At 72.2% G+C, this 82,548-nt stretch carries 76 protein-coding genes and 1 tRNA gene (1 of these 77 running past the window's edge); 45 read left to right on the forward strand and 32 right to left on the reverse strand.

Annotated elements, in window-relative coordinates; translation table 11 throughout:
- The 4 genes from B9O00_RS19045 to B9O00_RS19060 form a co-directional block, all read left to right on the forward strand.
- Positions 1–509 carry the 3' portion of a DUF899 domain-containing protein gene (locus B9O00_RS19045; protein WP_085124293.1) on the forward strand. 226 nt of this gene lie to the left of the window's left edge, so 509 of the gene's 735 nt are visible here — the last part of the coding sequence; its start codon lies beyond the left edge, outside the window; its stop codon occupies positions 507–509.
- A 16-nt stretch (positions 510–525) separates the two neighbouring features.
- On the forward strand, positions 526–933 hold the full coding sequence (locus B9O00_RS19050; protein WP_085124294.1) for a VOC family protein: 408 nt from the start codon (positions 526–528) through the stop codon (positions 931–933).
- A 260-nt stretch (positions 934–1,193) separates the two neighbouring features.
- Positions 1,194–2,648, forward strand: a complete 1,455-nt coding sequence (gene gatB / locus B9O00_RS19055) for an Asp-tRNA(Asn)/Glu-tRNA(Gln) amidotransferase subunit GatB (protein WP_085124295.1) — start codon at positions 1,194–1,196, stop codon at positions 2,646–2,648.
- A gap of 246 nt (positions 2,649–2,894) precedes the next feature.
- On the forward strand, positions 2,895–3,845 hold the full coding sequence (locus B9O00_RS19060; RefSeq protein ID WP_085124296.1) for an alpha/beta hydrolase: 951 nt from the start codon (positions 2,895–2,897) through the stop codon (positions 3,843–3,845).
- On the opposite strand, the gene B9O00_RS19065 is transcribed toward B9O00_RS19060, so the two are convergent.
- Together B9O00_RS19065 and B9O00_RS19070 are read right to left on the reverse strand one after the other, a co-directional pair.
- The gene (locus tag B9O00_RS19065; protein ID WP_085124297.1) at positions 3,842–4,765 is read right to left on the reverse strand and encodes a transglutaminase family protein; all 924 of its coding nucleotides are present in this window, start codon (positions 4,763–4,765) and stop codon (positions 3,842–3,844) included. The two genes, B9O00_RS19060 and B9O00_RS19065, sit on opposite strands and share 4 nt — an antisense overlap.
- 152 nt (positions 4,766–4,917) lie before the next feature.
- Complete coding sequence (locus B9O00_RS19070) at positions 4,918–6,270, reverse strand: FAD-dependent oxidoreductase (protein WP_159460264.1); 1,353 nt, start codon at positions 6,268–6,270, stop codon at positions 4,918–4,920.
- 139 nt (positions 6,271–6,409) lie between these two features.
- Here B9O00_RS19070 and B9O00_RS19075 point away from each other — a divergent pair, with 139 nt between their 5' ends.
- The 3 genes from B9O00_RS19075 to B9O00_RS19085 all read left to right on the forward strand — a co-directional run bounded on the left by B9O00_RS19075 (position 6,410) and on the right by B9O00_RS19085 (position 9,105).
- Complete coding sequence (locus B9O00_RS19075) at positions 6,410–7,447, forward strand: ABC transporter substrate-binding protein (RefSeq protein WP_085124299.1); 1,038 nt, start codon at positions 6,410–6,412, stop codon at positions 7,445–7,447.
- A gap of 64 nt (positions 7,448–7,511) precedes the next feature.
- A complete protein-coding gene (locus B9O00_RS19080) occupies positions 7,512–8,279 on the forward strand; it encodes an ABC transporter ATP-binding protein (protein ID WP_085124300.1) in 768 nt (255 codons plus the stop codon).
- Positions 8,272–9,105, forward strand: coding sequence for an ABC transporter permease (locus B9O00_RS19085; protein WP_085124301.1), 834 nt, complete (start codon positions 8,272–8,274; stop codon positions 9,103–9,105). Before B9O00_RS19080 ends, B9O00_RS19085 begins: the two co-directional genes overlap by 8 nt.
- Positions 9,106–9,237: 132 nt before the next feature.
- Here the strand turns inward: B9O00_RS19085 and B9O00_RS19090 are convergent, their stop codons facing one another.
- Positions 9,238–10,434 (reverse strand): mandelate racemase/muconate lactonizing enzyme family protein, encoded by a 1,197-nt coding sequence (locus B9O00_RS19090; RefSeq protein ID WP_085124302.1) that lies wholly within the window; start codon positions 10,432–10,434, stop codon positions 9,238–9,240.
- A 416-nt stretch (positions 10,435–10,850) separates the two neighbouring features.
- The gene (locus B9O00_RS19095) at positions 10,851–11,660 is read right to left on the reverse strand and encodes a phytanoyl-CoA dioxygenase family protein (RefSeq protein ID WP_159460265.1); all 810 of its coding nucleotides are present in this window, start codon (positions 11,658–11,660) and stop codon (positions 10,851–10,853) included.
- A 260-nt stretch (positions 11,661–11,920) separates the two neighbouring features.
- Between B9O00_RS19095 and B9O00_RS19100 the strand changes: the two genes are divergently transcribed.
- The 3 genes from B9O00_RS19100 to B9O00_RS19110 all read left to right on the forward strand — a co-directional run bounded on the left by B9O00_RS19100 (position 11,921) and on the right by B9O00_RS19110 (position 14,027).
- Positions 11,921–12,835: a DMT family transporter gene (locus tag B9O00_RS19100; RefSeq protein ID WP_085124304.1), complete on the forward strand. Its 915-nt coding sequence runs from the start codon at positions 11,921–11,923 to the stop codon at positions 12,833–12,835.
- A 140-nt stretch (positions 12,836–12,975) separates the two neighbouring features.
- The gene (locus B9O00_RS19105) at positions 12,976–13,266 is read left to right on the forward strand and encodes a hypothetical protein (protein WP_200808574.1); all 291 of its coding nucleotides are present in this window, start codon (positions 12,976–12,978) and stop codon (positions 13,264–13,266) included.
- 56 nt (positions 13,267–13,322) lie between these two features.
- Positions 13,323–14,027: a class I SAM-dependent methyltransferase gene (locus B9O00_RS19110; protein WP_085124305.1), complete on the forward strand. Its 705-nt coding sequence runs from the start codon at positions 13,323–13,325 to the stop codon at positions 14,025–14,027.
- On the opposite strand, the gene B9O00_RS19115 is transcribed toward B9O00_RS19110, so the two are convergent.
- Positions 14,006–14,710 (reverse strand): helix-turn-helix domain-containing protein, encoded by a 705-nt coding sequence (locus tag B9O00_RS19115; protein WP_085124306.1) that lies wholly within the window; start codon positions 14,708–14,710, stop codon positions 14,006–14,008. The genes B9O00_RS19110 and B9O00_RS19115 overlap by 22 nt on opposite strands.
- Before the next feature lie 212 nt (positions 14,711–14,922).
- Between B9O00_RS19115 and B9O00_RS19120 the strand changes: the two genes are divergently transcribed.
- From B9O00_RS19120 to B9O00_RS19130, 3 genes are all read left to right on the forward strand, one after another.
- A complete protein-coding gene (locus B9O00_RS19120; protein WP_085124307.1) occupies positions 14,923–15,165 on the forward strand; it encodes a hypothetical protein in 243 nt (80 codons plus the stop codon).
- A 178-nt stretch (positions 15,166–15,343) separates the two neighbouring features.
- A complete protein-coding gene (locus tag B9O00_RS19125; RefSeq protein ID WP_085124308.1) occupies positions 15,344–16,042 on the forward strand; it encodes a glutathione S-transferase N-terminal domain-containing protein in 699 nt (232 codons plus the stop codon).
- Positions 16,043–16,168: 126 nt separating this feature from the next.
- On the forward strand, positions 16,169–16,789 hold the full coding sequence (locus B9O00_RS19130; RefSeq protein ID WP_085124309.1) for a glutathione S-transferase N-terminal domain-containing protein: 621 nt from the start codon (positions 16,169–16,171) through the stop codon (positions 16,787–16,789).
- A gap of 57 nt (positions 16,790–16,846) precedes the next feature.
- Here B9O00_RS19130 and B9O00_RS19135 read toward each other — a convergent pair whose 3' ends face one another.
- Positions 16,847–17,080: a hypothetical protein gene (locus B9O00_RS19135; RefSeq protein ID WP_085124310.1), complete on the reverse strand. Its 234-nt coding sequence runs from the start codon at positions 17,078–17,080 to the stop codon at positions 16,847–16,849.
- Positions 17,081–17,432: 352 nt separating this feature from the next.
- Between B9O00_RS19135 and B9O00_RS19140 the strand changes: the two genes are divergently transcribed.
- Positions 17,433–17,524: transfer RNA gene (locus tag B9O00_RS19140), tRNA-Ser, on the forward strand.
- A 45-nt stretch (positions 17,525–17,569) separates the two neighbouring features.
- On the opposite strand, the gene B9O00_RS34165 is transcribed toward B9O00_RS19140, so the two are convergent.
- The 3 genes from B9O00_RS34165 to B9O00_RS34055 form a co-directional block, all read right to left on the reverse strand.
- The gene (locus tag B9O00_RS34165; protein WP_200808575.1) at positions 17,570–17,785 is read right to left on the reverse strand and encodes a hypothetical protein; all 216 of its coding nucleotides are present in this window, start codon (positions 17,783–17,785) and stop codon (positions 17,570–17,572) included.
- A 40-nt stretch (positions 17,786–17,825) separates the two neighbouring features.
- Positions 17,826–18,731 (reverse strand): IS481 family transposase, encoded by a 906-nt coding sequence (locus tag B9O00_RS19145; RefSeq protein WP_200808576.1) that lies wholly within the window; start codon positions 18,729–18,731, stop codon positions 17,826–17,828.
- Between the two features lie 84 nt (positions 18,732–18,815).
- Entirely contained in the window at positions 18,816–18,944 is a 129-nt protein-coding gene (locus tag B9O00_RS34055; RefSeq protein WP_268810780.1) for a hypothetical protein, read from the reverse strand.
- Positions 18,945–19,666: 722 nt separating this feature from the next.
- Between B9O00_RS34055 and B9O00_RS19150 the strand changes: the two genes are divergently transcribed.
- Both B9O00_RS19150 and B9O00_RS19155 read left to right on the forward strand, forming a co-directional pair.
- Positions 19,667–21,817, forward strand: a complete 2,151-nt coding sequence (locus B9O00_RS19150; RefSeq protein ID WP_085124311.1) for a glycogen debranching protein — start codon at positions 19,667–19,669, stop codon at positions 21,815–21,817.
- Complete coding sequence (locus B9O00_RS19155; RefSeq protein WP_085124312.1) at positions 21,814–22,035, forward strand: hypothetical protein; 222 nt, start codon at positions 21,814–21,816, stop codon at positions 22,033–22,035. The genes B9O00_RS19150 and B9O00_RS19155 overlap by 4 nt, the downstream gene beginning before the upstream one ends.
- A 25-nt stretch (positions 22,036–22,060) precedes the next feature.
- Here the strand turns inward: B9O00_RS19155 and B9O00_RS19160 are convergent, their stop codons facing one another.
- Positions 22,061–22,264 carry a hypothetical protein gene (locus B9O00_RS19160; protein WP_085124313.1) on the reverse strand — a complete coding sequence of 68 codons (204 nt, stop codon included), beginning with the start codon at positions 22,262–22,264 and terminating at the stop codon, positions 22,061–22,063.
- Positions 22,265–22,492: 228 nt separating this feature from the next.
- Between B9O00_RS19160 and B9O00_RS19165 the strand changes: the two genes are divergently transcribed.
- The 5 genes from B9O00_RS19165 to B9O00_RS19185 all read left to right on the forward strand — a co-directional run bounded on the left by B9O00_RS19165 (position 22,493) and on the right by B9O00_RS19185 (position 27,251).
- Positions 22,493–22,897 carry a DUF3775 domain-containing protein gene (locus tag B9O00_RS19165; protein ID WP_085124314.1) on the forward strand — a complete coding sequence of 135 codons (405 nt, stop codon included), beginning with the start codon at positions 22,493–22,495 and terminating at the stop codon, positions 22,895–22,897.
- Positions 22,898–22,973: 76 nt separating this feature from the next.
- Positions 22,974–24,062, forward strand: a complete 1,089-nt coding sequence (gene pdhA / locus B9O00_RS33825) for a pyruvate dehydrogenase (acetyl-transferring) E1 component subunit alpha (protein WP_085124315.1) — start codon at positions 22,974–22,976, stop codon at positions 24,060–24,062.
- Entirely contained in the window at positions 24,049–25,035 is a 987-nt protein-coding gene (locus B9O00_RS19175) for an alpha-ketoacid dehydrogenase subunit beta (protein ID WP_085124316.1), read from the forward strand. The genes pdhA and B9O00_RS19175 overlap by 14 nt, the downstream gene beginning before the upstream one ends.
- A complete protein-coding gene (locus B9O00_RS19180; RefSeq protein WP_085124317.1) occupies positions 25,032–26,111 on the forward strand; it encodes a dihydrolipoamide acetyltransferase family protein in 1,080 nt (359 codons plus the stop codon). The genes B9O00_RS19175 and B9O00_RS19180 overlap by 4 nt, the downstream gene beginning before the upstream one ends.
- A gap of 21 nt (positions 26,112–26,132) precedes the next feature.
- Positions 26,133–27,251 (forward strand): Glu/Leu/Phe/Val family dehydrogenase, encoded by a 1,119-nt coding sequence (locus B9O00_RS19185; RefSeq protein WP_085124318.1) that lies wholly within the window; start codon positions 26,133–26,135, stop codon positions 27,249–27,251.
- Here the strand turns inward: B9O00_RS19185 and B9O00_RS19190 are convergent.
- Both B9O00_RS19190 and B9O00_RS19195 read right to left on the reverse strand, forming a co-directional pair.
- Entirely contained in the window at positions 27,248–28,021 is a 774-nt protein-coding gene (locus B9O00_RS19190; protein WP_085124319.1) for a hypothetical protein, read from the reverse strand. The genes B9O00_RS19185 and B9O00_RS19190 overlap by 4 nt on opposite strands.
- The gene (locus tag B9O00_RS19195; protein WP_085124320.1) at positions 28,018–30,450 is read right to left on the reverse strand and encodes a Lon protease family protein; all 2,433 of its coding nucleotides are present in this window, start codon (positions 30,448–30,450) and stop codon (positions 28,018–28,020) included. Before B9O00_RS19195 ends, B9O00_RS19190 begins: the two co-directional genes overlap by 4 nt.
- Before the next feature lie 192 nt (positions 30,451–30,642).
- On the opposite strand from B9O00_RS19195, the gene B9O00_RS19200 reads away from it, so the two are divergent.
- Positions 30,643–31,098 (forward strand): universal stress protein, encoded by a 456-nt coding sequence (locus tag B9O00_RS19200; protein WP_085124321.1) that lies wholly within the window; start codon positions 30,643–30,645, stop codon positions 31,096–31,098.
- Between the two features lie 33 nt (positions 31,099–31,131).
- On the opposite strand, the gene B9O00_RS19205 is transcribed toward B9O00_RS19200, so the two are convergent.
- From B9O00_RS19205 to B9O00_RS19215, 3 genes are read right to left on the reverse strand one after another with little or no spacing between them, the layout of a single operon-like run.
- Entirely contained in the window at positions 31,132–32,331 is a 1,200-nt protein-coding gene (locus B9O00_RS19205) for an efflux RND transporter periplasmic adaptor subunit (RefSeq protein ID WP_085124322.1), read from the reverse strand.
- Between the two features lie 6 nt (positions 32,332–32,337).
- Positions 32,338–34,701 (reverse strand): ABC transporter permease, encoded by a 2,364-nt coding sequence (locus B9O00_RS19210; RefSeq protein WP_085124323.1) that lies wholly within the window; start codon positions 34,699–34,701, stop codon positions 32,338–32,340.
- A 5-nt stretch (positions 34,702–34,706) separates the two neighbouring features.
- On the reverse strand, positions 34,707–35,456 hold the full coding sequence (locus B9O00_RS19215) for an ABC transporter ATP-binding protein (RefSeq protein ID WP_437123429.1): 750 nt from the start codon (positions 35,454–35,456) through the stop codon (positions 34,707–34,709).
- Positions 35,457–35,627: 171 nt separating this feature from the next.
- Here B9O00_RS19215 and B9O00_RS19220 point away from each other — a divergent pair, with 171 nt between their 5' ends.
- Complete coding sequence (locus tag B9O00_RS19220; protein WP_085124324.1) at positions 35,628–36,857, forward strand: aminotransferase class V-fold PLP-dependent enzyme; 1,230 nt, start codon at positions 35,628–35,630, stop codon at positions 36,855–36,857.
- 10 nt (positions 36,858–36,867) lie between these two features.
- Here the strand turns inward: B9O00_RS19220 and B9O00_RS19225 are convergent, their stop codons facing one another.
- The 3 genes from B9O00_RS19225 to B9O00_RS19235 all read right to left on the reverse strand — a co-directional run bounded on the left by B9O00_RS19225 (position 36,868) and on the right by B9O00_RS19235 (position 39,703).
- On the reverse strand, positions 36,868–37,437 hold the full coding sequence (locus tag B9O00_RS19225; protein WP_085124325.1) for an HPF/RaiA family ribosome-associated protein: 570 nt from the start codon (positions 37,435–37,437) through the stop codon (positions 36,868–36,870).
- Between the two features lie 149 nt (positions 37,438–37,586).
- Positions 37,587–38,822 (reverse strand): L,D-transpeptidase family protein, encoded by a 1,236-nt coding sequence (locus B9O00_RS19230; protein WP_085124326.1) that lies wholly within the window; start codon positions 38,820–38,822, stop codon positions 37,587–37,589.
- A 95-nt stretch (positions 38,823–38,917) separates the two neighbouring features.
- The gene (locus tag B9O00_RS19235) at positions 38,918–39,703 is read right to left on the reverse strand and encodes an HAD family hydrolase (RefSeq protein ID WP_085124327.1); all 786 of its coding nucleotides are present in this window, start codon (positions 39,701–39,703) and stop codon (positions 38,918–38,920) included.
- Positions 39,704–39,830: 127 nt separating this feature from the next.
- Here B9O00_RS19235 and pdxR point away from each other — a divergent pair, with 127 nt between their 5' ends.
- From pdxR to B9O00_RS19295, 12 genes are all read left to right on the forward strand, one after another.
- The gene (pdxR, locus tag B9O00_RS19240; RefSeq protein WP_085124328.1) at positions 39,831–41,303 is read left to right on the forward strand and encodes a MocR-like pyridoxine biosynthesis transcription factor PdxR; all 1,473 of its coding nucleotides are present in this window, start codon (positions 39,831–39,833) and stop codon (positions 41,301–41,303) included.
- A 319-nt stretch (positions 41,304–41,622) separates the two neighbouring features.
- Positions 41,623–44,223, forward strand: coding sequence for a methyl-accepting chemotaxis protein (locus B9O00_RS19245; protein ID WP_143596276.1), 2,601 nt, complete (start codon positions 41,623–41,625; stop codon positions 44,221–44,223).
- Between the two features lie 124 nt (positions 44,224–44,347).
- On the forward strand, positions 44,348–45,070 hold the full coding sequence (locus B9O00_RS19250) for an orotidine 5'-phosphate decarboxylase / HUMPS family protein (protein WP_085124330.1): 723 nt from the start codon (positions 44,348–44,350) through the stop codon (positions 45,068–45,070).
- A 5-nt stretch (positions 45,071–45,075) separates the two neighbouring features.
- Positions 45,076–46,548 (forward strand): aldehyde dehydrogenase family protein, encoded by a 1,473-nt coding sequence (locus tag B9O00_RS19255; protein ID WP_085124331.1) that lies wholly within the window; start codon positions 45,076–45,078, stop codon positions 46,546–46,548.
- A gap of 482 nt (positions 46,549–47,030) precedes the next feature.
- Complete coding sequence (locus tag B9O00_RS19260; protein ID WP_085124332.1) at positions 47,031–47,597, forward strand: TRAP transporter small permease subunit; 567 nt, start codon at positions 47,031–47,033, stop codon at positions 47,595–47,597.
- Positions 47,590–48,978, forward strand: coding sequence for a TRAP transporter large permease (locus B9O00_RS19265; RefSeq protein ID WP_200808578.1), 1,389 nt, complete (start codon positions 47,590–47,592; stop codon positions 48,976–48,978). The genes B9O00_RS19260 and B9O00_RS19265 overlap by 8 nt, the downstream gene beginning before the upstream one ends.
- 65 nt (positions 48,979–49,043) lie before the next feature.
- A complete protein-coding gene (locus B9O00_RS19270; RefSeq protein WP_085124333.1) occupies positions 49,044–50,144 on the forward strand; it encodes a TRAP transporter substrate-binding protein in 1,101 nt (366 codons plus the stop codon).
- Positions 50,145–50,219: 75 nt separating this feature from the next.
- Complete coding sequence (locus tag B9O00_RS19275; RefSeq protein ID WP_085124334.1) at positions 50,220–51,227, forward strand: CobW family GTP-binding protein; 1,008 nt, start codon at positions 50,220–50,222, stop codon at positions 51,225–51,227.
- Between the two features lie 106 nt (positions 51,228–51,333).
- Complete coding sequence (locus B9O00_RS19280; protein WP_085124335.1) at positions 51,334–52,590, forward strand: metal-dependent hydrolase family protein; 1,257 nt, start codon at positions 51,334–51,336, stop codon at positions 52,588–52,590.
- A gap of 29 nt (positions 52,591–52,619) precedes the next feature.
- Positions 52,620–53,507: a carboxylating nicotinate-nucleotide diphosphorylase gene (gene nadC / locus B9O00_RS19285; protein ID WP_085124336.1), complete on the forward strand. Its 888-nt coding sequence runs from the start codon at positions 52,620–52,622 to the stop codon at positions 53,505–53,507.
- Positions 53,504–54,040: a CinA family protein gene (locus tag B9O00_RS19290; RefSeq protein WP_143596277.1), complete on the forward strand. Its 537-nt coding sequence runs from the start codon at positions 53,504–53,506 to the stop codon at positions 54,038–54,040. The genes nadC and B9O00_RS19290 overlap by 4 nt, the downstream gene beginning before the upstream one ends.
- A 61-nt stretch (positions 54,041–54,101) precedes the next feature.
- A complete protein-coding gene (locus B9O00_RS19295) occupies positions 54,102–55,313 on the forward strand; it encodes an MFS transporter (RefSeq protein WP_085124337.1) in 1,212 nt (403 codons plus the stop codon).
- Between the two features lie 10 nt (positions 55,314–55,323).
- On the opposite strand, the gene maiA is transcribed toward B9O00_RS19295, so the two are convergent.
- Positions 55,324–55,962, reverse strand: a complete 639-nt coding sequence (gene maiA, locus B9O00_RS19300; RefSeq protein ID WP_085124338.1) for a maleylacetoacetate isomerase — start codon at positions 55,960–55,962, stop codon at positions 55,324–55,326.
- A gap of 16 nt (positions 55,963–55,978) precedes the next feature.
- Positions 55,979–56,341, reverse strand: coding sequence for a putative quinol monooxygenase (locus B9O00_RS19305; protein WP_085124339.1), 363 nt, complete (start codon positions 56,339–56,341; stop codon positions 55,979–55,981).
- Between the two features lie 282 nt (positions 56,342–56,623).
- Between B9O00_RS19305 and B9O00_RS19310 the strand changes: the two genes are divergently transcribed.
- Together B9O00_RS19310 and B9O00_RS19315 are read left to right on the forward strand one after the other, a co-directional pair.
- A complete protein-coding gene (locus B9O00_RS19310) occupies positions 56,624–59,548 on the forward strand; it encodes an FAD-dependent oxidoreductase (protein ID WP_085124340.1) in 2,925 nt (974 codons plus the stop codon).
- An 18-nt stretch (positions 59,549–59,566) separates the two neighbouring features.
- Positions 59,567–60,115, forward strand: a complete 549-nt coding sequence (locus tag B9O00_RS19315; protein WP_085124341.1) for an aromatic-ring-hydroxylating dioxygenase subunit beta — start codon at positions 59,567–59,569, stop codon at positions 60,113–60,115.
- A 127-nt stretch (positions 60,116–60,242) separates the two neighbouring features.
- Here B9O00_RS19315 and B9O00_RS19320 read toward each other — a convergent pair whose 3' ends face one another.
- Positions 60,243–60,767 carry a MarR family winged helix-turn-helix transcriptional regulator gene (locus B9O00_RS19320; RefSeq protein WP_085124342.1) on the reverse strand — a complete coding sequence of 175 codons (525 nt, stop codon included), beginning with the start codon at positions 60,765–60,767 and terminating at the stop codon, positions 60,243–60,245.
- A 331-nt stretch (positions 60,768–61,098) separates the two neighbouring features.
- Here B9O00_RS19320 and B9O00_RS19325 point away from each other — a divergent pair, with 331 nt between their 5' ends.
- Genes B9O00_RS19325 through B9O00_RS19340 form a run of 4 tightly spaced genes read left to right on the forward strand, consistent with a single transcriptional unit; the run spans position 61,099 to position 66,986 of the window.
- Positions 61,099–62,547, forward strand: coding sequence for an amidase (locus B9O00_RS19325; protein WP_159460266.1), 1,449 nt, complete (start codon positions 61,099–61,101; stop codon positions 62,545–62,547).
- Between the two features lie 26 nt (positions 62,548–62,573).
- A complete protein-coding gene (locus tag B9O00_RS19330) occupies positions 62,574–64,952 on the forward strand; it encodes a xanthine dehydrogenase family protein molybdopterin-binding subunit (RefSeq protein ID WP_085124344.1) in 2,379 nt (792 codons plus the stop codon).
- Positions 64,949–65,776, forward strand: a complete 828-nt coding sequence (locus tag B9O00_RS19335) for an FAD binding domain-containing protein (protein WP_085124345.1) — start codon at positions 64,949–64,951, stop codon at positions 65,774–65,776. Before B9O00_RS19330 ends, B9O00_RS19335 begins: the two co-directional genes overlap by 4 nt.
- Positions 65,777–65,819: 43 nt before the next feature.
- Complete coding sequence (locus B9O00_RS19340; protein ID WP_085124346.1) at positions 65,820–66,986, forward strand: xanthine dehydrogenase family Fe-S subunit; 1,167 nt, start codon at positions 65,820–65,822, stop codon at positions 66,984–66,986.
- Between the two features lie 28 nt (positions 66,987–67,014).
- Here B9O00_RS19340 and fabD read toward each other — a convergent pair whose 3' ends face one another.
- Complete coding sequence (gene fabD, locus B9O00_RS19345) at positions 67,015–68,118, reverse strand: ACP S-malonyltransferase (protein ID WP_085124347.1); 1,104 nt, start codon at positions 68,116–68,118, stop codon at positions 67,015–67,017.
- A 969-nt stretch (positions 68,119–69,087) separates the two neighbouring features.
- Between fabD and B9O00_RS19350 the strand changes: the two genes are divergently transcribed.
- Together B9O00_RS19350 and B9O00_RS19355 are read left to right on the forward strand one after the other, a co-directional pair.
- Positions 69,088–69,399, forward strand: a complete 312-nt coding sequence (locus B9O00_RS19350) for an H-NS histone family protein (RefSeq protein WP_200808579.1) — start codon at positions 69,088–69,090, stop codon at positions 69,397–69,399.
- 79 nt (positions 69,400–69,478) lie between these two features.
- Complete coding sequence (locus B9O00_RS19355) at positions 69,479–70,897, forward strand: amidase (protein WP_085124349.1); 1,419 nt, start codon at positions 69,479–69,481, stop codon at positions 70,895–70,897.
- A 7-nt stretch (positions 70,898–70,904) separates the two neighbouring features.
- Here the strand turns inward: B9O00_RS19355 and B9O00_RS19360 are convergent, their stop codons facing one another.
- The 9 genes from B9O00_RS19360 to B9O00_RS19400 form a co-directional block, all read right to left on the reverse strand.
- Entirely contained in the window at positions 70,905–71,597 is a 693-nt protein-coding gene (locus B9O00_RS19360) for a cysteine hydrolase family protein (protein ID WP_085124350.1), read from the reverse strand.
- Between the two features lie 9 nt (positions 71,598–71,606).
- Positions 71,607–72,590, reverse strand: a complete 984-nt coding sequence (locus B9O00_RS19365) for a LysR family transcriptional regulator (protein ID WP_085124351.1) — start codon at positions 72,588–72,590, stop codon at positions 71,607–71,609.
- Positions 72,591–72,612: 22 nt separating this feature from the next.
- Positions 72,613–72,999, reverse strand: coding sequence for a nitrile hydratase accessory protein (locus B9O00_RS19370; protein WP_085124352.1), 387 nt, complete (start codon positions 72,997–72,999; stop codon positions 72,613–72,615).
- Complete coding sequence (gene nthA / locus B9O00_RS19375) at positions 72,996–73,661, reverse strand: nitrile hydratase subunit alpha (RefSeq protein WP_085124353.1); 666 nt, start codon at positions 73,659–73,661, stop codon at positions 72,996–72,998. The genes B9O00_RS19370 and nthA overlap by 4 nt, the downstream gene beginning before the upstream one ends.
- Positions 73,658–74,350, reverse strand: coding sequence for a nitrile hydratase subunit beta (nthB, locus tag B9O00_RS19380; RefSeq protein WP_085124354.1), 693 nt, complete (start codon positions 74,348–74,350; stop codon positions 73,658–73,660). Before nthB ends, nthA begins: the two co-directional genes overlap by 4 nt.
- Before the next feature lie 19 nt (positions 74,351–74,369).
- Positions 74,370–75,167: an ABC transporter ATP-binding protein gene (locus tag B9O00_RS19385; RefSeq protein ID WP_085124355.1), complete on the reverse strand. Its 798-nt coding sequence runs from the start codon at positions 75,165–75,167 to the stop codon at positions 74,370–74,372.
- The gene (locus B9O00_RS19390; RefSeq protein ID WP_085124356.1) at positions 75,167–75,952 is read right to left on the reverse strand and encodes an ABC transporter permease; all 786 of its coding nucleotides are present in this window, start codon (positions 75,950–75,952) and stop codon (positions 75,167–75,169) included. Before B9O00_RS19390 ends, B9O00_RS19385 begins: the two co-directional genes overlap by 1 nt.
- On the reverse strand, positions 75,949–76,986 hold the full coding sequence (locus B9O00_RS19395) for an ABC transporter substrate-binding protein (RefSeq protein WP_085124357.1): 1,038 nt from the start codon (positions 76,984–76,986) through the stop codon (positions 75,949–75,951). The genes B9O00_RS19390 and B9O00_RS19395 overlap by 4 nt, the downstream gene beginning before the upstream one ends.
- A 178-nt stretch (positions 76,987–77,164) precedes the next feature.
- Positions 77,165–79,468: a xanthine dehydrogenase family protein molybdopterin-binding subunit gene (locus B9O00_RS19400; protein WP_085124358.1), complete on the reverse strand. Its 2,304-nt coding sequence runs from the start codon at positions 79,466–79,468 to the stop codon at positions 77,165–77,167.
- 147 nt (positions 79,469–79,615) lie between these two features.
- Between B9O00_RS19400 and B9O00_RS19405 the strand changes: the two genes are divergently transcribed.
- Positions 79,616–80,146 carry a hypothetical protein gene (locus tag B9O00_RS19405; RefSeq protein WP_085124359.1) on the forward strand — a complete coding sequence of 177 codons (531 nt, stop codon included), beginning with the start codon at positions 79,616–79,618 and terminating at the stop codon, positions 80,144–80,146.
- Positions 80,143–81,720 carry a GMC family oxidoreductase gene (locus B9O00_RS19410; protein WP_085124360.1) on the forward strand — a complete coding sequence of 526 codons (1,578 nt, stop codon included), beginning with the start codon at positions 80,143–80,145 and terminating at the stop codon, positions 81,718–81,720. Before B9O00_RS19405 ends, B9O00_RS19410 begins: the two co-directional genes overlap by 4 nt.
- 281 nt (positions 81,721–82,001) lie before the next feature.
- Here the strand turns inward: B9O00_RS19410 and B9O00_RS19415 are convergent.
- Positions 82,002–82,548 (reverse strand): transposase (locus B9O00_RS19415; protein WP_143596278.1); only part of this gene is annotated, 547 nt, incomplete at its 5' end.

Below are 82,548 nucleotides of genomic sequence, written 5' to 3' on the forward strand. Positions count from 1 at the left end.
ACCACTTCATGCTGACGCCGGGCAGCGACCACATCTGCCCCGGCTGCTCGTTCCTGTCCGACCATGTCGACGCGGCGCGCCAGCACTTCGAGCAGGCCGACCTCTCCTTCGCCGCCGTGTCGCGCGCGCCGCTCGCCCAGATCGAGCCGGTCAGGAAACGCATGGGCTGGACCTTCCGCTGGGTCTCCTCCTTCGGCAGCGACTTCAACGTCGACTTCGGCGTCTCCTTCAGCGAGGCCGAGGTCGCGGCCGGGGCGAAGCGCTACAACTACGGCTCTGGCACGGCCTGGCACGACCTGCCGGGCGCCAGCGTCTTCGCGCGCGGCGACGACGGCCGGATCTACCACAGCTACTCGACCTATGCCCGCGGCGGCGACCTGCTGATCGGCGCCTTCAACTGGCTCGACCTTGTGCCCAAGGGCCGCAACGAGGCGACGACCATGAGCTGGGTCCGGCTGCACGACGAGTACGAGACCAGCCGCGACACCGGCTGCTGCGGCAGCCACTGAGGAAAGGAACGCACCGATGTCGAGAAAGATCTTCGTCAACCTGCCGGTCAGGGACCTGCCGCGCGCCATGGCCTTCTTCGAGGCCCTGGGTTTCCACGTCAACCGCCAGTTCACCGACGAGACGGCGGCCTGCCTGGTGATCAGCGAGGAGATCTACGCCATGCTGCTGACCGAGGCGAAGTTCGCCGGCTTCACGCCCAAGGCGATCGCCGACGCCGGCAAGGTCACCGAGGTGCTGACCTGCCTCAGCTGCGACAGCCGGGAGGAGGTCGACGACCTGACCGGCAGGGCGCTCGCCGCCGGCGGCCGGGAGCCGCGGCCGCCCCAGGACCACGGCTTCATGTACGGCCGCTCCTTCGAGGACCCGGACGGCCACATCTGGGAGCTGGTCTGGATGGATCCGTCGGCGATCCGGGCGGAGTAGGGGAAGCGCCGCCGCCGCTCACACGTTCCCTCTCCGCCCCGGGGGGCGGAGAGGGTCAGGGAGAGGTGGGGCGAGGCGACGGTGACATTGGCGCCGGTGGAGCGGTCGAGCATCCCCACCTCTCCCCGGCCCTCTCCGCCCCAGAGGGGCAGAGAGGGAGTCTGTCGCGGCTGCGTTGTCGGCGCGACCGTTCACCTCGGCGGCGTTTGGGTGTAGATGACGGCCCAGGACGACGACTGCAGCCAAGGGACGAGAGCGCGATGAGTCTGATCGAGGGCGAGACCGGCAGCTGGGAGATGGTCATCGGGCTGGAGGTCCATGCCCAGGTCATCTCCGAGTCCAAGCTCTTCTCCGGCGCCTCGACGCGCTTCGGCGCGGCGCCGAACAGCCAGGTCTCGCTGGTCGACGCGGCGATGCCCGGCATGCTGCCGGTGCTGAACCGCGCGTGCGTCGCCCAGGCGATCCGCACGGGCCTCGGCCTCAAGGCGCAGATCAACCTGACCTCGGTGTTCGAGCGGAAGAACTACTTCTACCCGGACCTGCCGCAGGGCTACCAGATCAGCCAGTACGAGAAGCCGATCGTCGGCAACGGCACGCTGACCATCGACCTGCCCGACGGCTCGACCAAGGATGTCGGCATCGAGCGGCTGCACCTGGAGCAGGACGCCGGCAAGTCGCTGCACGACCAGGATCCGCTGCATACCTACGTCGATCTCAACCGCTCGGGCGTCGCGCTGATGGAGATCGTCTCGAAGCCGGAGATGGGCTCGGCCGAGGAGGCCGGCGCCTACGTGCGCAAGCTGCGCTCGCTGCTGCGCTACCTCGGCACCTGCGACGGCAACATGGAGGAGGGCAGCCTGCGCTGCGACGTCAACCTGTCGCTGCGCCGGCCCGGCGGGCCGCTCGGCACGCGCACCGAGACCAAGAACGTCAACTCGATCCGCTTCGTCCAGCAGGCCATCGAGGCCGAGGCGCGCCGCCAGCTCGAGATCCTCGAGTCCGGCGGAACGGTCGTCCAGGAGACGCGGCTGTTCGACCCCAAGCGCGGCGAGACCCGCCCGATGCGCTCCAAGGAGGAGGCGCACGACTACCGCTACTTCCCCGATCCCGACCTGCTGCCGCTCGAGCTGGAGCCGGCCTGGGTCGAGGAGCTGGGCGCCGGCCTGCCGGAGCTGCCGGACGACAAGAAGGCGCGCTTCCTGGCCGACTACGGCCTGTCGACCTACGACGCCTCGGTGCTGGTCGCCGAGCAGGAGAACGCCGCCTTCTACGAGGCCCTGGTGAAGGGCGGGAAGAAGCGCGACCCGAAGCTCGCCGCCAACTGGACGATCACCAACTACTTCGGCGCGCTCAACGCCTCGGGCGAGACCCTGGAGACGGCGCCGGTCGACGCCGACAAGCTGGGCGGCCTGCTCGACCTGCTGGCCGACGACACGATCTCCGGCCGCCAGGCCAAGGAGGTCTTCGAGGCGATGTGGGAGAGCGGCAAGGACGCCCTGACCATCGTCGAGGAGAAGGGCCTGAAGCAGGTCTCCGACGCCGGCGAGCTGGGCGCCGCGGTCGACAAGGTGATCGCCGACAACCCGGCCCAGGTCGAGAAGTACCGCGAGAACCCCAACGTCATCGGCTGGTTCGTCGGCCAGGTCATGAAGGCGACCCAGGGCAAGGCCAACCCGGGCATGGTCAACAAGCTGCTCAAGGACAAGCTGGGGTAGGGTCGGGGTCTCGCCCGGCGTCCCCCTCACCCTCCCGCTTCGCGGGCCCCTCCCTCTCCCCGAAGGGGCGAGGGAAATGACGGGGCGCCCATGAATTCCCTCGCTCCGCGGGGGAGAGGGTGCCGAGCGGAGCGAGGCGGGTGAGGGGCGGCACGGGCCTCGCCCCGCTTCGGCCTTCGCCGTAACGCCCGCGCCACGACAGCGCCTTTGATCGCCCGGTCCCGAACCGACGGAGCGATCCCGCCGATGATGCCCCAGCCCAAGCTCGACCCGCGCGAGAGCCACCATCTCGTGCCCAGCCACCATCCCGGCCTCCGGCTGTTCCTGCGGCACCTCGGGCCGGAGCGGCCGGCACCCTCGCCGCGGGTCGTGCTCTACCTCCACGGCGCGACCTTCCCCTCGGCGCTGTCGATCGCGCACCGCTTCGACGGCCGGTCCTGGCGCGACTCCCTGGTCGCCGCCGGCTTCGAGGTCTGGGGCCTCGACCTCCACGGCTTCGGCGGCTCGGACCCGCAGCCGGAGCTGGCCCTGCCGGCCGAGGTAGGCGAGGCGGTCGGGCGCGCCGACGATGCGGTACGCCAGGTCGAGCGGGCGGTCGCGTTCATCGCCGCCCGGCACGGCGTCGGGCGGGTCTCGCTGGTCGCCCATTCCTGGGGCACGATGGCCGCCGGCCGCTTCGCCGGCTGCCGGCCGGAGCGGGTCGAGCGCCTGCTGCTGTTCGGGCCGATCGCGCGACGGAGCGGGGCCGCCGAGGCGCCGCGCCTGCCGGCCTGGCGGCTGGTGACCGTCGAGCAGCAGTGGCAGCGCTTCGTCCAGGACACGCCGGCCGGCCAGGCGCCGGTGCTGCTGCGCCGCCACTTCGAGCCCTGGGCCGAGCGCTGGCTCGACAGCGACCCTCAGAGCCGGGCCCGCACCCCGCCGGCGGTCAGGGTGCCGGCCGGGCCGGCGCAGGACATCGCGGAGGCCTGGGCGGGACGCCTCGCCTGGGATCCCGGCCTGGTCCGGGCTCCGACGGCGATCCTGCGCGGCCGCTGGGATTCGCTCTCGACCGCTGCCGACGCCCGCTCGCTGCTCGAGGCGCTCTCGGCCGTACCCCAGAAGCGGGACCTGGCGATCCCGGACGGCGGCCACCTGCTGCACCTGGAGGAGGGACGGCACGCGCTGCACGCCGCGGCCGAGGCCTTCCTGCTCGGCTAGTCGGCCTCGCCCATCTCGCGGGTCACCTCGACGGTCACCGCCATCGTCGCCTGCGTCGCCTCGGGGCCGCGGAAGCTGCCGCTGATCGGCCGCGCCTGCTCGGGGGTGCGGGTCGTCGCGACCCGGACCAGGTCGCGGCCCGCGACGATCAGGTTGGTCGGGTCGAACTCCAGCCAGCCGGCGCCGGGCACGAAGACCTCGGCCCAGGCGTGGGTGGCGCCGCCGCCGACATGGCCCCCGGCCTGCCCCCCGGCCTGCCCCCCGGCCAGCCCGTCGTCGCCGCTTTCGAGCGTCGCGTCGTGCAGGTAGCCGGTGACGAAGCGCGCGGCGAAGCCGAGGTCGCGCGCCGCCTCCATGAACAGGAAGGCGAAGTCCCGGCAGGTGCCCTCGCCGCGCTCCAGGGTCTGGCGCGGGCTCTGGGTACCCAGCGCCTCGCGCCGGCTGTAGGCGAAGCCGTCGTGGATCGCCTGGCCGAGGGCGTGCAGCAGGTCGAGGCTGGAGCCGGGCAGCTGCGGCAGGGTCCGGGCGCGCCAGCCCGCGACCAGCTCCCGCTCCTCGGGATGCTGCAGGGCGATCAGCGGCGCCAGGTCGACCCGCTCGTCGTCGCGGTAGGCGAAGGGGTAGGGCTCGGCCGCCTCGGCGAAGGTGACCAGCGGGTCGTCGAAGACGTAGCGGCGCACCAGCAGGTCGTTCTCGATGACCAGCTCCTCGGTCTCGCCCTCGAAGAAGGCCCGGGCGATCGAGTTGCCGAAGGTGTCGAAGGACCAGCGCACCAGCGCCGGCGGGGTGATGCGCAGGCCGGCCTCGAGCAGCCGCAGGTCGTGGCCGTCGCGCGGCCGGATCATCAGGCGGTGCTCGCCCAGCGTGACCGGGCGGTCGTAGCGGTAGCGGGTCTCGTGGCGCACGCGGATGACGGTCATCGTCGGGGTCCGGTCGGGGCTGGGCTGCAGGCCTGCGGGACATGGGGACGCGGCACCCGGAAGTCAGCCTTCCGGGGCCGGGCGGCAGGCAGGTCCCGGGCGCAGGGCGCCAGGTGCAGGGCCCCGGGTGCTGGGCGCCGGATCCCGCTGGCTCAGCCGGCGCTGTGGGCCTCGGGGCCGCTCTCGCTGGCCAGCCGGTCGAGCCAGGGATCGCGGGTCTTCTCGACCAGGTTGGCGGCCAGCCGGCCCTGCAGGGCGGCGATGTCGAGCTGGTGCACCGAGCCGCCCCGGACCTGGTGCAGCGCCTCGGCGGCGGCGCGGCCCATGGCGAAGCAGGGCCCCATGACCCGGACCGAGGCCAGGGCCGCCGGCTCGGCGTCGATGCAGCGCCCGGCGACGACCACGTTGTCGAGGCCCTTCGGCGTCATCGCGCCGAACGGCAGGTAGTGCAGGTGCTCGTTGCCGAAGACCTCCCAGTGGGTCGTCTCGACGGTCGTGTGCAGCTCGATCGGCCAGGTGCAGCGCAGCACCCGGTCGGCCGGCGCGGCGCCCTCGCGCACCGCCCGGACGGTCAGGCGGCTGGCGCCGACGATCGTCCGGGTCTGGCGGATGCCGGCCTGGCCGTAGTGCGCGACCCGCGCCCTGCCGTAGGCCTCGGGGAACTCGTCGCGGAACAGCGCCAGCAGGGCGTCGACCTGGCGCTTGCCCTCGATGCCGGCGAGCGCGAGGCCGACCGCGTCGAGCGGCGTCTCGACGTGGGTCAGGTTGAGGTTCACCCGGCCCTCGCCGACCGGGAAGATGAAGCCGTCGAAGCGGACCAGGCCGAACTCGGCGCCGCGCCGCTTCATGGCGTCGTGGTAGGTCGCGCGCGGCCAGTCGGCGCAGAGCCCGGTGTCGACACCCTCGAAGAGCGCCATGACGGTGCCGAGGATCGGCTCGTCGGCGGTGCCCATCTCCAGGTCCGAGAGCCAGGGCACGACGGCGTCGCCCGAGGCGTCGACGACGCCGCGGGCGCGGACCTCGACGTCGCCGAAGCGCGTCGCGAAGGCGAGGGCGGTGACCCGGCCGCCGTCGCGCGCGACGCCGCGCAGCACGGCGCCGAGCAGCGGCGTCACGCCGGCCGCGGCGACCTGCCGCTCGGCCCAGCGCTGCCAGGCGTTGATCGAGTAGTCCAGGATGACGGTGTTGCGCGCCCGCCGCGGCGCCGCCTCGCCGGCCGCCGTCAGCTCCGTCAGCAGGCCATCCATCACGCCGTGGACGACGCGCACCGGCGCCGGCCCGTTGGTGTAGAGCCCGCACAGCGTGCCCAGCGCGGCGCTGATCGCCTGGCCGCCGAGCTGCGGGGCGGCGTCGGCCAGCACCACCGTCTCGCCCAGCCGGCGCGCCTCCAGGGCCGCCGACAGGCCGGCCGCGCCCGAGCCGACGACGCAGAGGTCGCACTCCAGGACGCGGGCGCCGGCGTCGCCGCCGCGCCGGATCGGCTTGATATCGGGAAACCTGACCAACGGGACGCCTCCTCCGCGACATTTTCTTTCCGTGACTGGTTGCACTTTGAGCATAGTGCTGGCCATCTCTCAACGCCGCCGGCCGGCGGCGTCGAGCCAAGAAACCGCCGAATCGGGAATCACTGGGGAGGAGTTCATCATGGAACAGACGGCAGGTCGCCGATGGTCCCGGCGCGCGGCGCTGGCGGCCCTTACCGGAGCGGTCGCGCTCGCCGGCCTCGCCGCGCCGGCGCATGCCGAGGACAAGATCGTCCTGGGCGCGCTGCGCTTCACCTCGCACGCGCCGAGCTTCATCGCCTACGAACGCGGCTACTTCAAGGACGAGGGGCTCGACGTCGAGCTGAAGTTCTTCCAGGCCGCCCAGCCGATCGCCGTGGCCATCGCCTCGGGCGACGTCGACTTCGGCGTCACGGCCCTGACCGGCGGCTTCTACAGCCTGGCCGACAAGGGCGCGGTCAAGGTCGTCGGCGGCCTCTACGCCGAGAAGCCGGGCGTGCCCGGCATGGCGATCATGGCCTCCAACCAGGCCTGGGAGGCCGGCCTCAAGTCGCCGGCCGACCTCAAGGGCCACAGCTGGGCGATGACCCAGCAGGGCTCGTCCTTCCACTACGTCGCCGGGCAGATCGCCGCGAAGTACGGCTTCGATCTCTCGGACATCGCGCTCAAGCCGCTGCAGAAGGTGCCGGCGATGATCGCCGCGGTGAAGTCCGGCCAGGTCGACGCCATGGCCATGGTGCCGCACGTCGCCGTGCCGCTGGAGAAGGCGGGCGCCGCCAGGATCATCGGCTGGGTGCGCGACCTCGGGCCCTGGCAGGTCACCACGATCTTCACCTCGACCGGCAACGTCGAGAAGCACCGCGACCTCGTCGAGCGCTTCCTCAAGGCCTACGAGAAGGGCATCGCCGACTACCGCGCGGCCTTCCTCGACCCCAAGGCCGACCCGGCCAAGAAGCAGGCGATCGTCGAGATCATCCACAAGTACGTCTATGCCGACAAACCGCTGGAGGCGGCGGCGCCCTCGATCGAGGCCGGCGCCGTCTACATGACCGAGGGGGCGGCGCTCGACATCGCCGACATCGCCAAGCAGCTCGCCTGGTTCCAGAAGCACGGCCTGGCGCCCGAGAGCCTGACCCTGGACAAGATGGTCGACACCAGCTTCGTCGCGACGACGAAGTGACCGGGCGGCGGAGGGGCCGGTCGCGGTCCTTCCGCCTCTCCGGCGGCGCGAAGGGGCCGGCGCGATGGACCTGAGGCTGCGCGGCATCACCCACTTCTACGGCGATCTCGAGGTGCTGCGCGACGTCGACTTCGGCGTCGAGGCCGGGCAGATCGTCTGCCTGATCGGCCCCTCGGGCTGCGGCAAGTCGACCCTGCTGCGCCTGCTCGGCGGGCTGGAGCGGCCGGCCCACGGCGAGATCCTGCAGCTCGGCGCGCCGCCGGCCGGCAGCCTCAACCCGCTGACCTACGTGTTCCAGGACTTCGCGCTGCTGCCCTGGCGCACCGCCGCCGGCAACGTCTCCCTGGTCCTCGAGGACCATCCCCTCTCGCGCCGCGAGCGCAGCGAGATCGTCGCCGACGTGCTGGCCCGCACCAAGCTCAGCGAGTTCGCCCAGGTGCTGCCGCGCCAGCTCTCCGGCGGCATGAAGCAGCGCGTCGCGATCGCCCGCGCCCTGGCTGTGCGGCCGGCCTGCCTGCTGATGGACGAGCCGCTCTCGGCGCTCGACAGCCAGACCCGCGAGCTGCTGCTCGACGACCTCGTCGAGCTCTGGCTGCGCGAGCGCTTCACCGCCTGCTACGTGACCCACAACCTCGCCGAGGCGGTGCGCCTCGGCCACAAGGTCGTGGTGCTGTCGCGCCGGCCCGGCCGGATCCGCGAGATCGTCGAGATCGACATGCCGCTGGAGCAGCGCAAGCACGCCCTGGCCGAGCTGCAGGAGCAGCAGAGCCGGCTCTGGGAGCTGATGCGCGAGGAGGCGATGGCCGCCGACCGGGAGCTCGCCGATGTCTGACGAGGCGCTCGCCGAGCGCGGCGCCGCCGGGGCCGCGGCTCCGGTCGCGCGCCCGGTGCCGTTCCGCGGCGGCGGCTTCGCGCCGCGGCCGATGCGCCTGGTCGGCCTGGTGCTGTTCCTGGTGCTGCTCGGGCTCTGGGAGCTCGGCTCGCGCACCGGCTGGATCGGCCCGCTGGTGCTGCCGGCGCCGACCGCGGTCTTCGAGGCCTTCCGGCAGCTCGTGGTCAGCGGCCAGATCTGGCTGCACCTCGGCGCCTCGCTGCAGCGCCTGCTGCTCGGCTGGTTCGGCGGCACGCTGCTCGGCCTGCTGGTCGGCCTTGCCGCCGGCCTGTTCTCGATGGCCCGCGCCGGCGTCGTGCCGCTGGTCGCCGCGCTCTTCCCGATCCCCAAGATCGCCCTGCTGCCGCTGTTCATCATCTGGTTCGGCATCGGCGAGGAGTCGAAGGTCGCGACGATCCTGTTCGGCACCTTCTTCCCGACGGTCATCGCGGTCTACGGCGGCGTCGACAACGTCGACCGGAATCTCATCCGCATGGGCCAGTCCTTCGGCCTGTCGTGGCTCTCGATCGTGCGCAAGATCGTGCTGCCCGGCGCCCTGCCGGCGATCCTCTCCGGCTTCCGGATCTCGGCGGCGATCGCCATCATCCTCTTGGTCGCCGCCGAGATGATCGGCGCCGAGTACGGCATCGGCGCCTACATCCTGCTCGCCGGCAACCTGATGGCGACCGACCAGCTGATCGCCGGCGTCGCCATCCTCTCGATGCTGGGCCTGGCGGTCAGCTGGCTGCTCGGGCGGGCGGAGCGGTATTTTTTGAGGTGGCGGTGAGGGGGGCTCCCGAACCACGGCGGTCCTTCCCGCATGGCGCGGCCCAGGGCCCCAAGCAGCCTATTCTTCTCCTTAGGGGTGGCGCGTCGAGTGCGTCTTGCCGGCGGGCGGCGGTTGGAATCGGCCAGGCCGTCACAGGTCCGACAACGCTTCGGGCATCCAGTGCCTGGTCTTGCGACTGGCCTTGAAAAAGCAGCGCCCGTATCTCTCGAGGTTTTCGAGATTGATCTCGAACCCCAATCCGGGGCTCTGCGGCATCGCGAACCAGCCGTTTTCATGCAGGAACGGCCGCGTAAAGATGAGATCGCGGGCTTCCGGTATCCATCCGGGAGGGGAGACCGGGTATTCAAACAACGCCTCACCCGCAAATCCGCTGGCGGCAAAGACATGCGCGTTGACGATGAACCCGAAACCGTTCGACCAGCAGTGGGGCGTGAATTTCAGCCCCTCCTGCCGGCACAGAGCCGCGACCTTGAGGCACTGTGCGATCCCACCTGCCCACATGGCGTCAGGCTGATAGATGTTGTAGCAGCCCATCTTCATCATCCGCGCGAGCTCTCTATGGCCCATGACTTGAAGCTCGCCACCGGCAACGGGAACCCGGGAGTAGGTCGTCAGCCTGGCGATTTCCTCGTGCCATTCGCCGAACAGCGGCTCCTCCACCCAGGCGAGCCCGACATCCGCGGCCGCATCCACGAAGCGTTTGGCGCGCTCCAGTGACCAGAGCGGCGCATCGCCGTTCTGCGTCAGGCGGAAGGCCTGATTGCAGTCGACCGAGATCTTCATCCGCCCCTCCATGTGGCTTGCGACATCGGAAATACGTTCGATATCGACAGCCTCATCGAAGTCGTGGACGCGAATCTTCATCGTGTCGAAGCCTTCGGCAAGCCGGGCTTCGGCTTCCTCGCGCCGTGCCTGGGGATCCCGAAGCTCGCCGGACGACGCATAGAGCCTTATGCGATCGTCGGTCCCGCCAAGCATCCTGTAGAGCGGCAGGCCGGCGGTCTTCGCCTTGATGTCCCAGAATGCGGGTTCGAGCCACCAATTGAAGTTGCCACCCGCAGCCATGATCTGGATCCGCTCGGCCAGCTTTTCGATATCGCCGGCGTCCTGACCGAGAAAGAGATCGGCAAGCAGGTCGCCGAGCCCGGCGCGTTCACGCCCGGCCGCAGGAAAGCCGCTCCACCCCTCGACACCGTCATCGGTGATGAACCGGACAATGCACATCGAAACATGGGTCCGGATCGTCCCGGGTATCCACGATGGCGCATGCGGTGCCGGCAACGGTGTCTTCACAAGATGGAGTTCGACGTGGTCAAGCGCTTGCATGTGCGGTCCTCTGACGGGAGATCTATTGCCTGACGAGCGCTCGGATTCTCTCGGGGACGAATGGCCGGCGGCTGGACGCTAGGAAAAATCCGGGCGGGTCGACATAGCCACTCTGGCTAATTTCGGAGACCATTTCGGTGGGAGACAGGCCTGCGCCGCCGATCACGCACAGCGAGCCGAAGGACGAGGCGGCACTTCGCCCGTCCGCTGCCCCTCGCTTCAGTGCAGCCGGCTCGCGATCCTCAGCGTCGGCCCGCCGTCGACCGTCAGGGCCTAACCGGTGATCGAGCGGGCCGCGTGTCCGCTCGGGAAGGCGAAAGCCTCGGCGTCGTCTGCGGGCGCGGCCTAGCACCTGGCTCTTGCGTGTCAGGAGGTCGTGCAGCAGGGCCGTCTCGACATAGCCGGACGCTGCCCGGTCACGCCCGGTCATAGACCTCGCGCTTGCGCCGCTCGACGATGGCCTGGTAGGCGAGGTCGGCCTCGTCGAAGTCGCTGAGGGGCACCGGCTCGCGCGCGAAGTGGCCGAAGCGGTCCTGGCCGCGCACCAGCGTCGCGCTGTCCCAGGCGCCGACGACCTGGCGCAGCTGCGGGGCGGCGTACTGCACGGTCAGGCCGATGCGCCGGCCGGCCGTGCGGTTGGGATTGGAGGCGTGCAGCGTCCAGCCGTGGTGCAGGCTGGCCTCGCCGGCCGCGAGCGGCAGGTCGCGGACGGCAGCCTCCTCCCCGGCGCCCAGCGCGATGGTCTGGCCGCGGTGCAGGATGTTGTCGGCGGCGCGGCCGTCGTGGTGGGCGCGCCGGCCGGCGCGATGGCTGCCCGGCAGCATGCGCATGCAGCCGTTCTCCGGCGTCGCGTCGGTCAGCGCGACCCAGGCCGTGACCAGCCGGTCCCCGTCGAGGCCCCAGTAGGTCAGGTCCTGGTGCCAGGAGACGAAGCGCCGCTTGTCGGGCTCCTTGATCACGTAGCTCGAGTCCCAGACCAGGATGTCGGGGCCGAGCAGCGCCTCGACGGCATCGAGCAGCGCCGGGTGGCGCGCGATCTCGGCCGCCGAGGTGAAGACCAGGTGCGGCTTGACCCGGTAGTGCATCGGGCCGCGCTCCCGCTCCGCCGCCTCCAGGCGCGCGCGGTGCGCCGCCGCCTCGGCGCGTGCCATCACCGGAACCGGCCCGTAGAAGCCGTCGCGCTCGTAGGCGCTGCGCAGCGCCGCCGCGTCGATCGCTCCGCCCATCGCTGCCGTTCCTCGCCACGCCGTGCCGGTTGCGCAGCCAGGATCGCGCGAGGCCCGCCGTGCGTCTCGCCATTCCGCGGCGCGCCCTTGCCGCCGAATGGCGAGGTCGCCGCCGGCCCCGGCCCCGGCCCCCAGGGCCCGCGGTGGCGCCGGGAGCCGGTTCGCGAGACCGGCGCGGCCCTGTCGCCCGGCCGCCGTCATGACGGCCATGAGCGGCCTCCGGCTGGGAGTCGGCGGCCGGCCGTGCTAGCAGGCGGGGCATGGCCGCCGCCTCGTCCCTGAAGTCGCTGCTCGCCGCGCTCGCGCCGGCGGTCTTCGTCGTGCTCTGGGCGACCGGCTTCATCGGCGCCAAGCTCGGTCTGCCCTATGCCGAGCCGGGCACCTTCCTGACGCTGCGCTTCCTGGTCGTCGTGCTGCTGATGGCGCCGCTGCTGCTGGTGCTGCCCGACCAGCGGCTCGCCGGCTGGCGTTCGGCCGGGCACGTCGCGGTGGTCGGGGCGCTGATGCACGGCGTCTATCTCGGCGGGGTCTTCGCCGCGATCGGCCGCGGCATGCCGGCCGGCCTCGCCTCGCTGATCGTCGCGCTGCAGCCGCTGCTGACCGCCGCCGTGGTCGGGCCGCTGCTCGGCGAGCGGGTGCGGCCGCGTCAGGTTCTCGGCCTGCTGCTCGGGCTGCTCGGCGTCGGCCTGGTGCTGTCCGGCAAGCTGGCGCCGGGCGGCGAGGGGCATCTGTTCCGCGGCTTCGGCCTCGACGCCCTGGCCTTCATCGTCGCCGCGCTGCTCGGCATCACGACGGCGACGGTCTACCAGAAGCGCTTCGCCCAGCACGCGCCGCTGATCGGCGGGGCCGTCGTGCAGTACCTGGCCGCGGCGCTCGTCGTCGGCCTGCCGGCGCTGCTCTTCGAGAGCAACCGGGTAGTCTGGAGCGGCGAGTTCGTCTTCGCCATCGGCTGGCTGGTGCTGGTGCTGTCGATCGGCGCAGTCAGCCTGCTGATGCTGCTGATCCGCTGGGGCGAGGCGGCCAAGACCGCCAGCCTGTTCTACCTGGTGCCGCCGGTCACCGCGGTGATCGCCTTCCTGCTGTTCGACGAGCGGCTCGGGCCGCTCGCCCTGGCCGGAATGGCAGTGACCGTGCTCGGCGTCGCCCTGGTCGTGATCCGGCCGCACCGGCTCTGACTCCTCGCAGGGGGCTCTCCCGCCAGCCTTCCGTCCCGCCACCCTTCTGTGCAGAGCGGTCCTGCTTCCTACCCGTCGATGTTCCTGATATGTTCTTATCACGGCTCAGGTGTGGAGCCGGGATCCGGAGGACGGGCAGGGTGGCCGGTTTCAAGCGACGGGCGCTGGACGACGAGGATCGCGGCCGCAAGGCCGTCGGGCTCGGCGAGCTGGCGGCCGAAGGGCTCGGCGTGTTCTGCTGGTGCAACCGTTGCGGCCACAACGCGACGCTCTCGAGCGAGCGGCTGGTCAGGGAGCTCGGCCCGGCCTTCCCGGTGCCCGAGCTCGGCGTGCGCCTGCGCTGCTCGGGCTGCGGCTCCAAGGACGTCGCGACGCGGCCCGGCTGGCCGGCCGTCGGCCCGGTCGCGCGCCACGGCCCGGACCGCGGCTGAGCGGCCATGAGCAGCGGGCATTGGACCGGCGCGGCCTCGGCCCTCACCCTGGCGGCATGGCCGAGCAGCCGAAACCCGACTGGTGGTATGACGATCTGCGTCAGGTCGGGCTCGACTTCGACGATCCCGGCGCGGTCGCGGTCTATGACCGCAACCAGGGCGACCGCACCGCCGAGAATGAGGCGCTGGCGGCGCGGCTCGGCCTCGGTCCCGGCCGGCTCGTCGTCGAGTTCGGCTGCGGCACCGGTTCCTTCGCCCGGGCCGCCGCGCGGGCCGGCGCCGGGGTCCGTGCCGTCGACGTTTCCGCGGCCATGCTGGCCTTCGCCGAAGAGCGGACGCGGCGGGAGGGGCTGGCCGTCGCCTTCCACCGCGCCGGCTTCCTGAGCTACCGCCACGACGGCGGTCCCGCGGACGCCGTGGTCAGCCAGTTCGCCCTGCACCACCTGCCGGACTTCTGGAAGGGCCAGGCGCTGGCACGCATCGCGGCGCTGCTGCGGCCCGGCGGCCTGTTCTACCTGCGCGACGTCGTCTTCGGCTTCGCGCCGGCCGCGGCGAGGGAGGGAGTCGAGGCCTGGATCGGAGCCGTCGCCGAACCCGAGGGCGCGGGCTTCACCCGTGCCGACTTCGCCGGCCACGTCCGCGACGAGCACAGCACCTACGACTTCCTGCTCGAGGCCCTGCTGCAGCGCTGCGGCTTCGAGATCGAGGAGCGCTGGCAGTCGCTCGGCGCCTACGCCGCCTACCTCTGTCGGCGCCGCTGAGTCGGCGGCGCCTTGCGCGCCCGCGGCTCGGGTGCGGCGGACTCGGGCGAGGCGGACTCGGGCGCTGCCGGCTTGGCGGCGCCGGGCCGAGGCTTCGCGGTTCCGGGCTTCGAGGTTCCGGGCCTCGCGGTTCCGGGCTTCGCGCCTTCCGTCTTCGCCCCCCCGGCCTTTGCGGGCGCAGCCTTCCCGGCCGGCTTCCGGGTCCCCGGCTTTCGTGTCGCCGGCTTCCGGGCCGCGGCCTTGCGTGCCGTCCGCTGCCGCGCCGCCGCCCGGCCGGCGGCGGCCTCGCGGGGCGTCGAAACCGGGTCGGCCAGCGGTTCGGGATCCAGCGCCTCGACCGCCGCGACCTCCGCCTCGGCGGCTTCGGCGGCTTCGGCGTCGGCCTCGGGGGCCGCGCTCAGCGCCTTCGAGCCCTTCATCTCCTTCGCCGAGGCCTTGGCCGCCTTGCGCGCCGGCTTGGCGGCCTTGCCCGCCTCCTCGGCAGGCCCTTCGTAGTCGGTGACGCCCCGGGTCAGCGCGAAGCAGGCGAGGCGGATGTAGAGCGGGATCTCCAGCCTGCCGCCGTCGCGCTCGCCCTTCTCGTAGTACTGGATGACCCGGCGCTTCAGGCCGAGCGCGTGGGCCGCCTCCTTCTGCGAGAGCTTGAGGCTCTTGCGCCAGCGCTTGAAGTCCTTGGGCGTCATGGGGTCCTCGTCCGGCAGGTCATCGACGATTCTTGACGGTCATCCACTACACCATCGGGGCAGGGCGCACAAGGTGCGCATCTTTCGCTGCCCCGATCTCGGCACGCGGCGCACCTGGTGCGCATTCCGGTCTTGTCACGAGCGCACAGTGTGCGCATCTTATGGGGCGAGTGCAACCCATGCCGCCGGCAGGACGCCGGCAGGAGGAGCCGATGTTCGTCCGATCGGTCTGGGTCTACGGGGCCAAGGCCTTCACCAGCCGGCAGAGCTTTCCCGAGGGCGTCGTGCCGCTGCGCGAGCCCGAGGAGGTGCCGGTCTTCGATCTCGAGCCGAAGCTGGTCTTCCAGGTCGACTACCCGGGCTGCCGCAAGCTGACCGTCGAGCCCGTCGAGGTGCAGCTGATCACCCGCCGCCATCCGGAGGCGCAGGTCCGGCTGATCCCGGTCGTCCACTGATCGCCCGCTGCCGCCCGCCGTCGCCCGGGCGGCACAGGCGCTTTGCCGGCTGCGGGCTTGCCGCATCCGGCCCGGGACCTCACCTTGTTGCAGAACCGGCGCCGCCGCAGACGGCGCCCCGTTGTTGCGGGCAATGCCGGAGCAGGCGGCCCGCGGGACCACTGCCAAGGGGAGCGCCATGGCGATCGAACTCTATTCCTGGGCCACGCCGAACGGCCACAAGGTCCATATTCTGCTCGAGGAGCTGGGCCTGGAGTACAGGGTCCATCCGATCGACATCGGCAACGGCGACCAGTTCGATCCCGACTTCCTGAAGATCAGCCCGAACAACCGGATCCCGGCGATCGTCGACCCGGACGGCCCGGGCGGCGAACCCCTGGCGCTCATGGAGTCGGGCGCGATCCTGTTCTATCTCGCCGAGAAGCACGGCCGCTTCCTGCCGGCCGACGGCGCCGGCCGCTACACGACCATGCAGTGGCTGATGTGGCAGATGGGCGGCCTGGGGCCGATGCTCGGCCAGGCGCACCACTTCCTGCAGTACGCGCCCGAGAAGATCGACTACGCCATGAAGCGCTATTCGAACGAGGCCAACCGCCTCTACGGCGTGCTCGACAAGCGCCTCGGCGAGAGCCGCTACCTGGCCGGCGACGACTACTCGATCGCCGACATGGCGGCCTGGCCCTGGACCCGCTATCCGGAGCGCCAGAACGTCGAGCGCGCGAACTATCCGAACTTCCAGCGCTGGTTCGACGAGATCGCCGAGCGCCCGGCGGTCAAGCGCGGCGTCGAGGTGCTGACCAGCCTGCGCCGCGAGGGCGGCTTCGACGACAAGGCGCGCGAGGTCCTGTTCGGCGCGACCCAGTTCCAGCGCCGCTGAGCCTCGATCCTTCGATCAATCCTGTCCGGCGGCGCGGGTGGCCAACGGCCGCCCGCCGCGGCAGGATCGCGCCCGACAAGACGAGACCCGACACGACAAGAGCAGAAGCCAAGAGGGAGGTTAGGAATGACGATCCAGCTCTATACCTGGGGCACGCCCAACGGCCGCAAGGTCTCGATCGCCCTGGAGGAGCTCGGCCTTCCCTACGAGGTCCATCCGGTCGACATCACCAAGGACCAGCAATTCGACCCGGCCTTCCTGAAGATCAGCCCGAACAACAAGATCCCGGCGATCATCGATCCCGAGGGGCCGGGCGGGCAGCCGATCGCGCTGTTCGAATCGGGGGCGATCCTGGTCTGGCTGGCCGACAAGACCGGCCGGCTGCTGGCGAAGGAGGGCGTGGCGCGCTACCAGGCGCTGCAGTGGCTGATGTGGCAGATGGGCGGCTTCGGCCCGATGCTCGGCCAGGCCCACCACTTCCTGCGCTTCGCCAAGGAGGAGGTGCCCTACGCCCGCGACCGCTATTCCAACGAGACCCGGCGGCTCTACGGCGTGCTGGACCGGCGCCTGGCCGAGGCCGACTTCCTGGGCGGCGCCGACTACTCGATCGCCGACATCGCGACCTATCCCTGGGCGGCGCGCCACGAGTGGCAGCGCGTCGAGCTGGCCGAGTTCCCCAACGTCAAGCGCTGGTACGACGGCCTGACGGCCCGCCCGGCCGTCGCCAAGGGCATGCAGGTGCCCTGAGCCCGAAGCGCCCCGCCGCTTCACTCGGCCGGGTCGACGGGCTGGCGGCAGAGCCCCCTAGAAGGAGGCCGCGTGGTGCATCGGCGCCGGGTTGCTGCGCGGCCGGCCGCGGCGGCGCGGCATGGCGACGACCTCGCCGCCGCCGGGTTCGCCGAGCGAGCGCAGCTCGGTGCGGGCGGCCTCGAGGCTCTGCAGCTCGCGACGATCGTCGCGATCCCAGACCTCCATGCAGCTGAGCTTGATCTCGACCAGGTCGAGCAGGGTTTCCAGGCTACGCTTCGACAGGGACATGATGCCTTCTCCGTCCTCTCTCGCCGGTGGAGCGCCAGGCTGGCGACTCTCACCTCAGGGCCTTTTGTCTCGAATACCCTGCGTCGGTAATATTAACGAACTGTAACTGAGCCTCGCGTTTTTGTGGATAAGTCGGCGGGTTGGGCACCGCATCCGTGCATTGGTTGCACAATCGAAACAAACACCTCGCGCATCGCGCGTCAGGCAGTGCCGAAGAGCCCGCCGGGATCGCCCGGAGCGCGGGTCTTCCGGCGCCGCGGCGGCCGCGATCAGCACCGTCGTTGACAGGCTGCTGGGCGCCCGTCTAGAACGGCGAGCCGCAAACGTCGTGGTACTAGGCCACTCGTATTGCGGAGGGGTGGCCGAGTGGCTGAAGGCGACGGTTTGCTAAACCGTTATAGGTGTTAAAGCCTATCGAGGGTTCGAATCCCTTCCCCTCCGCCACCTGCCTGCTGTGTCCGACCCGGACACATAGGTGACGTTTCGTCCCTAAGACATGGGTGACATCCCCGGGCCGAAGGGGTTGTCGAGGGGTTGCAGGGTTCTCTGCTCCAGGTCGATGTAGCCGAGATCGTAGTGCATGAAGCTTACGATCCAAATTCCGTCGTCGACCTCCTTGATGCCGAGGCGCTGTCCGGCGAGGACGGTCGAGACGTTGATCCTCTTGCGATGCATGCAGATGCGCCCGCAGGCGGTGACCAGCACCTCTCGCTCGTGCAGCGGGTAGCTGAGCTCGGGCAGGCCGTCATAGGGCCTGGGCGAGGCTGAGTAGAGCTCTGCGGGGGCACTTCATTTCCAGCGCCTCGTGGGGCCGCTCTGCGTTGAACTCGGCGACGAAGTCGTCGAAGCGGGCCTGTTGCTGCAGGGCGTTCATGCCGGGCGGGCGGGTGGTTTCCTTCTTGAGGGTCAGGTGCATGCGCTCGTGGCGGCCGTTCTGCTGCGGGTGGCCGGGCTTGATGCGCTCGATGGCGATGCCGAGCCGGAGCCACCAGACCGAGAGCCTGGAGAGGTTGAACAGGGCATTCGGGCTGGCGAAGGGCACTCCGTTGTCGGAGCGGATGCCGATCGGCAGGCCGCGCTCCCGGAACAGCTGCTCGAAGGCGGTGATCGCCAGGTCCTCGCGGGTCGATTCCAGGGCCTCGCAGAGCAGCAGGAAGCGCGAGGCCTGGTCGGTGACGGTCAGCGGGTAGCAGTAGCGCCCGTTGCCGAGCTTGAACTCCCCTTTGAAGTCGGCGCACCAGAGGTCGTTCGGCGCCGCGCCGGCGGACAGTGGCGTGCCCGTCGCCCGCCGCCGCGGCCGCCCGAGCGGCTTGACCAGGCCGTGGCGGTGCAGCACGGCGTGGATCGTGCTCGTGGCCGGGATCCGCACATCGCCGTCGAGGCGACGGACCAGCAGCTCGCGGATCTTGCGCGCACCCCAGTGCGGCTTAGTGCGCTTGAGCTCGACGATCAGGCTCTCGATCTGCTGCGGCAGCTGGTTGGCGTAGCGCACCGGCCGCCGAGAGCGGTCGCTCAGCGCCTCGAGCCCGTGCTCCTTGTAACGGTTGAAGATCTTGTAGCCGGTCTTGCGCGAGATCCCGAACTCGCGGCAGGCCTCCGTCATCGCCTCGCCGTCGAGCAGGCGCGACACGAACCGCAGGCGCTCGTCCATAACCGAACACTCCTTCCACGGCATCTCGACCTCCTGGCAGGCATGCCTGCCAGGAGGTGTTACCCATGTGTCCGGTACGATCTGTCACCTATGTCTCGGGCCGCTCAGGGCGAGGGAGTTGGACGGGATCAGGCTGAATCGCCACTGGATGACATAGCCCGCGTCGTCGTAGTGCGACGGCTTGATCAGCGCGACCCGGAACCGGCGAGACATGGCGGCCGCCCCTATCGGGACCCGGGCGCCGCGACGGAGACGCCGCCCGCTGCGACCTGCGCCGAAGGACCAATACGCATCGGCTTCCCCGCCTCCCTGCCAAGGTGCGCCACGTCACCTGCGAGCCCGCCCGGGCGGCAAACCTGCTGCCTATGCGGGCATCTTGACCGCGTGGCGTGTACCTCGATGCTCGCCTTCTCTCAGGGAGGATGCCCGCAAACCCCGGGGGAGACAACAGACAATAGAATTAAATCATGGTCATGGGCGCCCGCTCCGGCTGATGGAGCAGCGGGTCTGCCGCGAGGCGGCGGTTGCGGCAAGTAATCGCTATCATTGTCTTTGTCTATATTGATGAATTCCGGAGCCTTTGTTGAAGATCCGGGCGTTCCTCCTGGGGTGGAGCCGCGGGAATTGTGACAGTCTGGCAAGGCGCGGCGGCTCCGGACCGCTCGGCTTCCGGCGGCCCCCGCTGCCGGGCCAGCGTGTCCCCCGCGTGTCCCCCGCGTGTCCCCCGCGTGTCCGTTGTTCGCCGAAGCGCCCGGCATGGCCGCCGGGCCAATCGATCCGGCCGCAGGCGTCCCGGGCGTTCCCGCCTCGCAGGGCGGCCGGGAACGGATGGTCGGCTCTTGCGCTTGATCAAGGCAGCAAGGGCGAGGCGAGTGCCAGGGTGAGGCCGTCGGGCGCCGTGGCGACCGGGCGCCCTGCCGGGCGGGAGCTGGAGCGTGCAGCGCGAGAGACGCAGCGAGAGCGCAGACTGGCAGGCACGCGAAGGCGCGCCGGCGCCGCTCGGCGTGTCGGTCGACGACGCGAGCGGCGCGCTCAACTTCGCTCTCTACTCGAAGCACGCCACCGCCGTGCGCCTGCTGCTCTTCCAGGCCGGCGACTGCACGACGCCGCTCCACGGCGAGGATCTCCTCTGGCGCCGCAACAAGTCCGGGCGCATCTGGCACTGCAGGATCCCGGCGGCGCTCGCCGAGCAGGCCCGCTATTACGCCTACCAGGTCGACGGCCCGCGCGACGCCGCCAGCGGTCACCGCTTCGATCCCGACAAGCTGCTGCTCGATCCCTATGCCCGGGCCGTGCACTTCCCGCCGGGCTTCAGCCGCTCGGCGGCCGCGCATCCCGGCGCCAACCCCGGCCGTGCGCCCCTCGGCGTCATCCGGCCGGAGGGGGCGCCCGTCCGGGCCTCCGGCCCGGCGCCGCGGCACACCCACGACGCTGTCATCTACGAGCTGCACGTGCGGGGCTTCACCAGGCGCGCGAACTCCGGCGTCGCGCCCGAGCGGCGCGGCACCTTCGCGGGCCTCGTCGAGAAGATCCCCTACCTCAAGGAGCTCGGGGTCACGATCGTCGAGCTGCTGCCGGTCTTCCAGTTCGATCCGCAGGAGGGCAACTACTGGGGCTACATGCCGCTCGGCTTCTTCGCCCTGCACGGCGCCTACGGCTGCCGTTGCGGCTGCGGCGAGCAGCTCGCCGAGTTCAGGGCGATGGTCGAGGCGCTGCACGCGGCCGGCATCGAGGTGATCCTCGACGTCGTCTACAACCACACGGCCGAAGGCGACGAGACCGGACCGACCTACAGCCTGCGCGGCATCGACAACACGACCTACTACCTGCTGGAGCAGGACCGCTCCCGCTATCGCAACGACAGCGGCGCCGGCAACGTCGTGCACACGGCGAACCGCTACGTCGGCGCCCTGATTCTCGACAGCCTGCGCTACTGGGCCGGCGAGATGGGGGTCGACGGCTTCCGCTTCGACCTGGCGTCGCTCTTCACCCGACGGGCCGACGGCTCGATCGACCTCGAGCAGCCGCCGATCATCGCGGCGATCCAGTCCGATCCCCTGCTCGCCGGCCGCCGCCTGATCGCCGAGGCCTGGGACCTGTCCAGCTACCAGCTCGGCCGCACCTTCCCCGGCATCAGCTGGCTGCAGTGGAACGGCCAGTTCCGCGACCAGCTGCGCCGCTTCGTGCGCGGCGACCCGGGGCAGCTGGGCGAGCTGATGACCCGGCTCTACGGCAGCAGCGACCTCTTCCCCGACACGCTGGAGGACGCCTTCCACGCCTTCCAGAGCGTCAACTTCGTGACCTCGCACGACGGCTTCTGCCTCTGCGACCTGCTGTCCTACGACGCCAAGCACAACGAGGCGAACGGCCAGGGGAACCGCGACGGCAGCGACGCCAACTATTCCTGGAACCACGGCTGGGAGGGCGAGGAGGGCGCGCCGGCCGAGGTGCTCGCGCTGCGGCGCCGGCAGGCCAAGAACCTGATCGCGCTGCTCATGCTCGCCAACGGCACGCCGATGCTGGTCGCCGGCGACGAGTTCCTGCAGACCCAGGGCGGCAACAACAACCCCTACAACCAGGACAACGAGACGACCTGGCTCGACTGGGACCGCCTGGAGCCGAATCGGGAGATCTTCCGCTTCGCCAAGGCGATGATCGCCTTCCGCAAGGCGCATCCGGGCATCGCCCGCAGCCGCTTCTGGCGCGACGACGTCAGCTGGTTCGGCCCGTCGGGGCCGGTCGACCTGGGCTCGCAGGAGCTGGCCTATCGCCTGGCTGGCGCCAGCGAGGGCGACTGCGATCTCTACGTCATGATCAACGGCGGCCCGCACGACGTCCCGTTCGAGCTGCAGGCGCCGGGGATCGCCTGGCGGGTCGCGGTGGACACCGCGGCGCCGCCGCCGGACGATGTCGTCGATCCGGGCGCGGAGCCGCCTGTCGAAGGGAGCCGGCGCCTCGTCGCCGGGCGCTCGCTCGTCGTCCTGGTCGGGAGCGCGCCGGCGGCCGACCCGGCGGGACCAGTCCGGGAAGGCGACGCGGGCCGGCGCCGCGCCGCCTCCGACGCGCCAGAGGAGGAGCAGCCGTGACCAGCGACAAGCGCTACCGGGTAACCTTCTACAAGACGATCACGACCGACTACGGCCGCGACAGGGAGATCGAGCAGCGCGTGGTCGAGGTGGCGGCTCCGGACGAGGAGCATGCCCTCGATCTAGCCAAGCGCGAGTTCTGCCGCCTCAAGCGGCTGTCCGACTGGACGATCCATGCCGACCGCTGCGCGATCGAGCAGCGGGACGGCTGTCCCTGAGGTCACGGCCGGAAGGTCGCCGACCTCACTCCTCGAAGACGGGCGGCGTCCGCTCGTCCGGCGGCGGGCTCTCGACCGACTGCCGCTCCTCGGCCGGGGTGCTCTCCTCGACGTCGACCGGCTCGGTCTCCAGCAGCTTCGGCGACTCGTCGAGCTGCTCGCTGTAGCTGGACGGACGCTTCGGCCGCCTGCCGCGGGGCGCTGCCGCCCGGTCGCTCTGGCTGGTCATCGCGCTGCTTCCTTCGGGTCGGGCCGGCTCCGCCGATGGCGGCGCGGCCAAGCTTCGAGCAGAGGCCGGCGCGCCCTCGGGCGCATTGAGTTGCATCAAGGATGCCGGGACGGAAGGGTGGATGCCTTGCTGCAGGTCAAGGCGGCGGGGCGCGGCACGGGCTTAGCTGCACCGGTTCGGGGCCCGGACGGTGGCCGGCGCCCGACGGAGATCAGCCGGAGGCGCACCATGCTCACCATTCCGCTCCAGAAGCTCTGCTACATCATCGTCAAGGCTCGGGAGTTCGACGAGAAGGAGGAGGTCGTCGAGCCCGATCCCGGCTCCAACGTCAGCGACGACAAGGACGTCGAGATCCTCGAGGACTATCCCGACGACCCGACCTGGGAGGAGTTGACCGGCGCGATCGACGGGCTGAACGAGGACGAGCAGCTCGACCTGGTGGCGCTGGCCTGGATCGGGCGCGGCGACTACTCGGGCGAGGAATGGGAGCAGGCGCGCACCGCCGCCGACGAGGCCAGCGACAAGCACTTTCCCGACTACCTGGTCGGCATGCCACAGCTCGGCGACCTGCTCGAGGAGGGCATGGCCGCGCTCGGCCTGTCCTGCACGGACTACGAGATCGGCCGGCTCTGAGCCGGCGGGAAGTGACCTGCATCAATGGGCGCGCCGCGCGGCGGCGGCAGACTGCTGTGCCTGAAGGGGAGGGACCATGGCGCGGCAGCCAGGGCACAGCATCGTCGCCCGCTTCTCGATCGAGGCGGTCCGCTGCATCGACGCCGCCGGCCGGGCGGTCGGGCCGCTGCCCGGCTTCGCCGCGGACAAGCGGGAGCTGGCGGCGCTCTATCGTGGCATGGTGCTGACCCGGACCTTCGACCAGAAGGCCGTCGCCCTGCAGCGCACCGGCCAGCTCGGCACCTATGCCTCCTCGCTCGGCCAGGAGGCGGTGGCGGTCGGGCTGGCCAGCGCGATGCGGCCGGAGGACGTGCTGCTGCCCTCGTTCCGCGAGCACGGCGCGCAGCTCTGGCGCGGCGTCGCCGCCGAGGAGCTGTTCCGCTACTGGGGCGGCGACGAGCGCGGCAGCGATTTCGCGGCGGCCCGCGCGGACTGGCCGGTCTCGATCCCGGTCGCCAGCCACGTCCCGCACGCCGTCGGCGTCGCCTGGGCGCTGCAGCTGGGCGGCGCGCCGCGGGTCGCGGTCTGCGTGCTCGGCGACGCGGCGACCTCCAAGGGCGACTTCTACGAGGCGCTCAACCTCGCCGGGGCCTGGGCGCTGCCGGTCGTCTTCCTGGTCTGCAACAACCGCTGGGGCATCTCCGTGCCGGTCGAGCGGCAGACCGCGGCCGGGACCCTGGCGCAGAAGGCGCTGGCGGCCGGCATCGAGGGCATCCAGGTCGACGGCAACGACGTCGTCGCGGTCCGCGAGGTCGTCGCCGGGGCGCTCGACAAGGCGCGGCGGGGCGGCGGCGCGACGCTGGTCGAGGCGCTGACCTATCGCCTCGGCGACCACACCACGGCCGACGACGCCTCGCGCTACCGCGATTCCGCCGAGGTCAGCGCCCGCTGGCACGAGGAGCCGGTCGCCCGCCTGCGCGCCTTCCTGACCGCGCAGGGCCTCTGGAGCAAGGACGAGGAGGAGGCGCTGCTGGGCGAGTGCCATGCGGCGATCGAGGCCGCCGCCGAGGCCTACCGGGCGACGCCGCCGGCACCGCCGACGGCGATCTTCGACAGCCTCTTCGCGACTCTGCCCGCCGCCCTCGAGGCCCAGCGCCGGGAGGTCGCGCGCCGTGGCGGAGACTGAGACGAGCCTGGTCGAGGCGGTCCGCCTGGCGCTGCGTCGCGCCCTCGCGGAGGACGAGACCGTCCTGGTCTTCGGCGAGGACGTCGCGCGCAACGGCGGCGTGTTCCGGGCGACCGAGGGCCTGTTCGCCGAGTTCGGCGAGCGCCGGGTGCGCGACACCCCGCTGTCCGAGGCGCTGATCGCCGGCATGAGCGTCGGCGTCGCTGCGGCCGGCTTCCGGCCGGTCGCCGAGATCCAGTTCATGGGCTTCCTCTATCCGGCGATCGACCAGCTGGCCAACCACGCCGGCCGGCTGCGCAACCGCACGCGCGGGCGCCTCAGCTGCCCGATGGTGCTGCGCGCGCCTTACGGCGGCGGCGTGCACGCGCCGGAGCACCACTCCGAGAGCTTCGAAGCGATGCTGGCCCAGATCCCGGGCATCCGCGTCGTCGTGCCCTCCTCGCCGGCCAGGGCCTACGGCCTGCTGCTGGCGGCGATCCGCGATCCCGATCCCGTGGTCTTCCTGGAGCCGAAGCGGATCTACAGGGCGCTGCGCGAGCCGGTCGTCGACGACGGCGCCGCGCTGCCGCTCGACCGTGCCTTCGTCCTGCGCGAGGGCGACGACGCGACCCTCGTCGCCTGGGGTGCGATGGTCCGCGACTGCCTCGCCGCCGCCGCGGCGCTGGCCGCCGAGGGCCTGTCCTGCGAGGTCATCGACCTCGCGAGCCTGTCCCAGCTCGACGAGGCGACGCTGCTGGCCTCGGTCGAGAAGACCGGGCGCTGCGTCGTCGTGCAGGAGGCGCCGCGCCACTGCGGCTTCGCCGCCGAGGTCGCCGCGCGCATCGCCGAGCGCGCGCTGCTGTCGCTGCAGGCGCCGGTCGCCCGGGTCACCGGCTACGACACGGTGATGCCGCTGCCGAAGCTGGAGCACCTCCAGCTGCCGGACGCCGGCCGCATCGCGGCGGCGGTCCGCGAGACCATGAGCTATCGATGAGCACCTTCCGGCTTCCCGACCTGGGCGAGGGCCTGACTGAGGCCGAGCTGGTCGCCTGGCACGTCGGCCCCGGCGACCACGTCGCGGCGGACCAGCCGCTGGTCTCGGTCGAGACCGAGAAGGCGGTGGTCGAGATCCCCTCGCCGCAGGCCGGGACCGTGGCGCGACTGCTCGCCGAGGTCGGCCAGCGGGTGGCGGTCGGCGCGCCGCTGCTGGCCTTCGCCGAAGGGCCCGTCCCCGCCGCCGGCGTGCTGGTCGGCACGCTGGACGAGGCTCCCGCGCAGGCGGTGCCCCCGCCGGCGGCCGCCGCCGGCTCTGCGGTCAAGGCGACCCCCGCGGTCCGCCGGCTGGCGCGCGAGCGCGGCGTCGATCTCGCCGCTCTGCGGCCGAGCGGCGCCCACGGCGAGGTCACCCGCGACGACGTGCTCGCCGCCCTCTCCGGCTCGGCCGCTGCCGACACGGCGGCCTGGCAGCCGCTGCGCGGCGCGCGCCGCACGATGGCCGAGGTCATGGCGCGGGCCGGGGCCAGCGTCGTGCCGGCGACCGTGATGGACGAGGTCGAGGTGACGCCCTGGCCGGCCGACGCGCCGGTCACCCTGCGCCTGGTCGCGGCGCTGGCCGCGGCCTGCCGGGCCGAGCCGGCGCTCAACGCCTGGTTCGAAGCCGACCCGCCGCGCCGCCTGCTGCATCCGGGCCTCGACCTCGGCCTCGCCGTCGACACGCCGGACGGCCTGCTGGTGCCGGTGGTGCGCGGCGCCGAGTCGCGCCCGCCGGAGGCGCTGGGGGCCGAGATCGAGCGGGTCGTCGGCCTGGCGCGCAGCCGCAAGGCCGGCCCCGAGCTCTACCGCGCGCCGACCCTGACGTTGTCGAACTTCGGCAGCCTCGGCGGCCGCCATGCGGTGCTCGTCGTGGTGCCGCCCCAGGTCGCGATCCTCGGCGCGGGCCGGATCTTCGGGCGCGACGGGGCCCGCTTCCTGCCGCTGTCCCTGACCTTCGATCACCGGGCCGCGACCGGCGGCGAGGCGGCCCGCTTCCTGGGCGCCCTGTCGGCGGCGCTGCGCGAGGCAGGGCAATAGAGGGAAGGGGAGGAGGCGGTCATGGGCGCAGGAGCCTTCAGTCATTGCGACGACCTCGGACCGGCCAAGGTCGTCGAGCTGCACCAGCCGGCGGTCGGTCTGCGCGCGCTGCTGGTGATCGACAACGTGGCCGCGGGCCCCTCGATCGGCGGCGTCCGCATGGCGCCCGAGATCTCGGTCGAGGAATGCTTCCGCCTGGCGCGCGCCATGACCCTGAAGAACGCCATGGCCGGCCTCGCGCACGGCGGCGGCAAGGCGATGATCGCCGGCGACCCGCACGGCGAGCCCGGCCGCAAGCGGCAACTGGTCCGCGCCTTCGCCCAGGCCATCGCCGAGCTCGGCGACTACATCCCCGGCCCCGACATGGGCACCGACGAGACCTGCATGGGCTGGGTCCGGGACGAGATCGGCCGCGCCGTCGGCCTGCCCCCCGAGCTCGGCGGCATCCCGCTCGACGAGCTGGGTGCGACCGGCTGGGGCCTCGCGGCGTCGGCCAGGGTCGCCGCGCCGCTCTGCGGCCTCGAGCTCGCCGGTGCGCGGGTCGCGATCCAGGGCTTCGGCGCGGTCGGCCGCCACGCCGCCCGCTTCCTCGCCGAGGCCGGCGCCCGCCTCGTCGCGGTCTCGGATTCCCGCGGCGCCGTGCGGGACGAATCCGGGCTCGATCTCGAGGCGCTCGGCCGGCTCAAGGCCGAGGGGCGCAGCGTCAGCGAGCTCGATCCCGCTCGGGCGATCGAGCGGGACTCGCTGGTCGCCGTGCCCTGCGAGATCTGGATCCCGGCGGCCGGGCCCGACGTGATCCGCAGCGACAACGTCGAGCAGCTGCAGGCTCGGCTGGTGCTGCAGGGCGCCAACATCCCGGCGACCGAGACCGCCGAGCAGCGCCTGCACGAGCGCGGCGTGCTCGTCGTGCCGGACTTCGTCGCCAACGCCGGCGGCGTCATCTGCGCCGCCGTCGAGCACCGCGGCCTCGGCCGGGCCCAGGCCTTCCAGGAGATCTCGGAGCGGGTCGGCGCCAACACCGCGGCCGTGCTCGCCGCCGCCCGCGACGCGGCCGTGCCGCCGCGGCAGGCCGCCCGGCAGCTCGCCGAGGCGCGGGTCCGCCGGGCGATGGCCCTGGGGCGCTGGTCCGGGGCTGCCTAGGGCGCGGTCTCGCCGACGACCAGGGCCGGGACCCGGCGCTCGGTCGCCAGCTCGGCGAACAGCAGGGGGCCCATGGCGGCGAGCGAGGGGCGGTCGAACACCAGCAGGTGCTCGTGCAGCGGCTGCAGCAGCCGGCTCATGGCCTCGTGGCCGAGCGGCAGGGACTGCTCCGGCCCGGCGAGCGAGACCAGCGGCTCGCCGAGCGCGGCGGCGAGGCTGCGGGCGGGGCGGTCCGAGCCGCGGGTCACCGCGACCACAGGGCCGTGGCGCAGGGAGACGGCGCGGGGCATGAAGAGGACCGGCGCCGAGGTTCCGGCGATCGACCGCAGCAGCTCGGCGAAGGGATAGCTGAGCCGCGCCATGGGGTCCGTCGGCTCGACCACGACCAGCAGGTCCCCCGGCTCGGCCGCTGCGACCTGGAGCGTGACCGCGCTCGCCCGCTCGATCCGGAAGCGCACGGTCAGGCCGAGCCGGGCCGCGGCGCGCGACAGCCGCTGCCGGCTGACCGTCGCCGCCCGGGCGAACTCCTCGGCGAGGCGGTCGGGCGTGAAGGGGGCGGCGGCGCTGGTCGTGCGCGCGACCTGCCCGGTCAGCGGCGAGGCCGACCACTCCAGGAGCGCGAGGTCCTCGACGAAGATGCCGAGCAGCTCGGCCCGCAGGCCCTGGGCCAGCCGGGCCGTCGCCTCCAGGGCGGCCGCCGAGCCCGAGGCGTCGCGGAAGCCGACGACGACGCGCCGGAAGACCGGGGCCTCTGCGCTGCCGTCGCTCATTCCTCCGCCTCCTCCTCGTGGCCCCGGGCGAAGGGCCGGCGGGCGCGCGCGAAGCGCTTCAGGCGGTCCTCGACGCGGCGGTTGACCGTGTCCGGCGGGAAGCGGCCGTCGCGGCCGCGCTCGCCGGCCGGCACGCCGGTCAGGAGGGTGATGCCCTCGTCGATCGTCGCGACGGGATAGATCGCGAAGCGGCCGGCTCCGCAGGCCTCGACGACCTCGTCGCGCAGCATCAGGTGCTGGACGTTCGACGCCGGGATCAGCACGCCCTGCGTCCCGGTCAGCCCGCGCGCCTGGCAGAGCTCGAAGAAGCCCTCGATCTTCTCGTTGACCCCGCCGATCGCCTGGACCGCGCCGTGCTGGTTCACCGAGCCGGTGATCGCCAGGTCCTGCCGGAGCGGCAGGTCGGCGATCGCCGAGAGCAGGGCGTAGAGCTCGGCGGAGGAGGCGCTGTCGCCCTCGACGCCGCCGTAGGACTGCTCGAAGACCAGGCTGGCGAGCAGCGAGATCGGCGCCTCCAGGGCATAGCGTCCGCCGAGGAAGCCGGAGAGGATCAGCACGCCCTTGGAGTGGAGCGGGCCGCCGAGCTCGACCTCGCGCTCGATGTCGACGACCCGGCCCGAGCCGGGGCCGACCCGGGCGGTGATGCGCGACGGCCGGCCGAAGGCGAAGCCGCCGAGCTCGATGACGCTGAGACCGTTGGCCTGGCCGACGACCGCGCCGCTGGTGTCGATCAGCGCGATGTCGCGCAGCACCGATTCCTGCATGCGCTGCCGCAGCCGGCTGGCCCGGTCGATCTGCTGGGCGATCGCGCGCGAGACGTCGGCGGCGGCGATCGTCGAGGCGCCGCGCTGCTTCGCGCAGAAGTCGGCCTCGACCAGCAGGTCGCCGACAGGCTCGACGAGCAGCGTCAGCTTGGCGGCGTCGCCGGCCAGGCGGCTCGCCCGCTCGATCACCCGGGCGACGGCCTCGCGCTCGAGCGGCCGGAGCTGCCGGCGCCGGGCCAGGGAGGCGACCAGGCGGGCATAGGTCGGCTCCGCCTCGACGCTGCGGTCGAGGGCGTCGTCGAGATCCGCCAGCACCTTGAAGTGCTCGCTGAACTCCGGGTCGAGCTCGGCGAGCAGGTAGTAGAGCAGGCGGGCGCCGAACAGCACGACCTTGACGTCGAGCGGGATCGGGTCGGGCTCCAGCGAGACGGTGGTGGTCAGGCTGAGCAGGTCGACCGCGCTCTCGATGCGGATCTCGCCGGCCTTGAGTGCCCGCTTCAGCGCGGTCCAGGCGAAGGGCTCGCTGAGCAGGGCGCGCGCGTCGAGCAGCAGGAAGCCGCCGTTGGCACGGTGCAGCGCGCCCGGCTTGATGAGCTTGAAGTCGGTGACCAGCACGCCCTGGCGCGCCGTGTGCTCGACCCGGCCGAGCAGGTTCGCCAGCGTCGGGTGCAGCTCCTCGACGACCGGGGCGCCGTCGCCGCCAGACCGGCTGACCAGCAGGTTCACCTCGTAGCGGTCCAGGGGCCCGATGGCGGCGCCCTCGCCTTCGCCCTCGTGGTCCTGCTGGGCGAGCTGGGGCGCGATGAACAGGCCGACGTTCTCGACCAAGTCGGCGCGGACCTGGTCGAGATGCTCCAGGATCTTCGGCAGGTCCTCGAAGAGGCCGCGCAGCTCGTCGATGAGATGGCCGACGGCGTTCTGCGCGGTCTCGCGGTTGAGCGCGCGCAGGTCGGTGCGGCGCTCCTTGTCCCATGCCGGGATCGAGCGGAGCACGCCCTCGAGCTTGCCCTGCAGCTCGTGCATCGCCGCTTCGAAGGCGGTCCGTTCGGCGTCGGGCAGGGCGGAGAAGGCATCGGGCCGCAGCATCTTGCCCTCCTTGGCCGGCGCCAGGGTGAAGCCGAAGGGCGTGCGGATGATTGCGACGTTGGCCGCGGCGGCCTCGTCCTGCAGCGCCTTGAAGGCGGTCTCCTGCTTGTCGTTGAAGGCCTGCTCGATGGCCGCGCGACGGGCCTGGTAGTCGTCGCTCTCGAAGGCCGCCGGGATCGCGACCTTGAGGTCCTCGACGAGGCCGCGCATGGCGTCGCGGAACGCCGGCCCGCGGCCGGGCGGCAGCGCGATGGCGACCGGCCGGTCCGGGGCCGCGAAGTTGTTGACGTAGACCCAGTCGCTCGGCAGCGCGGCCGAGGCGGCGCGCTGCTCGAGCAGCGCCCTGACCGCCTCGTCGGTGCTGTCGGCGGCGGCGCTGACGACGAAGAGGTTGAAGCCCGGGGCCTCGACCTCCGCGCCGAAGGCGATGGCCTCGCCGGCGCGCTTCTGCGCGACCATCAGGTCGAGGTCCGCCAGCTCGTCGGTGGTCTCGAAGGCCAGGGCCGAGAGGTCGCAGCGCCGCACCAGGCGGTCCCGGGGCAGCGGCCGGGGCGAGGGCTCGGACGGCTGGTCGCTCATGGTCTCCACGCTCCGCTGCGGCTTCTGTCGGCGCGACGATCAGACAGGGCGCCGGCGCCGCGCGCCTTGAGCGAGGTCAAGCGGGGCTGCGCGGCCTGCGCCAGATCAAGGAGCGGGGGCGGGGTGGTCGCTAGGCTCGAGGCAAGATCCGCTCGATCGGCCGGGCAGCCGACAGGAGGAGGGACGACCGCCATGGACATGCAGCTCATCATGATCGCCACCGACGGCTCGGCAGCCGCCCGCAAGGCGCTCCATTTCGCGGCCGACCTGGCCCGTCTGAAGCGGGCGCGGCTGCTGGTCCTGCACGTCCAGCGGCTTCGCGGCAGCGAGGCCGTGCCGCCGGAGCTCGAGGAGCTCCGGCGCGTCGAGCACGTTCGGATCAGCGAGCGCGACCTGCTCGCCAAGGTCGCGCGGCAGCTCGTCGCCGACGCCGAAGCGGAGGCGCGCGCCGAGGGCGTCGGGGAGGTCGAGGGCCTGGTCGTCGAGGGCGACCCGACCCGCTGCATCGTCGAGACCGCCCGGGCCCGCAAGCCGGAGATGCTTGTGCTGGGAACCCGCGGGCTCGGCGATGCCCAGAGCCTGCTGCTCGGCAGCGTCTCGCACAAGGTCGCCCACCTGGCGCCCTGCTCCTGCATCCTGGTGCGCTGACCCGGGCCGAGGGCGCCGGGAAGCGTCGCGGCGCTACCGCTCGACGATCCGCGCGCCGTCGCTGATCTGCCGGCTCGGATAGAGCACGACCCGCTGTCCGGCCGACAGGCCGCTGCGGATCTCGACGGCGAGGTCGTTGCGCGCGCCGACCTCGACCCGGCGCAGGCGGGCCCGGCCGTTCTCGGCCAGGAAGACGGCCCAGTGGTCGCCGTCGCGGAACAGCGCGCCGAGCGGCAGCTGCAGGGCCTCGGTCTCGGACAGCACGATCCGCACCCTGACGCGATAGCCGTGGGCCAGCCGCTTCCAGCGGTCGGGCGGGTCGACGAGATCGAGCACCACGTCGACCCGCTGCTCCTCGATGCCGAGCGCCGAGACCTCGGTGCGGCCGAAGGGCTCGACGCGGTCCACCGTGGCCGTCAGGTCCGGGCCGCCCCAGCCGGCGATGATGGCCCGCTGGCCGGGCTCGACCCGCACCGCATCCTCGGACAGCAGGTCGACGACGATCTCGAGGTCCCGCGGGTCGCCGATATCGAGCAGCGGCGCCCCGGCCGCCACGATGCCCTCGCTCTCGCGGTAGACCCGCAGCACGACGCCGCCGACCGGCGAGGTCACCGGCACGCAGTCGCAGGAGGCGCTGCGCGCGTCGATGTCCGGGCGGGAGAGCAGCCGGGACTGGGCCTGCGTCAGCTCGTGCTCGCGCACGGTCAGGGCCGCCTTCGCGGTCGCGAGCCCGGCATGGGCGACCTTCTCCGCGCGCTCGGCCTCGTCGAGCGCGCGCTCGGAGATCGTCTCCCGCCGGACCAGGCGGCGGGCGCGGTCGAGCTCGCTCGTGGCGAAGGTGAGCTCGGCCTCGGCGCGTTCGACCTCGGCCTCGGCGAGTGCGCGCGCCGCGCGCGCTGCCTCCACCACCTCCTCCTGCTCGGCGGCGGCGCGGACGTCGAGGAACTCGGGCGGGGCCGGCTCGATCCGCGCCAGCTCGGTCGTGTCGGCCTGGACCCGGTCGCCGGCTTCGGCCTCGATCCGCCGCAGGTAGCCGCCGAGCGGCGCGTTCAGGGTGTAGACGTCGCGCTCGCGCGCCTCGCCGTCCTCGTCGACCGTCACCTGGAGCCTGCCGACCTCCGCCCGGGCGAGGTCGACCGGCACCGGCCGGGGGCGGAAGGCGTAGGCGATGCCCGCCGCGAGCGATGCCAGCAACAGGCCCCAGATCAGGATTCTGCGGGTCTTGACGCTCACCGGGCCCTACTCCCTCGTCTTGAGGACCGCGATCAGGTCCAGGTGGTCGAGCCGCCTGCGCACGACGGCGGCGCAGGCGACGGTGCTGGCCAGCGCGATCAGGGCGGCCTTGCCGTAGGTCGCGTCCAGGATCACCAGCGGCACCCTGAACAGCTCGGAGCCGAAGGCGCTCGTCAGATACCACGCCAGTGCGAAGCCCAGGAGGCAGCCGAGCGGAATCGCGAGCCAGGTCAGCAGGCCGATCTCGCCGAGCAGGATGTAGGAGATCTCCCAGCGGCTGAAGCCGAGCACCCGCAGGGTCGCCAGCTCGCGCGCCCGCTCGGAGAGGGCGATGCGGATCGAGTTGTAGGTCACGCCGACCGACAGCGTCGCGGCGAAGGCGACGAAGAAGCCGACGAAGATGAACATCGTCTCGCCCATGGTCTCGTAGAACTTGGCGATGCCGGCCTGGCGGAACAGGATGCCGGCGACGTCGGGGATCTCCTTGAGCCGCTTGAGGAAGACGGCCTGGGCGGCTCCGTCGAGCGCGACCTGCAGGCCGCTGACCACGCGGCCGTCCCGCATCGCGCGGTTGAGCGCGCCGAACTCCATGTAGGCCGGCTTGCCGATGTAGGTGTCGAAGATCCGGACGACCGGCAGCCGCAGGCGCGGCCGGCGCCCCTCCAGCACCTCGACGGACAGCTGGTCGCCGACCTTCGCCTGCAGCAGGTCGGCCAGGGTGCGCGACAGCAGCAGGCCGTCCGGCGGCATCTCGATGCGCCCGCGCCGGGCGTCGTGGACCGGGCTCAGGATCGCGCCGGCCGGCACGCCGGTGATCGCTTCCCGGGCGCTCAGATGACCATGGACGAGACGCGCCGGCACGCTGCGATAGGGTTCCGCCGACAGCACGCCCGGCAGGCGCTCGAAGCTGCCGACGGCGGCGATCGGCTGCAGGTCGGTGAAGGCGACCGTCGCGTCCTGGTGCTGGCCCTCGACGAAGTAGCTGTCGACCAGGGCGTCGACGGCGTCCAGCCACTGCAGCGCCATGATCAGCACGGCGACCGAGAGGGCGAGCCCGGCGCTCGCCAGGAAGGAGCGCAGCGGCCAGCGCAGCAGGCGCCGGAGGATCATCCGCGTCGGCTCGTCCAGGGCCCGCGCGAAGACGGTGTCGGACAGCCGGCTCCGGCGATAGCTCGGCGGCGACGGCGGCAGCATGGCCTCGGCCGGCGGCAGGACCACGGCCCGGCGCACGGCAAGGAGGCTGCCGGCCAGCGCCGAGCCCAGGCTGACCAGGGCGGCGGCGACGAAGCTGGTCGGCCCGGGCCGGTAGAGCAGGAAGGGAAAGCGGTAGAACTCGGCGTAGAGCCGGGTGTTCCAGTGGCCCAGCCAGGCGCCGACCAGCGCCCCGAGCAGCACGCCGATGCCGCCGATCAGCAGCACCATCTTCGCGTAGTGCCAGGCGATCGTCCCGTCGCCGTAGCCGAAGGCCTTGAGCAGGCCGATCTCGCGGCGTCCGGTCGCGATCAGGCGCGTCATCACCATGTTGGTCAGGAAGGCCGCGACGGCCAGGAAGATCGTCGGCATCAGCCGGGACAGGTTCTTCTGCTGCACGATCTCGTTCTGCAGGAACCAGTTGGAGATCTGGTCGCTGCGGTCGTAGGCGCCGGTGCCGCCGTAGGGTGCGAGCAGGACGTCGAGGCGCGCGATGACGTCCCGGGCGTCGGCGCCGCGCAGCAGGGCGAGCGTCACGCTGTCGAAGGACTCCTTCAGGTCGAAGGCGGCGGCCAGGGCGTCGCGGCCCATCCAGAGGACGCCGAAGCGCTGGTCGTCGGGCATCAGGCCGCCCGGCGCGATCGCATAGACGAACTCGGGGCTGAGCGCCGTGCCGACGACGTGCAGGGTGCGCCGGCGCCCGCGCAGCACTGCGCCGAAGGAATCGCCGGGCCCGAGGCGGTGCGCCTCGGCGAAGGGCTCGCTGACCACCACCTCGTCCGGCCGGTTCGGCGCGGCCAGGCGCCCGGAGCGCAGGACCAGGGTGTTCAGCAGCTGCGGCCCCTGCTCGGGCAGCGAGATCAGCCGGCCGACCACCGGCTCGTCGAAGTCGGGCAGGTCGAGGATCGCACCCTCGACGATGCGCGTCTCGACCAGGCGCACGCCGGGGATTGCCGCGATCTCGCGGGCCAGGCGCTCCGGCGCCCGCTTGACCTCGGCGAAGACGTCGGCAAAGCGCGTGCGCTCGTAGTAGGCGGTCGTCGTCTGCTCGAGCGCCTCGATGGTGGTCAGCGCCATGATCAGCAGCGCGGCCCCCGAGGCGATGACCAGCGCGATCGCCAGGACCTGCGCCTTCAGCTGCCAGAGCTCGCGCAGCAGCTTGCGGTTCAGGCTGGTCATTCCGCTCACCAGGCCAGCTCCGCGGCCGTGCGACGGGTCTCGTTGAGCTGCGTCTCGACGATCCGGCCGTCGGCGAAGCGCAGCACGCGGTCGGCGACCTCGGCGATGACGGCGTTGTGGGTGATCAGGGCCGTGGTCGTGCCCAGCTCGCGATTGACCCGCAGGATCGCGTCCAGCACCAGGATGCCGGTCGCGCTGTCGAGCGCCCCGGTCGGCTCGTCGCAGAGCAGCAGGTCGGGCCGCTTGGCGATGGCGCGCGCGATCGCCACCCGTTGCTGCTCGCCGCCCGACAGCTGCGCCGGGAAATGGTCGAGCCGGGCAGCGAGGCCGACCAGGGCCAGGGCCTCCTCGGGCGGCATCGGGTCGCGCGCGATCTCGGTCACCAGCGCCACGTTCTCGCGCGCCGTCAGGCTCGGGATCAGGTTGTAGAACTGGAAGACGAAGCCGACGTGGTGGCGCCGGTAGCGGTTGAGCGCGCGCTCGCTGGCGCCGGTGATCTCCCGGCCGTCGAACAGCACCCGGCCGCCGGTCGGCACGTCCAGCCCGCCGAGGATGTTGAGCAGCGTCGACTTGCCGCTGCCCGAAGGGCCGAGCAGGACCGCGAGCTCGCCCGCGTAGAGCGCGACGTCGACGCCGCGCAGCGCGGCGACCTCGACCGCGCCCATCCGGTAGAGCTTGGTCAGGCCGCGGGCCTCCAGCGCGACGCGGCGCTCTCCGGGATGGCGCTCTCCGGGATGCGGGGGCAGATCGGTCAAGAGCGCCGGTTCCTTCTCGGCCGGTGGGATTGCCGGTGGGATTGCGCAGGATCGCCGGCCAGCGTAACCCGTCCCGTCATTGCCGCAGCCGGCGTTCCGGGGCCTTGAGGCAGGTCAAGGCACCCTGCCTGTCGGCGCGCCACCCTGGTGACCCGGAGCAGAGGGCGCGACATGGACCAGGCCTTCCCGTCGGACTTCGATCCGCGCGTCGCGCGACGGCAGTTTCCCGGCCTCGCCGAGCCCGGCCTCCACTATCTCGACAACGCCGCCACGGCCCAGGTGCCCGAGGCCGTGCTGGACGCCCTGCGCCGCTTCGAGGTCGAGGCGCGCGGCAATGTCCACGGCACGCCGCACCGCCGGTCGCTCGCCGCCCAGGCGGCCTACGACGCCGCCCGGGCCGCAGTCGCCGCCTACCTGAACGTGGCGCCCCGGGAGGTGGTCTTCACCTACGGCGCGACCTCGGCGATCAACCTGGTCGCAGACAGCCTGGCCGACCGGCTCGGCCCGGCGGACCGCGTCGTGGTCTCCTGGCTCGAGCATCACAGCAACCTGCTGCCCTGGCAGAAGCTGGCGCGTCGCCGGGGCGTCCGGCTCGGCGCCCTGCCGGTGACCGCGGAAGGGCGCCTGGACCTGGCCCGCCTCGGGGAGGTCGTGCGGCCGGACACGCGCCTCGTCGCGGTCACCCACTGCTCCAACGTCACCGGTGCCGAGACCGACGTCGCCGCCGTCGTCGAGGCGGCCCGGGCGGTCGGCGCGCTCGTGCTGCTCGACGGCGCCCAGCGGGCGCCGCACGGGCCGCTCGACCTGCCCGGCCTCGGCGCCGACCTCTACGCCTTCTCCGGCCACAAGACCTACGGGCCGACCGGCATCGGCGTGCTCTGGGGCCGGAGCGAGGTCCTGGACTGGCTGCCGCCCTTCATGGTCGGCGGCCAGATGATCCGCAGCGTGACGATGGACGAGGCCAGCTTCGCCGATCCGCCGCGCCGCTTCGAGGCCGGCACGCCGCCGATCGCCGGCGCGGTCGGGCTGGGGGCCGCCGCCGACTGGGCGCTCGGCCTCGACTGGCCGGCGATCCGGGCTCACGAGCGCCGGCTGACCGCCCGCGCCATTGCCGGCCTCCGGGCGCTGCCCGGCGTGCGCCTGCTGGGGCCGCTCGATCTCGAGCGGCGCGGTCCGGTGGTCAGCTTCGTCGCCGAGGGCGTCGACAGCCTCGGCCTCTGCCGGCGGCTCGACCGGGACGGCTTCGCGCTGCGCTCGGGCCATCACTGCGCGCAGCCACTGCACGCGGTGCTCGGAGCGAGCAGCAGCGCACGGGCCAGCTTCGCGCTCTACAACGAGGAGTCGGAGGTCGACGGCCTGCTGCTCGCGGTCGAGCGGGCCCTCGTCGAGCTGCGGGCCTGAGCTTCTCCTGTCAGCCGGCCGCCTGCCGGTGCCGCCCGGTCGGCTCGACCGTCGTCGCCTGCGGGCCGGCGGCGCTCTCGCCGTGGGCGACGACAAGGCGCACCTCGTCGCCGGCCGTCAGCTTCTCGAAACTGCCGACCACGGCGTTGCGGTGGAAGTAGACTTCGTTGCCGTCGCCGTCGACGGCGAAGCCGTGATCCTCGAACAGCCGGGCGACGTGGGCGAGCGGCGGCGCCTCGTGGTGCTTGATGTCGCCCCGCTGCCGGCGCACGTGGTCCTGCAGGCGCCGGTCGGCGGCATCGAAGGCGTCGCGCAGGGCGACGTAGGGATCCTCGTGCGCATGGTCCTTCGGCCTGTTCCGGTCGACCTCGAGGTCGACGCCGCCGGGCAGGCCGATCAGCACCTTGATCCGGTAGAGCTTGCCCTGGTGGCCGTGGCGGTGCGGCGCCTCGACGATGACGCGACAGCTGACGATCCGGTCGAAGTAGCGTTCGAGCCTGTCGGTGCGCTCGCGGATCCGCGCCTCGAGCGCCGGCGAGGGATCCATGCCGTGGAAGGTGATCTGTAGCGGGGTCTGCATCGTCGGCCTCCCGGTCTGCTGTGGCAGCTGCGATCGAGCGCCGCCGGACCCGACCATTGAAGGCAGGCGCGCCGACCGTTGCCTTGACGCACGTCAACCCCCTCGCGCATCCGGCGGGGCGTTCCGGCGGTGCCGGGCCGGGATCGCGCTCAGGGCCTCGCGGCCGTGGCCGGGCATCCGCCTGCGGCCTGCTGCTGTCCCGGCGCATCGGTCTGGGCGATCAGCGCGTCGCGCCCGTAGACGTCGTCGCGCAAGTTGACCACGCCGGCGGCGTCGACCCAGGCGGTGTCGTAGACGATGTGCAGCGGCATCGGCGACCGCAGCTCGACGCGCACGGTCTTGCCGCTCTCGACCACCTCGTCGATCCGCTCCGGCGGCCAGGCCGGGTCGTCCCGGAGCAGCAGCCGAGCGAGATCGAGGGCACCGGCGACGCGCACGCAGCCGTGGCTGAGGAAACGGGCCGCGCGCTTGAAGAGCTGCCGGTTGTTGGTGTCGTGCAGGTAGACGGAATAGGGGTTGGCGAACAGGAACTTCACCTTGCCGAGGGGGTTCTTCGGCCCCGGCGCCTGGACCAGCTGCCCCTTGACCCAGTGCATGTCGTTGCGCGCCAGGTAGCCGGGATCGCGGCGGATCTTGGGCTGCACCTCGAGCCGCAGGATGCGGGCCGGCACCGTCCAGGTAGGATTGAACTCCAGGCGGTCGACCAGGCTCTCCAGCTCGGGGGTCGGCCAGCCGGGACGCCCGACGATCGCCGGCTTCTCGACCTCGACCCGACCGCCTTCGACGACCTGGTAGGTCGGCGCCGCGGTGTTGACCGCGATGTAGCGCTCGCCCCAGTCCCGCTGCTCGGCACCCAGGCGCCAGATGTTGAGCTCGATGGTGTCGATGCGCTGCTCGACCGGGACGTTCAGGGCCGCGAGCGTGTTCCTGCCGACGATCCCGTCGACCTCCAGGCCGTGGCGCGCCTGGAAGCGGCGCACGGCGGCATCGAGCTCGGCGTCGAAGATCGCCGTCTGCGACCCGGCCGAGGCCAGGTCGCCGGTCGCCCGCAGCCGCCGGGCCAGCAGCTCGACGCGCGGCCCGCTCGCGCCGAGCTCGAGCTTCGGGCCTTCGGGAACCTGCGGCCAGCCGCCGGCGGCGGCGATGCTCCGGTAGCTCTGCAGGGCCGCGCGCAGGCGCTCGACGGCGCGCTCCGCGGGGCGGGACTCGTCCGGCGCGGCGGGCGACGGCCGTGCGACGGCGGAACCGAAGCCGGCCGACTCCGCCTGGGCGGCGGTACCCGATGCCTGGCAGGCAGCGGCGACGATCGACAGCGAGAATGCGAGGCAAAGCCCGGGCCATCGGCGGGCGGCGGGCGCTTCTTCGATCTGGAGATGGGAACTCATCCGACCTTCGTCCGAGTGTGCGATTGCTCCCTTCTATCGCGGTTGCGCTCGGACTTGGCCCTGATCTCGATCAGTCGGACAGGGCCGACGGCCGATCAGCCGCTCCGCAGGTGGGCGAGTACCGGCAGCCCGAGCAGCTCGTCCAGGCTGGCGATCCGGAAGCTCGGCTCCTCGATCACCGCCATGCCGTGGCGGCCGGGCAGCAGCGCGGTCGTGCAGCCCAGGCGGGCCGGGCCGACGACGTCGGCCAGCGGCTCGTCACCGACGAAGAGGCAGTCCTCCGGCGCGACGCCGAGCTTCGCCGCCGCGGTCCGGTAGATCTCCGGATGCGGCTTGGCGAGGCCGAGGTCGGCCGAGACGACCAGCGCGTCGAGATGCCGCTCGAAACCGGCCTCGGCCAGCGTGCCTTCGACGACCGGCCGGTGCGGGAAGTTCGAGACCACGGCGACCGGCAGGCGGCCGGCGAGCGCGTTCAGCAGCGCCTCGGCGCCGGGCATCGGCCGGCAGTGCGCGATCAGCGCGTCGCTCAGGACCTCGACGACCGGCCCGAAGCGGTCGTCGCCGGGATGGGCGAGGCCGAGCCGGGCGAAGGTGTTGCCGAAGCGCTCCAGGAAGCTGTGCTCCTCGTGGGTCTCGGCGGCGCGGCGGATCAGCGACAGCGTCTCGGCCATGTAGACCGGCTGGAAGCGCTCCCAGGGCGTCGCCGCGTCGAGCAGGCCATCGCCGACCAGGCAGTCGTAGGCGCTGCGCACGCAGAGCGCATGGTCGTCCGGCCGCGCGTTCGAGGCCGGATAGTCGACCAGCGTGCCGCCCCAGTCGAAGAGGACCGCCCGGGCCGGGCGGGCGGGAACACCGCCCTGTCTGCTGCTGCCTTGCGCCATCGCGGGGCAGGACAGCGCGGCCGCGCGCCCGCGCCTAGGGCCGCCTGCCGATTAACGTCTGGTGCCAAGGCGGGGCGCCGCGTAGCTTGCCGCCGACGCAAACAGAAGGACGCTCTCGCGACACCCCGTGCTGCTGCTCAGGCTCGATAGCGCCGCCGGCCGTCCGCTGCAGGAGCAGGTGGCGGCCCAGCTCTCGGAGCAGATCGCCTCCGGGCGGCTGCGCCCCGGCGAGCGGCTGCCGCCGACGCGGGTCCTGGCCCGCGAGCTCGGCCTGTCGCGCAACACCGTGGCGCTGGCCTACGACCGGCTGATGGCCGAGGGCTACATCGAGGGCCGGCGCGGCGCCGGCACCTTCGTCTGCGACAGCCTGCCCGAGCAGAGCCTGCGCGCCGAGGATCCCCAGGGCAGCCCCGCGGAGGCCGCGCGCGTGCCGCCGCCGCGCTTCCACGGCCGCCAGCACGTGCTGGTCCACCGCCAGGAGGCGCCGATCGACTTCTGGGTCCAGCGCGCCGACCCGCGGCTCTTCCCGCTCAAGACCTGGCGCCGCCTGGTCGCCGAGTGCCTGGCCCGGCCCGGCGCCGGCGCCAACCTGACCGAGTACAGCGAGCCGGCCGGCCTGCTGACCCTGCGCCAGGCGATCGCCGACGAGGTCGCGGCCTCGCGCGGCATCGCCGTCGAGCCCGAGCAGGTCTTCGTCGTCGCCGGCGCCCAGCTGGCGCTCAACCTGGTGACCCGGCTCTACCTGCGCGGCGGCGAGACGGTGGTCGTCGAGGACCCCTGCAACCAGGGCGCCGGCTACCTCTTCGAGGCGCTGGACTGCCGGCTGCTGCCGGTGCCGCTCGACGCCGAGGGGCTGCGCACCGACCTGCTGCCCGAGGCGGCAGGCGCGCTGCTCTACACCACGCCCTCGCACCAGTATCCGCTCGGCACGACCCTGTCGCTCGACCGGCGCCGGGTGCTGCTCGACTGGGCCGAGCGCAACGGCGCGCTGATCATCGAGGACGACTACGACAGCCACTTCGTCTACGAGGGGCCGCCCGAGCCCTCGCTGAAGGCGCTGCGCGGCGACCTGGTCGTCCATCTCGGCACCTTCTCGAAGTCGCTCGGCGCCGGCATCCGCATGGGCTACGCCATCGTGCCGCCGGCCCTGGTCGACAAGACCACGGCGGCCAAGGCCCTGCTCGACAACGGGCCGCCCTGGCTGGAGCAGGCGGCCCTGGCCCGCTTCCTGGCCGAGGGCGGCTACCGGCGCCACGTCCGGCGGCTGCGCCAGACCTGCCTGGACCGCCGCGACGCCCTGCTGGCGGCGCTCGAGCGGCACTTCGGTCGGGTCGCGCTGACCGGGACGCGCTGCGGCACCCACGTCGTCTGGCACCTGCCGGAGGACTTTCCCGAGGCGACCGCGGTGGCGCGCGCCGCCCGCGCCCGGCAGGTCGGCGTCTACACCCTGGAAAGCGGCGGCGGCCACGAGTACGGCACGGCCGGCATCGGCCGCCGGGCCCTGATGATCGGCTTCGCCGCCGTCGACGAGCGGCAGATCGACCGCGGCATCGCGCTGCTCGCCGCGGCGATCGACGGGCTGCACCGCCCGGGCGGCTGATCCGGGCGCCCGCAGGCCGAGGGACGGGGACTGCCGACCTGAAAGGATTGCGTGCAGAGAGCCCGATTTTTGTTCGTATGGCGGGCAATTCGACCGTCACGAAACGTGGAGTAGTCGTGGCGTATGTTTTAAAATAGCGTGAATGCGTGGCGTCATTCTTCCGAATCTTCCGAAGATATAAAAATTTCACAAGCGCTTCTTTCGATTTTCATCTTCCGAAGACATCGGTTGCCGCGCCACGGCGGCATCACGCTTGCGCGGAAGCCCCTCTCTCGACAACTGACGACCGGACGCCGCGATGACTGCGCTAGTGATGTCGATGCCACAGGGGAGCATCGAGCGGCCGCGCCGCCGCGCCGGGATCAAGCTGAAGCTCTTCGTGGCCTTCGCGCTGGTCGTCGCGGTGCCCAGCGTCGGCGCGGCGATCTCCTGGATGGCCTCGGAGTCGGTGCGCGATCGCGTCGAATCGGTGACCGACATGCAGCTTCCCGCCCTGGTTGGCGCCCTCTCGCTCTCGGCCGAGGCGGCGCGGCTGTCGGCGCTCGGCCCGCTGATCGACGCGGCAGGCGGGTCCGGCCAGCTCGACGCCCTGGCTCTGGAGGCGACGGCGCGCGGCAAGACGCTGGGTGACCTGGTCGGCGGCCTCTCGCCGAGCGGCGACCGCCCGGCGATCGCCGATCTCGGCAAGGACATCGACCAAGTGCTGACGAACATCGGCGCGCTGTCCGAGGCGTCGGCCTCGCGACTGCGCTCGAAGGACAGCCGGCTTGCCCGGCTCGCGGAGCTGCGCCGCGTCCACGACGGTCTCAATGCCGCGCTCGAGCCGGCGATGGACAGGGCCCGCGCGGCGCTAGGCTCGGCGGTCGAGGGGGCGTCGGCCGAGGGCGCCGGCTCGGCGGAGCAGATCGCCAGGCTGATCAGCGACCGCGTCGTGCCGCTGTTCCGGCTGCGCGGCGCCGTGGCCCAGCTGACCCGCGGCCTGATCCAGGGCGCGACGACCGCCGACCGCTCGCGGATCATGACCTTCTCGACCGACTTCGACAGCGCCGCCTCGGAGCTGACCGGCGCCCTGCGCTCGCTGCGGAAGGTCGACGGCATCGCGCCGATCGAGGCTCAGACCCGGGTGCTGCTCGCCGCCGGCGGCGGCGACACCAACGTCTACACCCTGCACCTCACGCAGACCGACCCCTCCGCCTCGCCGGAGGCGCGGGCGGCAGCCGGAGCGAAGATCAACAGGATGCTGGACGAGATCGCCCAGGCCGACACCCGGGTGCAGGAGACGATGCAGGCACTGATCCTCAACGCGCGCACCGAGGCGGTCGACTCAGGCCAGCGGCTCGCGGCGCGCATGGGCGAGCTGTCGGAGAAGGCGCTGCCGGTCGCGCTCGAGAACAATCGTGTCGCCAGCGGGCTGCTGGCCGACGCCAACCTCCTCGTCGGCCTGCTGTCCTGGGCCGGCGAGGCGGAGAATCCGGAGGGCCTAGACCGCGTCACCGCGGAAGCCCGGGCGACCGCGGACCGGCTGCGCCGCCTGGCGGCGACCCTGCCGCCGGCCATGGATCCGGCGATCGCCGACAAGGTCGGCCGGCTCGTCGCGCTCGGACTGGGCAAGGACGGCATCGTCGAGCTGCGCCGCGACGAACTCGGGCTGTCGGCGACCAGTGCCGAGCTGATCGCGCGCAACCGCTCGGCGACCGAGGAACTGGGCGCCGCCGTCGGGCGCCTGGTCGACTCGACCCAGGCCTCGGCCCGTGCGGCCGGCGCGGCGACGGCCGCGACGCTCGACACCGCCAGCCGGACGCTGATCGCCTCCCTGCTCGCCAGCGTGCTTCTGGCCGGCGCGATCGCCTGGTTCTACGTCGGCCGCCGTGTCGTCGGCCGCATCGAGACCCTGGCCGCGGCGATGCACCGGGTCGCCGGCGGCGACCTCGAGGTCGAGGTGCCGCGGCGCGGCCACGACGAGGTCTCCGAGATGGCCGAGGCGCTCGACGTCTTCATCGACACGGCGCGCGCCGCCGAGACGGCCCGGCACCGCCTCGACGAGGAGCGCGATCGAGCCGCGCGGCTGCGCCGTGAGAGCCTCGCCGAGGTCGCGCATTCCTTCGAGCGCCGGGTGCTCAGCAGCGTCGACAAGGTCGCCACGATCGCCGGCGACCTGCATCGTCGCTCGCAGGCGCTCAGCGACATCGCCGCCGAGGGTGCGCGCGAGGCCTCGGCGGTGCGCGAGGCGGCCGACGTCACCTCCGGCAGCGTGCAGGCGGTGGCCGGCGCCGCGGAGGCGATCAGCAGTGCGATCCGCGAGGTCAGCGCCCGCATGGCCGACTCGGCCGGCTTGGCGCGCGAGACCGCCGCCGGCGCCGACCGGGTCGAACGCGCCGTCGTGGTGCTGACCGACGCGATCGCCCAGATCGGCTCGATCGCCGAGGTGATCGAGGATATCGCCTCCCAGACCAATCTGCTGGCGCTCAACGCGACCATCGAGGCGGCCCGCGCCGGCCGGCATGGCGACGGCTTCGCGGTGGTTGCCGGCGAGGTGCGTACGCTGGCGACCGAGACCGGCGACGCCACCGGTCAGATCTCGCAGCAGCTCGGCGCCACCACGGCGGCGAGCCGCGAGACCGCCGGCGTGATCGCCGAGGTGCTGGACGGCATCCGCCGCATCGAGAGCATCGCGGGCGCGCTTGCCGCGACCATCGGCGAGCAGTCCGAGGCCCTCGGCGGCATCGTCGCCAACGCCCGGCACGCGGCCTTGGGCACCGAGTCGGCGGCCCGCCACCTGGGGTCCCTTTCCGGCGGCGCGGCGACGCTCGGCAGCGAGGCCGAGGGTGTCCTCGCGGCCTCTTCCGAGATGGCCGACGAGGCCGACCGGCTGCGCCGCTCGATCGCCGGCTTCCTCGCCGACGTTCGGGCCCAGGCCTAGCTGCCCCGCCCGATTGGACTCACGGGCCGCGCGTCAGGCGGCCCTTGGCCGGACGCGCCGCCGACAGGACCCTGGCAGCGTGCCCTGCCGCCTGCAGGGCGGCGGCAGGGGAGACGGTCGGAGCATGAGCGAGGTGTTTCGCGGGCGCAGCGGTCTGGTGCCGGCGCTCGACATGGCGACGCTCGAGGCGCTCGAGCGGGTGGTCAGGGCGACCTGCGGGGTCGAGGGCGTGACCGGCTACAAGCTCGGGCTGACCGCCGTGCTGCGCCTGGGGCTCGCCCCGGCCATGGCGCGCCTGCGCGAGCTGACCGACCTGCCGGTGCTCTACGATCACCAGAAGGCCGGGCCGGACATGCCGGACATGGCCGCGAAGTTCACGGCGATCTGCGCCGAGGCGAAGGTCACCGGCCTGATCCTCTTCCCGGTCGCCGGGCCGACGGCGGTGCGCCAGTTCGGCGGCGAGGCGCTGAAGCAGGGCCTGGTGCCGGTGGTCGGCGGCGAGATCCCGGTGGCCGACTACACGATCTCCGGCGGCGGCTACCTGGCCGACGACGCGCTCGACCGGATCATGGCCGACGCCGCAGCGGTCGGCGTCGACCACTTCGTCCTCCCGGCGCGCGATCCCGAGGCGATCGAGCGCCGCTGCCGCTGGATGCGCGAGCACCTCCCGCAGCCCGTCGTCTTCCTGACCGGCTTCGGGCCGCTCGGCGGCTCGATCGCCGAGGGCTTCGCGCGGGCCGGCGCGATGAGCGGGCGCCACGCCATCGTCGGCCGCCTGGTCTTCGCCGCCGACGATCCAGGCGAGGCGGCCCGGCGCCTCGCCGGCGAGATCCTGGAGGCCGCCTGACGGCCATGGCCCTCGCCGCGCTCGCCGCCGCCTTCGGGTCCGCCTGGCCGGAGGCCCTCGGCCCCTTCGTCGAGGGTGCCTTCCGGGCCGGCGGCGCGCCGCTGGGCGTCGAGGATCCCTCGACGGGGACGCCGCTCGCCGAGGTCGCGGCCTGCGACGCGGCAACCCTGGAGCGTGCCGCCGCCGCGGCGCGCCGGGCCTTCGACAGCGGCCCCTGGCCGCGCACGCCGGCCTACGACCGCGGCCGCCTGCTGGAACGCATCGCCCTGGCGATCGAGGCGCAGGCCGAGCCGCTGTCGAGGCTCGAGGCGCTCGACGCCGGCAAGCCGCTGGCCGCGGTCCGGCGGGAGGTCGCCGGCGCGGCCAAGGTCTTCCACTACTACGCCGGCGCCATGGACAAGCTCTATGGCGAGACGATCCCGGTGGCGCCCTCGCTGCTCGACTTCACGCTGCGCGAACCGATCGGCGTCGCGGCGCAGATCGTGCCCTGGAACTTCCCGCTGCTGGCCTGCGCCTGGAAGCTGGCACCGGCGCTCGCCGCCGGCTGCTGCTGTCTGCTCAAGCCCTCGCCGCTGACGCCGCTTTCGGCCCTGGTACTGGCGGCGCTCTGCCGCGAGGCCGGCCTGCCGGAGGGCGTGCTGGCGGTGCTGCCCGGCGGCGCCGAGCTGGGCGCGGCGCTGGTCGCCCGAGCCGAGGTCGACGCCGTCGCTTTCACCGGCTCGACCGCGGTCGGCACCAGGGTCATGCAGGCGGCCGCGGTCGGTGTGCGCCCGGTCGCCCTGGAACTCGGCGGCAAGAACCCCTTCCTCGTCTTCGACGACGCCGACGTCGAGGCGGCGGCCGCCTCGGCGGTCTCCGCCGCCTTCGGCAATGCCGGCCAGTCCTGCTCGGCGCGCTCGGTCGTGCTGGTCGCCGAGACCCTGCACGACGCTTTCGTCGAGGCCTTCGTGGTGGCGGCCGGGCGCCTGCGTGCGGGGCCGGTGCTCGACGAGGCGACGACCCTCGGCCCGCTGATCTCGGAGGCGCATCGGGCGCGGGTGCGCGGCTTCCTGGAGGCCGACGGATCTGCGGCCCGGCGGCCGGTCGCGCTGCCGCTGCCCGAGGTCGGCTGGTACGAGGCGCCGACGGTCTTCGCCGGCGTCGAGCCCGGCTCGCCGCTGCTGCGCGAGGAGATCTTCGGGCCGGTCGCCGCGGTCGCCCGCTTCGCCGACCCGCGCGAGGCGGTGGCCCTGGCGAACGCCGGCGACTACGGGCTGAACGCGACGATCTGGACCCGCGACCTGGAGCGCGCGCTCTCTACGGCCCGCGACCTGCGCTGCGGCATGGTCTCGATCAACGGCCAGACCAGCGCCAGTTCGCAGGCCCTCTTCGCGCCCTTCGGCGGCTATCGCCAGTCGGGCATCGGCCGCGAGCTCGGGCGCTATGGCCTGGAGTTCTACACGGAGGTCAAGAACATCGCCGTCCTGCTGCCGGCCTAGCCGGCCGGGTCGAGCCAGGAGATATGATGGTATGCATCGGACATGCTGCGATGCAGCATGATTGAAGGCGTGGCTCGTGCCGGCGGGCGACCTGGAGCGTTTTTCGAAACGAGGGTGCAATCCTGCAGTATATCAATGCCTTATTGTCTCTATGGTCTTTTGAATTCTGATGGAAGCGACCGGTAGAGGCGCCGGGTACTTTCGGAATAGGACGGGTCGGTGCTCTGGTCACGATCATATTCGGACAAGTGGGCTCGTGTACTGGTTGGACTTCTTTTTGGGCCGGGTGGAGCAGGGAGAATCCTGTTGACAGCCTCCCGGATAGACACTCAGCATACCGCGTAATTAAGGCGAGGGCGCACGAACGCTCCGCCGTGGCGGACGGTCCGGAGAGCTTCATCGGGGTTGGGGGAGAGCATGCGGAATCCGCCTTGCCGTTCCTGCGTCTTCGGTCCGGGGATCCCGGCGCGCGGGGCCCGGCGATGAGCGTCCTGCTGGCGTTTGCCGGGCTGATCGACCGCCTGACGAAGGCCTGCGGCCTGGCCGCCATGTGGCTGGTGCCGCTGGTCGTGCTGGTCGCCGCCGCGGTGATGGTGCTGCGCTACCTCTTCCTGGTCGGCTACCCCTGGCTCAGCGAGAGCTACGTCTGGCTGAACGGCGTGATCTTCATGGTCTCGGCGGCCTACGTGCTGCAGATCGAGGGCCACGTCCGGGTCGACGTGCTCTACCGGAAGTTCGGCACGCGCGCCCGCGCCCTGGTCAATGTCCTGGGCGTGCTGCTGCTGCTCTGGCCGGCGATGTATGTGATCGGCACGGACTCGATCCCGATCGTCGAGCGCTCCTGGCGCACCCACGAGGCCTCGCCGACGCCCGACGGCCTGCCGGTCATGTACCTCTTCAAGACCTTCATCCTGGTGTTCTGCGCCCTGCTCGTGCTGCAGGGCCTGTCGCTGCTGCTGAAGAGCCTGGCGTCCCTCGTCGACCCGGATCGCTGGGGCCACCTGATGGAGCGCCGCAGCGAAGGCGGGCAGGACCAGGCCCATGCTTGACCTGCTGCTGTCGAGCCACGGCATCTGCCTCTTCATGTTCGTCTCGGCCTTCGGGCTGATGATCTTCGGCTTTCCGGTCGCCTTCACCCTGGCCGGCACCGGCATCGCCTTCGCCGCCCTCGGCTCGGCGCTCGGCGTCTTCCCCTGGCCGATGCTGGCGACGACCAACGGCCGGATCGTCGCGCTGCTGCTCAACGAGACGCTGCTCGCCGTGCCGCTCTTCGTCTTCATGGGCGTGGTGCTGGAGCGCTCGAAGATTGCCGAGAACCTGCTGCTCACCATGGGGCAGCTGTTCGGCGGCCTGCGCGGCGGCCTCGGCATCTCGGTGGTGCTGGTCGGCGCGCTGCTCGCCGCCTCGACCGGCATCGTCGGCGCGACCGTCGTCACCATGGGGCTGATCAGCCTGCCGGCGATGCTGAAGGCGAACTACGACAAGCCGCTCGCCGCCGGCGTCATCTGCGCCTCCGGCACGCTGGCCCAGCTGATCCCGCCCTCGACCGTGCTGATCCTGCTCGGCATGACGCTGCAGAACGCCGACACCCAGGCGAACCTGCGGCTCGGCAGGTTCGGCGGCGCCACGATCTCGATCACCGACCTGTTCAGCGCCGCGCTGCTGCCGGGCCTTGTCATGGTGCTGCTCTACATCGGCTGGCTGCTGTTCAAGGCGGCGACCGACCCGGCCTCCTGCCCGGCGCTGGTCATGTCGGCCGAGGAGCGGCGCACCCTCGGCACCCGCGTGCTCAAGGCGATGCTGCCGCCGCTGCTGCTGATCGTCGTGGTGCTCGGCTCGATCCTGGGCGGCCTCGCCACGGCGACCGAGTCGGCGGCCCTCGGCGCCCTGGGCGCCGTGCTGCTGGCGGTCGCCATGGGCCAGTTCTCCTTCGCCATGCTGCGCCAGGTCGCCCACTCGACCCTGGTCATCAGCACGATGATCTTCGCCATCCTGCTCGGCGCCACGGTCTTCACCCTGGTGTTCCGGGGCCTGGGCGGCGAGGACGTGGTGATCGACCTGATCACCCTGCTGCCGGGCGGTCAGGTGACGGCGGTGATCTTCGTGCTGTCGCTGATCTTCCTGCTCGGCTTCATCATCGACACCTTCGAGATCATCTTCATCGTCGTGCCGATCTTCGGCCCGGTGCTGATCATGCTCGGCACCGATCCGATCTGGCTCGGCGTCGCCATGGCGATCGTGCTGCAGACCAGCTACCTGACGCCGCCCTTCGGCTTCGCGATCTTCTACCTGCAGGGCGTCGGCCGCGGCATCGAGATCGAGACGATCTACCGGGGCGTCATTCCCTTCACCCTGATCCAGCTCACGGCCGTCGCGGTCATCTGGGCCTTCCCGGAGCTCGCGACCTGGCTGCCGAAAGTCCTGTTCTGAAGGCAGGCACCGGCCGACCGCCGGGCCCTGGGTCGAGCCGACCCGAACAAAGCAAGGAGGCTGACATGAATCGTCGTGGGTTTCTGAGGTCCGCCGGCGTCGCCGGCACGGGGGCGGTCGCGGCCGCGGTGTCGAGCTTCCCCAAGCCGGCGATCTCGGCCGGCAAGATCGAGTGGCGCATGGAGATGACCTGGGCCAAGAACTCGCCCCTGCTCTCGACCGGGCCGCAGGTCTTCGCCGACTTCGTCTCCAAGGCCTCGGGCGGCCGCCTGACCGTCAAGGTCTACGCGGCCGGCGAGATCGCGCCGCCCTTCGGGGTGATGGACGCGGTCGCCGACGGCGCGCTCGACGTCGGCCACGGCTACCCGCCGTTCTGGGCCGGCAAGCTGCCGGCCATGACCATGCTCTGCCCGGTGCCCTTCGGCCTGACGACCCAGGAGCAGAACGCCTGGTTCGAGTACGGCGGCGGCCTGGCCCTGGCCGACAAGGTCTACTCGCAGCTCGGCGTCAAGTTCTTCCCGAGCGGCAACACCTCGGTGCAGGGCGCGGCCTGGACCAACAAGCTGCTCGACTCGATGGCCGCCTTCAACGGCCTGAAGATCCGCATCGGCGGCCTGGGCGCCAAGGTCATCCAGGCGGTCGGCGGCACCCCGGTGCAGCTGCCGCTCGGCCAGGTGCCGCAGGCGCTGCAGACCGGCACGCTGGACGGCGCCGACTTCGTCGGCCCCTTCAACGACGTCGCCTTCGGCCTGCACAAGGTCGCCAAGTACTACTACTGGCCGGGCATCTTCGAGCCCTGCGGCGTGCTCGACTGCTTCATCAACCTCAACTCCTGGAACAAGCTCGACGACGACCTCAAGGAGATCGTGCGCGGCGGCAACTACGTCGCCAACCAGGTCGTGATCTCCGAGTTCGTCGCCAAGAACGCCGAGGGCCTGAAGACCATCGAGGCCTCCGATGCCGAGATCAAGATCTTCCCCGAGGAGGTGCTGAAGGGCCTGGGCGCCGCGACCAAGGACGTGCTGGCCACCGCCGCCTCGGCCGATGCCCTGTCGAAGGAGATCTACGATTCGATCATGGCCTTCCGGAAGACGGTCATGCCCTACACCAAGATCAGCGAGTTCGACTTCATGCGCGCGCGCATGCTGGCGCCCGACTTCGCCTGATCCTAGGGTGCTTCTCCGCGGCCCCGCCGGACCGTCCGGCGGGGCCGCAGCCGTTTCGGGAAGGAAGGCCTCGACGTGGTTCCCCTGACGCTGCTGACCGGCTTCCTGGGCAGCGGCAAGACGACCCTGCTGAACGCCCTGCTGCGCGATCCCGCCTTCGCCGACTGCGGCGTCGTGGTCAACGAGATCGGTGCGGTCGGGGTCGACCAGCTGTTGGTCGAGGCCAGCGACGACACCACCCTGGTGCTCGACGGCGGCTGCTTCTGCTGCAGCCTGCAGGACGGCCTGGCCGAGGCGGTCGGCCGGCTCACCCGGGCGCGCCGCGACGCCGGCCTGCCGCCGTTCCGGCGCTTCCTGGTCGAGACCTCGGGGGCCGCCAATCCCCTGCCGCTGCTGCAGCAGCTGATCGGCGACCCGAGACTCAACCGCCGGGTCCTGCTCGACGGCGTCGTCACGCTGGTCGACGGCATCCTCGGCGAGGCCAGCCTGCGGGACCAGCCGGAAGCGCCGCTCCAGGCCGCGGTCGCCGACCTGCTGGTCCTGACCAAGAGCGACCTCGCGGACGCCGCCGGCCTGGACCGGCTGGAGCGGTCGCTCGCCGGGCTCAATCCCTCCGCGGCCCGCCTCAGCGCCGTCAGCGGCGACCTGCCGGCAGAGCGGCTGCTCGGCCTCGGGCCCGACGCGGCGGGCCGGCGCGCCGGGCGCTGGCTCGAGCCGCCCGCCGGGCATCCCCACGGCCATGACCATGATCACCGCCACGGCGGCGAGGACGCGATCGTCACGGCCTCGGTCGAGCTGCCGGGGCCGCTCGACCCGGCGCTGCTGGAGGGCTGGCTCGAGGAGCTGATGGTGGTCGGCGGTGCCCATCTGCTGCGGCTGAAGGGCGTCCTGGCCCTGAGCGACGACCCCGGGCGGCCGGTCGCGGTCCACGCCGTGCAGCACCTGGTGCACGCGCCGGTCCGGCTGGAGCGCTGGCCCGACGGCTTGGCGCGGGGGCGGGTCACCGCGATCGCGCGCGGCCTTGACCGGGCGACCCTGGAGCGGGCGCTCGGCTGGCTGGCGGCGCAGGCCGGGGGCGCCTGAGCCGCTTGGCATCACGACTCGCCAGCGGACTGGCCCTATCGCCGGCCGGTGCCGCTCCGCACCATGGCGCCAGGCAGAGGAATGCAGGGAGGCGAGGGCAGGCGGCATGACGATCGCGGTGGTCGGCGGGACGGTGATCGACGGGGCGGGCGGCGAGCCGCTCCCCGACGGCGTGGTGCTGATCGAGGGCGAGCGCATCGCCGCCGTCGGTCCGGCCTCGCAGGTCGCCCTGCCGAAGGGCGCCGAGGTGCTCGACGCCGGCGGCCGCTGGGTCATGCCCGGCATCGTCGACAGCCACGTGCACACGACCTACCGGGCGCGCGACATGCGCCAGCACCTGCTGAACACGCCGACCTACAACGTGCTGCGCTCGACCACGATCCTGGAGGAGACGCTGGCCTGCGGCGTGACCTCGGTGCGCGACATGGGCGGCGCCGACGCCGGCTTCCGGGCCGCGGTCGAGGAGGGCATCGTGCCCGGCCCGCGCATGATGATCTCCCTGGTCATGATCTCCCAGACCGGCGGCCACGGCGACTACTGGCTGCCGGCCGGGCACCGCATCGCCAAGCGCTCCTGGCTGCCCGACCCGGTCGCCGACGGCGTCGACGGCGTGCGCCGCCTGGTCCGCCAGGTCCTGGCGGCCGGCGCCGACTTCATCAAGATCTGCGCGACCGGCGGCATCACCTCGGTGACCGACAGCTGGGACGAGCCGCAGTTCACCGTCGAGGAGCTCTCGGTCGCGGTCGCCGAAGCGGCGGCCAAGCGCAAGCGCGTCGCGGTCCATGCCGAGGGCATCGACGGCATCCGCAGCACCCTCGACGCCGGCGCCTGGTCGCTGGAGCACGGCTGGTTCATCGACGAGGAGAGCGTCGACCGCATGATCGCCCAGGGCACCTGGTGGGTGCCGACCCTGGCGCTGGTGCCGATGTCGGTGCGCAAGCGCGAGACCGACAAGGCCTGGAGCGCCCAGCAGCTGGCCAAGGAAGACGCCAAGGACAGCGAGATCTTCGGCCTGATGCAGAAGCAGATCCCGCTCTACAGGGAGGCCGTGAAGCGCGGCGTCAAGGTCGCCTTCGGCACCGACCAGTCGCACCGCCTGCTGGTCGGCGACAACCTGGTCGAGCTCGAGTTCATGGTCGACTGGCTCGGCATGACGCCGCTCGAGGCGCTGACCGCCGCGACGGCGCGCGCCGCCGAGTGCCTGGAGCGCGACGACATCGGCCTGCTGGCGCCCGGCCGCTACGCCGACCTGCTGGTCGTCGAGGGCGCGCCGCTCGACGACATCACCTGCCTGCAGAAGCGCGGGAACCTGCGCCTCGTGATGAAGGGCGGGCAGGCCTACAGCAACAGCCTGACGGCGTGACGCCGCGGACGTCCGAGGAGAGACGAGGAATGCAGCTGAACCGCTTCATGATCCGCCCGCTGGTCGAGCAGGGTCTGCGCGAAGAGCTCGGCATGGGCGATACCACCGGCGGCTTCCTGGTCGGTGACGACCCGGTCCAGACCGGCCAGATCTACGTCAAGGGCCACGGCGTCGTCTGCGGCCTGCTGTTCGCCGACGAGACGATCAAGCAGGTCGATCCCGAGGCCGAGGTCGAGCACCTGGTCAAGGACGGCGACACGGTCGAGCCGGGCACGGTGCTGCTGCGCATCAAGGCGCGCGCCTCCTGCTTCTTCATGATCGAGCGGGCCGCGCTGGACTGGATCCAGCAGCTCTCGGGCATCGCCACGCGCACCCGCCGCTACGTCGAGCTGGTCCAGCACACCAAGGTGCGGCTGACCGACACCCGCAAGGGCTGGCCGGGCCTGCGCATGGTGCAGAAGTACGCGGTCCGGGTCGGCGGGGCGAACAACCACATCTTCAACCTGACCAACTGCATCCTGGTCAAGGACAACCACCTGAAGATCGCCGGCGGCATCAGGCCGGCCATCGAGATCCTGCGCGCCCGCGCCCAGCACACCTTCAAGATCGAGGTCGAGTGCGAGACGCTGGAGATGGTCCAGGAGGCATTGGACTGCGGCGTCGAGATCATCATGTTCGACAACATGGACCTCGAGGAGATGCGCGAGGGCCTGAAGCTGGTCGGCGGCCGCGCCATGACCGAGGCCTCGGGCGGCATCAACGAGAGCAGCATCGTGCCGATCGCCGAGCTCGGTGTCGACGTCATCTCGATCGGCGAGATCACCCACACGGTGCGGGCGCTCGACGTCAGCCTCGACGTCCAGGACATCAAGCCGAGCGCGCTGCGCACCATCGGCCGGCTGAAGGCGGCGCAATGACGGCCGCCGGGAGCGCCGCGGCCGCGGACCTGCCGGAGCCGATCTTCCCGCCGGCGCTGACCGACCTGGCCGGCCGCGTGCTGGCCGTGGCCGGTGCCGCCGGCCTGCGCCTCGCCAGCGCGGAGACGGTGACCGCCGGGCTGGTCAGCGCCTGCCTGACCTCGGTGTCCGGCGCCTCCAGCATCTTCGAGCGCGGCTTCGTGCTCTACCACGGCTCGGCCAAGGCCAGCGGCCTTGGCGTCTCGGCAGCGATCTCCGAGGCCCACGGCGCGGTCAGCGCGGAGGTGACACGGGCTTTGGCCGAGGGGGCCCTGTCGCACTCGACGGCCGGTGCCGTCGTCGCCGTCACCGGCTATGCCGGGCCCGGCGGCGGCAACGAGCGGGATCCCGTCGGCACGATTTACCTGGCCGCGGTCCGGCGCGGCCGCCCGCCGCTGGAGCGGCGCTGTGTCTTCGCCGGCTCGCGCGACGCCGTGCGCCTGCAGGCGGTGCAGGCGGCGATGGCGCTGCTGCTGGAGCGGCTGGAAAGCTAGGGGCGCCTTCCGGCATTCTTGCCCGCACGGGGCGGGGTCGGGGGCGGGAGGGCATCTCACGATGGCGAGCGGAGTGGGCCAGCCGGCCTATCGCTGGGTGGTCGTCGCAGCGGTCGCGGTGATCTTCGCCCTGGCGCTCGGCCAGCTGGTCAACGGCCTGTCGGTCTTCTTCCTGCCGCTCGAGCGGGAGTTCGGCTGGCAGCGCGGCGACATCGCGCTGATCAACACGGCCGGCGTGGTCGGCGTCGCCCTGGGCGGCATCGTCATGGGCCGTCTCGCCGAGCGGCTCGGCACGCGGCCGGTCGCGCTCTTCGGCGCCGCGGTGCTGGGCCTCTGCGTGCTCGGGGCCTCGCTCGCCGATTCGCTCTGGCAGTTCTACCTGCTGTTCTTCGCCGCCGGCGCGCTGGGCGGCGCGGCCTTCTTCGCGCCGCTGATCGCGCTGGTCAGCAACTGGTTCGCGGTCGGCGCCGGCCTGGCGATCGGCATCGCCTCGGCCGGCCAGGCCATGGGGCAGGGCGGCGTGCCCTTCGTCGCGGCGCTGCTGATCGAGCAGCTCGGCTGGCGCGGCGCCTTCGTCGCGCTCGGCGCCGCCTCGCTGGCGGTCCTGTTGCCGCTCGCCCTGCTCATGCGCGATCCGCCGCGCCCTGCGGCCGGCGCCCGGGCCGGCGAGGTCGACGAGTCGCCCACGGCCCTGCCGCACCGGGCCGTGGTCGTGACGCTCAGCATCGCGGTCGTCGGCTGCTGCACGCTGATGTCGGTGCCGCTGATGCACCTCGTGCCGCTGATGCAGGGCTGCGGCATCCCGGGGCCGGAAGCCGGCGGGGTCATGGTCGCGATGCTGGCGGCGGGCATCGCGGGGCGGATCTGCTTCGGGCGGCTCGCCGACATGATCGGCGCGATCCCGGCCTACATGACCGCCTCGCTCTGGCAGACCCTGATGGTCTTCGGCTTTACGCGGATCGACAGCCTGGAGGGCTTCTATCTCTACGCGCCGCTCTACGGCTTTGGCTATGCCGGCGTGATGACCGGCCTGCTGACCACGACCCGGGCACTGACCCGGCCGTCGCGGCGCGCCGGCGCGATGGGCATCGTCGGCGCCTTCGCCTGGCTCGGCCACGGCCTGGGCGGCTGGCAGGGCGGCCTGCTCTTCGACCTGACCGGCACCTATGCGGCGAGCTTCGCCGTCGCCACGGCCGCCGGCGTCTTCAACCTCGCGGTCATGACCGGCCTCGCGCTCGCCGTCCGCCGCGGCCGGATCGCCCAGCCGGCCTGAGACGTCCAGGCTAGAAGGCGTCCGGCTGGTACTTCGGCTGGGTCGTCTCGAAGGCTTCGAGCTCCAGGCAGCGCCCGAAGATCGCCAGGGTCGCGGGATAGGCCTCGAGCGGGCAGTCGAAGCGCTTCGCGTTGAAGATCTGCGGCACCAGGCAGATGTCGGCGAGGCCCGGCCGGTCGCCGAAGCAGAAGCGTCCGGCGCAGCCCTCGTGGGCCAGCGTCGCCTCGAACTTCTGCAGGCCCTCGGCCATCCAGTGCCGGTACCAGGCGTCGCGGTCCGCATCGCTGAAATTCCAGGTCGCCTGGAGGTACTTCAGCACCCGGACGTTGTTCAGCGGATGGATCTCGCAGGCGACGACCTGGGCGAGCGAGCGCACGACCGCCCGGCCGGCCGCGTCGTCCGGCAGGAAGGGCGGCTCGGGATAGCGCTCGTCGAGATACTCCAGGATCGCCAGCGACTGGGCGTAGGCGCGCCCCTCGTCGACCAGGGTCGGCAGCAGCCCCTGCGGGTTGACCGCCAGGTACTCGGGGCTGCGGTGCTCCATCCTCGGCAGGCTGACGGCGTGCGCCTCGTACTCGATGCCCTTCAGCGCCAGCGCGATGCGCAGGCGGTAGGAGGTCGAGGAGCGGAAGAAGCCGTAGAGCTCCATCGGCCGGGCCCTCCGCTCAGGCCTTGTCGAGCAGGTGCTGCGGCGTGCTGGAGACGACCTGGACGTATTTCGGCACGAACTTGCCGCCCTCGATGTACTTGATGAAGGCCGGCTTGATCTCCTCGGCCAGGATCTTGCGGATCCGGGCGTGCTCCTCGATGTCGGCCCACTCGGCGATCAGGAAGAAGCGGCCGGGATCCTCGGTGTCGCGGCACAGCACGCCGTCCTTCACCTGGGCCGGCGACTTGTGCATCGGGTTGCCGTCGGAATAGTCGAACTCCTCGAAGAGGCGGATGAACTCCTCCTCGTGGCCGGGCAGCACCCGGAAATCGTAGATGTGCAGGTAGTTGCCGCTCTTCGCGAGGGGAACCATTGCCATGCCCGCTCTCCCTGTCAGCAGGTTCTTCCGGCCGAGGGACGGGGCGCTGCGGCCCGGCGCGGCTCGGCGATAAATGAGGCTATACTGATTAATAACGGCTCGCAACGGCAGAAAGCGGCATGCCGCCCCCGCCCGCGGGAGGGCAGCGGCTCGCTGCCGCCCGGTCCCTTGACGGCTGATCTGCGGGCGCCGGTCCGCCGCCGTGCCCGGGGCTCTCGGTTGCCAGTCCGAAAAAATGATGCATACTGAGTAAAAATCACGAACCGCTTCCCGGGGACCTGCATGGAGTGGATCGACGTTGCCGCCTTCGACACGCTGCCCGACGGCGGCGTGCGCGGTTTCGAGGTCGCCGGCAGGCCGGTCGCGCTGGTCCGCCAGGGGGCCGTGGTCCATGCGCTCCACGACATCTGCAGCCACCAGTTCGCCTTCCTGTCCGACGGCGTCGTCGAGGACGGCTGCCTGGAATGCCCGCTGCACCAGGGCCGCTTCTGCCTGAAGACCGGCAAGGCGATGGGCGGTCCGGTCGACGCGCCGGTCGCGACCTACGCGGCGAAGGTCGAGGGCGGGCGCGTGCTGGTCTGCCTAGACCGGCCGGCCGAGGCGGAGCCCGACCCCGGGGCGGAGCCCGCGCCGGCGCGGCGCGCCGCCGACGAGACCTTCGTCGTCGTCGGCGGCGGCCAGGCCGCGGGCGAGGCGATCCGCACCCTGCGGCAGCGCGGCTTCGCCGGCCGCCTGGTGCTGGTCGCCGAGGAGCCGCAGCTGCCCTACGAGCGGCCGCCCCTGTCCAAGGAGATCCTGACGGGCACCGCCGATGCGGCGCTCTGCCGGCTGATCGACGAGGCGGCGGCACGCGGCCTCGATCTCGACGCGCGGCTCGGCCGGCGCGCGGTCCGCCTGGACGCCGCGGCCCGCCGCCTCGCGCTCGACGACGGCGCCACGCTCGCCTACGACCGGCTGCTGCTGGCGACCGGATCGCGGCTGCGCCGCCTGGACCTGCCGGGCAGCGACCTGCCGGGCATCCACTACCTGCGCACCCTCGACGAGGCGCTGGCCCTGCGCCGCGCCTTCGGAAGTGCGAAGCGGCTGGCCGTGGTCGGCGGCGGCTTCATCGGCCTGGAGGTCGCCTCGGCCGCCCGCGCCGCCGGCCTCGAGGTCGTGGTGCTGGAGCGCGAGGCGGCGCTGATGAGCCGGCTGCTGCCGGCCCCGGCGGCGGCCCTGCTGGAGGCGCGGCTGCGCGCGGCCGGCGTGACGCTGGAGCTCGGCGCCGCGGTCTCCGGCTTCGCCGGCGAGGGCGTGGTGAGCGGCGTCGTGCTGGCCGACGGCCGGACGCTCGAGGCCGACCTCGTGGTGGTCGGCGTCGGCGTGCTGCCGAACCTGGAGCTGGCGCGGGACGCCGGCCTGGAGGTCGCCGACGGCATCCTGGTCGACGCCGCCGGCCGGACCAGCGACCCGGCGATCTTCGCGGCCGGCGACTGCGCGGTCTTCCCGAGCCCGCTGCGCGGCCGCCTGCGCCGCCTCGAATCCTGGCAGCATGCTCGCGAGCAGGCGCGCGCCGCCGCCGCGGCGATGCTCGGCGAGCCGGCCGGCTATGCTAGCCTGCCGTGGTTCTGGTCGGACCTCTTCGGCGGCAGCCTGCAGCTGCTCGGCCTGCCGCTGGCCGGCGACGAGACGGTGCTGCGCGAGGCGCCGGACGGCGGCGCGCTGGTCTTCGCCCTCGAGGAGGGGCGGCTGGTCGGCGCCATCGCCTTCGACGCCGGCGCCCGGCTGCGCCGCCTCGCCGGCGCGATCGAGCGGGCCGCGCGGGTCGACGCCGAGGCCCTGGCCGATCCGACCCGGCCGCTCGACGAGCTGATCGCCAGCCTCGCTGCCGGCGGTTCGCTGATCGCCTCGCCGAAGCGGGGCGGCCCGAAGGACAGTGAGCAGGGACAGCATGCCATGATCGACCGGACCCCGACCGCCTCGCCGCTGCGCAACGACCCCGACGGCTTCGAGTGGCCGGCCGAGGGGCTGAGCCGCATCCCCGACTGGGTCTACACCGACGAGACGATCTACCGCCGCGAGGTCGAGCGGATCTTCCACGGCCGGACCTGGAACTACGTCGCCCTGGAGGCCGAGCTGCCCGAGCCCGGCCACTTCGTGCGCTCCAACGTCGGCCCGACGCCGGTCGTGGTGACCCGCGCCGAGGACGGCGCGATCCACGTCTTCGAGAACCGCTGCGCGCACCGCGCCGCCGAGTTCTGCCGCAGCCTGCGCGGCAAGGCGAAGGAGTTCGTCTGCCCCTACCACCAGTGGTCCTACGACCTGACCGGCAAGCTGGTCGGCGTGCCCTTCCGGCGCGGCGTCAACAAGCAGGGCGGCATGCCGGCCGACTTCGATCCGAAGCAGCACAGCCTGCGGCGCCTGGCGGTGACCACGCGGCGCGGCGTCGTCTTCGCCTCCTATTGCGACGACATGGAGCCGCTCGAGGACTACCTCGGCCCCGAGATCCTGCGCGAGTTCGACGCCACCTTCGACGGCCGCGGGCTCAGGATCCTCGGCTACTACCGCAACACCCTGCCGGGGAACTGGAAGCTCTATCACGAGAACCTCAAGGACCCCTACCACGCGACCCTGCTGCACACCTTCCTGGTGACCTTCGGGCTGCTGGTCGCGGGCAACAAGTCGGCGATGCTCTGCGACGCGACCGGCCGGCACGGCGTCATGGCCTCGGCCAAGTCCGAGGGCAAGGCGGTCTCGGCCGAGAACCGGCAGGAGATGCGCGCCTACCGCGAGGGCATGGAGCTCAAGGAGCCCCGCTTCATGAACTTCGTCCAGGAGTTCGATTCGCCCTGGTCGGTGACCATGACGACGATCTGGCCGAACCTGGTCGTGCAGCGCGAGATGAACACCCTCGGCGTGCGCCAGATCGTGCCGGAGGGGCCGAACCAGTTCACCATGGTCTGGACCATGTTCGGCTTCGAGGGCGACGACGAGGAGATGACCCGGCACCGCCTGCGCCAGGGCAACCTGATGGGGCCGGCCGGCTTCCTCGGCCTGGAGGACAACGAGGCCATGAAGTTCGTCCAGGACGGCATGCTGTCGGGGGCCGCGGGCGAGCACCTGGTGGCGCTCGATCCCGCGACGCCGGTCGGCACCTCGGAGACGCTGATCTCGGAATCGGCGATCCGGGCGATGTACCAGCACTGGCGCGGCGTGATCGGCGTCTGAGCGAGGGGGGAGCGAGCGATGAGCAGTCTAGCCGCCGGGCCGACGGCCGCGGCCCACAGCGGGACGGCCTCACCGGACGACTGGAGCGAGAGGCTGCGCCTCCGGCTCGAGATCGAGGAGTTCAACGTCGCCTACTGCCGGGCGCTCGACGAGGGCCGGCTGATGGACTGGGTCGAGTTCTTCGCCGAGGACGCGCTCTATGTCGTCACGGCGCGCGAGAACCACGACGCCGGCCTGCCGGTCGGCCTCGTCTACTGCGAGGGCAAGGGCATGGCCCACGACCGCGCCTTCGCGATCCTGGAGACGGCGATGTACGCGCCACGCTACCTGCGCCACTACGTCTCCAACCTGCACCTGGCGGGCGTCGCGGCGGACGGGACGATCGAGGCCGAGAGCAGCTACCTGCTGCTGCAGACCCTGATGGACCGCCCCGAGCCGACCCTGCAGCAGGTCGGCCGCTACCTCGACCGCTTCGTGCGCGGCGCCGACGGCCGCCTGCTGCTGGCGAAGCGGATCTGCGTCTACGACAACCTGCTGGTCGACAACTCGCTGGTCTATCCGGTGTAGGGGGCGGGCCGGCGCTCTCACGTCCCTCGACAGGCTCGGGACGAAGCGAACGTGAGAGCCTTCACCGTCCTTCGCTTCGTCCCGAGCCTGTCGAGGGACGTGGCGGCCGGAACGACGAAGCAGCCGGTCAGCTCGGCCGGAAGATCGTGCGGCCGAGGTGGTTGTTGCCGTCGATCAGGCGGATCAGCATGGTCAGGAAGGCGTTGCGCTCCTCCGGCAGCAGCGGCTGCAGCAGGCGGTCCTGGGCGCGCTGCATGGCGGCGTGCATCTCGCTGGTGATGCGCTCGCCCTCGGGCGTCAGGCGCGCCAGCACCATGCGCCGGTCCTCGCTGCTGCGCTTGCGCTCGACCAGGCCGCGCTTGCTCAGGCGGTTGAGCACGTCGGCGACGTTGGTGCGGTCGATGCCGAGCTCGCGGCCGAGCGAGTTCTGGTCGATGTCGGCCTGCAGCAGCAGGGTGGTCAGCACGCCGTATTGCACCGGCGTGATCTCGAAGGCGCCGCACTCCTCGAAGAACAGCGCGTAGTGGATCTGGTGCAGGCGCCGGACCAGATAGCCGGGCCGCGCCCAGAGCGGCATGCGCGAAACCAGAAGATTGGGCTCCAGGCTCTCGGGGGCTGCGTCGCGCTTCCTGCGCTTGGCCGGCGTCGTCATTCTGGTTCTTTCTGGCTGCGAGCGGGCGGAGCGTGCGCCCTGCTTAGGACGTGGCAAATTTACTGTCAATGGCGGTCGACTCTACAGTCAGTATATCGCGTGATTCGACCGCAGGGATATTTGGCCGCAGGCTCTCGTCTGCTGCGGCGACCGACATCAAGGCATTCAATGGACTGGAAATTCCTGTGCGCTCGCCGCCGGATCGAGGATGCGAACGAATTTCAGTATGCTGCCGAGTCACCTTGACGCTCGGTCGGGAAAAAACTCAGTATACCGCATAAGTCGGGGTGCCGGCAGGGCACCCCCCGGGGGCGGACAGGGGGGCGGTTCGGTGCAGCAGCAGACGGTTCACTGGCGGTCCGGCGCGCTGGCCCTGGCGCGCGAGACGAGCGCCGGCCGGCTGTCGTCGCGGGCGCTGGTCGCCGGCTTCCTGCAGCGCGCCCGCGGCAGCCAGGCGAGCCTCAACGCCTTCGCCGCGCTGCGCGAGGCCGACGCCCTGGCCGAGGCCGAGGCGGCCGACCGCGCCGCCGCCGAGGGGCGCAGCCTCGGCCCGCTCCACGGCGTGCCGGTCTCGGTGAAGGACATCCTCAACGTCGCCGGCCTGCCGACCCGCTGGGGCTCGCGCACCCTGGCCGAGGCCGCCCCGGCGCCGGCCGACAGCCTCGGCGTCGCGCGGCTGCGTGCCGCCGGCGCGATCGTCCTCGGCAAGACCACGACCAGCGAGTTCGCCCACTCGATGATGGGCCGCTCGCCGCTGACCGGCACGACGCGCAATCCCTGGGACGCCGCGGTCACCTGCGGCGGCTCCAGCGCCGGCGCTGGCGTCTCGGTCGCGGCCGGCCTGTCGACCCTGGCGCTGGCGACCGACGCCGGCTGCTCGGTGCGCCTGCCGGCCGCCTGCACCGGCGTCGTCGGCCTGAAGCCGACCCTCGGCCTGGTGCCGCACAACGGCGTGCCCGAGGGCTTCGCCAACTTCATCCACCTGGGCCTGATGGCGCGCAGCGTCGCCGAGGTCGCCCTGTTCCTCGACGTCGTCGCCGGGCCGCAGCGCGACGACCCGCACTCGCTCGCCGTGCCGGCGCCGCGGGCCCTGGCGGCGGTCGAGGCCGGCGGCGACCTCGCCGGCCGGCGCCTCCTCTGCCGGCCGAGGATGGGCAACAGGCGGCTCTCGGCCGAGATGACGGCGGTGCTGGACGAGGCCGTGGAGCGCTTCCGCGCACTCGGCGCCGAGGTGGTCGTCGACGAGAGCGAGATCGACAATCCCGAGCCGGTCTGGCGCATCCTGCAGCAGTCGAACTGGGCCCAGCGCCTGGGCGCCCGGATCGGCGAGCTGGAGGGCCGGATCGATGACAGCCTGGTCGCCGGCGTGCGCGAGGGGCTCGGCTACTCGGGACCGGAGCTGCAGCGCGCGCTCTATGCCCGTACCGCGATCTTCCGGGCCTACCAGGCCTGGTTCGACGACTTCGACCTGCTGCTGACGCCGGTCATGGCGCGGCGCAGCCTGGATGCCGATCACCCGGTCCTGGCGCCGGTCGAGATCGACGGCGAGGCGGTCGGCGACATGCGCCGCGAGTGGACGCCCTACCTCAACGCCTTCGACCTGAGCGGCCATCCGGCGATCAGCCTGCCTGCCGGCCGGCTCGACGGCCGGCTGCCGGTCGGCATCCAGCTGGTCGGCCGCTGGTACGCCGACGGCGAGCTGCTGAGGGCTGCCGCGGCCTACGAAGGCCTTCTAGACTGGACGCGCGACTGGCCGCCGGTCGCCGACGCTGCGGCCTGATCCGGCGAGGCGAGAGGAGGGGAGCGATGAGCGAGAAGCCCGAGCCGTCCGGCACTGGCATCGGCGTCCGGGTCCGCCGCAAGGAGGACCGGCGGCACCTGCAGGGCCGCGGCCGCTTCGTCGCCGACCTCGCCATGCCCGGCCTGCTGGAGGTCGCCTTCCTGCGCTCGCCGGTCGCCCACGCCCGCCTGACGGGGTGGCGCAAGGCGCCGGGCGCCGAGGCGCGCTGCTTCTTCCTCGAGGACCTGGAGGGCCTGCAGCCGATCGTCGCCCGCTCCTCGCTCAAGGGCTACAAGGTCTCGGAATGGCCGGCCCTGGCGCGGGACAAGCTGCGCTACGTCGGCGAGTGCGTCGCCGCCTGCGTCGCGCCGACCCGCGCCGAGGCCGAGGACCTGGCCGAGGCCTGCGGCCTGGACTACGAGGAGCTGCCGGCGGTCATCGATCCCCTGGCGGCGCGCCGGGCGGGCAGCCCGCTGGTCCACGAGTCCTGGGGCGACAACCTGTTCCTCGAGACCTTCGTCGACGGCGACATCGACGCGATCGCCAGGACCGCGGCGGTCAAGGTCGAGCGCGAGTACGCGACGGCGCGCCAGTGCATGCACCCGATGGAAGGCAAGGGGCTGCTGGCCTGGTGGGACGACCGCGCCGACCAGCTGGTCGTGCACACCTCGACCCAGGTGCCGCACGTCATCCGCACCGGCCTCGCCGAGTGCCTGGGCCTGGAGCAGCGTCGGGTGCGGATCGCGCCGCCCGACGTCGGCGGCGGCTTCGGCTACAAGTGCATCCTGCAGCCCGAGGAGCTGGTCGTGGCCTGGCTGGCCATGACCTACCGGCGGCCCTTCCGCTGGGTCGAGGACCGGCGCGAGCACCTGGTTGCCGGCGCCAACGCCCGCGAGCACCACTACAAGGTCACGGCCTATGCCGACGCGCGCGGCCGGCTGCTGGCGCTCGACGCCGAGGTCACGGTCAACGTCGGCGCCTATTCGGTCTATCCCTTCACCGCCTGCCTGGAGGCGGCGCAGGCCGGCGGCAACCTGCCGGGTCCCTACGACTTCCGGAACTACCGCTGCCGGACCTACTCGGTCGCCAGCAACAAGCCGCCCTTCACGCCCTACCGCGGCGTCGCCCGGCCCGGCGTCTGCTTCGCCATCGAGCTGACCATCGACGCGATCGCCCGGGCGGTCGGCCGCGAGCCCGCCGAGGTGCGCGCCGAGAACCTGGTACCCGGCTCGGCCATGCCCTACGACAACGTCACCAACAAGCACTACGACAGCGGCGACTACCCGGAATCCCTGCGCCGGGCGATGGCGCGCATCGACCTGCCGGCCGTGCGCACGCGCCAGGCGCAGGGCGAGCCCGACGGCCGGCTGATCGGCGTCGGCTTCTCGACCTTCACCGAGCAGTCGGCCCACGGCACCAAGGTCTTCGCCTCCTGGGGCATTCCCATGGTCCCGGGCTACGAGCAGGCGACGGTGCGCCTGACGCCGGAGGGCGGCGTCGAGGTGCGCGCCGGCATCCACACCATCGGCCAGGGCCTGGAGACGACGCTCGCCCAGGTCGCCAGCGAGATCCTGACGATCCCGGTCGAGCGCATCGGCGTGGTGCTGGGCGACACCGCCGAGACGCCCTATTCGACCGGCGCCTACGCCTCGCGCGGCGCGGTCATGGCCGGCGGCGCGGTCTCGCGCTCGGCCACGGCCCTGGCCGGGCAGATCAAGGCGATCGCCGCGCACCTGCTGCAGTGCGAGCCGGCCGAGGTGAGCTTCGAGGGAGGCCGGATCCGCGGCGGCAATGCCAGCCTGGACTTCGCCGACGTCGGCCGCGCCTGGTATCTCAATCCCGAGCAGCTGCCGGACGGCGTCGACGCACGCGGGCTGGAGGCGACCGAGGGCTTCAAGCCGAAGGTCGACAGCGGCGCCTTCACCTACGCGACCCACGCCGCGGTCGTCGCCGTCGATCCCGAGACCGGGAAGGTCGAGATCCTGGACTACGTGGTGATCGAGGACTGCGGCACGATGATCAACCCGATGATCGTCGAGGGCCAGGCCTTCGGTGGCAGCGCCCAGGGCATCGGCACGGCGCTGTTCGAGGAGAGCCCCTACGACGCCGCCGGCCAGCCGCTGCATTCGACCCTGGCCGACTACCTGCTGCCGGGGCCGAGCGAGCTGCCGTCCTTCCGCATCGAGCACATGGAGACGCCGAGCCCCTATACCGCCCACGGCATCAAGGGCGTCGGCGAGGGCGGGGCGATCGCGCCGCCGGGCGCCATCGTCAACGCGATCAACGACGCGGTGAAGGGCCTCGGCGTCGAGATGACCGAGATCCCGGTCTCGCCGCGCCGCCTGCTCGGCAAGATCCTGGCGGCCCGGTCCGGCACCCCCTCCGGCCTGGAGGCGGCGGAATGAAGGCGGCCGCCTTCGACTACGCCCGCGCCGGCGACCTCGCGGAAGCCGTCCGGCTGCTCGGCGAGGGCGAGGGCTCGGCCAAGCTGATCGCCGGCGGCCAGTCGCTCGGGCCGATGCTGAACCTGCGCCTGGTGCGGGTCGGCCTGCTGGTCGACATCCGCCGGCTCGAGGCGCTGCGTACGGTCGAGGAGGGCGAGGGGACCCTGCGCTACGGCGCGCTGATCACCCACAGCGAGTTCGAGGACGGCCGGGTGCCCGACGCCGGCAACGGCCTGCTGCGCCAGGTCGGCGGCGGCATCGCCTATCGGGCCGTGCGCAACCGCGGCACCCTGGGCGGCAGCCTGGCCCACGCCGACCCGGCGGCCGACTGGATCTCGGCCTTCACGGCGCTCGACGCGACCCTGCAGATCGAGGGGCCGGCGGGGCGGCGGAGCCTGCCGCTGGCCGGCGGCCTGCTCGGCGCCTTCACCCTCGATCTCGGCGAGACGGAGATCCTGACCGCGGTCGAGGTGCCGAGGCTCGGCGCCGGCGCGCGCTGGGGCTGGCACAAGATCAACCGCAAGACCGGCGAGTTCGCCGACGCCATCGGCGTCGCCCTGCTGGATGAGGAGCGCGGCTTCTGCCGGGTCGTCTGCGGCGCCGTCGAGGGGCCGCCGGTCGTGCTGGCGGCGGTCGCCGAGGCGCTGCGGGCGGAGGGCCGGCAGGCCGGCCGCGCGCTGGTGCCGGCGGCGGTCGCCGAGGCACTGCCGGCGCTCGACCCGGTCGGCCGCCATCTCCACGTCGTCGCGGTCCAGCGCGCGATCGATCAGGTGTTCGGGCGATGAAGGTGCGGGCGGTGAAGGTTGGGGCGATGAAGGTGTTCGGGCGATGAAGCGGACGGTCCCCCTCGCGCTCACGGTCAACGGCGATCCGGTCGAGGCCCAGGTCGAGCCGCGCACCCACCTCGCCGACTTCCTGCGCGGCGCCCTCGGCCTGACCGGCACGCACCTGGGCTGCGAGCACGGCGTCTGCGGCGCCTGCACGGTGATGATCGACGGCCAGCCGGCGCGCAGCTGCATCACCTTCGCCGCCGCCTGCGACGGCGCCGAGGTGCGCACCGTCGAGGGCTTCAGCGACGACCCGACCATGGCGGCATTGCGCGAGGCCTTCTCCCAGCATCACGGCCTGCAGTGCGGCTACTGCACGCCGGGCATGCTGATCAGCGCCCGCGACGTCGTCGCCCGACTGCCCGGCGCCGACGAGCAGCGGGTGCGCCTGGAGATGAGCGGCAACCTCTGCCGCTGCACCGGCTACATGGGCATCGTCGCCGCCGTGAAGCAGGTCGCCGGCCAGGTCGCCGAGGGGGTGCTGCCGCCCGGGCTGCCGACCGGCGCCAGCCTCGCCGGCCTGCCGCGCGTCGTCGCCGGCGGCGTGTCGGCCCCGCCGGCCGCTCCAGCGCCCGAGCGGTTGGCCGAGACGCCCGCCGAGAGCCTGCTGTCGGAGGCCGACGCCTCCTGGCAGGCGCTGGCGGAGAGCTTCACGGTCGGCCATCCGCCGGCCGAGGTCTGGCGGCTCTTCGAGGACGTCGCGGCGGTCGCCGGCTGCCTGCCGGGCGCCGAGCTGAGCGAGGTCGCGGGCGAGCGCCTGACGGGTCGCCTGCGGGTCAAGTTCGGGCCGATCCGCGGCGCCTTCGAGGGCGAGGGCCGGCATCGTCCCGACCCGGCGGCGCAGAGCGGCCTGCTGCAGGGCAGCGGGCTCGACCGCAACAGCGGCTCGCGGGCCCGCGGCGAGGCGCGCTACCGGCTGGAGCCGGCCGGCGCCGGCACCCGGGTCTCGGTCGAGGTGCGCTACCAGCTGACCGGCCCGCTGGCGCAGTTCGGGCGCAGCGGCCTGGTGCGCGACTTCGCCGGACGTCTCACCGCCGAGTTCGCGCGCAACCTTTCGGCACGCCTGGAGGGCGGTGCCGGGGCCGCCCGGCCGGCGCGGGAGCTCGATGCCGTGTCCCTGACCCTCTCGGTGATCTGGAGCCGGATCAGGCGCCTGTTCGGCGGGTGAGCGGGAGGCTCGGGGAGCGGCTGCCGGCTCAGCCGGCCGCCGGCTCGACCTCGTCCAGCGCGAAGTAGCCGTTGTAGCCCTGCAGGTAGACCGCCGCGCGGTGGCCGAACAGCACGACCGCCTGGCTCTTGGTGGTCAGGGGCTCGCGATGGCCGGGGACCCGGACCCGGGTGCCGACCGGGTATGCGCGGTTCCAGTCGGCGACCTTCTGCTGGGGATCCCCAGGGTCCCGGGCGGGGGCGGGCTCCGCGTCAGGCGGTGCCGCCGGGGCCGGTGCGGCGCCGGGCCTGAAGCTGGCCTTGATCGTCCTGGCGAGCTTGGTCAGGACGTCGCCGGGGCCGAGCTCGATGAAGTCGGTCACGCCCTGGCGCAGCATGTAGGTCATGCCGTCGAGCCAGCGCACCGAGTGGGTCAGCTGCTCGCTCAGGGTCCTGGCGGCCTCGCCGGGCCGGTAGGGCAGGGCGTCGACGTTGGCGATCACGGGGATCTGCGGCTCGGCGAAGGCGAAGCCCTCGACGAAGGCGGAGAAGTCCTCCAGCACCGGCCGCATGTAGCGCGAATGGAAGGCACCGCCGACGTTGAGCGGAATGTAGGTCGCCTCGGCCCGCTCGAAGCTGGCCTGGGCCCGCTCGATGTCGGCGTCGAGGCCGGAGATGATGATCTGTTCGGCGGCGTTGTAGTTGGCGACGTCGATCGCCTCGAGGCCGTTCTCGGCCAGGACCTCGGCGACCTTGCCGGCCTCGAGGCCGATGACGGCGGCCATCCTGCCCTTGGGCGCGGTGCTCATCAGCTCGCCGCGCTTCCTGACCAGCCTCAAGCCGTCCTCGAAGCCCAGGACCCCGGCGCATTCCAGGGCGTCGTACTCGCCGAGGCTGTGGCCGGCGACGAAGTCCGGCCGCTCGCCGGTCTCCTGCTGGTGCCGGCGGCGGGTCAGGGCGTTGACGACGTAGAGCGCGGGCTGGGTGTACTGCGTCCTTCCGAGGCGGCGCTGCGGATCCTCCAGGCAGAGCTGGCGGATCGACAGGCCGAGAATCTCGTCGGCCGCGGCGGTCAGCTCGGGGAAGGCCTCGAACAGGCCCTCGCCCATGCCGACCCGCTGCGATCCCTGCCCGGGAAAGAGATAGGCCTTCATGTCTTCGTCCGCGTTCTGCCGTGGTGAGGAGGCGGCGGCAATGCCTTCCGTCCAGAATAGCGAGGCGGGACGGAGGGCACTACCGCGTTGGTGCCGCGGCGAACCGCCGACGGGCCGCACTGGCGCGAGGACCGCCCGGTCGTCTTTTCCGGCGCTGCGCTCGTCGCGGTGAGGTGCGCCGGCCCCGGATCAAATGCGGAGAAATAGACCTGGCTCCACGCAACCTGAAATCGACCGGGCGGAGGCGATGGTTTTCCGGCCGTCGAAAGGTCGCGCGCCGTTGTCCGCCTTTCTCGTCGCAGGGCCGCAGACCCGATCGGAGACGTGAAACGCGCGTTGGCGAAGACGCAGCCGGGCCAGATGATTCCGGCGCTTCTCGGGCCGCTGTCTCGACTGCCTTTGACGGCCGGCGGCAAGGTCGACCGCGGCTTCTCGATGGATCGCGAGCCGGAGGAATTGTCCGATCCGGAAGCGGGCGCCTTTGCCGGGCCGAACTCGGAAGGCCTCGCCGCCGCCGAAGGATACCGGCTCGGCCCGGCGGCATCGGCGCGTCGGGCCGTTCGGGGGCGTTCCGGGCCTATGTCGAGGCGATGGATCGCCGCACGCCGGACAGTTGCGCCGAGAGGGCGGGCCTGTTTGCCGTCGGACGTGAAATCCGCATGCCGGCCGGCGGCAAGACCGCCCGCCGGTCGAAGGCGTTCGCCGGCCGCCGGGACGCGGAAACCCTGGCCGGCGGTCCTTTCGGCCCGCTCTGGCAGCCCCCCGCGACGCACGCTGCCGGCCAAGTTGCGAAACTACCTCGACGAGAAGTCCTGAAGGTCGAAAACGGAAGCCGAGAAAACCGACGGGAAACCGGATGGGGAACGAAGAAGATCACTTGCGGTTTATGGAATTGTCGCTAGGTTCTCCGCAACCGAACCGAATTTCTATTGAAAGGGGCTTTCCATGGCGGCCGTCAATCTCGAAAAGATGAGCACGAAGGAGCTCAAGGACCTGATCGCGAGCGCCGAGGCGATGATCGCGAAAAAGGAAAAGGCCGAGCGCCAGAGCGCCCTCAAGGATGCGCAGGCCGCGGCGGCGAAATGGGGCTTCGATCTGAAGGAGCTGATCGACGCCGGCGCCAAGCCCGCCGGCCGCAAGGCCGGCAAGCGCCAGCTCAAGCCGAAGTTCCGCCATCCGGAGAATCCCGACCTGACCTGGAGCGGCGTCGGCCGCAAGCCGAAGTGGGTGCTGGAGGCGGAGAGCGCCGGCAAGATCGACGCGATGCGCATTTCCGACTGAGCCGGGGGCGGACGGCGTCGCGTCCGTCCGTGCCGATCGCCCTGTCGCGCTCCGGCGCATCGACCCGACGGATGACGAGATGAGCGACCTGGAGCTGGCCTATGCGAGCGCGAGCGAGCTCGCAGCCAGGATCCGGGGGCGCAGCGTCTCGGCCGAGGAGGTCGTGCGCAACGCCCTGGCCCGCATCGAGCAGGTCAACGGCGCGCTCAACTGCTTCTGCTTCGTCTATCCGGACGAGGCGCTCGCGCTGGCGCGCGAGGCCGACCGTCGGCTGGCCCATGGCGAGGCGGTCGGGCCGCTGCACGGCGTGCCGGTGGCGATCAAGGATTTCACGCCGACGAAGGGCAAGCGCACGACGCGCGGCTCGATGGCGCTGAAGGACTGGGTGCCGGACGACGACCCGGTCATCGTCGAGCGGTTGCGCGGCGCCGGCGCGATCGTCGTCGGCAAGACCACGACGCCGGAATTCGCCTACGCCGGCGTCACCCACAGCCGCCTCTGGGGCATCACGCGCAATCCCTGGGACCTCGCCCGCACGCCCGGCGGCTCCTCCGGCGGCTCGGGTGCGGCCGTCGCCGCCGGCTGCGTGCCGCTGGCCGAGGGCACCGACATGGGCGGCTCGGTGCGCATTCCGGCTTCCTGCTGCGGCATCGTCGGCCTGAAGCCGAGCCTCGGGCGCATCCCGATGGACATCCTGCCCAGCGTCTTCGACGACATCTCGCACTTCGGCCCGCTCGCGCGCACCGTCGACGATGCCGCGCTGTTCCTCGAGGTCACCCACGGGCCCGACGAGCGCGACATCAACTCGCTGCCTTCGCGCATCGCCGACTTCGGGCCGGTCCGCCGGGGCGTCGAGGGCCTGCGCCTCGCCTTCAGCCCGGATCTCGGGTTCTACGGCATCGACCCCGAGGTCGAGGCGGTGACGCGCCGTGCGGTCGGCCTGCTGCGCGAGCGCGGCGCCCTGGTCGAGGAGATCGAGCTCGGCTGGACCCGGGTCCTCCACGACGCCTGGAACGACCTCTGGGACGTCTACCTCGCCGCCTTCGCCGGGCAGCACCTGGCCGGTCACCGCGACGAGATGGATCCCGAGCTGGTGCGCTGCATGGACGCCGGCTTCGCGCGCGACGCCGTCTCGATCAAGCGCATCGAGATCCTGCGCAGCGAGCAGTGGCAGAGCCTGCGCCGCCTGTTCGAGCGCTGCGACGCGCTGCTCTGCCCGACCAGCGCGCTGCCGCCGCCGCCGGTCGAGGCGAAGGAGAGCGACGTCGAAGGCCTCGACGAAGCCGGCCGGCTGAGGGCCGTCAACCTGACCACGGTCTTCAACCTCGTCGCGCCCTGCCCGGTGGCTGCCGTGCCCTCGGGCCTGACGCCGGCGGGACTGCCGGCCTCGCTGCAGATCGTCGGCCGCCGCCACGACGACGTCGGCGTCCTGCGCATCGCGCGCGCCCTCGAGGAGGCCGTCGGCTGGCCCGACTGGCGGCCGACCGCCGTCACCTGAAGCGCGGTCAGGCCGCGGGTGCCAGGGCAGCGCAGAGCGCCGCGCTGCGCGCGACCGCACCGAAGATGCCGCCCTCGGTGGTGATCGTGGCGATGGCGGCGCGGTGGTTCTCCGGCAGGGTCGCCGCGCAGGCGTCCTCGATCAGCAGGCACTCGTAGCCGCGGTCGACGGCGCTGCGCAGGGTCGAGTGCACGCAGACGTCGGTCGTGACCCCCGTGAAGATCAGCCGCCGCACGCCGCGCGCGCTCAGCACGCGCTCCAGGTCGGTCGCGTGGAAGGCGCAGTAGCCCGGCTTTTCGACCACCACCTCGCCGTCGCGCGGCGCCAGCTCCGGCACGATCTGCCAGCCTTCCTCGTCGCGCACCAGCAGACGGCCGAGCGGCCCCGTCGAGCCGATCGCGGCGCCGGCCCGCCGCGCCCGGGCGGCCTTCAACGCCGGCAGGTCGGAGAGATCCGGCCTGTGGCCCTCGCGGGTCTGGACGACCAGCCCGCCCCAGGCCGCGACGGCGTCGCGCACCGCCTGGATGCGCGGGATCACCGCCCGGATCGGCGAGAGGTCGTAGCCCATCGAGGCGATGTAGCCGCCGGGGTCGCAGAAGTCGCGCTGCATGTCGATGATCAGCAGCGCCGTCTCGGCCGGCTTCAGGCGGCCGTCGTCGGGCCAGGCGGCCGGGCGGGCCTCGATCTTGGACGGGGGCATCGTGTCTCCTCACTCGCCGGCGGAGCATCGGTCGGCGAGGCGGAGGGAAACAGTGCCGTGTTTCGATTCCCGCATCGAGAGCATCGATGCATCGCCGGCGGCCTGCCGGCGCAGCAGGGCCGCGAGGCGCCGGACTGCCGGGGATGGCGTGCGGTCGAGCGGCTCGATCAGCGTCACCTCGGAGACCCGCGAGTAGTCGCCCGGCAACAGCGCCCGCATCGCACCGCCCGTCGTCCACTGGGCGGCGTAGTGGTCTGGCAGGAAGCCGATGTGCGTGCCGGCCAGGATCAGGAAGGCGGCCGCCTCGACGTTGGTCACCGTTGCGGCGATCGAGTCTTCGCGGTCGCTCATCAGAAAGAAGTCGTGATGGTTGAGGAACGAGCGGATGACCTTGGGCGCCGCCTGGATCTCCCGCTTCAGCACGGCCTTGTCGGCGACGGCGAAGAGCGGATGCGTGGTGCCGCAGAGCAGCAGGTCGGTCTCCCGGTAGAGCGTCGTGTAGCCGAGCGAGGGCAGGCGCTTCTCGGCGATCGACACGCCGAGGTCGAGACGGCCGGCCGCGATCGCATACTCGATCTCCGAGGGCGGCAGGACCTCGATCGTGATGCGCGGCCCCTGGCCGAGCCCGGCGAGGCCCGCGAGGGCGGCGGCCAGCGGACAGGTCGGATCGCTTATCAGGTTGTCGATCAGGCCGAGCCTGAGCCGGCCGGCCAGCACCCCCTTCAGGGTTTCGGCGCGGTCCTCGAAGTCGGCGAAGGCGTCGACCAGGCGCAGCGCCGCGGCATAGAGCTCGCTGCCCCGGTCGGTCAGCGCAAAGCCCGAGCGGCCGCGATCGCAGATCCGGAAGCCGACGCGGCGCTCCAGCTCGGCGATGTGGGTGCTGATCGTCGATTGGCTGATGCCGAGCACCGTCTCGGCGGCCGTGAAGCCGCCGCACTCGACGGCGGCCAGGAAGATCCGCAAATGCCGGACGTCGATGTTGGACAGGCGCATCCTCGATGCTCTCCGCCAGATCTCAGGCGACCGCGACCGGTGCGATCCTCAACCTGCCCTCTTCGTCCCGGGCGGCCAGGTGCTGGTGCTCCCGGCGCGCCGCGGCCTCGACCAGAATGCGGGCCTCGAGCTCGGCCACGCCGGCCTCGTCGAGCAGGCCCCGGGCGCGCAGCAGCGCCGACAGGGCCTCGACCCAGCGGGTGTAGTAGTCGGTCTCGTCGGCGATGCAGCCGGCCTTCTCGTGCCGGCCGACGGCCTCGATCAGCGCTGCCTGGAAGTCCTTGAGGTTGAACAGGCCGCGCTCCGAGAGCGCCAGGGTCAGCGCGAAGGCGCGGGCCATCCAGGGCTCGGCGAAGGACGAGCCCGAGGCGGCGTCGACGGTCGGCAGGAGCGCCCGGAAATCGCTCATCGCCCGGCCTCCGACGGCACGGCGACCCTGGCGACGCCGATCATCGCGTCGCGGGTGACCAGCGCGGCCAGCTCGGCCTCGTCCAGCCCCTCGGTGCCGGCCGGGCGTTCGGGCAGCACCAGGTAGCGGATCTCCGAGACGCTGTCCCAGACCCGGATCTCGACCTCCGGCGGCAGCTCCAGCCCCATCTCGGCCAGCAGCGCCCGCGGCTCGCGTACCAGGCGCGAGCGGTAGGCGCTCGACTTGTACCAGGCCGGCGGCAGGCCCAGCACGGTCCAGGGGTAGCAGGAGCAGAGCGTGCAGACGACGACGTTGTGGACGGACGGCCCGTTCTCGACGACGTGCAGGTACTCGGTCTCCGGGCCGCCGATTCCGAGCTCCGCGCAGGCGGCCAGGCCGTCGGCCAGCAGGCGTGCCTTGAAGGCCGGGTCGGTCCAGGCCTTGGCGACCACCGCAGCGCCGGTCTTCGGGCCGATCTTCTCCTCGTAGTGGGCGACGATCTCGTCGACGCGGCGCGAGTCGACGATGCCGAGCTCGTGGAGCAGGCTCTCGACCGCCTCGGTGCGCACCGCCTGCCAGGGCTTGGCCGGCGGCTCGTGGTGATCGTGCCCGAGCCCGTGCCCGTGATCGTGCCCGTGATGGTCGTGTCCGCTGCCGCTCATCGCGCGGTCTCCAGGGCTTCGAGGTAGTCCTCGCTGAGGTCGACCCGGACGACGGCGTTCGGCTCGGCGGCGTCGCCCCACAGCTCGTCGGCCGCGAAGGTCACGTTGTAGACCGGCTGCAGGTTCTCGCCGGCATTGTGGGCCCGCGTGTCGGGCAGCACCCAGGCCTGGGCGTTGACGATCGAGACGACGCCGGTCTTGCCGCGCACGTAGGCGGTCAGGCGCGTGTGGCCTTGCGGCTGATGGTTGCGCACCCGGACACGCTCGCCGACGGCGAAGCGCGGCGCGACCTCGACCTCGTGCCGCCAGGCGCCCCAGCGGATCTTCCGCTCCGGCGGCAACGGCCAGGCGCGGCCGGACAGCTCCGCCGGCGTGGTCCGGCCGGCGTCGGCGGCATGCTCGGCGATCCGGCGCTCGACCTCCGCGCGGGCCAGGACGCCCTTGCGGCCGAGGATGCTCTCCATCGCGAACAGCCAGCGGCCGTAGTAGCCGTCGGCCAGGTAGTCCTGCGCCGGCATCAGCTCGATCTCGTGACGGTGCTCGTCGAGATTATAGATGCCGGTCGTATCCAGGACCTGGGTCATGGCGTAGACGCGACCTTCCCAGCGGGCGTGGAACACCGGCTCGTCGGCCTCGACCTCGACGTTTCCGAATCCGTGCAGGCCGCCCATGTCGTGGATGCCGTTCATGGCGTGCTCCTTCTCGGAATCATTCGATCAGACTCTCGATACGCTTCTGCAGCTCCAGGAAGGCCGGGTCGTAGCGGTCACGGTAGGCCGCGCCCTCGGTCGGCACGTCGAGCAGGACCGAGGCCGGGCGGCCGCCCAGCACCACGACCCGATGGCCGACGACGATCGCCTCCTCGACGCTGTGGGTGACCATCACCATGGTCGTGCGCGTCTCGGTCCAGACCGCGCGCAGCAGGGCATGCATGCGCCGCCGCAGGGTGACGTCGAGCGCGCTGAAGGGCTCGTCGAGCAGCAGCACCTTCGGCTCGGTGACCAGGGCGCGGGCGATCGCCGCGCGCTGGCGCATGCCGCCGGACAGCTGGTGCGGATAGCGCCCGGCCGCCTCGGCGAGGCCGACGGTCCCGAGCATGCGCTCCAGCCTGGCGCGGCGCGCCGCCGGCTCGCCCGGGCTGTGGCGCAGGCCGAAGCCGACGTTGCCGCGCACGCTCAGCCAGGGGAAGAGGTTGTGCTCCTGGAAGATCATCACGATGTCGGGCGTCGGCTCGGTCAGGTAGCGGCCGCGGTAGACCACCCCACCGGTGTCGCGGCCGACGACGAAGCCGCCCAGCGCCTTGAGCAGAGTGGTCTTTCCGCAGCCCGACGGGCCGAGCAGACAGGTGATCCGGCCCGCCTCGACGACGAGATCGAAGTCGACGATCGGCGCGACCTCGGTGCCGCCGCGCTCCGGGAAGGCGACGGTGAGGCGGTCGACCTTGAAGATCGGCGGCGCGGGGACCGGGGCAGGGGCTGCCGGGGCGGTGGCGAGGGGCGCGCTCATCACACCCGCCACCAGATCAGCCGCGTGCCGATCAGCATCAGCAGCCGGTCGACCAGGAAGCCGGCGATGCCGATGACCGCCATGCCCAGCATGATCAGGTCGCTGTTGAACAGGTTGCGGCCCATCATGATGATCGCGCCCAGGCCGTCGCGCAGCCCGACCATCTCGGCGACCAGCACGGCCATCCAGGCGGCGATGAAGTTGGTGCGCAGCAGGGTGAAGACGCCCGGCAGGATCGCCGGCAGCACCACCCTGAGCCAGCGCTCGCCGGGGCGCGCTCCGAGGTTGGCGGCGACCGTCAGGTACTCCTCGGGGATGCGCCGGATCTCCGCCAGCGTCGCGATGGTCAGGATGAAGTAGACGCCCATGAAGACGATGAAGACGGCGGTGACGTTGGAGATGCCGAACACCACGATCGCCGTCGGGATCCAGGCGATCGGCGCGATCGGCGCCAGGATGTAGAGCAGCGGGCTGAAGCACCAGGTGGCGAAGCGCGACAGGCTGAGCAGGGCGCCGGTCGCGACCGCCGCGACGAAGGCGATGGCCATGCCGCCGAAGACGCGGAGAAGGGTAGAGAGGATGCTCTGGGCGAGCGGCACGGCCTGCGAGCCGAGGCCGATGCGGAAGCCGCTGTCGAGCAGCACCGAGAGGAACTGGCTGGGCGGCGGCAGCACGGCGGCGAGGGCGCTGTCGGCCGAGCGGCCCGCGATCTCCCAGGCCGCGACGAGGGACGCCAGGAAGGCGCCCCCCACCAGGTAGGGTGCCGCGTGCCGCCCCGGGGTCATTGCTCGATCGACTTGATCGTCTCGAGGCGGAAGATGTCGGTCGCCTTGACCCCGCCCTTGATGTAGCCGAGCGCGGTCAGGTCGTCGACGACGCTCTGGATCGAGTCGAGGTCCGGCACGAAGCTGATCGGCGCCGGCGCCGACTTGAAGGAGGCCAGCAGCACCTCCGGCCCGACGCGGAAGTAGGTGCCCTTCGACAGCAGCTCGACCGCCTTCTCGGGCGTCTCGTTGATGATCTTGGCGCCGCAGACCAGGCCCTCGAGGTAGGCCTTCACGACCTCCGGACGCTGGTCGAGCGTCTTCTGCAGGACGCTGACCACGGTGTTCGGGGTGAAGGGCGTCCAGGTCGCGGCGTTGGTCGTCAGCACCTTGGCGCCCTTGTTCACCACCATGTCCGACGTGTAGGGCTTGATGTGGCTGAGGATGTCGACCTGGCCGGAGCGGAAGGCCTCGACCATCGCCAGCAGGTCGTTGAAGTAGACGAACTCGGTGTCGGCTGGGTCGATGCCGGCCTGCTTGAAGGCCCGCGTCAGGATCAGCTCCAGAGTGTCGCCCTGCAGCGTCGCGATCTTCAGCTTCGGCTTGCCGGCCGCGATGTAGGCCTTGATGTCGGCGATCGAGGTCAGGCCGGTCTTCGCCTGGGCCACCACCTCCATCACGCCCCAGCCGCCGGCGGCGGCGATCACGCGGATCGGCACGCCGCTGTTGGCGGCGAAGAACGGCAGGGTGAAGGGGTTGGTGCTGAAGTCGATGGCGCCGCCGGCCAGCGCGGCATTGTTGTCGCCCGGATTGGCAAAGAACACCGTCTCGACGTCCAGCCCGGCCTTCTCGAAGCAGCCGCTCTCCTTGGCGACGAACAGTGGCGCCATGTCGAGCGCCACCAGGTGGCCGGCCCTGACCTTGGTCAGACCGGCGGCGCCGGCCGGCGAGGCGAGCAGGCCGGCGGCGAGCGCCGCCGCCGTCAGAAGCTGCAGCGAGGCGCTGCGCGACAGGCGCCCGAGCAGGGCCCCATCCAGCACGCGAAGCAAGGTCATCGTCACCTCCGTTCTGATCGTGAAGCCGGATACATCGCCTTTTCGGGCGGAACGGAGCCTGCCGAAGAGTCACGGACGGCAGGCGCTGATGACCGATTTTTCGCACTGCACACAAAAGGAACAGGGGCAACATTCAATCCTTGCATCGGGTTCTTCGATGCGGCGCCGCGATCGGCGGTCACCGGGCCGCGTCCCCGGCGGCTCGCATCGCCTGCCAGACCCGCAGCGGGGTCAGAGGCATGTCGAGACGGGTGACGCCGAGCGGCGCCAGGGCGTCGAGCGCGGCGTTGACCAGGGCGGGCGGCGCGCCGATCGCGCCGGCCTCGCCCGCGCCCTTGACGCCCAGGGCGTTGGTCGCGCAGGGCACGTCCTGGGTCGCGATCTCGAAGTCGGGCAGGTCGTCGGCGCGCGGCATCGCGTAGTCGAGGAAGCTGCCGCTCAGCAGCTGGCCGGACTCCGGATCGTAGGCCGTGTGCTCCAGCATCGCCTGGCCGATGCCCTGGGCGATGCCGCCGTGGATCTGGCCGGCGAGCAGCGCCGGGTTGAGCACCCGGCCGAAGTCGTCGACCACGGTGTAGCGCAGGATCTCGATCGTGCCGGTCTCCGGGTCGACCTCCAGCTCGCAGACGTGGGCGCCGTTCGGGAAGGTGCCGGGCTCGTGGACGAAGGTCTCGGTCGCCGCCAGGCCGCCGGCCTTCGCCGCGACCTCGACCAGCGTGACGACCCGGTCGGTGCCGACGACGGTGAAGGCCCCCGCGGCGAACTCCAGGTCGGCTTCGGCGGCCTCCAGCAGGTCGGCGGCGGCGACCCGCGCCTTCGCGATCAGGCTGTCGCTCGCCTGGTTGAGCGCGCCGCCGCCGTGCACCATCGAGCGCGAGCCGACCGTGCCACCGCCCATCGGCAGGGGGTGCTCGGTGTCGCCGCTCCGGACCCGGATCCGCTCCGGGGCGAGGCCGAGACGCTCGGCGAGCAGCTGGGTGAAGACCGTCTCGTGGCCCTGGCCGCTCGACTGGGTGCCGACGAAGACCTCGAGGCTGCCGTCGGCCCCGAGCGCCAGGTGCGCCGCCTCCTCGGGTCCGGCGCCGGTCCGCTCGATGTAGTAGGCGAGGCCGATGCCGCGCAGCCGCCCGGCCGCGGCGGCAGCCCGCTTGCGGGCCGCGGCGCCGGCCCAGTCGGCCCTGGCCAGGGCCGTCTCCATGACCGCGACGAAGTCGCCGCTGTCGTAGACGATGCCGGTCGCCGTGGTGAAGGGCATGGCCGCCTTCGGCACGAAGTTGCGCCGGCGCAGCTCCGCGGCGTCGAAGCCGAGGCTGCGGGCCGCCTCGTCGACCAGCCGTTCGATCAGGTAGGCGGCCTCGGGCCGGCCGGCGCCGCGGTAGGCGTCGATCGGCGTCTGGTTGGTGAAGGCCAGCTCGACCCGGCTGTGCACCGCCGGGATCGCGTAGACGCCGGGCGCCATCGGCGGGGCGCTGAGCGTCGGGCAGTAGGCGCCGAAGGCCGAGAGCGCGCCGCCGACCGCGGCCCGGGTGTGGACCTTCAGCGCCAGGAAGCGGCCCTCGGCGTCGAGCGCCAGCTCGGCGCTGGAGAGGTTGTCGCGGCCCTGGGTGTCGGCCAGGAAGGCCTCGCTGCGGCTTTCCTGCCAGCGCACCGGCCGGCCGGTCAGCTTCGCCGCGACCAGTACCAGGCCCTGCTCGGGGTAGGGCACGGCCTTCATGCCGAAGCCGCCGCCGACGTCGGGCGTGACGATGCGGACCTGCTCCTTCGGCACGCCGAGCACGGCCTCGACGAAGGAATCGCGCAGCATCTGCGCGCCCTGGCTGGTCGTCGTCAGGGTGTAGCGGCCGGTCTCGGCATCGTATTCGCCGATCGCGTTGCGCGGCTCCATCGAGGCGACGACGACGCGGTTGTTGACCACCTCCAGGGCGACGCGGTGCGCAGCCCCGTCGAAGGCGGCTTCGACGGCGGCCGCGTCGCCGTCCTCGAAGCGCAGCATGCAGTTGTCCGGCAGGGCGTCGTAGAGCGCGGGCGCGCCGGGCGCCATGGCCGCGTCGGCGTCGACGACGGCCGGCAGCTCCTCGATCTCCGGCTCGATCGTCTCGGCGGCGTCGAGCGCCTGGGCCAGGGTCTCGGCGACGATGAGAGCGAGGGGCTCGCCGACGTAGCGCACCTTGCCCTCGGCGAGCAGCGGCCGGGGCGGCGCGAAGCAGGGCGTGCCGTCGGCGTTCGGCGGCTGGATGTCGATCGGCAGGCAGCCGACGCCGAGGCGCTCCAGGTCGGCGCAGGTCAGCACGGCGGCGACCCCCGGCATCGAGCGGGCGCGACCGACCTCGAGCCCCAGCAGCCGGCCGTGCGCGACCGGCGAGCGCACCAGCGTCGCGACCAGCGCGCCGGGCAGGACCAGGTCGTCGGTGTAGCAGCCATGCCCCGTCAGGAAGCGCTGGTCCTCGACACGGCGGATCGACTGCCCCAGGCCGAACTTCATGCGGTTGGAACCCCCTCGTCGCGATGCATTGCCTATAAATTGAGCACCGAATTTTGTTGACAACATATTAGGCAACAAAGAGCCTGACCAAAATATTGCATCGCAGCAAGAGGCATCTTCGATCGGGCTGGGGAGCAGAACGGCGAAATGGTTGTTACACGGACAGTAGGTGCCTACAAAGATCCGGCCCTGCCCGCGCCGCTGGAGGTGCCCGAGGGCGAGGCCTGGCTGTCGCGCCTGACGGCCCTGGAGCCCGGCTGCGCCCTGACGCTCGAGGCCGCCGCGCGGACCCTCTGCCCGCACGACGCCGTGCCCGACCGCTGCTACCGGCGGGTCGTGCTGCAGCTCGACCGCGGCGCCGCGGCGAACCCCGACTTGGCCGGCCTGCTGGCGCAGGGCGCCGCCCAGCTCGACGGCCTGCAGCCCCTGGCCTTCGCCGAGCTCTCGGAGGGCGGCCGCGTCGCCGCGCTGCGCCAGGTCGAGGGCGGGCCCTTCTTCCGCGCCATCCAGCGCGGCACGGTGCGCCATCTCTACGACGACCGCGAGGTCTGGGCGCTGTTCGGCTACGAGGGCTCGGCGCACCAGCTGGGCGGCTACCGCGAGCGCGGCTTCGCCGACCTCGCCTGGCTGGCCGACCCGCCGAAGGCGATCTGCGAAGGCGAGGGGGACCTGACATGACCGCCGCGGGCAAGACCTTCGCCAAGGACGACGAGGGCGTCGTCGTGATCGTCGGCTCCGGCGCCGGCGGCGGCACCCTGGCGCACGAGCTGACCCGGCGCGGCGTCGCGGTCGTGCTGCTCGAGGCCGGGCCGCACCTGACGCCCGACGACTTCGTCAACGACGACTGGGCCGGCTACGAGCAGCTGTCCTGGCTCGACCGCCGCACCGCCTCGGGCGGCTGGCGGGTGGCGAAGGACCATCCGGACGAGCCGGTCTGGCACTGCTCCGTGGTCGGCGGCACGACGGTCCACTGGTCGGGCTGCTGCCTGCGCCTGCAGCCGCACGAGCTGAAGGCCCGCACGATCTACGGCGAGGTGCCGGGCGCCAGCCTGATCGACTGGCCGATCGCCTTCGCCGAGCTCGAGCCCTGGTACGACTGGGCCGAGGAGAAGATGGGCGTGACCCGCAGCGGCGGGCGGCCCGGCCTGCCGGCCAACAACAACTTCAAGGTCATGTACCACGGCGCCAAGGCGCTGGGCTTCGACAGCGTCACGACCGGCCGCCACGCGATCAACGCGGCGCCCTTCGACGGGCGGCCGGCGACCGACCTGGGCGGCTTCACCGTGCAGGGCGACAAGACCATGTCGAAGTGGTCGACGCTCTATGTCGAGATCCCCCGGGCCCTGGCGACCGGCCGGCTGGAGCTGCGCGCCGGCTGCCGAGCCGTCTCGATCGAGCACGACGCCGCCGGACGGGCGAACGCGGTGGTCTATGCCGACGCGGCGGGCGTGCAGCATCGCCAGAGGGCGCGCGCCGTCGTGCTGGCGGCGAACTGCGTCGAGAGCGCCCGCCTGCTGCTCAACTCGACCAGCGCCCGCTTCCCGAGCGGCCTGGCCAACGGCTGGGGGCATGTCGGCCGCCACTACCTGAGGCACGTCATCGCCACGGTCTGGTCGGTCTTCCCGGAGCCGGTGCGCATGTACCGCGGCGAGACCATGGGCGGCCTGGTCACCGAGATGTCCGCGCACGAGCCGGAGCGCGGCTTCGTCGGCGGCTACTACATCGAGCTCAACGCCATGGGCCTGCCGGCGACGGCGGCCTTCGTCGACCCCGGCTGGTGGGGCCGCGACTTCGCCTGGTTCATGGAGCACTACGCCAACGTCGCCGGGCTGTTCATGACCGGCGAGGACATGCCGCAGCCCGGCAACCGGGTGACGCTCGGCAGCGAGGTCGACCGCTTCGGCGTGCCGCTCGCCAACCTGCACTACGACGACCATCCGAACGACGTCCGGCTGCGCAACCACGGCTACAAGACCCTGACCGCGATGCACAGGGCGGTCGGCGCGATCCGCACGGTCGAGGCGCCGCCCTATCCGGCCAGCCACAACCTCGGCTGCAACCGCATGAGCGCGAAGCCCGCGGACGGCGTGCTGGACGGCAACGGCCGGGCCCACGAGGTGCCGAACCTCTTCGTCGCCGACGGCAGCCAGTTCGCCAGCGGCGGCGCCTGCAACCCGACCCTGACGATCGTCGCGCTGGCGATGCGCCAGGCCGAGTTCATGGCCGGCCAGATGGCGGCAGGGACGCTCTGAGCGGCAGCCGCTTTTTCGGGCAGCGGCCCCGGCAGCTGCCGCCGGGCTAGGCAGGCGGCCAAAGCGGAGGCCCGAACGGCAACAAGGTAGTAACTGCAACTGTCAGGGTTACGGATGTTGGCATGAGCCTTGCGAATGCGACTTCCTTGCGCCGCCGGCCTCGCCGTCGGCGGCGTGGGGGCGGGGCGGTGGCCGGGGAGCGCTAGGAGCCTGTCCGGCTAAAGGCGCGGCGGTTTGGGCGGCTGGGGGTGGTGGCTTGTCGAGCGGTGCATGTCTGGTGGTCAGGCGGTGCGTGCGATGAGGAGCTTTGCGAGGTTGTGGACGGTGCAGACGAGGGCCCACTCGTGACGGACCTTGGCGTATCCGCGCAACAGGAACTGGCGGAAGCCCCTGGCCGCCTTGATCTGGCCGAACACCGGCTCGACGACCTGCTTCCTGAGGCGGTAGCGGCTGCGCCGGCCGGCGCGTCTGAGCTTGGCGTCCATGGCGGCCATGCGGCTGCCCGGGGCGATGCGTCTGGCGCCGGTGTCGCCGGCGCGGCCGTGGCGGGCGCGGCCGGGCATCAGGTAGCCCTGGATGCCGCGTTCGGCGAGAGCGGCCAGATTGTCTTCGTTGCAGAAGCCGGCGTCGGCCGAGATCGCGCGCGGCTTGCGCCGGCACAGCCGCTGGGCCTGGTCGACCAGCGGCACCAGGCCGGCGTAGTCGGCGGCGTTGGTCGTCAGGCGCTGGGCGACGATCACCTGGCGGTGGCCGTCGACCGCGATCTGGCCGTTGTAGCCCTGCACGAAGCCCTCGCGGGTCTTCAGGATGCGGCTGTCCGGGTCGGTG

The sequence above is a fragment of the Tistlia consotensis USBA 355 genome, from assembly GCF_900177295.1.
Classification (GTDB): domain Bacteria; phylum Pseudomonadota; class Alphaproteobacteria; order Kiloniellales; family DSM-21159; genus Tistlia; species Tistlia consotensis.

Excerpts from the sequence above, each read along its gene's own strand:
- B9O00_RS19050 (WP_085124294.1), top strand. The coding sequence starts at position 526 with ATGTCGAGAAAGATCTTCGTCAACCTGCCGGTCAGGGACCTGCCGCGC.
- gatB (WP_085124295.1), top strand. The coding sequence starts at position 1,194 with ATGAGTCTGATCGAGGGCGAGACCGGCAGCTGGGAGATGGTCATCGGG.
- B9O00_RS19060 (WP_085124296.1), top strand. The coding sequence starts at position 2,895 with ATGATGCCCCAGCCCAAGCTCGACCCGCGCGAGAGCCACCATCTCGTG.
- B9O00_RS19065 (WP_085124297.1), bottom strand. The coding sequence starts at position 4,765 with ATGACCGTCATCCGCGTGCGCCACGAGACCCGCTACCGCTACGACCGC.
- B9O00_RS19075 (WP_085124299.1), top strand. The coding sequence starts at position 6,410 with ATGGAACAGACGGCAGGTCGCCGATGGTCCCGGCGCGCGGCGCTGGCG.
- B9O00_RS19080 (WP_085124300.1), top strand. The coding sequence starts at position 7,512 with ATGGACCTGAGGCTGCGCGGCATCACCCACTTCTACGGCGATCTCGAG.
- B9O00_RS19085 (WP_085124301.1), top strand. The coding sequence starts at position 8,272 with ATGTCTGACGAGGCGCTCGCCGAGCGCGGCGCCGCCGGGGCCGCGGCT.
- B9O00_RS19090 (WP_085124302.1), bottom strand. The coding sequence starts at position 10,434 with ATGCAAGCGCTTGACCACGTCGAACTCCATCTTGTGAAGACACCGTTG.
- B9O00_RS19095 (WP_159460265.1), bottom strand. The coding sequence starts at position 11,660 with ATGGGCGGAGCGATCGACGCGGCGGCGCTGCGCAGCGCCTACGAGCGC.
- B9O00_RS19100 (WP_085124304.1), top strand. The coding sequence starts at position 11,921 with ATGGCCGCCGCCTCGTCCCTGAAGTCGCTGCTCGCCGCGCTCGCGCCG.
- B9O00_RS19110 (WP_085124305.1), top strand. The coding sequence starts at position 13,323 with ATGGCCGAGCAGCCGAAACCCGACTGGTGGTATGACGATCTGCGTCAG.
- B9O00_RS19115 (WP_085124306.1), bottom strand. The coding sequence starts at position 14,710 with ATGACGCCCAAGGACTTCAAGCGCTGGCGCAAGAGCCTCAAGCTCTCG.
- B9O00_RS19120 (WP_085124307.1), top strand. The coding sequence starts at position 14,923 with ATGTTCGTCCGATCGGTCTGGGTCTACGGGGCCAAGGCCTTCACCAGC.
- B9O00_RS19125 (WP_085124308.1), top strand. The coding sequence starts at position 15,344 with ATGGCGATCGAACTCTATTCCTGGGCCACGCCGAACGGCCACAAGGTC.
- B9O00_RS19130 (WP_085124309.1), top strand. The coding sequence starts at position 16,169 with ATGACGATCCAGCTCTATACCTGGGGCACGCCCAACGGCCGCAAGGTC.
- B9O00_RS19135 (WP_085124310.1), bottom strand. The coding sequence starts at position 17,080 with ATGTCCCTGTCGAAGCGTAGCCTGGAAACCCTGCTCGACCTGGTCGAG.
- B9O00_RS19145 (WP_200808576.1), bottom strand. The coding sequence starts at position 18,731 with ATGGACGAGCGCCTGCGGTTCGTGTCGCGCCTGCTCGACGGCGAGGCG.
- B9O00_RS34055 (WP_268810780.1), bottom strand. The coding sequence starts at position 18,944 with ATGTCTCGCCGGTTCCGGGTCGCGCTGATCAAGCCGTCGCACTACGAC.
- B9O00_RS19160 (WP_085124313.1), bottom strand. The coding sequence starts at position 22,264 with ATGACCAGCCAGAGCGACCGGGCGGCAGCGCCCCGCGGCAGGCGGCCG.
- B9O00_RS19165 (WP_085124314.1), top strand. The coding sequence starts at position 22,493 with ATGCTCACCATTCCGCTCCAGAAGCTCTGCTACATCATCGTCAAGGCT.
- pdhA (WP_085124315.1), top strand. The coding sequence starts at position 22,974 with ATGGCGCGGCAGCCAGGGCACAGCATCGTCGCCCGCTTCTCGATCGAG.
- B9O00_RS19180 (WP_085124317.1), top strand. The coding sequence starts at position 25,032 with ATGAGCACCTTCCGGCTTCCCGACCTGGGCGAGGGCCTGACTGAGGCC.
- B9O00_RS19185 (WP_085124318.1), top strand. The coding sequence starts at position 26,133 with ATGGGCGCAGGAGCCTTCAGTCATTGCGACGACCTCGGACCGGCCAAG.
- B9O00_RS19190 (WP_085124319.1), bottom strand. The coding sequence starts at position 28,021 with ATGAGCGACGGCAGCGCAGAGGCCCCGGTCTTCCGGCGCGTCGTCGTC.
- B9O00_RS19195 (WP_085124320.1), bottom strand. The coding sequence starts at position 30,450 with ATGAGCGACCAGCCGTCCGAGCCCTCGCCCCGGCCGCTGCCCCGGGAC.
- B9O00_RS19200 (WP_085124321.1), top strand. The coding sequence starts at position 30,643 with ATGGACATGCAGCTCATCATGATCGCCACCGACGGCTCGGCAGCCGCC.
- B9O00_RS19210 (WP_085124323.1), bottom strand. The coding sequence starts at position 34,701 with ATGACCAGCCTGAACCGCAAGCTGCTGCGCGAGCTCTGGCAGCTGAAG.
- B9O00_RS19220 (WP_085124324.1), top strand. The coding sequence starts at position 35,628 with ATGGACCAGGCCTTCCCGTCGGACTTCGATCCGCGCGTCGCGCGACGG.
- B9O00_RS19225 (WP_085124325.1), bottom strand. The coding sequence starts at position 37,437 with ATGCAGACCCCGCTACAGATCACCTTCCACGGCATGGATCCCTCGCCG.
- B9O00_RS19230 (WP_085124326.1), bottom strand. The coding sequence starts at position 38,822 with ATGAGTTCCCATCTCCAGATCGAAGAAGCGCCCGCCGCCCGCCGATGG.
- B9O00_RS19235 (WP_085124327.1), bottom strand. The coding sequence starts at position 39,703 with ATGGCGCAAGGCAGCAGCAGACAGGGCGGTGTTCCCGCCCGCCCGGCC.
- B9O00_RS19245 (WP_143596276.1), top strand. The coding sequence starts at position 41,623 with ATGCCACAGGGGAGCATCGAGCGGCCGCGCCGCCGCGCCGGGATCAAG.
- B9O00_RS19250 (WP_085124330.1), top strand. The coding sequence starts at position 44,348 with ATGAGCGAGGTGTTTCGCGGGCGCAGCGGTCTGGTGCCGGCGCTCGAC.
- B9O00_RS19255 (WP_085124331.1), top strand. The coding sequence starts at position 45,076 with ATGGCCCTCGCCGCGCTCGCCGCCGCCTTCGGGTCCGCCTGGCCGGAG.
- B9O00_RS19260 (WP_085124332.1), top strand. The coding sequence starts at position 47,031 with ATGAGCGTCCTGCTGGCGTTTGCCGGGCTGATCGACCGCCTGACGAAG.
- B9O00_RS19265 (WP_200808578.1), top strand. The coding sequence starts at position 47,590 with ATGCTTGACCTGCTGCTGTCGAGCCACGGCATCTGCCTCTTCATGTTC.
- B9O00_RS19270 (WP_085124333.1), top strand. The coding sequence starts at position 49,044 with ATGAATCGTCGTGGGTTTCTGAGGTCCGCCGGCGTCGCCGGCACGGGG.
- B9O00_RS19280 (WP_085124335.1), top strand. The coding sequence starts at position 51,334 with ATGACGATCGCGGTGGTCGGCGGGACGGTGATCGACGGGGCGGGCGGC.
- nadC (WP_085124336.1), top strand. The coding sequence starts at position 52,620 with ATGCAGCTGAACCGCTTCATGATCCGCCCGCTGGTCGAGCAGGGTCTG.
- B9O00_RS19290 (WP_143596277.1), top strand. The coding sequence starts at position 53,504 with ATGACGGCCGCCGGGAGCGCCGCGGCCGCGGACCTGCCGGAGCCGATC.
- B9O00_RS19295 (WP_085124337.1), top strand. The coding sequence starts at position 54,102 with ATGGCGAGCGGAGTGGGCCAGCCGGCCTATCGCTGGGTGGTCGTCGCA.
- maiA (WP_085124338.1), bottom strand. The coding sequence starts at position 55,962 with ATGGAGCTCTACGGCTTCTTCCGCTCCTCGACCTCCTACCGCCTGCGC.
- B9O00_RS19305 (WP_085124339.1), bottom strand. The coding sequence starts at position 56,341 with ATGGCAATGGTTCCCCTCGCGAAGAGCGGCAACTACCTGCACATCTAC.
- B9O00_RS19310 (WP_085124340.1), top strand. The coding sequence starts at position 56,624 with ATGGAGTGGATCGACGTTGCCGCCTTCGACACGCTGCCCGACGGCGGC.
- B9O00_RS19315 (WP_085124341.1), top strand. The coding sequence starts at position 59,567 with ATGAGCAGTCTAGCCGCCGGGCCGACGGCCGCGGCCCACAGCGGGACG.
- B9O00_RS19320 (WP_085124342.1), bottom strand. The coding sequence starts at position 60,767 with ATGACGACGCCGGCCAAGCGCAGGAAGCGCGACGCAGCCCCCGAGAGC.
- B9O00_RS19330 (WP_085124344.1), top strand. The coding sequence starts at position 62,574 with ATGAGCGAGAAGCCCGAGCCGTCCGGCACTGGCATCGGCGTCCGGGTC.
- B9O00_RS19335 (WP_085124345.1), top strand. The coding sequence starts at position 64,949 with ATGAAGGCGGCCGCCTTCGACTACGCCCGCGCCGGCGACCTCGCGGAA.
- B9O00_RS19340 (WP_085124346.1), top strand. The coding sequence starts at position 65,820 with ATGAAGCGGACGGTCCCCCTCGCGCTCACGGTCAACGGCGATCCGGTC.
- fabD (WP_085124347.1), bottom strand. The coding sequence starts at position 68,118 with ATGAAGGCCTATCTCTTTCCCGGGCAGGGATCGCAGCGGGTCGGCATG.
- B9O00_RS19350 (WP_200808579.1), top strand. The coding sequence starts at position 69,088 with ATGAGCACGAAGGAGCTCAAGGACCTGATCGCGAGCGCCGAGGCGATG.
- B9O00_RS19355 (WP_085124349.1), top strand. The coding sequence starts at position 69,479 with ATGAGCGACCTGGAGCTGGCCTATGCGAGCGCGAGCGAGCTCGCAGCC.
- B9O00_RS19360 (WP_085124350.1), bottom strand. The coding sequence starts at position 71,597 with ATGCCCCCGTCCAAGATCGAGGCCCGCCCGGCCGCCTGGCCCGACGAC.
- B9O00_RS19365 (WP_085124351.1), bottom strand. The coding sequence starts at position 72,590 with ATGCGCCTGTCCAACATCGACGTCCGGCATTTGCGGATCTTCCTGGCC.
- B9O00_RS19370 (WP_085124352.1), bottom strand. The coding sequence starts at position 72,999 with ATGAGCGATTTCCGGGCGCTCCTGCCGACCGTCGACGCCGCCTCGGGC.
- nthA (WP_085124353.1), bottom strand. The coding sequence starts at position 73,661 with ATGAGCGGCAGCGGACACGACCATCACGGGCACGATCACGGGCACGGG.
- nthB (WP_085124354.1), bottom strand. The coding sequence starts at position 74,350 with ATGAACGGCATCCACGACATGGGCGGCCTGCACGGATTCGGAAACGTC.
- B9O00_RS19385 (WP_085124355.1), bottom strand. The coding sequence starts at position 75,167 with ATGAGCGCGCCCCTCGCCACCGCCCCGGCAGCCCCTGCCCCGGTCCCC.
- B9O00_RS19390 (WP_085124356.1), bottom strand. The coding sequence starts at position 75,952 with ATGACCCCGGGGCGGCACGCGGCACCCTACCTGGTGGGGGGCGCCTTC.
- B9O00_RS19395 (WP_085124357.1), bottom strand. The coding sequence starts at position 76,986 with ATGACCTTGCTTCGCGTGCTGGATGGGGCCCTGCTCGGGCGCCTGTCG.
- B9O00_RS19400 (WP_085124358.1), bottom strand. The coding sequence starts at position 79,468 with ATGAAGTTCGGCCTGGGGCAGTCGATCCGCCGTGTCGAGGACCAGCGC.
- B9O00_RS19405 (WP_085124359.1), top strand. The coding sequence starts at position 79,616 with ATGGTTGTTACACGGACAGTAGGTGCCTACAAAGATCCGGCCCTGCCC.
- B9O00_RS19410 (WP_085124360.1), top strand. The coding sequence starts at position 80,143 with ATGACCGCCGCGGGCAAGACCTTCGCCAAGGACGACGAGGGCGTCGTC.